This window comes from Neolewinella persica DSM 23188, from assembly GCF_000373105.1.
In the GTDB taxonomy this organism is placed as follows: Bacteria; Bacteroidota; Bacteroidia; order Chitinophagales; family Saprospiraceae; genus Neolewinella; species Neolewinella persica.
Map to the genome: position 1 here is coordinate 115,344 of NZ_KB890480.1, position 95,358 is coordinate 210,701.

At 52.9% G+C, this 95,358-nt stretch carries 60 protein-coding genes (1 of these 60 cut by a window edge); 36 read left to right on the forward strand and 24 right to left on the reverse strand.

Annotated features, from left to right (window positions below):
• Both B036_RS0125270 and B036_RS0125275 read right to left on the reverse strand, forming a co-directional pair.
• Positions 1 to 688, reverse strand: partial view of a glycoside hydrolase family 71/99 protein gene (locus tag B036_RS0125270; RefSeq protein WP_157472435.1) — the start only. 1,199 nt of this gene lie to the left of the window's left edge; 688 of the gene's 1,887 nt are visible here — the first part of the coding sequence; it begins with the start codon at positions 686 to 688; the stop codon falls past the left edge of the window.
• A 128-nt stretch (positions 689 to 816) separates the two neighbouring features.
• A complete protein-coding gene (locus B036_RS0125275; protein ID WP_083926321.1) occupies positions 817 to 2,676 on the reverse strand; it encodes an alpha-L-rhamnosidase-related protein in 1,860 nt (619 codons plus the stop codon).
• A 270-nt stretch (positions 2,677 to 2,946) separates the two neighbouring features.
• Here B036_RS0125275 and B036_RS31075 point away from each other — a divergent pair, with 270 nt between their 5' ends.
• The 4 genes from B036_RS31075 (at position 2,947) to B036_RS32685 (ending at position 9,393) form a co-directional block, all read left to right on the forward strand.
• Positions 2,947 to 3,387 (forward strand): response regulator, encoded by a 441-nt coding sequence (locus B036_RS31075; RefSeq protein WP_020571530.1) that lies wholly within the window; start codon positions 2,947 to 2,949, stop codon positions 3,385 to 3,387.
• Positions 3,388 to 3,576: 189 nt separating this feature from the next.
• On the forward strand, positions 3,577 to 5,499 hold the full coding sequence (locus tag B036_RS32675) for a histidine kinase dimerization/phosphoacceptor domain -containing protein (RefSeq protein WP_245557509.1): 1,923 nt from the start codon (positions 3,577 to 3,579) through the stop codon (positions 5,497 to 5,499).
• A 60-nt stretch (positions 5,500 to 5,559) separates the two neighbouring features.
• Positions 5,560 to 7,455, forward strand: a complete 1,896-nt coding sequence (locus B036_RS32680; protein ID WP_026232345.1) for a sensor histidine kinase — start codon at positions 5,560 to 5,562, stop codon at positions 7,453 to 7,455.
• Positions 7,456 to 7,515: 60 nt separating this feature from the next.
• Complete coding sequence (locus B036_RS32685) at positions 7,516 to 9,393, forward strand: sensor histidine kinase (RefSeq protein WP_052334003.1); 1,878 nt, start codon at positions 7,516 to 7,518, stop codon at positions 9,391 to 9,393.
• A gap of 4 nt (positions 9,394 to 9,397) precedes the next feature.
• Here B036_RS32685 and B036_RS0125300 read toward each other — a convergent pair whose 3' ends face one another.
• From B036_RS0125300 to B036_RS0125325, 5 genes are all read right to left on the reverse strand, one after another.
• Entirely contained in the window at positions 9,398 to 10,135 is a 738-nt protein-coding gene (locus tag B036_RS0125300; RefSeq protein WP_020571534.1) for a LytR/AlgR family response regulator transcription factor, read from the reverse strand.
• 461 nt (positions 10,136 to 10,596) lie between these two features.
• Positions 10,597 to 15,321 carry a DUF5722 domain-containing protein gene (locus tag B036_RS0125310; RefSeq protein WP_020571535.1) on the reverse strand — a complete coding sequence of 1,575 codons (4,725 nt, stop codon included), beginning with the start codon at positions 15,319 to 15,321 and terminating at the stop codon, positions 10,597 to 10,599.
• A 340-nt stretch (positions 15,322 to 15,661) separates the two neighbouring features.
• Positions 15,662 to 17,923, reverse strand: coding sequence for a hypothetical protein (locus B036_RS0125315; protein ID WP_020571536.1), 2,262 nt, complete (start codon positions 17,921 to 17,923; stop codon positions 15,662 to 15,664).
• Between the two features lie 282 nt (positions 17,924 to 18,205).
• Positions 18,206 to 19,927, reverse strand: a complete 1,722-nt coding sequence (locus B036_RS0125320; protein ID WP_083926323.1) for a T9SS type A sorting domain-containing protein — start codon at positions 19,925 to 19,927, stop codon at positions 18,206 to 18,208.
• A gap of 201 nt (positions 19,928 to 20,128) precedes the next feature.
• Positions 20,129 to 20,500, reverse strand: coding sequence for a PRC-barrel domain-containing protein (locus tag B036_RS0125325; RefSeq protein WP_020571538.1), 372 nt, complete (start codon positions 20,498 to 20,500; stop codon positions 20,129 to 20,131).
• Between the two features lie 1,088 nt (positions 20,501 to 21,588).
• Between B036_RS0125325 and B036_RS0125335 the strand changes: the two genes are divergently transcribed.
• The 3 genes from B036_RS0125335 to B036_RS0125355 all read left to right on the forward strand — a co-directional run bounded on the left by B036_RS0125335 (position 21,589) and on the right by B036_RS0125355 (position 23,880).
• Entirely contained in the window at positions 21,589 to 22,476 is an 888-nt protein-coding gene (locus tag B036_RS0125335; protein WP_020571540.1) for a cyanophycinase, read from the forward strand.
• 283 nt (positions 22,477 to 22,759) lie between these two features.
• Positions 22,760 to 23,395, forward strand: a complete 636-nt coding sequence (locus tag B036_RS0125345; protein ID WP_026232347.1) for a hypothetical protein — start codon at positions 22,760 to 22,762, stop codon at positions 23,393 to 23,395.
• Between the two features lie 218 nt (positions 23,396 to 23,613).
• Positions 23,614 to 23,880, forward strand: coding sequence for a hypothetical protein (locus tag B036_RS0125355; protein WP_157472441.1), 267 nt, complete (start codon positions 23,614 to 23,616; stop codon positions 23,878 to 23,880).
• Positions 23,881 to 24,032: 152 nt separating this feature from the next.
• Here B036_RS0125355 and B036_RS33110 read toward each other — a convergent pair whose 3' ends face one another.
• The gene (locus B036_RS33110; RefSeq protein WP_020571544.1) at positions 24,033 to 24,209 is read right to left on the reverse strand and encodes a DUF1059 domain-containing protein; all 177 of its coding nucleotides are present in this window, start codon (positions 24,207 to 24,209) and stop codon (positions 24,033 to 24,035) included.
• 286 nt (positions 24,210 to 24,495) lie between these two features.
• Here B036_RS33110 and B036_RS31095 point away from each other — a divergent pair, with 286 nt between their 5' ends.
• The 9 genes from B036_RS31095 (at position 24,496) to B036_RS31105 (ending at position 45,983) form a co-directional block, all read left to right on the forward strand.
• Positions 24,496 to 27,228, forward strand: a complete 2,733-nt coding sequence (locus tag B036_RS31095) for an alpha-L-rhamnosidase (RefSeq protein ID WP_020571545.1) — start codon at positions 24,496 to 24,498, stop codon at positions 27,226 to 27,228.
• Positions 27,229 to 28,220: 992 nt separating this feature from the next.
• Positions 28,221 to 29,651 carry a sulfatase family protein gene (locus B036_RS0125370; protein WP_020571546.1) on the forward strand — a complete coding sequence of 477 codons (1,431 nt, stop codon included), beginning with the start codon at positions 28,221 to 28,223 and terminating at the stop codon, positions 29,649 to 29,651.
• A 37-nt stretch (positions 29,652 to 29,688) separates the two neighbouring features.
• Positions 29,689 to 32,169 (forward strand): alpha-L-rhamnosidase, encoded by a 2,481-nt coding sequence (locus tag B036_RS31100; RefSeq protein WP_169435101.1) that lies wholly within the window; start codon positions 29,689 to 29,691, stop codon positions 32,167 to 32,169.
• A 10-nt stretch (positions 32,170 to 32,179) separates the two neighbouring features.
• Positions 32,180 to 36,298: a hybrid sensor histidine kinase/response regulator gene (locus B036_RS0125380; RefSeq protein WP_020571548.1), complete on the forward strand. Its 4,119-nt coding sequence runs from the start codon at positions 32,180 to 32,182 to the stop codon at positions 36,296 to 36,298.
• Between the two features lie 530 nt (positions 36,299 to 36,828).
• Positions 36,829 to 39,924, forward strand: coding sequence for a SusC/RagA family TonB-linked outer membrane protein (locus B036_RS0125395; RefSeq protein ID WP_020571551.1), 3,096 nt, complete (start codon positions 36,829 to 36,831; stop codon positions 39,922 to 39,924).
• 13 nt (positions 39,925 to 39,937) lie between these two features.
• On the forward strand, positions 39,938 to 41,710 hold the full coding sequence (locus B036_RS0125400) for a RagB/SusD family nutrient uptake outer membrane protein (RefSeq protein WP_020571552.1): 1,773 nt from the start codon (positions 39,938 to 39,940) through the stop codon (positions 41,708 to 41,710).
• Between the two features lie 443 nt (positions 41,711 to 42,153).
• Complete coding sequence (locus tag B036_RS0125405) at positions 42,154 to 44,025, forward strand: T9SS type A sorting domain-containing protein (RefSeq protein ID WP_020571554.1); 1,872 nt, start codon at positions 42,154 to 42,156, stop codon at positions 44,023 to 44,025.
• Between the two features lie 57 nt (positions 44,026 to 44,082).
• The gene (locus tag B036_RS0125410; RefSeq protein ID WP_020571555.1) at positions 44,083 to 45,363 is read left to right on the forward strand and encodes an AAA family ATPase; all 1,281 of its coding nucleotides are present in this window, start codon (positions 44,083 to 44,085) and stop codon (positions 45,361 to 45,363) included.
• Complete coding sequence (locus B036_RS31105; RefSeq protein WP_044103841.1) at positions 45,363 to 45,983, forward strand: RloB family protein; 621 nt, start codon at positions 45,363 to 45,365, stop codon at positions 45,981 to 45,983. Before B036_RS0125410 ends, B036_RS31105 begins: the two co-directional genes overlap by 1 nt.
• Before the next feature lie 48 nt (positions 45,984 to 46,031).
• On the opposite strand, the gene B036_RS31110 is transcribed toward B036_RS31105, so the two are convergent.
• Together B036_RS31110 and B036_RS0125425 are read right to left on the reverse strand one after the other, a co-directional pair.
• The gene (locus B036_RS31110) at positions 46,032 to 47,537 is read right to left on the reverse strand and encodes a sulfatase (RefSeq protein WP_020571557.1); all 1,506 of its coding nucleotides are present in this window, start codon (positions 47,535 to 47,537) and stop codon (positions 46,032 to 46,034) included.
• A 140-nt stretch (positions 47,538 to 47,677) separates the two neighbouring features.
• A complete protein-coding gene (locus tag B036_RS0125425; protein ID WP_020571558.1) occupies positions 47,678 to 48,838 on the reverse strand; it encodes a DUF3095 family protein in 1,161 nt (386 codons plus the stop codon).
• 192 nt (positions 48,839 to 49,030) lie between these two features.
• Here B036_RS0125425 and B036_RS0125430 point away from each other — a divergent pair, with 192 nt between their 5' ends.
• Complete coding sequence (locus tag B036_RS0125430) at positions 49,031 to 49,735, forward strand: DUF2490 domain-containing protein (RefSeq protein WP_020571559.1); 705 nt, start codon at positions 49,031 to 49,033, stop codon at positions 49,733 to 49,735.
• A 17-nt stretch (positions 49,736 to 49,752) separates the two neighbouring features.
• On the opposite strand, the gene B036_RS0125435 is transcribed toward B036_RS0125430, so the two are convergent.
• The 5 genes from B036_RS0125435 to B036_RS0125455 form a co-directional block, all read right to left on the reverse strand.
• A complete protein-coding gene (locus B036_RS0125435) occupies positions 49,753 to 51,426 on the reverse strand; it encodes a tetratricopeptide repeat protein (RefSeq protein WP_020571560.1) in 1,674 nt (557 codons plus the stop codon).
• 73 nt (positions 51,427 to 51,499) lie between these two features.
• Complete coding sequence (locus B036_RS0125440) at positions 51,500 to 54,667, reverse strand: glycosyl hydrolase (protein ID WP_026232348.1); 3,168 nt, start codon at positions 54,665 to 54,667, stop codon at positions 51,500 to 51,502.
• A gap of 109 nt (positions 54,668 to 54,776) precedes the next feature.
• On the reverse strand, positions 54,777 to 55,571 hold the full coding sequence (locus B036_RS0125445; RefSeq protein ID WP_020571562.1) for a hypothetical protein: 795 nt from the start codon (positions 55,569 to 55,571) through the stop codon (positions 54,777 to 54,779).
• A gap of 78 nt (positions 55,572 to 55,649) precedes the next feature.
• Positions 55,650 to 57,083 carry a sulfatase gene (locus tag B036_RS31115; protein ID WP_020571563.1) on the reverse strand — a complete coding sequence of 478 codons (1,434 nt, stop codon included), beginning with the start codon at positions 57,081 to 57,083 and terminating at the stop codon, positions 55,650 to 55,652.
• A gap of 142 nt (positions 57,084 to 57,225) precedes the next feature.
• The gene (locus B036_RS0125455; protein WP_020571564.1) at positions 57,226 to 58,137 is read right to left on the reverse strand and encodes a Ppx/GppA phosphatase family protein; all 912 of its coding nucleotides are present in this window, start codon (positions 58,135 to 58,137) and stop codon (positions 57,226 to 57,228) included.
• Between the two features lie 321 nt (positions 58,138 to 58,458).
• Here B036_RS0125455 and B036_RS0125460 point away from each other — a divergent pair, with 321 nt between their 5' ends.
• From B036_RS0125460 to B036_RS0125470, 3 genes are all read left to right on the forward strand, one after another.
• Complete coding sequence (locus B036_RS0125460) at positions 58,459 to 61,524, forward strand: SusC/RagA family TonB-linked outer membrane protein (RefSeq protein WP_020571565.1); 3,066 nt, start codon at positions 58,459 to 58,461, stop codon at positions 61,522 to 61,524.
• A gap of 75 nt (positions 61,525 to 61,599) precedes the next feature.
• Positions 61,600 to 63,108, forward strand: coding sequence for a RagB/SusD family nutrient uptake outer membrane protein (locus B036_RS0125465; RefSeq protein WP_020571566.1), 1,509 nt, complete (start codon positions 61,600 to 61,602; stop codon positions 63,106 to 63,108).
• 205 nt (positions 63,109 to 63,313) lie between these two features.
• A complete protein-coding gene (locus B036_RS0125470) occupies positions 63,314 to 64,819 on the forward strand; it encodes a sulfatase-like hydrolase/transferase (RefSeq protein WP_083926327.1) in 1,506 nt (501 codons plus the stop codon).
• A gap of 137 nt (positions 64,820 to 64,956) precedes the next feature.
• Here B036_RS0125470 and B036_RS0125475 read toward each other — a convergent pair whose 3' ends face one another.
• Both B036_RS0125475 and B036_RS0125480 read right to left on the reverse strand, forming a co-directional pair.
• On the reverse strand, positions 64,957 to 66,636 hold the full coding sequence (locus tag B036_RS0125475; RefSeq protein ID WP_020571568.1) for a sulfatase: 1,680 nt from the start codon (positions 66,634 to 66,636) through the stop codon (positions 64,957 to 64,959).
• Between the two features lie 124 nt (positions 66,637 to 66,760).
• Positions 66,761 to 67,807 (reverse strand): GntR family transcriptional regulator, encoded by a 1,047-nt coding sequence (locus tag B036_RS0125480; RefSeq protein ID WP_020571569.1) that lies wholly within the window; start codon positions 67,805 to 67,807, stop codon positions 66,761 to 66,763.
• Positions 67,808 to 68,082: 275 nt separating this feature from the next.
• Here B036_RS0125480 and B036_RS0125485 point away from each other — a divergent pair, with 275 nt between their 5' ends.
• From B036_RS0125485 to hemF, 10 genes are all read left to right on the forward strand, one after another.
• The gene (locus tag B036_RS0125485) at positions 68,083 to 70,191 is read left to right on the forward strand and encodes a bifunctional rhamnulose-1-phosphate aldolase/short-chain dehydrogenase (RefSeq protein WP_020571570.1); all 2,109 of its coding nucleotides are present in this window, start codon (positions 68,083 to 68,085) and stop codon (positions 70,189 to 70,191) included.
• Between the two features lie 219 nt (positions 70,192 to 70,410).
• A complete protein-coding gene (locus B036_RS0125490) occupies positions 70,411 to 71,691 on the forward strand; it encodes a sugar isomerase (protein ID WP_020571571.1) in 1,281 nt (426 codons plus the stop codon).
• A gap of 188 nt (positions 71,692 to 71,879) precedes the next feature.
• On the forward strand, positions 71,880 to 73,265 hold the full coding sequence (locus B036_RS0125495; RefSeq protein WP_020571572.1) for an FGGY-family carbohydrate kinase: 1,386 nt from the start codon (positions 71,880 to 71,882) through the stop codon (positions 73,263 to 73,265).
• Between the two features lie 115 nt (positions 73,266 to 73,380).
• Positions 73,381 to 74,535 carry an alpha-hydroxy acid oxidase gene (locus B036_RS0125500; protein WP_020571573.1) on the forward strand — a complete coding sequence of 385 codons (1,155 nt, stop codon included), beginning with the start codon at positions 73,381 to 73,383 and terminating at the stop codon, positions 74,533 to 74,535.
• A gap of 255 nt (positions 74,536 to 74,790) precedes the next feature.
• On the forward strand, positions 74,791 to 76,209 hold the full coding sequence (locus B036_RS0125505) for a purine-cytosine permease family protein (RefSeq protein WP_044103842.1): 1,419 nt from the start codon (positions 74,791 to 74,793) through the stop codon (positions 76,207 to 76,209).
• A 258-nt stretch (positions 76,210 to 76,467) separates the two neighbouring features.
• The gene (locus B036_RS0125510) at positions 76,468 to 77,139 is read left to right on the forward strand and encodes an RluA family pseudouridine synthase (RefSeq protein ID WP_020571575.1); all 672 of its coding nucleotides are present in this window, start codon (positions 76,468 to 76,470) and stop codon (positions 77,137 to 77,139) included.
• 119 nt (positions 77,140 to 77,258) lie between these two features.
• The gene (msrA, locus tag B036_RS31120) at positions 77,259 to 77,990 is read left to right on the forward strand and encodes a peptide-methionine (S)-S-oxide reductase MsrA (RefSeq protein WP_020571576.1); all 732 of its coding nucleotides are present in this window, start codon (positions 77,259 to 77,261) and stop codon (positions 77,988 to 77,990) included.
• A 291-nt stretch (positions 77,991 to 78,281) separates the two neighbouring features.
• Positions 78,282 to 78,635, forward strand: coding sequence for an arsenate reductase family protein (locus tag B036_RS0125520; RefSeq protein ID WP_020571577.1), 354 nt, complete (start codon positions 78,282 to 78,284; stop codon positions 78,633 to 78,635).
• A gap of 19 nt (positions 78,636 to 78,654) precedes the next feature.
• Entirely contained in the window at positions 78,655 to 78,789 is a 135-nt protein-coding gene (locus tag B036_RS34490; RefSeq protein ID WP_020571578.1) for a hypothetical protein, read from the forward strand.
• A 66-nt stretch (positions 78,790 to 78,855) separates the two neighbouring features.
• Positions 78,856 to 79,761: an oxygen-dependent coproporphyrinogen oxidase gene (gene hemF / locus B036_RS0125530; RefSeq protein WP_020571579.1), complete on the forward strand. Its 906-nt coding sequence runs from the start codon at positions 78,856 to 78,858 to the stop codon at positions 79,759 to 79,761.
• A gap of 295 nt (positions 79,762 to 80,056) precedes the next feature.
• Here the strand turns inward: hemF and B036_RS0125535 are convergent, their stop codons facing one another.
• Together B036_RS0125535 and B036_RS32690 are read right to left on the reverse strand one after the other, a co-directional pair.
• Complete coding sequence (locus tag B036_RS0125535; protein WP_020571580.1) at positions 80,057 to 80,803, reverse strand: LytR/AlgR family response regulator transcription factor; 747 nt, start codon at positions 80,801 to 80,803, stop codon at positions 80,057 to 80,059.
• A complete protein-coding gene (locus B036_RS32690; RefSeq protein WP_020571581.1) occupies positions 80,796 to 82,892 on the reverse strand; it encodes a histidine kinase in 2,097 nt (698 codons plus the stop codon). Before B036_RS32690 ends, B036_RS0125535 begins: the two co-directional genes overlap by 8 nt.
• A gap of 161 nt (positions 82,893 to 83,053) precedes the next feature.
• On the opposite strand from B036_RS32690, the gene B036_RS0125550 reads away from it, so the two are divergent.
• The 4 genes from B036_RS0125550 to B036_RS0125565 all read left to right on the forward strand — a co-directional run bounded on the left by B036_RS0125550 (position 83,054) and on the right by B036_RS0125565 (position 87,275).
• Positions 83,054 to 83,674, forward strand: a complete 621-nt coding sequence (locus B036_RS0125550) for a hypothetical protein (protein ID WP_020571582.1) — start codon at positions 83,054 to 83,056, stop codon at positions 83,672 to 83,674.
• Positions 83,675 to 83,737: 63 nt separating this feature from the next.
• Complete coding sequence (locus B036_RS0125555) at positions 83,738 to 84,352, forward strand: hypothetical protein (RefSeq protein WP_020571583.1); 615 nt, start codon at positions 83,738 to 83,740, stop codon at positions 84,350 to 84,352.
• A 9-nt stretch (positions 84,353 to 84,361) separates the two neighbouring features.
• Positions 84,362 to 85,687, forward strand: a complete 1,326-nt coding sequence (locus tag B036_RS0125560; RefSeq protein ID WP_020571584.1) for a T9SS type A sorting domain-containing protein — start codon at positions 84,362 to 84,364, stop codon at positions 85,685 to 85,687.
• Positions 85,688 to 85,922: 235 nt separating this feature from the next.
• Positions 85,923 to 87,275 (forward strand): DUF58 domain-containing protein, encoded by a 1,353-nt coding sequence (locus B036_RS0125565; RefSeq protein WP_020571585.1) that lies wholly within the window; start codon positions 85,923 to 85,925, stop codon positions 87,273 to 87,275.
• Positions 87,276 to 87,290: 15 nt separating this feature from the next.
• Here B036_RS0125565 and B036_RS0125570 read toward each other — a convergent pair whose 3' ends face one another.
• The 4 genes from B036_RS0125570 to B036_RS0125585 form a co-directional block, all read right to left on the reverse strand.
• A complete protein-coding gene (locus B036_RS0125570; protein ID WP_020571586.1) occupies positions 87,291 to 87,662 on the reverse strand; it encodes a YraN family protein in 372 nt (123 codons plus the stop codon).
• Positions 87,663 to 87,673: 11 nt separating this feature from the next.
• Positions 87,674 to 89,074 (reverse strand): hypothetical protein, encoded by a 1,401-nt coding sequence (locus B036_RS0125575; RefSeq protein WP_020571587.1) that lies wholly within the window; start codon positions 89,072 to 89,074, stop codon positions 87,674 to 87,676.
• 65 nt (positions 89,075 to 89,139) lie between these two features.
• On the reverse strand, positions 89,140 to 90,756 hold the full coding sequence (locus B036_RS0125580; RefSeq protein WP_020571588.1) for a choice-of-anchor B family protein: 1,617 nt from the start codon (positions 90,754 to 90,756) through the stop codon (positions 89,140 to 89,142).
• Between the two features lie 77 nt (positions 90,757 to 90,833).
• Positions 90,834 to 91,349: a YfiT family bacillithiol transferase gene (locus B036_RS0125585; RefSeq protein WP_020571589.1), complete on the reverse strand. Its 516-nt coding sequence runs from the start codon at positions 91,347 to 91,349 to the stop codon at positions 90,834 to 90,836.
• Between the two features lie 328 nt (positions 91,350 to 91,677).
• Between B036_RS0125585 and B036_RS0125590 the strand changes: the two genes are divergently transcribed.
• Both B036_RS0125590 and B036_RS0125595 read left to right on the forward strand, forming a co-directional pair.
• Positions 91,678 to 92,148: a c-type cytochrome gene (locus B036_RS0125590; protein WP_020571590.1), complete on the forward strand. Its 471-nt coding sequence runs from the start codon at positions 91,678 to 91,680 to the stop codon at positions 92,146 to 92,148.
• A 656-nt stretch (positions 92,149 to 92,804) separates the two neighbouring features.
• A complete protein-coding gene (locus tag B036_RS0125595; protein WP_245557510.1) occupies positions 92,805 to 94,115 on the forward strand; it encodes an alkaline phosphatase D family protein in 1,311 nt (436 codons plus the stop codon).
• A 334-nt stretch (positions 94,116 to 94,449) separates the two neighbouring features.
• On the opposite strand, the gene B036_RS0125600 is transcribed toward B036_RS0125595, so the two are convergent.
• Positions 94,450 to 94,872, reverse strand: coding sequence for an LNS2 domain-containing protein (locus B036_RS0125600; RefSeq protein WP_026232350.1), 423 nt, complete (start codon positions 94,870 to 94,872; stop codon positions 94,450 to 94,452).
• Positions 94,873 to 95,358 lie beyond the last annotated feature (486 nt).

Sequence of the window (95,358 nt, forward strand, 5' to 3'; positions counted from 1 at the left end):
CTTCATACAACCGTTCGGTCGTCTTCACGTGGTTGCTGTTGGTCAGAAATGCCACCTTCGGAACCGCCCAGCCCATTTGCTGCAACCGGGAGAATATCGTGCAGACCTTCAGCGCCTGCGGCAGGTAAATCAGGCTGTTGGTGATGTCAAAAACGATGACGTCTACCTGTGCATCGGAGAGCAATTGGGCGTGCTTCACAATTACCCACTCGTCATCCGTAAGATAGTAGCCGAAATAGGGTTGCCCCCAGTGGTGGAAGGCCTTGTCGGGACCGTATTCCGGTTTGTCGGGGTTGGCCACCAGGATTTTACTGATGTCGTACGGGCTACGGTAGGCGGTGTCCCGTTTAGGCATTACGCCTTCGTCCGCCAGCGGCTTAGTGTGGGCGTCGTGGCCATGGGCACCAAGCCAAAGGAAATAAAATATGCCTACGAATTTGCCTTCTCTCAGGTCTCCGGTTTCGGGGTTGTAAGGAAGCTGCCGGCCTAAGTTATCGGTGGCTGCCCAGGTATCTGCTTGTTGGGGGGAGACGAGGACGGGGGAACTGGCTTGAGCGGGAAGAGCCAGGGAGAGAAGTATAACCGCACAGATGTGCGATATGCGATATGCGATAGTTGATAGTTGATTTGTGTGAGTGCTCACTTCGCTCGTAGCGGCTGTGCCTTCAGGTTTTTTTACTTTATTCATCTTGATATTATTTACGAGCGCAGCGAGCATTTCCTTTGGGTAGCTAAATCGCATATCGCCTATCATTTTACGGGCGCAGCGAGCATCTCCATGCGGTAGCCAATCGCATATCAACCATCGCTAATCGCCTATTTTAAATCAACTCGCTTTATCCCTTCAGGTAACTCCACCAAAGATTCTACCTTGCCTGATGTCGTCTTAAAGTGTGTAACCCGAATCAATCCATGCTTGGTCGGATAGGTGCCTTTAGCATAGTCCAGGTCTCCGAGGTGGGGGGTGATCCGGACGGCGTCTCCACCGTCGACCAGGGTGATGCCGAGCACGTGCTGGCTGAGCCATGCCGTTGGGCCGCTGGCCCAACCGTGGCAGAAACTGTGGCGGTAGCCGACGTAGCAGAACTCTCCGAAGTCGCCATGGATGTCGTCTTTGCCGGTAGGTACCAAGGCGTCGATTGGTGTTGCGTTCCGGCTGTCGTTGATGTCGAAGTCTTCCCAAAAGGTCGTTGCTCCCAGGTCCAACATGCCGCCCCAGTATTGCCGGATTACGTCCATTGCACCTGCGTGATCGCCCGCATTTGCCATGGCCTCTAACATGTAGTAGCCGTAAAACGTCGACATGTTTTGAACTCCGTCCTTTTTCAGGATGTCCCGGTTGACCTCCTTCGCGTCAGCCAACCCGGCCAGCGCCATCATGGCGCCTGCCTGCTTGGTCGTATTACCTTCGGGAATATGTTTGCGCAGGCGAACGGCGACTTCGGCGTACTTCTTTTGGCGCATCGGTTTTCCCAATGTCCTCATCATGTCACTGCCCGCGTCGAAGGTCAGGATCATCATCGACTGAAGGCCGGCGTGGACGGCTTTCGGGTCTGGGCTGGTGGGCCAGTCAAGAAAGCGGCCACCGTTTAAAGTTTCACTGTTATTTTCGTCGATGAAGGTCTCCAGCTGGTCCAGCAGCGCAATCATATAGCTCTCCTGCTCTTTAAGGTAGGCGAGGTCGCCGTAGTTCTGGTACCATTGTTGGTGGATGATGAGCCACCACATGGAGTAGCTGCTGATGGTGTTCATCCATTGTGGCAGGGGGTGCTGGTCGCGGGCCAGATCAAGGCTGCGGGGCACCACTTCGTTGTTGCCAAATACGGAGGCCACCGTCATGATCTCCGGGTGGAGGTCACCGACCCATACGAGGCGGTCGCGCTTGATGCCGTCCCAGAGATAGTCCTGCATGTTAAGGTGGACGGTGTAGGCGCCCGTGAGCCAGATATCGTTGAGCCGTTGGTCACTGCTTTCGAAGGAGCCCAGGTAGTCGAGGTCGCGGTAAATAAAGGCCGCCTGGACTGCATAGAGCGGCATGTTCACGTCTGGGTCGACCAGGTCAATGCGCACGAACCGGAAGCCGGTTTCTCCCACTTCGATGCTGCCCAGCCACGGTACTTCGATGACGAAGTCACGCAGGCTGTGTTCGTTTGTCGCATTCTGCTCACCGCCGATGTCAGACATCGCCTCCATCGCTGATTCGCCGAAACGGACACGGACTTTTACGGGTTCCTTACCGGGTTTGATACCCATCGAGATCTTTACGCCGCCATGCAATTCTTTCCCGAAATCCAGCAGAATACCTGGTTTATGCTCCTTAGTACTGATTAACCGAAGCAGTTTAGGGTCGTTGACCGCTACCTGCCCATTGCTCTTCTTAAGCAGTAACCCGGGATTTTGGATGAACTCACCGCTGTCGTCCGATTGCCATACGATGCGTGTTGGCGTCAGGTAGGTTTTTACCATCGGAGAACGGTGGGCCTGGTCGTTTTCCGTTTGGCTGAAGACCGGGGGGAGTTGCTGGGCGCAGAGTAAAGGGCTGAAGGTCAAAAGGAGTAAAGGGAGAACTGTTCGAAGTTCGTAAAATTTACGCCCTCCCTTCTCCTCTCCCTTATTTAGGGCGCGGACGCAGGTGCAGCGGAAGGTGGAGAGAAGCAGGGGGAGTAGTCTTGGCATAATCAGTTGGCTGGGCTTGAGTTGAACTCGTTTAATGCTCCGGAATCTGGCCGCCAATAGTAGAAAGCTAACTGCTCGCAGGCCAATTTTTAGGTTCTTTGTCAAACGATGGGTGAAAAGTAAGCACGTCTTTTGGCGATGGCATCCTGTACCTACGGGGTAAGTAAACGGGGAAGTGGTTTACTCGCGAAAATTGATCGTTCCCGGAGAAATAACCAGATATTCCTGAATAAAATATGTACTGGGATTTTACCTGCTTACTTTTGCGGGATGATCAAAGAGCCTAGCGTCCCGGGACATGCGAGGTCAGTTCGCCGCTACGTATTAATTGTAGAAAAGGACACCTTACAGGGGCACTTGCTGAAAGTTTCCCTGCAGGATGCCGGGTGGGTAGTACGGTTGGCTGATGGTCCTCAGGAAGCGCTGCGTTTTTGCGAACATGATTTGTTTGACGTGGCGATTATCAATTATCACTACCCTGGAGGCGTCAATGGGTTTGTACTAGCGGAACACTTTCGCAGACAGTACCATTTACCTAGTCTGATGATCACCGCTTCTCGCTATACAGAACTGACTACATGTGGTGCTTTTACAGCGAACCAGGACTTGCTGTTCAAGCCGTACCGCTTGTTTGAATGTAGTCGTCGCTTAGAACGCCTTATCGATAATGTTCCCCTGCTGTGCGAACATCAGTTAGGTGTTGGGATTTGAACCACTTCACGTATTGGTTTCAGCCAGGTCAACAGTGGCTTTTGCGTTGCTAAAACGCTGAGCATACTTTCAACTATATTCGCAAGAATATAAGCCCCCTTCACATTGATGCTGTTTTGGTTACTCGTCCCCGCTAAGTAGGTATATGATCCCCAAGGTTACACCTCTTTAAAGTAATACCCATTTGAAATGTATCGTCTCCGCCTCTTTCTCGTGATGCTCTGCTTGCCGCTTGTAGCATCGCTTTTGGCTCAGTCGCTTGCCGAGCGGCTTGATCCAATACTGGCCAGTCCTCGGGATTCACATCAAATGAGGAAGTTTCGCAATCTCCATAAGGAACTAATAAATACTGGTGAGATAGTACATGATACGCTGTTTGAGCGGGCATTGGCATTGGCTCATGAGCTGCATGACACCTTGAGCCTGACCGTTCTTCATGCAAACCAAAGCGTGTACAACCTGAACATGGGCGAGGTGGGAAAAGGCTTAGTCAACATAGACGAAGCCATTAAATACGCAATTGCAAGTAACCAGGCCGATTGGCTACCGTTTTCTTATACTGTTAAGATGGAATTGTTGATGGTCGGAGGGAATACTAAAGAATCTGCCGAACTTGCTTCCGCCCAGGCAAAAGAATATCACAAGACTGGAGACTTTTACAATGAGGCTGAAGCCTATCAGTTGCTATCTAAGATAAGTGCCAGCTTAGGAAATTATGAGTTGACGATGATGTATGATTCAATCGCTATCGCACTAGCGCGACAAATTAATAATCCGGGCCTCTTAGCGTCAATTCTTTGCTCCTCGTCAGATAATTACAACCTTTTAGGTTATCCGGAAAAAGGCTTGCTCTTGGCTGAGGAAGCATTAGTAGTCGCAGAAGAAAATAAGCTGGAATTTGAAATTGGTAACTTACTTAATTCGCGTGCGGTAGCGAATACCGCGCTGGGAAACTATGCCGAAGCACTTAAAGATCATGAATTACTTAAGGAGCTGGAAGGAGATCAGGGATATAGTTGGTGGATGATTGGCAGGGGAATACTACTGCAGCGAATTGGCCGTCACGAAGAAGCTCGAAAACTGTTGTTGGAGGCGGTCCAGTTGATTAAAGCAACTTCAAACAACCCCCTGGAGCTTAAAAGGTGTTATCAGGCTTTGCAAACGGTGGGCCTGAATCAGGCACAATACGATAGCGTTGCCTGGTACGGCAAACTGATGGAGACGGAGCAAGACTCGCTACAGACGGCGAAAAACATCAGGAACCTCCTTGAGCTCGAAGAAAAATATAAGGCTGAAGAAAAGGAAGCGGAAATTCGGCTGCAACAGGAACAACTTGCCCGTCAGGCGCAGGAAGAACAACTTGCCCGTCAGAGAGTAAAACTTTACGCAACGGCTTGCGGGCTGTTACTAGCGCTTATTATGGGAATCATCTTCTTCCGCCTCAGCCAAAGGCTGGAAAAGAGCAACCTTGAAAAAGAGCAACTGCTGTCGGAAAAGGAAACCCTGATCGGTGAAATTCATCACCGGGTGAAGAATAACTTGCAGGTCGTTTCCAGTCTGTTGCAATTGCAGCGCCGTGGTTTGGATTCCGACGATGAGAAGGGCCAAGAAGCCCTGCTGGAGAGTCAGAGTAGGGTAGGAGCCATGGGGCTTATTCACATAAAACTGTATCAGGGCAAGGAGGTCACTTCAGTACACATGCCGGAATACCTCGAAGACCTGGGGGAAACCTTGCTCGATGCCTATCGGCTGGAAGAACAAGTGGAAATATTCTACGACGTAGCAGACATTAACCTGAAAGTAGATATTGCCATCCATCTCGGACTCATCATCAATGAACTGGTAACGAATGCGATGAAATACGCTTTCCCCAAAGGACAAGAAGGAACAATCGAGATTGCTTTGTATCGAGAAAATGATCAGCTTCTCCTGGTGGTGGCCGATAACGGAGTGGGAACTGCTGGTGCGAAAAAACGCGCTGACAGTACTTCTTTTGGCAGTAATCTGATAAGGCTGCTGACTAAAAAACTTAAGGGAGAGATCAAGGTACTGGAGGGGCAGGGGTACGGAGTTGAAATACGGTTTCCGGAACAAGGACTGGTAAACGATTGACTTTGCTCTCATCTATTGATCAGTAACTGGATTTATGCGCATAGAAAAACATTGACTTAAATGAATCGACTTATTTTCCTCTTCTTGATGTCTTGCTTGCCAATGGCGGCGTCGCTTTTTGGTCAATCGCTAACGGAGCGGCTTGATTCAGTACTCGCCAGCCCGCGGGATACACATCAGGTCCGGGCGTTGGTTGAATTGTCAGATAGTTACGCACTCAAGATGATGGAAGTACCCGACATCTTATTTGAGCGGGGCCTGGAGCTGGCCCACGATTTAAACGATAACCGGGGTCTGGCAGCCCTTTACACGGGGCGCTATCTCTATTATTTGAATGGGGGAGAAGTAACAAAAGGCCTGGAAAATGTAGCTCAGGCCAGGAAGTATGCCCGCGCGAGTGGGCAAGATGGGCTGGCACGCTACGCCTCTATAGACGAGGTAATCCTTTTAATGGTCGGCGGAGATACCGAAGAGGCTGCTGGAAGAGCTTCGGAACTGGTTAAGGAGTTCCATGCCTCCGGAGATTTAATTGGTGAAACCGAAGCTTATGGTTTACTATCTACCTTGAGTTCCAGTGTTGGGAATTATACGCTCGCGATAGCTTATGACTCCACCGCCATCGAACTGGCCCGGCTTAGTGGTTTACCAATGACCTTAAGCCGGGCCCTACTGGCCGCATCAGTAAACCGAAGCCTTTTGGGCGATCCGGAAGGTGCCTTAAAGCTGGCGGAGGAATCATTGGCGATTGCGCGGGAAGAAGATAATAAGTTCGGTATAGAGAACGCGTTGGGCGCGCGGGCGGAGGCAAATACCTCATTGGGAAACTATGCAAGGGCAATGGAAGATTACAACCTGCTTACGGTAGGCGAAGGCAATCAGAAAATAACCTGGCAAATGACAAGCAAAGGCTTACTTCTACAGCGAATAGGTCGCCACAACGAAGCCCGGGCATTGCTGCTGGAGGCTGAAAACATAATCAAATCCACCTCAAATGACCCAATGGAGCTCAAGAGATGTTACGAGGCCTTGCAAACAGTAGGGCTGAATCAGGTACAGTACGATACGGTGACCTGGTACAGTAAGCTGATGGATGCGCAACAAGATTCATTACAGGCTGCTGAAAACATCAAAAATCTTTTTGAACTCAAGAAAAAATATAAGACGGAAGAAAAAGAAGCAGAAATCCGTCTGCAGCAAGTGCAACTTGCTCGTCAGCAAATTAAACTTTACGCAACGATTTGTGGACTGTTACTAGCGCTTGTCATGGGAATCGTGTTCTTCCGTCTCAGCCAAGGGCTGAAAAAAAGCAACTTTGAAAAGGAGCAACTGCTGACGGATAAGGAAACCCTGATCGGGGAAATTCATCACCGGGTAAAGAACAACCTGCAGGTCGTCTCCAGTTTACTGCAAATACAGCGTCGCGGATTAAAATCTGACGACGAGAAAGGCCGCGAAGCCCTGCTGGAGAGCCAGAGTAGGGTTAGTGCCATGGGGCTGATTCACAATAAACTATATCAAGGGAAGGAGGTCACCTCAGTTCACATGCCCGAATATCTTAAAGACCTGGGAGAAACCCTACTTGATGCCTACCGGTTGGAGGAACAAGTGGAAATATTTTTTGACGTAGCAGATATAAGGCTGGACGTAGATAACGCGATTCCCCTGGGGCTCATCATAAATGAGCTAGTAACCAATTCCCTTAAATATGCTTTTCCTAAAGGCCGTGAGGGAACTATTGAAATTGCACTGCACCGTGATAATGGTCGGGTGCGGCTGGAAGTAACCGATAACGGGGTAGGAAGCGCGGCGGCAGAAAACCGTACCGACAGTACTTCCTATGGTACGAACCTGATCGGACTACTTACTAAAAAACTTAAGGGAGAGATCAAAATACTTAACGGCAAGGGATACGGTGTTGAAATACGATTCCCGGAACAAAGGCTGGTGAACAATTAAATACGCCTCATTTTATGGATCAGCACCCGGACTTATGCGTTTCGAAAAACAACGTCTAAAATGTATCGTACTTTTCTCCTTCTTTTGATGTTTTGCTTACCGCTGACCGCGTCGCTATCCGCACAAGCGTTCCCTGGACGGCTTGATTCAATACTGGCCACCCCTCGGGATACTCATCACCTGGAGCGCCTTAACGAACTCCTTACGGACCTGATTAATGTTGGTGATTTAGTGCCTGATACATTGTTTGAGCAGGCAATTGCATTAGCTCATGAGTTGGAAGATCCCTGGAGCCTGGCCCTTATTTATTCGAATCGTAGCGTGTATAACCTCAACACCGGCAAGGTGGAAAAAGGCCTGGCATACATTGAAGAAGGTATTAAATACGCTATTGAAAGTAATCAGCTGTTCTTGTTAGCAGAATCCTACGCGACTAAGATAGAGCTGTTGATGGTTGGGGGATACACTAAAGAATCTGCTGAACTGGCTTCCGCTCTGGCCAAAAAATATCATGACTCGGGAGACTTATATGACGAGGCCAGGATATATCAGATGATGTCTGGTATAAGTTCGAGCTTAGGTAATTACGAATTGACGATGATCTATGATTCTACTGCCATCGCACTGGCGCGTCAAAGCGAATATGTTGACATCCTGGCCTCAGTTCTCTGCTCTGCGTCGGACAACCTTACCTTTTTAGGCTATCCGGAAAAGGGCTTGCGTCTGGCGGAGGAAGCACTAAAGATAACAGAAGAATATGAGTTGGACCTTGAAATGGGGAACATATTAAGTGCGCGCGCGGACGCTAATACTGCGTTGGGAAATTATACCGAAGCACTTAAAGATTATGAAATTCTGAAGGCCATGGAAGGTGACCAGAAATACGCTTGGTGGATGATCAGCAGAGGCATATTATTACAGCGAATTGGTCGCCATGATGAAGCTCGGAATATACTATTGGAAGCAGCCAGGCTAGTCAAAGAAACCTCGAACAACCCCGTAGAACTTAAAAGAATTTACCAAGCCTTGCGGACAACTGGTCTGAACCAGTCTCAGTACGATAGTGTAGCCTGGTATGGTAAACTGATGGAAGCTGAGCAAGATTCATTACAGGCTGCGGAAAACATCAAAAATCTTCTGGAACTCGAAAAAAAGTACAAGACGGAAGAGAAGGAAGCCGAAATCCTTCTTCAGAAAGAACAACTGGCTCGTCAGAAAATTATTCTTTACGTAACAATTTTTGGGCTCCTGCTTGCACTGGTAACGGGAATCACCTTCTTCTTCCTCAGCCGGCAGCTGAAAAAGCGTAACCTTGAAAAAGAACAATTGCTAACGGACAAGGAAGTCCTGATCGGGGAAATTCACCATCGGGTGAAGAACAACCTGCAGGTCGTTTCCAGTTTGTTGCAAATACAACGTCGTGGCCTGGAGTCCGGCGACGACAAAGGCCACGAAGCCCTGTTGGAAAGCCAGAGTAGGGTAAGTGCGATGGGGCTGATTCACAATAAGTTGTATCAAGGAACAGAGGTCACCTCAGTACATATGCCCGAATACCTCAAAGACCTGGGCGAAACACTGCTCGATGCCTACCGGCTGGAAGAGCAGGTGGAAATATTTTATGACGTAGCAGATTTGAGGCTTGACGTTGATAAAGCCATTCCCCTCGGGCTCATCATCAATGAGTTAGTAACCAATTCCCTTAAGTATGCTTTTCCTGAAGGACGGGAAGGAACAATTGAGATCGCATTACATCGTGAGGAAGGTCGGCTGAGGTTGGAGGTATCCGATGATGGTGTGGGGAGCGGCGCAGCGAAAAAACGGGCCGACGGTACTTCTTACGGTACAAACCTTATTGGATTACTGACCAGGAAACTGAAAGGGTCATTACGAATGCTCGAAGGTAGTGGCTACGGCGTAGAGATTGTCTTCTCAGAATAAGTGCCTACATCTTATTAACCAATACCAGGATCTCCGCACGTTTCGACCTACTCAGGGGCACTTTATGCTTGTCAAGAAATACATAGAGTTCGCTGATCTCCGTAATCCGGTTCAGGTTTACTACGTAAGAACGGTGGCAACGAAAGAAAGGCGATTCCGCAGGCAACTGAGCGCTGATTTTCTTTAAGGTCTTTGTAGCCAGGTACTCCTTGTCTTTGGTGTACACCTTGCAATAATAATCGTCAGCTTCAAGGTAGAGTATGTCGGTGAACATCAGGCGGACTAACCTTTCTTTAACCTTGATGAAGAGGCGATCCTGCGTCGCCTGAACTGAATCTTCTTTTGCAAAGGCAACCGGCAACTGTTCGGAAGAAGCTCTCCCTATGGCCAGCTCAATCGCATGGACCAGGTCCCGGCCCCGATAAGGCTTGGAGAGGAAGGCCTGAGGCCGCGCCTGGCGCGCACGGCGAAACATGGCGTCGTCAGAATTACTGGTCAGAAAAACCAACGATGCATTGGTCGTTTTGCGCAGCAGTAAGGCAGTCTCTATTCCGTCAAGCTTGCCGGCCAACTTAATGTCCATCAAAATCAGGTCCGGGACTTGATTATTCACTTTTAATATAGCTCCTTCACCACTATCTACGTTGGCCATTACCTGGTAACCGAGCTCGGTCAACCGGTCCTGTAGGTCGGCAGCGATAATGGGCTCATCTTCTACAATGAGGATGTTTTTCTTTTTCATGGGTTTTTGCTAACGACAATACTTTGAATTCTTATGAACACGCCATTCGGCAGATTTTCGTCTCTGGAAAAAATCGAAAGCCTGGATAATCGCTTGAAGTTACAAGGTATTTATCGAGCTTGTTATTTCCGCAGACAAAAAAACCGGAGCAGGCCTGTAGCCTGCTCCGGTAAAAGTACTGTTCAAAATGTGTGTCTCAAAAAAATCAAATTCAATTTAATAGAAAACTATATTATCTATGTTGTCCTGTTATCGCAAAAATAAGCCGACGGTAGCGTTGCTTGCTATCGTTTTAAGTCAAGAGGCATAAATAGTCAGGGAACGGTCGCTTTCTTCAGGTAAGGCTGATTTGCCGGCACTCGGGGAATCAGCTTCCCAACTCTCCGGCGTGCCAGGAAAATAAAACGCCCGCCCTCCATAATGGAGAGGCGGGCGCTCATAATTACAGTGCTAATAACTTATTATCGCTTAACGACGATCCGCTGGGCCACGGTAGTTCCGTTTATGGTGCCACCGAAAATATAGAGGCCATTTGGAATGTCGCCAAGGCGAACCCGTAGGCGGCTGCCGGAGATTTCCGTGCGGACGGGCAGGCGCTGGCCACGCACATTAAGCAGGTAAATATGGTCAACGGCTTTGATGTCTGTATCCCAGTTCAGGTCCGTGTAATCCACAGCAGGATTAGGGGAGAGTTGGGCGGTGAACGCAGGTGCAGTCAATAGTTCCGTTGGAGGAGCAGTATTCTTAGCCAGCGGCGCAGCGGCAGGTTCAATTCCCCACACCAGACTGCCGTTGAGGTAGGCCGTAATGTTCAGGTTGACCAGTGAGTTGTTGCCTGTAGCCTGGTAAGAGTGGTCATCCGTCTCGTCAAAGTTAGACCAGTTATCCTTCGCCAACCGGAACTTCATCTGTCCCGTTTCACTGCCGGCACCCAACTGGCCAAGACTGGCATCGAATCCGACTTCAAGGTAACGTGAACCGCCCGTCAGGTCACCAGCGTCAACGATTTGACGGGTGACGTTAGCAGCACCCAATACGGCGTAATCCAGGTTAGGGGTTACGGTCGACGTGCCTTCCGGTGTAAACCAGTAACGTAAGGTTAGGTCAGCATAATCGACGGGTACATTGCCATCGTTCACCAGATTCAGCTCCGGTTTGATGGTGTTGTTACCGGCGTTGTCCGTATTCTTATGCATTGCCTTCAGGCTTACCACCGGCGCTACGGGCGTAGGCTCGGTACCCCAGATCAGTTCCCCGTTGCGGTAAAGGGTAATTGTGGTGGTTTCTACGAAACTGTTGCCGTTGGCAACGCTGTAATCATCCGTCTCGTCAAAGTTCGTCCAGTTAGCCTTCGTGATGCGGGTTTTGATGTCGCCGGTATTACCGTTGGCCGGCACCTCGAAGGAGGTATTGAAACTCATCTCCAGGTAATGGTCGGCGCCGGTGTAGGGGCCATCCAGAGCGACGAAGGATCCCGAGACATCGTTGGTGCCCAGAGCGGCGTAGTCGACCCAGAAATTCAGCGGCGCCAGGTTCTCTGCCGTAAACCAGTACCTTACGGTAATGTCGTTCAGGCCAACGGGCATATCCGATTCGTTGCGCAGTTGGAGGCGCGGGGCAATCTTGTTATTGGTTGGCTTGTTGTTGTCGCCGTTCCGGTAATCGACTACCAGGAAGGGAGCGGTCACCGTTGCCGGATCAGAGAAACAGGAGGTCGTGTTGGCGGTTAGCAGGGCAGCAACGCGGTAAGCGTAGTCCGTGCCGGCAGTAACCGTAGCATCGGTGTAGTTCGTATCAGTTACCGTGGCCAGGGTAGCGAAGGGTGCGCCGTCTTCACTGCGCTCCACCACAAACCCTGCACCTGCGCCCCCGCCCAGATCGGTCCACGAAAGCGCAATCTCCGTCACGGAAACGCCCGTTGCCGTGAGATTGGCGACCGCCTGAAGGTCAAAATTCAGCTCCAGGTCATCGCCTACACTCAGTGTGTCCACAACTAATGGCACACCACCTTTACTGATCATCAGCGGCTGGTCTACGTTGGAGGCTACGTTGAAGAAACTTACCGTACCATCGGCCTGCGGAAACTTGTGCTCACCGTTGAAGCTGACCAGTACGTCGGTCAGGTCATCGTCGCAGTTCACGACGTTCATCAGTACCCGGTAGGGCGTGGTCTCGCTGGCAAAATTGAACTGGATCTCCGACCAGTCATTGATGCCGATCACGGATTTGTATGAGTCGAGCACAGCGTCTTCGTTGGCGGTGCCAGCAGCTTCCCACACAAACCAACTTGGCTTTTTCACGTTGAAGGAATCCGGGCGTATGGTGCTACCGGTCCACAGGCCGAAGAGCAAACCACCCTCGAAAGGGTTATCTACCCAGCGGTGGTACTGGATGTTCTCGATGGCGGAAAGCCGCTGGTCGGTCTTTTTCCAAAAGTAAGCCAAAGCGGCAGCCTGACGCTCTTGGGTGAAGGCGGGGCTGGTGGCCGTATTACTACTGAAACCATTCTCCGACAGGAGGATCGTCCGCACCTTTTTGCCGTTATACAACCAGCTTTCCTGGCGTACAAAAGCGTCGATTACCTCCAGGTTACGGGGCGTGATCTGGGCGGCGTTGAAGTTGAGCGGAGTGGCGCTGATGGCGTCGTTCCAAACGGCGGGGTTGCGTAGGTTGGTGGGGTAGGAGTGCCAGCCGATGCCCCACTCGTAATCGCCTTCCAGCTTCATAAGATTGTTGATGGTGGTCAGGATCTCCTTGGAGCGGAAATTAGGGCCGTTCTCGCCACCTACCTTACTGGCAAAGTGTTTGGTGTAGGAACCGAAGACCTTCGCCGTCGGGTTGTATTTACGGGCCGTGAAGTGAACCATGCGCATGCTGCGGTCGTAGATCTGGGAGTAGAGCGGCGCGGGCTTCTCGCCGGCGTGCGTCCAGCTCGTATGAGCGTCTACCTCATTGTGGATGATCCACTGGTCCAGGCGGCCGTAAAGCCCATCGGGGCGGGAGTAGCGCTTCGCAAGAAAGTCAACCAACATCGTGTAATGCTCAATGCCTCGGGCATCGGTAACGTTGGCCATGCTGTACAGGCCGAGGCTGGCGTCCGGGTGAGTAAAGATGCTATCGAGCAGCGGGTTGGTGAAGTTGATCGGAATCAGCAACACGAAGGAAGTCTTGATGCCTGCGTCGGTACAAGCTTTGATCCGGCTGTCAAGGTTATTGACGAAGTTCTGGTTAATGTTGTACGTCTTACCGTTGAACTCGTGGGTCGTCGTACTGGCATTAGGGTTGGCCGCAAAAACACCGTTGAGGATCAGGTTGATCTTCATGCTGGTAATGCCCAGATCGGTCAGGTCATCGAAATTAGAAAGGGTGTTGGGGGTCAGGCCGTCGAGTCCTTTCTGACTGGCGGCTTTCTCTTCCGCCAGGTTATTTTCGGCCGCGTAGGTAATGTCCGTCGCCCAGCTCATGGGAGAGGTCTTGGTGTAGGTCCCGTCGCCGTCGTCTGTCACTACGGCCCAGCGGGCGTAAAGGCGGTCCTTGTTACGGTCGGCAAGTGCCGCGTAGCGTGGCTGTTGAACCGTGAAGGCTCCGTCTGTAACGGTGAGCGGCAGGACATTTTCGAAGGTTTCGAGGTTGAAACCATAGTCTTCGGGGTTGATCTCGGCCAGGAAATAAGGGCCGGCACCGGTTACTGTACCATTGATCGTGACCAGGGTGGAGTCCACCTTTACTTCCGTCACCTTATCGGCGTAGGTGCGGGTGCGGTACTGGTTGAACTGGAGGTTGATCGCTCGGCTGATGAACTTATCGCTGTTCTCTTCGTCGATCTTCTCTTGAGCCGTCGGCTTGCGGATAACAAGATTGCGGATGGAGATCTGCTTGCTGGCATTTTCGTTCTTGCCGAAGTCGAAACGGAAGTCATTGCGCTGCGTGGTCTGGAAGTTGTCGAGCAGTATACGGGGGTTGATCGTTCTGGTCGTCCAGTCCGTTGCGGCGGGTAACTCTCCGGTGTTCAGCAGCTGGCTGGCGTTGATGGGCGGGCCGAAGAAGATCTCCAGCACGTTGTACGAATCGTCCGATTTATATTCGAACTCGATGATGTAGGTGGAGTCGATATTGTAAAGCTCCGTGACGGTTTTGCTCCGGATCCAGGGGTCGTTACCGCTAGTGTTGAGCACGTACTCACCGGGAGCAGTTTCGGTGGCGTTCATGCCGCCGCTGCTGTTGTTAACGTCAAGTTCCAACGGCACCGTCTCCAGGATGACGGGAGGGACAATGGAGTTGGCCTCGGCGTTAGTCGGTTCGCGCAGGACGAGGTTGCTGACGGTAATGGTTTTGCCGGGCTGCCGGCCGAAGTCGAGCCGAAGTTTGTCCACGGCGCCATCAATCCAGTTCACGTCGCCTTCCTGCATGAAGCCGGTGAAGCGGGTCGTGGTGGCCGCTCCGGCCAGCGGGCCGAATTCGGACATCCGGGTGGGGGTCCAGGGATCGCCGAAAAAGACACGGAAGTCGTCGAGCGCGTCACCGGAATAGTCATACTGCAGCACGAAGGTCTGTTCCGGGTCGTAAGCGTCGGTGAAAGGGAGCGTAGCGATATAGGGGTCCGCGCCAGAGGTGGCGATGGTGAGGCTTCCGTCGCCGTTGTCCGTAACGGTGGTGGCATTGGCATTGATCTCGCCCGGATTCAGCGTCAGCGGAATAACCTCGGTAGCGGTCGGCGCACGAAGTTTGATGTTGCTGATTCGGATGCTCTGGCCAGCGCGCTTACTGATGTCGAAGCGGAAGGCCTGGTAGGGGCTCCCCCAGTTACTTACCTCATATTTCATGAAGGCCTTGAAGGTGCGGGCACCGTTGGGCGTGGCGGGCAGGTCTTCCCAGCTGGCTTTGCGTTGGGCGCTGATGGGCAGGCCGTAGAATATTTCTAAATCATCCAGGCCGGGCCCCGCGAAGTAATCGAAACTGATTACGTACACCTGACTCGGGTCATATGGGCCGGGCATGAAGGGGTTAACGGATATCTTGGCGTCATTCCCGGTGGTGGTAATGTCGTAGGTCCCAGGTACCGGCTCATTGATGTTCATCTGGCTGGCGCTGGCCAGGTTAAACGTCAGGTCGAAGGTTTGGGCGCGGACGCTGGTGCAGCAGAAGGTTAGAAAAAGCAGGGGTAAAAACAGTAAACATTTTTGCATGATAAAACGGGTTTATTTTGATTCCGTCGTAAAGTTGGGGGGCCAGGAAAGGGTAAGCGTCCTGTACTGTACGGGTCAGTTTAGCTTTTTCTCTATAGGAGATGTTGTATAAAAGGAAGGGGGATTGTTTCTTTAATTCGTTGTGTCTGAGGGCCCGCCGTCCAACAAATCTTCTTGGGCCCTGGCCAAAATTTACCTGATGGCTACGGTAGGCCTTGCCCGCTCGACTCCCACTTCGTTAAGCGCGCATGAGTACTCGAGTAGCGGACACACAAAAAATCGCCCGCTTCCGGAAAACGGAAACGGGCGAAGAGCAATGGTCGAGAAGTCTGTGGTAGCTCTATTCCGGCGCCAGTGCGAAAGAATTACTGATCGAACGCGCGAAAAAATTATGCGCGTGATGACCGTCCGTGTGCAAGCCCCGTACCGTAAGTACTTCTGAAAAGGCCGCTTTACCTCCACAGCCAATCAGTAAGTCATTTACGGAGAAGTTGGCACGATACTTACCATCGGCCCCAAGGGAATAAGGCGTTTTACTGCCGGATACCATGCCCCGGGCATCTCCCAGTGCAAAATGATTGGTGGTCGCCAGTCTCCGACCGCGCTCCAGATTGAAATTGAAAAGCGCGAAATCCTGCGGGTGGCTGGCCGTAAAGGTTAAGCCCACTTGCTGGTTGAGGTTCGCGTATTCCACGAAACCACAGTCCGTCATTGCGTCAGGGTCACCGTCCAGGCTAACGCCTTCGATGGCCATGGTCGGCGCACTCGTATCAATCCGCAGTTTGAAGCGGAAGCTGGAAGAGCTACCATCGGTAAGGATGAATGCACCGGGTGCAGCCATCGTTTCACTGGCGTCGGACGTGCTCGGAACCCGGTAAAAGTCAGGGCCTACTGCCGCAGGGGCACCACTTTCGTTGAGGAAGCGAATCTGAAATTCGTACAAACCGTCTCCATCGAGTCCGTTGGCATTCACTTGCCCGATGCGTACCCGGTCGTACCGTGTCCAACGCGCCAAAGGTTCGGTAGACGGTGGTATGCCGTCCACGCCGGGATCCTGGGGATCAAATGGCGGGATGCGGTAAACCTCCTCTCCACCTACGGTCAGCGGACCAAGAGAATAGCTGCCGTATTTAAAATCGAGTCCGTCCGGGCGCACGTGGGTCCGGCTTAATCCTCCACTATGCAAGGTTTTCCAACCAGCGTTTGGCGAGCCTGTTCCCGCAAGGGTAGGGGAGTGGACTTTCCGGTACCTGACCTGGAAGTAATGGACACCTGCCGCCGGCAGGGCACTGCCGAACTGAGCGATGAGCGGGAAGCTGCCCAAATAGGGCCGTAAGTGTTGCCCCGTCAGCAGGGGGCTGTAGCTCCCCAGTCCGCCAGTGGCGTAATTGGTGAGGCCCACCGTCCGAAAATTAGCGTTGCCCGGCACGGGTATGGTCCGGTTGAAGGTCTGCTCGATTGCCAGCGGAGAGACGCTGTGCCCAACTGCCCTAATGGCTACGGAAGTACCGATCAGCCCGACGCCACAAACGGGCGGGATGCGATTGTTTCGCAGCTGTACGTCGAGATCGCTGGCACAATCGTGGTTCCACCGGGTATAGCAGGAAAGGTGCGGACGGTAAACCGTTTCCGTACCGGTAGTGAAAGGATATTCGATCCAGATATAAATATCGGGAGCAGTCTCCTGGTGCCAGAAACAGGCTTCGTAGCGGCCATTGTTATCGGTTTCCACTACGGCAACTTCATCACAGCGATAAATGTAAGGCCAGATGTAAGGGAAAAAGCAGAAGTAAGGGCGGAGGAGTTGAAACTCATCCACCAGCAGCCGGCGGAAATCAGTGCCGGGGAGATTGGGGAGCTGGATTTGCAGGTTTTGTAAACGACCGAGGTCTGCTGCGTTTGCCAGCTGTATCGGTGGATCTGGCTGTGGGTTGAAACCGACTTCTTCCAGTCCCAGGTTAAAGCCTGAACTACCCGGTGGCTCCGGCTGGGGATCAAACCCGGCGGCGGCTACTGACAGGTTAAGAGAAGGAGGTGCTGGTTGGGGGTTTAGCCGTAAACGGTTGAAGGGGGGATCGGGGAACGGAGGTTGCGGCCGGGGAATGCGCTCGATCAGCCCGTAACGCAGCCGATCAAGGAGGTGTTCCGGAATTCGTTCGATCCAGAGACGGATACGGTCTACTTCGCAAATGTGAACGGTGGCATTACAGACCGGGTAGGTCTCGAAGCTGCCTTCCACACTGGCACGGTTGGTAATACGACCGCGAACGCAGCATCGCTTCCAGAACCAGCGTAAGGTGAGGCTGTCGGGGATGATGCCCAGTCGCACACCGCCGTCATCCGTCAGGTTAAGCCGGGGTTCGAAGGTGGTGAGATCAGCGACCTGCTCCAGGCTGAGGGTTTCCAATGGGAGCCCGTCGTCGGGTTCAGGAAGGACGAAGACGCGGGAGCGGCGTAGCTCGGCCGGCTTCAGTTTGAAGTAGGCTACTCCTTCATCGATCTCGCCCTGGGCGAGAAGCTTGCCCTTGCGGTCGAAGGCCAGGGCAATAAGGCGTTGGTCAGGAGTGGTGGGAGGTTGGTGACAATCGGTTTGGCGTAACATAAGGAATCGGTTTGTTTATCACTAAATTCGGTGGTTTTGCCATCCGTTACGCTATAACTTTAGTTTTAACACGTAAAAATCCGCCTTCCCATCGGGAGGGCGGATGCTCAATATATTGCCAGGGCAAATGCGAATCAAGGGCTAAAATGAGCACTTACTTATTGACACAGTCGCCCCAACAATCAATTATTCTCTCCTTCAATTATTTGCCGAATCCCAGGTTGATTGTAAAATAGAGACACTCACTTTAGCGCCTGATCAGCGTTGCGGGTATAAAATATTTTACTCCGCCACCACCACACGCAGCGAGGCCACTTTCCCCTCACTAATCAGCCGGATAAAGTAAATCCCCGAAGAAATATCCGCCGGTAGTTGCCACGGCATGGAATGGTTTCCAACCTGAAGTTGTCCAGACGGTAGTGGAAGATCACGAACGAGTACACCCCGGAGGTCATACAGCCCGGCGGTCAGCTTAAGGGGCGTGTCCAGCTCCATCTCTAACCGGAACGCCGCACCAGCACGAATGGGGTTTGGGAATACGCGTGCCTGCAGCCTCAGGCTGGAGACGACCGGCCGAAAAATGCTGACCGGTGGCTCCCCCGGACCGAGGTAAAAAGGTTCCCTGCCAACCAAAGGGTCGGTGGCTGCGAAGTACACCCGTTCCCGGAAGGTGAAGAAATTTCCGGGGTTGCTGCCTTCCGTTCCAGGTACCTGATCCGAGACCAGTACGGTGCCGGCTTCGGTACCATCGGTGACGAACAGTTCGTACACAAATTCTCCATCGGCTGCGGTGCCGTCGGCACCGGCGTAATACACCAATGAGTCCTGGTAAACGTGAAAACTCTCCGCACTAACGTTGGGGAAGACACCGTCGTTCGGGCCAGCGTAGAGGTCAGTGATGGGGTGTGTGCCCCCGGAGGTGCCGTCAGAAATCCACAGTTCCGTGCCGTTGGCGTTCCGGGCTTTGAAGACGATTCGTCCGTTGCCAAAGGGCTTTAGGATTTGCGGGAAGATGTCCGTAGGGCCCATTACTTCGGGTTCGCCGACGTGGTTGTATCGCATCAGTTCCAGGCCATCCGCGCCCTCGGTCTGGGCAACGTAAAACAGGGTGCCGTCTGCGTCGACAAAGTACCGGGGATCGCTGCTGTCCGTTGATCCTCCTCCTTCACCGATCAGCTCGATGGCGCTTCCCCGTTCTGGTCTCATCCTGCGTACCTCCCGGCCAGAGCCCGGTGCCAGGGCAGAGAAGTAAATAAAACCACCGCTGGCGGTAAAGAAGGCCGCGCCACTGTTTTGGGGGCCGGGGTTCATATCGGCGATCATCCAGGTACCCTCCGGGGTACCGTCGGTACGCCAGGGTTCTACGCCTGCGTCTGGGGTGTAACCCGCGAAATAAAGGATGGAGTCGACTACGGTGGGTTCTCCTCCCGCATAGCCGTCGCCATCGGGATTCACATCAGCGATCAAACGGGTTCCCGCTGCGGTACCATCGGTGCGCCATAGCTCTGTTCCGTGCGTGATGGTCAGGCCGGAAAAAAGTAAGAGGGTATCCAGCACAAAGAAGTCTTTTGGGTCGAGAGGAAAGGTAGCTGACCCCGCTTCGCTGGCAAAAACCAGTTCAGTACCTTCTGCCGTACCGTCGGTGACCCACAGGCCGATCGTGGCTTGTCCGCCTGCAAAGTCCGTCCCGGCAAAATATACCCGCCCCTGGAAGTGGATCATCTGGCCCTGAGCTGTAACGGTTCCAACTTTATTGGTCCCTGCCTCGGTTCCGTCACTGACGTGTAAGTTGCCTAGCTCGAAGCCTGAAACGAAGCCCTGGAAGACGAACTCTGTGTCGTTGAGGCGCGTAAATTCTATTGGGCTGGAGCTTCCGAGTTCGGTGGTGCCGAGGAGCGAGTCCTGCCCGATATTGCGCAAAAGAGTTTGGGCCGTAATTGGTGCACTAAGGGAAAAAAAGAGCAGTAATAAGGTTGGAAAGTATGGGTAACGGGTGAGCATCATTAATTCTTAGGGTGAGCGTTGTGTGCTCGGCTGAGGGTATGCCTCCTGGCCTGCACTTGAGAACTACCCTGCAAGTTCTGCTCGTTGGGGGTTGAGGTCAATCCCTCATATGTAGGATATTTGGCGACCTCAGTCTCGGGCAAACGAAAAAAGCCCCGGTGAACCGAAGTTCAGCGGGGCTTTTGAATGCCTCAATTTAATTTAGGCGTAGGTGTTTTGACCTACAAATGGTCGGCGTTTCACGCCGTAGTGGTCATACAGGCCGTTCCAGAAACTGGTGTCGCTGGTCTTTGGCCAGTTGTCCTTATCGAAGCCGGGGGCATTCTCGAGCACGTCTTTGCTGACGTTGAGGGCGAATTTCTCCGTCGTCTCGTTTACCGTAAACGCTTCAAATGGTATGGCGAAATACTTATCGCCGAGGCCCAGGAAGCCGCCGAAGGTCAATACGGCATAATTTACGGTACCGGTGTTGGTGTCAATCATGAGATCCTTAATTTCACCGAGTTGTTCGCCTTTATTGTTAGTGACGTGGGTTCCGGTGATACTGGATGAACTTAAAATTGGGGAATTCATAAAACTAAAAATTTTGCTGCGGGTCGAATAAAAAAAATAAATCTGTAAATAAGGGTTTCAGTCCCGCTTCGTTGCTTAATACACTATCATAACAACACAAGTATTAAAATTGTTTAATGTTTAAAGCGTTTATTTTTAATTATTTAGAATAATTTGTTTATTTGATGTGATATTTGGGAGATGTTGCCCCCCACTTAACATTCTGTTCAGCCCAATCATATCGTGTCAACCGTTGCAACAACTGGAACCATTGTAACAACTGCAACCCCTGCAACAACTGCTCATTACCGTACTTTGTGTCAGTAAGAACCACCGTTCCGGGCGGGGGTGCCCTGCTTCTATTAACCTTCTTTGCATCCTGCGTCCGCGCCCAAAGAATAATCAGGGCGGGGCCGCAGGTGCCATGGAGGTTGACCAGCACACTTTTCCCAAATGACCAAAAATGTTATGATGAAAATTCAACCGGTATTAATTGCAATTTCCTTCTTGATCGCCCTCTTTTTAATTGCACACAATCCGCTTTCTGCGAACTGGAGATCGTTATGATTCGGTTGGGTGGGAAATATTGAGCGACTGATGTTGGGGTCGAAAGGTAGATAAGTGACCACCTCCTATAAGATTAAATCTTACAGCCTCTTGCCCAACAATCTACCCGCTTAATTCCATACCAGATAGCTTGTTTTACTTTCTGCCATCTACTTAAACCATTATAGTAAGCTTTAATCCTACTACATGAGCCGCAATCTGATCCACTACCTCCCTGTGGCTTGGGGTTACCATTACCGTTTGGGCTAGTATCGCTTGTTCCTAAAACCCACCAAAGGCTTATTACGATCACTACAACTGCTGTTATTATCCAAAACATGATTTTTCGTTTTTTGGTTAAATTGAATTTTTATTTCAAAGGCCTATTACCTAACCTTGCCAAATCTTACCCTCTGTCAAATTAAATCCAGCCAACATTACCAAATATTTGCTTCCTCTAACCCTCCTCCCTTGCACCTGCGTCCGCGCCTAGAAAAGGTAGCCAGAAAGCATCAGGGCGGGGCCGCAGGTGCCATGGAGGTTGACCAGCACACTTTTCCCAAATGACCAAAAATGTTATGATGAAAATTCAACCAGTATTAATTGCTTTTACCTTCCTGATTGCCCTCTTTCTAGCCACCAATATTCCGCTTTCTGCGCAGGCACCAACGACCACTGGCCCCGAAAAAGGGTCCCTGGTGATTGTTGGTGGCGGCGGCGCAGGGGAGGAAATCCTCCTGAAATTTATCGAGCTGTCCGGAGGAATGGACGCGCCGATTGTGGTGATTCCAACTGCCGGAGGACAAGCAACCTACGATCAGGATGCGGGCATAGCGAAGGCATTGCGGCAACTAGGGGCCAAACAAGTGCAGGTATGGCATACGGATGACCCCGATAAAGCCAATGATGCCGACTTCGCGGCACCACTCGAAAATGCCGGAGGCGTTTGGTTCGGCGGCGGACGGCAATGGCGCCTGGTCGATGCCTACGCCGGTACGCAGGCGGAGAAATTATTCTGGGAAGTCCTGCACCGTGGTGGTGCCATCGGGGGCTCTTCGGCGGGGGCCACCATCCAGGGTTCTTACCTGGCGCGCGGGGATACGAAAGGCAACCAAACAATGATGGGCGATCACGAAGTGGGCTTCGGTTTCATCAAAAACATCGCGATCGACCAACACGTCCTCGCCCGCAACCGGCAGAATGACCTGTTTACCATCCTTGATCAGCGGCCCGAACTATTGGGCATCGGCCTGGATGAAAAAACGGCCATCATCGTGCAGGGCAACACCTTCGAAGTGATGGGCCGCAGCTATGTGCTGGTGTACGACCGCAGCTTTTGGTCGAGGGAAGGGAGTGCGCAGAAGGATTTACCGGCGGCTTACCGGCAGTTTTATTTTTTGCGGGCGGGGGATCGTTATGATATGGTTAAAAGGGAGGTTTTGGTTGATTGAGAGGGGGGGTATAAACGAACTAATTCCACCTAATGGAGATGTCTTTTGGTCTAAAATATCAGGGCGTATATTAAAAGAAAGAAAAGACTCCCATGAAAGACCCCAACCCTAAACACCTCTACGAAAACTTCGTCTACGACTTCCTCTTTGATGGCATCCATTGTACCGGCCAGCTGCATTAGGATTCAAAGAACCTAATATCACGGCTAGAGACTAACTTCCCATCTCTATAATCTTAAATAACCGCAAAAGTATTCCATCCCTAAATAAAATCCACTCAATAATGGGTCAATATGAAAATCAGATTTTAACCTGGGCTATCCCTGTCGGTATTACAGTGATGATCGCACTTTTTACCTTCATCGCTATGCGTGAGGAAAACAACAAGGTTAGGTTAGAGTGGAAGTCTTCATCTCAAAGGAGGCTTATTATTTGGGCGGGTAGTATTACAGTATTTACAATCTTCGCATTGTTACAGTCCAACGAACTATATTGGATCATTGCAATTGGCCTAAGGTTTGTAACTGCAAATTTCGTGGGAGTAGAGGCAAATAAACTTGGCCGCAATAAGATCATTTGGATAGTTCTCGGCTTTGTCGAATACCACATAGCTCTTTCTTTACTCTACTTCCGCCCTCAGCTATTTGTCCCGACTGAATCAAAAATAGAGCTTACCCTTAAGGCCGAATCTATCAACGACCTTTTCTTGAACGGACTAATTTCTGAACAGGAGGCCGAGGTGAGGTTTCGTGAACTCCGTGAAGAACAAAAGATAAATAGCCAAAACGAGAGAATAGACACTAAAAGTAGTTTTGAGAAAAGTCGAAAACAGGTCAAGATTGAGGTCCTCCAAAAAGCACTTGATTTGGGAATGATCTCTAAAGATGAATATGAAGAAAAACTCAAACGAATAAATTAGTTGAGCCAAAACTTTCTAAATAGCAACAAAGTTATCTTTTCGTCCATTTAAAATGAATGAATGGCTACTGATCCCGCCTCCACCGCAACCGATGTTATTGACCACAGCGTCTACCGACTAGCTGATCTGTTTGGTGATCAGCTTCCCATAACGGTAAACTGAGTGTTGACGGAGAGACGGTCCCGTACTTCGTCCGCCCCCGCCTCACAATGGGGCAGTTGAAAGCGCTGCACAAGCAGGCGCTGAAGGATATGCCTAATGCTATTTTGCTGCTAGGTTACTCCGATGAACAGCAGCGCGAGTACTGCCGGGAGAACAAGATCAACTTCCTGGATAAAGCGGGTAACTGTTTTATTAACCTACCATCATTACGTATGCCTGATGTAAATAACCGCCTGATCGGAGACCTTGCGCTGTATGCGGATCTGATTCGTTACGATGATCCAAGGGCACAGGAAGCCGCCGAAAAACTATTCGACCATTAAATACAAGATAGACTCCGCCAAAACGGGTTTTCCTGGTGAGGCGCTGAAGGTGTAATTCCGGCAGTTAACGGGCACCTGTCGGGCACCCGGGACTTACTTCATCGTGATCGGTGCTTTTGCCTGCGAAATTATCCTAGCCAAGGTCATCTACCTCACTCCTCCGTCATTACCGACTTTATCTTCTTCACCACTTCTGGTGTAACGTCCTCCAATCCATGCGCCGCCTTTGCGTGTGCAGCCGCTAATTTCAGCGCTTCTTCCTCCGTTTTTGCCCTGATTACGCCGTCGCAATCAAATCCTACGTCCCGACATTTAATGACTTTTTCCATGGTGCTTATGTTTGAAATGGTTATTTATTTCCCCTTTACGCTTCTGAATATACGGGTTGTAACACTTAAATGCAACGGTAACGCTGAATCAATCACTTACTGCATCAAAAGGAGGCCGCCGGCAGACAGGAGTGACGAACTGTGCACATCGCATTTGTAAGACATTGCCGACCTGACAATACACTGGCGAGCATAAACCTAATCCACCCCACCCCCACACCACAGGACGCTCCCCACCCCCAGCAGTAATAGTTTTCACCCCAAAGCTGAAAACTCCCTGTCGTCCATGCCAAAACTTAGTCTACTTACCCTGCTTCTCCCAACTCTCCCCTGCACCAGCGGCCGCGCCCTAATTAAAAGGGCGAAAGGAAGTAAAGGGAATCTCCTGCTCTCCTTTCTCCTTTTCGCCATTCTCCCCTTACTAACGGCCCAAAATGCCCTAGCCGTCACTAACCCCCGTGTGGAGTACCACGAAGGAAACGTAGGCATAGACGTTGAAAAACCCCGCTTCAGCTGGGAGCTTACCGGCGAGGGCCAGAACCGCTCGCAATCAGCCTACCGGATTATGGTGATGGACGAAGCCGGCGAAATCTGGAATACGGGCAAGGTGAAATCCAACGCCACCAACCAAATCGAATACGCCGGCCCGGCCCTGAAATCGAATGAACAATACCTGTGGACCGTAGTAGTCTGGGATGAATATAATCAGGCCTCGAACGTATTCGGCGGTATGTACCACACTGGCCTCCTCCACTTCTCCGACTGGCAAGGCCAGTTCATCGGCCACAACGTTGGCTACGACAAAACGGACCTCTACGACGAGCTCTACCTTCCGCCGGCCCGTTACCTGCGCAAGGAGTTTAAGGTAGCGGATAAACCAATCAAACGCGCCACGGCCTACACTACGGCGCTCGGCCTGTACGAACTCAGCATCAACGGCCAGAAGGTGGGCGAGGAAATGTTCCTTCCCGGCTGGACCGACTACGATAAGCGCCTTTACTACCAGACGTTCGACGTCAAACCGCTACTGGAACAGGGCGGCAACGCCGTTGGCGTGACCCTGGCCGACGGCTGGTACGCCGGCTACATCGGCTACGCCCTGCTGACGCGGCAAGACAAGGTCCGGGAATTCTACGGCGTAAACCCCTCCTTTATGGGCCAGATCCACGTGGAATATATGGATGGAACAACCGACATCATTGCCTCCGACGAAACCTGGCAAAGCAACACCGGCCCCATCCTTGAATCTGATATCCTGATGGGGGAAGTCTACGACGCCCGCAAAGAACACAAGGGTTGGGACCGCGCCGGCTTTGACGCCAAAGACTGGAAGAAGCCCCGCCGCTACACCTACCCTGACGGCCGCCTGCAGGCCTACCCGGGGGACTACGTAAAAGCCCGCGAAATGCTGAAGCCCGTGAAGATGACCGAGCCTGAAAAAGGCACCTACATCTACGACCTCGGAAAAAACATCGCCGGCATCATCGAATTAAAGGTCAACGTACCCGCCGGAACCGAAATCAAGATCCGCTACGGCGAGTTGTTGCGCGACGAAGACGGTGGCCTCATGACCGGCAACCTGCGCAAGGCCCGCGCCACCGACACCTACATCGCAAAGGGTGGGGGCGTTGAAGTTTGGCGACCACGCTTCACTTACCACGGCTTTCAGTTCGTTGAGCTTACGGGCCTTCCCAAAAAGCCCGCCGAGGATGCCGTGACCGGCATCTCCCTCAGCTCCATCACCACCGACGCCGGCGAGTTCACCTCGTCTAACCCGATGAACAACCAGCTGTTCGAGAACATCAAGACTACCCAGGCGGCTAACTTCTTCGAAGTGCCAACCGATTGCCCCCAGCGTGATGAGCGCCTAGGGTGGACGGGCGATGCCCACACCTTCTCGCGCTCAGCGACCTATACTTCCGATGTGGCCGCTTTCTTCACTAAGTGGCTCGTCGATCTTGACGACAGCCAGCGTTGGTACGGTGCCTACCCCAACTTTGCGCCCTTTCCCTTCAGCCGCCCGGAACAGTATTCCCCCGCCTGGATGGACGCAGGCGTCATCACGCCCTACACCATTTACAAGGTCTACGGCGATACCCGTGCGCTTAAAGTCGCCTGGTCCGGCATGGAGAAATTCATGGACTTCCAGGCAGACGCGAGCACCGACTACCTACGCCCCGGCGCAGGTAACAATTGGGGCGACTGGCTCACAACCGGCGCTAAAACGAGTAACGACTTCATCGCAACGTCCTTTTACGGCTACGATGCCCTGCTGATGGCGGAGATGGCGGATGCCTTAGGTAAAAAAGGCCGTGCGGCGCACTACCGATCCGTTTTTGAGAGCATTAAGACGGCTTTCGGAAAGAAATACATAAAGCCTGACGGTAGTACGACGGAGGGGACCCAAACTGCCCTGGCGCTTGGGTTATACTTCGACCTGTACCCGGAAGAACTGGCCCCGAAGGCGGCGGCGTTGCTGGCCCAATCGGTCACCGACAACGGGGATAAGTTTTCTACCGGCTTTCTCGGTACCAAACACGTGATGCTGGTACTTTCTGAATATGGCCACCACGATCTCGCGTACCGTCTCTTTCAACAAGAGGCGTACCCGAGCTGGGGCTTTTCGGTAGCCAACGGTAGTACTTCCATCTGGGAACGCTGGAACAGTTACACGAAAGACGCCAACAGCAACGAGAGCATCAACGCAGCCATGAATTCCTTCAGCCACTACGCCTTCGGCTCGGTGGCCGAGTGGATGTATCGGTACGGGCTCGGTATCGAGACGAAGGGGGCAGGCTTCCGCGAGATTATCCTGAAGCCGGCAATCAGTAAAGAAATCAACGAAATGTCGGGCAGCTACGACTCAATCAACGGCAAGATTGCCTCTTCCTGGAAACGTTCGGGAAATAAGGTGACCGTAAAAGTGGAAATCCCCGTCAACACTACCGCTACCGTTTTTCTACCCGGACGGACGGAGATGATCGGATCGGGGACCTATTCTTTTGAGGTGACGGAATAGGGCGTGGCAACAGGTGATTTGTGTTCGCGCAGCGAACGCGGCCCTTTTGGGGGGCAAACAGTAGGGGCGATCCCTTGCGGTCGCCCTACTGTGAGCGTTGTTGGAGATTGATCGGGTGTTGATCCCTTGCGGTCCCCCCCCCGGTTAAAAAAGCGTTGCAGGAGATTGATCGTGTGTTGATTCCTTGCGGTCCCCCCCGGTTAAAAAAGCGTTGCAGGAGATTGATCGTGTGTTGATCCCTTGCGGTCGGCCCCCGGTTAAAAAAGCGTTGCAGGAGATTGATCGTGTGTTGATTCCTTGTCGCTAGGGTCTACAGACAAGTTTACAGAAGCGATCATGCCCGCCATTTTACACCTCCGAGGAGCTCGCGGCTGCGCCAGCTCGACGCCTCGGAGGTGAAAACGCTAGATTGTAGGTAAACGGCCAGTCGTCAGTGTTGATCTAAGTTTGGGTTCTCCTCGGAGGCATAATTTGGTTGACGGAGCGCAGCGAAGTCAATCAAATTTTCCTCCGAGGTGTAACCCAAACCGTCAGACGAAAGGTCGTATATGGCCGGAATCTCTCGGCCGACGAACCAGCTCCTTCGTCGCGTCTCGGCGGACGAGCGCTTCCTCGAAAGCCTCTTGATTTGAAATCCTTATCACCCTACATCGGATGTAGGGTGATAAGAATCTTGTCTCTGCGCTCTCAAAGTCGCCTCTCCCCCGGCCCCTCTCCCCCGGAGAGGGGTGACCCAAGTATCAGTGTTTTTAGGTAAAATGGAAGATGTTCCAGGACCTCTAACTCAAGTAATAACTACAGTTTAAGTCAATTTAGCAGATCCAGCAAGGCAGTAGCCGCAGCGTAGTTTAGTTCCCCTCTCCGGGGGAGAGGGGTTAGGGGAGAGGCGACATAGGGCCTGGAAAATTTCAAATTCTTATCACCCTACATCGGATGTGTAAAATCGCGACAATTTAAAGTGCTGTAGAGATTAGTCCATCAATCAAACGAAGATGAAAAAATTACTACTACTTACCTTTTTGCTGCTGGCCTCCATCCTGGCCCACACCCAGCCTCCTAACATAATCGTCATCTTCACCGACGACATGGGCTACGCTGACCTCAGCGTTCACGGCCAGGAACCAGACATTCGCACGCCGAATATCGACCAGCTGGCCAGGAGCGGCGCCCTCTGCACCGCCGGCTACATAACGGCGCCGCAGTGCATCCCGTCGCGGGCCGGCCTGCTGACTGGTCGCTACCAGCAAAGCTTCGGCCTGGATCATAACGGCACCATACCGCTGCCGCTCACTGAAAAACTGATCCCGGAACGGCTCAAGGCCGCCGGCTATGCCACTGGGATGACCGGTAAATGGCACCTGGAGCCCAACCACCAGCAGGAGGAATGGATTCGGGAAAATCTTCCGGAACTGGCGGCAAAGGAATCCTACGTTCCTTCTGATATTCCCGGCGGGATGAAACGTGCCTACCGTAGTGACCGCCGGGGTTTCGACGATGTTTTCGAGGGTTACATTAACAACTACCTGACCAACTATACGCTGGAGGGGGAAGACAAGGAGGTCAGCCAGGAGAATGTACCCGGTTACCGCCTGGATATCCAGACCGAGGCTGCGCTCAGCTTCATCCGTCGGCACAAGGCCGATCCGTTCTTTTTCTACCTGTCGTATTTCGCGCCACACGTCCCGCTTGAAGCACCCGCCAAATACCTGGATCGTTTTCCCGGCGAGATGCCCGAACGCCGCCGGCACTGCCTGGCCATGCTCTCAGCCGTTGACGATGGAGTAGGACGCGTGCAAGACCTGCTCTCGGAGCTTGATTTGGCGGAGAATACCCTGGTCTTCTTCATCAGCGATAACGGTGCCCCGTTGAAGATGACGAAAGAGGACATTACCCTGGATTTCAAAGGAGGTGCCTGGGATGGTTCCCTGAACACACCCTACGTTGGCGAAAAAGGAATGCTCTCCGAAGGAGGGATTCATATCCCTTTCGTGGTGAGCTGGCCGGGTTCCATTCCGGCAGGGCAGCGGTATGATCACGCCGTAAGTTCTCTGGACGTGGCTGCAACCAGCGTTGGTGTGGCGGGTTTGTCTCCGGCAAAAGAACTTGACGGTAAGAACCTGATCCCCTATCTGACCGGCGCTAAAAACAAGGCACCACACAAATACCTGTACTGGCGTTTTTGGCAGCAGATTGCTGTTCGTTCCGGGAACTATAAGTACCTGCGAATGGGCGAACGGGAATTTCTTTTCGACGTCACGACTGATGCCCACGAAACAAAAAACCTGCTAAGTGAACAACCGCGCACGGCCCGCCGACTGGGGCGTAAGCTGGACCGCTGGACGCAAACGCTCAAAAAACCCGGAGTGCCGGGCAACCCCAATCAATCCGAAGCCGAATGGTATGATTTTTACTTTCCTGAATAACCCAGCCCGGAGCTCGAAGCACCTCAAAAGAATCGTCATGCGCTACCTAAGCTTACTTTTTCTACTCCCCCTCTGCAGCTGTACTGTAGATTCCCCGCCCGAAGCTTTACCGATCCCTCCGCTGGAAAACTGGCGGGCGGAGTGGCTCTCTTTTCCGACGCAGGATACCGACCTGGCGGATACACTGATCCTTCCGCCGGCCGCCTACTTCCGCAAAAGTTTCGTGCTTGAAGCCATACCGGAACGGGCAATTCTCTTCTTTTCTGCCCTCGGTCTGGCGGAACCACACCTGAATGGAGAAGCCGTAACGGAAGATCTTTTCCTCCCCGGCTGGTCGGACTATGATAAGCGTATTTACGCCCACGCCTACGATGTGACCGACCGCCTGCGGGTAGGGGAGAACGTGCTTGGTAGTGTGCTGGCCGATGGCTGGTATGCAGGCTACGTGGGCCCAAAGTCACTCTCCAACCCGAAGAACCGGGAGCTCTACGGGGATACCACGGCGTTGATTATACAATTGGAGCTTACTTTGGCCGGTGGTGGGAACCAGTCGGTACTGACCGATGAAAGCTGGCGCGCGGCCACCGGTCCGCTTCGCTTCGCCGACCTGCTTATGGGGGAGTTTTATGACGCTCGCTTGGAGATTCCTGGTTGGGATGAACCTGATTTTGAAGCTAAGGATTGGGCGCGGCCGCTGGTGCAAAGTAAGAACAGGGAGCAGTGGACCGACCTGCTGGAGCCCTACCCCGGAAACCCAATAAATACTTACGACGAGCTTACGCCGACCAGGATCACCGAGCCTGACGCTAGGGTTTACCTCTTCGATATGGGGCAGAATTTTGCCGGCCATGTCCGTCTCCGCGTTTCGGGAGCAGCCGGGGATACCATCCGCCTTCGCCACGGCGAAATGTTGAACACGGACGGAAGCCTGATGACGGAGAACCTCCGTTTTGCGCGGGCCACCGATTTTTACGTCCTCAAAGGCGGAGGGGAGGAAGTTTGGGAGCCCCGCTTTACTTACCACGGGTTTCGCTACGTGGAAGTATCCGGATTGAAGGCCCGGCCCACTACCGCAATGCTTACCGGAGTAGCCGTGAGTGCTTCAACACCGATGGTCAGCAGCTTCCAGAGCTCCGATAGTTTATTGAACCGGCTGTACCGTAACATCATCTGGACCCAGCGCTCCAACTTTCTCGAAGTACCCACCGATAGCCCGCAACGTGACGAGCGCCTTGGTTGGCTGGGCGACGCCCAGATATTCTCCCGCTCTGCGCTCTACAACGCCAACCTGACCGACTTCTATCATAAGTGGCTGGCCGACGTTCGCGACGCCCAATACGACTTCGGTGCTTACGCCAATTTCGCTCCCAGGCCCTACCCCGATCTTGTGTGGTACTCCCCCGGTTGGATGGAAGCCGGCCTGATGGTCCCATACAACGCCTGGCAGTTTTCGGGAGATACCTCCCTGATCGCAGATCACTACGCTTCCATGACTAAGTACATGGACTTCGTCATCAAAAAGAGTGAGCCCTTCGGCTATTTCTACCCCGAAAATTCGTGGACAGAGATTGGCCCCAGAGGAGGGTTTGGTGACTGGCTGGCGTTAACGGATAAGCACCTGGCACACGATATTCTGGCTTCCATCTACCTGGCCCACTCCTTCCGCATTATGGCCGAGATGAGTACGGCTCTCGGTAAAACAGCTGAGGCTTCACGGTACCATGATCTCTTCGCACGATCAACCGCCGCATTCGCGGCACACTACGTAGCACCCGACGGGCGCTTCGTCATTGACGAAACAGCCTACAAAGGAGGTAAGGGATATTTCGAAGGAGAGAAAGGGTTTACCGGCCACACTCAGTCGGGCTATGCTTCAGCGATTTACTTTAATGTGCTGCCCGACAGCCTCGCCAGGCTTGCCGCCGGTCACTTGGTAGACCTGGTGGAGGCAGCGGACCGTAAGCCAACCTCAGGAATACTGGGGATTCGGCAATTGCTGCCCGCCCTGGCGAAGGTCGGACGAAGTGATCTGGCTTATGAGATGCTGCTCGACGAGCGGTACCCCGGCTGGGGTTTTCAGGTTGCGAACGGTGCAACTACTATTTGGGAACGCTGGAACAGCTATACCCTTGACAAGGGCTTCAATGGGGAGATGAACGCGAAAATGAACTCCTTTAATCATTATGCTTTTGGAGCCGTAGGCCAGTTCCTCTTTGCCGAAATGGCGGGAATCCGGCCAGAGACACCGGGCTTCTCTTCTGTATTGATTCAACCGGACTTTGGTAATGGCGCATTACGCAATCTTTCGGCTGGCTACGTCTCTCCTCATGGTCCAATCCGCTCTGCCTGGGAGATCGATGGAGATGTGTTGACCCTGGAGGTCGAAGTCCCCGCGAACACTACTGCAAGAGTCGTTTTTCCCTCGGATAAAGGTGCGCCGGCCGAACGTAACGTCGGGCCCGGGAAACATACCTTAGTTGCCCGTACTCCTGCTTATCTTAGTCAAGACAAAAAATAGCTTTAATCAGATGTACGATTCCATTAAAGACTTCAGGCATATCTGTTGGAAATGGCGGCGGCTGTTGCTTACTGGTGCTGTTGTGGGTGGCATGCTTTTGTTGCAGGCTGGAGGAATTACTGCGCAGGATAGTCTCAATGTTTTCAGCACGATCTCTTCGGCGGAGGCCTTCTCAATTAACCCGATCACGTCTATCGACCAGGACGATCGGGGGGTCCTCTGGTTCGGGAGCCGGAACGGGTTGCTTCGTTATGACGGGCGGCAGCTGAAAAGAATGCCCTCGGTCATTGCCACGGAAGCACACGCCAGGATGGATGACATCACCGATATTGAGGTAAGCCGGGATGGCAAAATATGGGTTGCTACCTTCTCCGGGTTATTTCAGTATGACCCCGAATATGGTACGTTTACCGTCCTGGAAGATCTGATTGCAGACGTGCCCGAAACAATGCCTTCAGCCATTTTTTGCGTGGCCGAAGTCGCCGGGGAAAAGGTGTGGATAGGCGCTCGCACGGGCGTTTTCGTCTGCGACATGCTGACTGGGGAAGTCCGGAAACTACCGGCGGTCAACGCCATGGTCAACCAGATTTACCAAATGCGGAACGGAGACGTTTGGGTTGGTACCGCCGCCGGACTGCTCAAGTTTCCGGCGGGAAGTGAAAAAGCCTCCGTTCGGATAGTGAACGACCCGACTACCGACGGCCTCCGTAACAATGAAGTCTTGTCTTTGCTCGAAGACAAGCACGGAAACTTATGGGTGGGCACAGTTGCCGGACTGGATTACCTGGAAGTCGCCAACAACCGTATTAAGCGACTACCGGGTACGACTACCGGCCCCTTGGGAACCGCCGTCATCCGTACGTTGATTGAAGATAACGAAGGCAGGGTTTGGATCGGGTCTTTCAATGGCATTTATGTTTTATCAGAGGGAGGTGCCGTAGACGTGATCCGGCACAACCCCCGGCTGGACAACAGCCTGTCTGACAATAAGATCAGGGCATTATTCCGGGATGAAAACGGATCTGTTTGGGTGGGGTCGTATTACGGGGGGATTAACCTCTGGGATAGCCGACAGCTCAGCTTTCGACATTTCGGAGAAGCGAACGGCATTCAACTCGGTACCAAAGTGGTCAGTTCCGTTGCTACGGATACTTCCGGCCGGATATACTTTGGGACGGAGGGTAAAGGAGTAACTGTTTTTGATCCGGAGAAACAAACGTTCAGTCGGTTTAACACAACCGGGCTTTCGGGAGAACCTCTCGGTACCGTAAAATGTCTGCAGCCGGACCGGCCGGACCGTCTTTGGATTGGCACTTTTGGCAAAGGTCTTGTACGGTATAACCCATTGACGCAGAGGGGTACTTTTCTTCGCTACAACGCGCAGGCTAGTGGTTCCGATCCGAACAACGTCGTCCTTTCACTGGCCATCCAGGGAGAAGACTACCTGTGGATCGGACTGATGAGCGGGGGGCTGGACCGGATCGACCTGCGTACCAACGAGTATACGCACATTTATAAAGCCTCTTTACCAGCAGTCGATACCCTATGGCACGGGGCGATCAGGATCATGCGCTTCGCTAAAAACGGTGACCTTTTATTGGGTACTTCTTTAACGATGAGCCGCATTGCACAGAAAGACCTGGCCTTAAGCGATTTCAAACCAACCTGGATTACCATAAAGAATGCTTCCGGGAAGAAGTTTGCCGTATCTGATATAAAGGAAGATGACCGGGGCGTGATATGGGTGGGGACAATGGCTAATGGGTTATATCGCATCAGCGGGAATGCCCTTTTACGGGAAGAGATTCCAGCCTTCAACACTGTTTTTGCGGTGGTCCCCGAGGCCGGTGGGGAAGGACTTTGGTTAAGCACAGACGAAGGCATCGTTTATTATCAGCCCCTCGAGGGGAAGTCCCGCTTGTACCGCGAAGAAGATGGCCTGCAGAAAAACGAATTTAGTCGTACGGCAGGTCTGCAGGATCGCCATGGCAACGTTTATTTTGGAGGAGCCTCCGGCGTTACCTTCTTCAGGCCCGACCGCCCAAAATCGTTCCGTCTCGACCTGCCCGATGTAATGTTGACCGAGTTGAGGTTATTCAATCAGCCACTCGTCGTAGCAGACAGTACGGGGATTCTTGAAAAGAACCTGGATTACACCAAAGCCATAACGCTGGGGCACGCACAGAACCGTTTTTCTTTACACTTTGCCCTCCCCAGCTACCTGCTCAATAATAAAACGGTGTACCGCTTCCGGCTACTTGGCCTGGACGACCAGTGGACGACCAGTTCCGCCGCCAGCGCTTCCTATACCATCCAGCGAGGTGGAGATTATCGTTTTCAGGTAGAAGCGTCCAGCGCAGACGGTCGGACGACGGGGATCACTGAATTAGCAATCGAAGTAAAACACCCACCCTGGCGATCCTGGTGGGCCTACACCCTTTACGCGCTCGGGATCCTGGCCACCGTCTTCCTGATCGTAAAGGCCAACTCCCGTCGTATCCGCCTGGAGCATACCCTGGAGCTGGAGGCGCGGGAGCACCAGCGGATGAAGGAAGCAAACGATCAAAAACTGCGTCTCTTTACGAATATTTCCCACGAGTTCCGCACCCCCCTCACCCTAATCCTGGGATCGCTGGAGCGCGTGCTGGAAAATTTCCGGGGCAGCAGCAAGCTGTATCGCCAGTTACAGGTTGTTGACAAGAATGCCAGCCACCTGTCGCGACTGGTAAATGAGTTGCTTGATTTTCGAAAACTGGAGCACAAACAGATGGTTCTGCAAGCTGCCGAAGGCAACATGGTGAAGTTTGTCCGGGAGCTGCACCTTTCCTTTCGTCAGCAAGCTAAAGATCAGCAAATCGTGTTTCAGGTAGAAACACCAGTCGATGAAATAGGGGTGTATTATGACCGCGACAAATTTGAGAAGGTACTTTATAACTTAATCTCAAACGCCTTTAAGCATACTCCCGCCGGCGGGTCAATCACGGTAGAAATTCGCCCGGAAACAAAGCGGCTGATTATTGTGATAAAGGATACGGGGACGGGTATCCCGGCCGGAGAACAAGACAAAATATTCGAGCGCTTTTATATGGTGCCAGATCAAGGCAGGACCCCTCAGTTTTCCCGCGGATCGGGGATCGGGCTTGCCATTGTTCGCAACGTTGTGGAACTGCACCATGGTACCATAAGCGTGGAGAGTGAGCCGGGGGCCGGTAGCTCCTTTGTGGTCAGCCTGCCCCTGGGGCGCGAGCATCTTACGGATGCGGAGATCATCGGAGAGTTTCGTAACAGTGAAGACATCAGTGGTTACGAAGTACCCGTTAGGTTCGAATCGGCGGAGCTGCCGGTTGAGGATGAGGACCGTGCATTCGTGCTCATTGCAGAAGACAATGAGGAGGTCGGCCGCTTCATTAAGGATATTCTCCGGCCACATTACCGGGTAAAGTTGGTCCCCAACGGACGGATCGGCTATGAGCAGGCCGTTGCCCATCAGCCTGACCTGATCATCAGCGACGTAATGATGCCGGAGATGGACGGTATTACTTTCTGCGAACGAATAAAGGAAGACATCCGGACAAGCCACATTCCCTTCGTGTTGCTAACCGCCCGCACGTCGTTGATACACAAATATGATGGGCTGGACTCCGGCGCAGACGATTACCTCAACAAACCCTTTAAGGTCAAAGAATTACGCCTTAAATGCCACAATATTCTGCAGACCAGAGAACGGGTCAGGCGTAAGTTCTCTGCGGTGGAGACGGAGTTGGCCTTAGGGCCGGTTCAGAATTCGCTGGACGAGGAGCTAATGAAAAAAGCCGCCATAATCGTTCGGGAAAATCTCGCCAACCAGGCGTTCAATGTGAACGACTTCGCCAGTAAGCTCGCGGTAAGCCGGACTTTGCTTTTTACCAAGTTCAAAGCCTGGACCGGGCAAACGCCAAATGCTTACTTACTTGAACTGCGGATGAAGAAGGCGGCCCAACTCATCGAGCAACGGAAATTCAATGTTTCAGAAGTTGGCTATCAGGTAGGATACAAGGATCCGGGGTATTTTTCCAAGGCCTTCAAAAAACGATTTGGGCTTTCTCCTAAGGCCTATGGTATGAAATTTATGGACGAAAAAGTGGAGTAAGGATAGCCTGGCGTTCCTGCCTTTTTATGGGGCGATAAGCTGTGATTATGCCCGGTCGTCGGCTCTGCGGCCCCACGTCTCCAAATCAACGATTGCAGGGGTAGCATTGCCCGTTGAAAAGCTTTTCCTGCACCTGCGTTCCCGCCTCATTGTGCTCCTTCAGTTCCTTCTGATTTACCGCTTGCAGGAGGTGGGCGACGGTGCGCGGGTGCAAAGAACGGATAATGGAGCAGGGGTGGCTAAAAAAGCAAGCCCTTTCCGCATCGAAATTCGCTGTCAGATCAAATGGGTCGAATGTAATTGTCTGTAAACCAATAGGTTGGACGTTTTTACTAATTTCCCGTACGATAATTCGGCCGGTAATTACTCTATTTGGAGCAGTAGATGAAAATCCTTGTAAGCAGCAAAATCATGAGAACGAAACCAGAGGGAAGATGGCTTGAAGTCTTGCTGGCCATCCTGGTGGTGCTTCTGGGGCTGCTCATGATTTACTTCTACTGAACCACCTTTTTTACACTCAACTATATATCATGCAAAACTTAACCAGACACTATTTACTACTGCTGTTGCTGATGGCATCCGGTTTCGCCTTTACCCAGTCGATGGTGACGGGGCGGGTGCTGGGGACCAGTGAGCCGGACGGACTTCCCGGAGCCTCGGTTATCCTAGAAGGAACGACCACCGGCACGGTGACCGATATTGACGGCCGCTACAGCCTGTCGGTACCTGATAACAATGCCGTGCTGCTGATCAGCTATACCGGCTTTGCGAGCCAACGTATCCGGGTGAATGGCCAAACGGTCATTGACGTAACACTGGAAGACGACGCCACGGCATTGGAGGAGGTCGTCGTCGTGGGGTACTCCACCCAAAAGCGGGTCAACCTGACCGGTGCGGTGGACGTCATCGCGGCCGAGGAACTTACCAACCGGCCGATCGTCAGCACCGGAGAAGGCCTGCAGGGCCTGGTGCCCAACCTCAACGTAACGGTCCCCAGTGGCGATCCCACGGGCAATGTGACCTTCAATATTCGTGGCTTTGAGTCCATTAATGGCGGTGATCCGTTAATCCTGGTTGATGGTGTACCGATGGACCTGAACCGCATCAACCCCGAAGACATTGCCAGTATTTCCGTACTGAAAGACGGCGCCGCCGCCGCCGTTTACGGTGCGCGGGCCGCATTTGGCGTTATCCTGGTAGAAACGAAGAAAGGTAAAAAGGGCGTGAACGTCCGGGCCAGTACCCAGCTTTCGTGGAACAAGCCCATTTTTAACGTCAACCCCATCGAAAACGGCTATGAATACGCGCTGCTACGTAACCAGGTAACTGAGCTGGATGGCAGTGCCCCGGTTTACAACGACGATTACCTCGCAGGACTGGAGAACTACTGGTCCGACCCGGCCAATAATGCCCCATTTGCCCTGGTAAACGGAGGCTTTCAAAACTACGCCTACAACAACCTGGCGGATGGCTTGCTTAACGACACCTCGCCCCGTCAGAAATACGACGTCGCCATCTCGGGAGCTTCAGACCGGACCAATTTCTATACTTCCTTCGGCCTGCTCAACACCGACGGTTACATTAACGGCGAGGGCAACGATAATTTCAAACGCTATAACGTTTTGATGAAGGGCGAATTTAAGGCGACCGATTGGTTGACCATCGACCAGCAGATCACCGTAAATATCCAGGATTCGGACAAGCCATCTCAGGCCGACATCAATACCGTGATCCGGACCGAACCACTTCGCCCACACGTTATTCCACGCATTGATGGCTACGAACAGTTTGAGGGACAGTTCTGGAATCACGGCCTGATGATCCTGCCCCAGTTGGCCAATGGAGGGCGAGACATCTTTACCAGTACCGACATCTGGATGAAAACGGGCCTGAAAGCAACTCCCGTCAAAGGATTGTCGCTGAACGGCAATTTTTCCTATAACTTCTTCAACCGCCAGTTTGAAAGTGCTGAGCTGCCTTATCAGGTTGTTGACTTCAACCTCGACCAGGACAACCCAGTGCAAATTACCGGCGATGACATCATTGACACCCAGCGGGACTTCAACACCTATTACGTTCTCAACCTCTTCGCAGAATACGAGAAGAAGTTTGGCAACAACGACTTCAAATTCCTGGTCGGCTACAACCAGGAACTAGGCCGCAACACCTTTATTGAAGCGGATAACCGCACTTTTCTGTCTCCTAACGTTGTGGATATTTCCGCCACCACCGGTACGCCACAGACGGACGGCGGCAAGTCCCACGTCGCGCTGCGCGGCGCCTTCTTCCGGGTCAATTACAATTTCAAGGAACGCTATCTCTTAGAGGTCAATGGTCGTTACGACGGTACTTCCCGCTTTCCGGAAGGAGACCGCTTTGGGTTCTTTCCCTCCGTCTCCGCTGGCTGGCGTATCTCCAACGAGGCTTTCATGAATGGTACACGGGAGTGGCTGGACAACTTAAAGATTCGTGCCTCCTACGGTTCACTGGGTAACCAGTTGTTGGGGAATAACTTCTACCCTTATATCCCTTCGCTTGGCTCCGGCCAATCCAACGTTATTCTCAATAGTGGCTTTTCGCCCTTCGTTCGCCCTCCGGGGCTGGTAAGTCCTTCCCTGACGTGGGAACGGGTAGTATCCAAAAACCTTGGCCTCGACCTCGCCTTCTTCAAAGGTAAACTGGACATGAACTTCGATGTCTACACCCGCGAAACCCTCGACATGCTCCTCCGGAGATCCTATCCCGATCTTCTGGGAGCCAACGCACCGCTGGAAAACGGTGCCGACCTACGCACCCAGGGGTGGGAGTTGAACGTAAACTGGCGCAACCGGAAATCAAAAGATTTCAGCTATTCTCTGGGCTTTAATCTCTCCGACTGGACCAGTGAGATCACTAAATACGAAAACCCCACCGGGTCGATCAACGAGTTCTACGTTGGTCAGCAACTCGGCGAAATCTGGGGATACGAAACTGCAGGTATCTTTCAGAACGAGGAGGAGCTTAACGCGCGGGCGGACCAAAGCCGCCTCGGTTCCGCCTGGCGGGTCGGGGACATCGGGTATACCGACCTGAACGGAGACGGAGAGATCAGTCAGGGAGAAAACACTCTGGATAACCCCGGTGATCGTCGCATCATCGGTAACAGTAATCCACGTTACTCCTTTGGCATCAATGCCGGGGTGAACTATAAGGCATTCTCCTTGTCGATCTTTTTCCAGGGAGTAGGCCAGCGGGATTATGCTCCCTCAAGTGCCAACTGGACCTGGTTCTACCCCTGGCGCTCCTACAACGGAGACCAGAGCTGGATCGATAATTCCTGGACTCCGGACAATCGGGACGCTTACTTTCCCTTGCAACAGCTCGGCAGCAAAAACTTTGAGACCCAGACGCGCTACCTGCAGAACGCCGCCTATATCCGCCTGAAAAACGTGAACCTGGCTTATGTGTTACCCGCCTCCATAAGTGACCGGATCGGCCTTGGTGAAGTTCGCGTGTACGTCGGTGGTCAAAACCTGTGGGAGGCTTCTCCGATTCGTGAACCGCTCGACCCTGAATACATCTTCGACAATTCCATTAACTATCCCTTGTTCCGCAGCTACACCACGGGCGTAGTTATCAACCTTTAAAAAAAGACCAACAATGAAATATAGTATCATAACTATCGGTGCGCTTTTGTCGGGCCTTTTACTCCTGACCACAAGTTGCGAAGACGAATTCCTCGATCGATTCCCCCTGGACGAACTCAGTAATGAGACCTTCTGGCGGAATGAATCGGACATGCGTAACTACAACAACGGCTTCTACGACGAAATCAAGGACGATAACGAATACCCCATACTTATGGGCCTGAGCAAAGGTGCCGGGGTGAACTTCCGCGAAGGGCTCTGGTGGCAAGACCAAATGAGCGATAACCTGGGGTCAACCCACCCCCGCGCTCAGGACTTTTACGAAATCCGGACCGGGAGGTATGCCCAAACGGTCGGACCGCGTATTATGGGGTATAAAGGCTGGCCGTTAATTCGGCAGATCAATTTCGGCCTCGAAAATTATGACCGTACCGACGCTACCGAGCCGGTAAAGAATCGTTATAAAGCCGAAGCGCGGTTATTCCGTGCCTGGTTCCTTTCGGATAAAGTACGCCGTTTTGGAGACATACCCTATACTGATAAGCTCCTCAATATCGAGTCGGAAGAACTCTATGCCCTGAGGGATAGCCGGGAGTTTGCCATGGACAAGATCCTGGAAGACCTGGATTTTGCCATTGCCAACCTGCCGGAAGACTGGAACGACGGAGGTGGCCGCCACGGCCACCTGGACAAGTGGGTCGCGCTGGCGCTGAAATCCCGGGTCTGCCTTTTTGAGGGTAGTTGGAGAAAGTACCATGGCGGTATGAACCCCGATCGCTGGTTCAACGAAGCGGTCAACGCCTCGAAACAGTTGATGGACGAAGGCGGTTTCAGCCTTTATTCCACCGGAAATCCCAACCTGGATTACCGGCACCACTGGCAGGCCCTGACCCAGGAGGATAACCCTGAAACGATCTACTGGCGCAAATACGAAGCGCAGATCAATGGCCACTTCGCCTCCCGCCTCTTCTGGAACTATAACGGTGGTGCCACCAAAAGCTTTGTAGAGGACGTACTTTGCGAAGACGGTTTACCCATCTCGCTCTCTCCGATGTATATGGGGGATGACAGCATCGAGACCGTTTTCATCAACCGGGACCTCCGGCTGCGGCAGTGTGTGCTGAACCCCGAGGACCAGGCACTGTACGAATACTCCAATGACGCCGGTAATACCTACCCGCGGCTTGAGGGCCAAAGCGGCGGTCGTAACCGATCCAATACTGGTTACCACGTCGTAAAGCACTGGAATGCCGCAGACGAACAAGCTCCCCGCAACCAGCACACGGCTTCGCCTCCCTGTTTACGCCTCGCAGAGGTACTGTTGAACTTTGCGGAAGCGAAAGCTGAATTGGGGACCCTCACCGAGGCTGACCTTGACGCAAGCATCAACCTGCTGCGGACCAGGGTGAACATGCCGCCCATGCCACTTAATCCGATGATGGACCCCCGCTATGCCAATGATGGCATCTCCGCTCAGCTCGTGGAAATTCGTCGGGAGCGCCGCGTGGAACTCTTCCTGGAAGGCCACCGCTACCACGACCTCCGCCGCTGGAAGCAGGGTAAATACCTGGCCATGTCTGACTACGGCATCCGTTTCGATGAGGCTGCGCAGGCCCGCTATCCGGGCTCCAGCGTCGAGACTACCGAGATAGATGGTGTTCCCTACATCGACGTGCGCAAGGGAACGGACTTCGTGCCAGTATTTGAAGACAAGCATTACCTCTGGCCGATCCCGACTAATGTGCTTTCTCAGAACCCTGCCGTAGGACAAAATCCCGGTTGGTAAGAAGGACTGAAAAGGCAATTGTAGTTGTCCGATTGGCAGACGGGATTCACCGTTCGCTTAGCAAACGAATAAAGCGTTTTCAGGATTCTGATACGGGCGGGGGCAAACCCCGTCCGTACGGAATAAATAAGTTTATTTCTGAAACCATCCATTAAGGTATCCAACGCCGTCAAAAAATTTGCATTGATCGAGTATACTAGTGAGTACACCGGTAGTCAATTGGGCTGCCGGTGTTTTTTTGCTTGCACGTAAGCGATGAGGGGAATGGGCATTGACGGCATTTAAACTTCTTCTTGCACCTGCGCACCGCCGCCCGAAAAAGTGCAGGTGGCTGTTTTTCAGGGCGGGGACGCAGGTGCAAAGTGAGGGATTGTAAAGGCCATGGTCTTGGTCAGGCATGGGCAATAAAATCTTACCTTGCGCTGCCAAATCAAGCATTGGCAATGACCAGATATCTACCCGTTTTCGCCCTCTTTCTGCTTTTAAGCAGTGTCCAGGCCCAACTACCTGACAGCTGCAAACTCACCATGGGCACCAACCTGGCCGGGTTGGCCGACTACGGTACGGAACTACCCTTCGTAGACCTGATGCGCAACAGCCGCGAGTGGTACACCAAATCTGAAGGCGATCCGAGCTTCCCCTTCAACTCCGGTTTTGCCGATAGTCTGGCGTTGCGCTCAGACGGCTACCCGACCCATGCCCCCCAAACGGTGAACGGTTCGGAGTACCCCCAGCAGGTGGCTACCATCTGGGGTAAAACTGACGGTTGGCCACTGGGAGAATACAAGATCTTGTGGGATGGCGACGGCGAACTCGCCTTCTTCGGTACTTACGAAAACCTGCAACGCACGGGAGACCACCGGGCAACTTTTGACTTGGTTAACCGCATTGACGGCGTTGTCGAAATCAAGATCGACCGTAGCGAAATGGATAATCCCATCCATAATATCCGCCTGCTCATGCCGGGGGCGGAGGCCACCTATCAGGAGCAACCTTTCAACCCCCTTTGGCTCGAAAAAGTAGACGTTTTCGAAACCGTTCGCTTCATGGACTGGGGCTCCACCAACGGCTGGGGGACGAAAGAAGGCGAAACCGGAGACAGTACCCTCACCGATTGGGCCGGCCGCAGCCAACCCGACTACTACACCTGGACCCACAGCAAGGGCATCCCCTACGAAATGATGGTCCGCTTCATGAACGATAATGATAAAGACGGCTGGGTCTGCGTACCGCATACCGCCAGCGAAGACTACGTCCGCGAAATGGCCCGGTTCTTCCGGGATAACCTCGAACCGGAACGGCATATCTACGTCGAATACAGCAACGAAATCTGGAACTGGATCTTCCCCCAAACGCACTGGGCCAACCGCTACGGCTGTGAGATTCCTGATATCTCCTGGCCGGAAGGTACCACCACTTTCATCCAGAATATGCTGGACGTCTGGACGGAGGAATACGCCGACGTCCCCGAACGAACCAGCCGTGTTGTGGGCGTGCAGGCCGGCTGGCTCGACGTGGCGCAGCGCGTTGCCTTCAACGTCGATGCTGCTTCGTTCGACTATGTTTCCCCCACCTACTACTTCGGCTTCACCGAAGAAGCAGAAACGGAGTTGGACGGCCTGGGGGCAAACGCCACCGTCGCTGACATCGCCCGGCTCACCCGCCAGTCGATGCCCAATAGTTTCAGCTATATCTCAGACATCAAGACGGAACTGGCCGACGTGATCAATAAACCGCTGGCCTTCTATGAGGGCGGCCAGCACCTCACGCCCAACCCCTTCGGCGTAGTCCCAACTTATGAAGACGCCTTGGTCGACATCCAGCGTGATACCTCGATGTACAACCTCTACAACGAGTGGTTTGACCTCGTCCGCACCCTGCAGGACGGGGAGAAACCGCTGGCGTTGATGAATTTTTCCTTCGTCGCGCCGAGGAGTCCGCAGTTCGGCAGTTGGGGGTTGCTGGAGACTATGGACCAGGATACGTCGGTGATTCCTGCACCTAAGTATAAGGCGGTGTTGGAGAATATGGCGGGGGAGTGTTCGGGGGTTACTTCAACGACTAATCGTGGGTTTCAGGTGGCTGAGTTGAAGGTGTTTCCTAACCCCAGTCGGGGCCAGTTTACGCTGGCTGGCGTATCGGAACCCTTAGCGCTGCAAGTCTTTAATCTGGCGGGGCAATTGGTTTGGCAGGCGGAACGTCACCTGGCTGTCGCTGAGCTCAATCTTGGTGATTTACCCGCTGGGAATTACCTTCTTATTGCGGTGGGATGGGATAGTGGAAATATTATGAGAGGCAGAGTATTGGTGAAATAGCTTGTTGTCCTAAGTAATCATATTAAAGCATTACATTTGTAGATAATATACGAATTTATGCTATTATCTTTCTCTGTAGCTAATTTTAAGTCTTTTCGTGAAGAACAGGTTTTAGATTTAACCGCTTCAGCACTTCAACCTGCTTTTAGTTGGCTTGAGAATGCAATTGTACCCGTTGGTAAAGGCGACAATGCACTGCGAGTTAAGGCGCTTTATGGTGCGAACGCTAGCGGGAAGAGTAATTTGATTAAGGCGCTTTATGCCATGTTAAGTATAAGCTTACTATCGGCAAAGACGCCCGGAATGTTACCTTCAAACGTGCATCCTTATGCTTTTGCTGCGGGGAATAGTGCGGAGCCTTCCTCGTTTGAATTAGTGTTCGTGGCTGACAGTAAAAGGTATCGCTATGGTTTTTCTGCTACGCAGCAGGCAATAGTGAAAGAATGGTTGTATGACGAGACGGTAAGGAAAGCTAAAGTCTTTGAAAGAGTCGGGCAATCCGCCAGCATCGGCAGAAAGTATTTTGACAATCCGGAAAGTGTTGACATTCTTGAGCGTGGTGATAACGAACTGTTTAGAGAAGATGCTTCCTTTCTTTCCGCACTAGCGCTGTTCAACGTTGGAAAGGTCGTCAAGGACGTAACTTCTTTTTTATCTGGAATTACCATTTTTGGTGACGTAGAGAAAATTTCGGTTGAGCAGAACGCTTATAAACTATTGGCTCATGAAGGGGTACGGGATAAGGTTTTGGAGCTGTTGCGTTTTGCCGGTATTGAATTTAAGGAACTTTTTGTAGTCGATAAAAAAACGCTGGAAGGGCAGGGTATTCCGCCCGTTCACCTGAAAGAACTTCAGAGCACAAAGGGGCGACTATCGTTGGTTGTGTCACACAAGTGGGGGGATGCTGAAAACGAAATATCAGGATGGTTAGTGGAAAAGAGTGAATCCCAGGGGACGCAAAAATTGCTGGTTATGGCTCCTTACATCGTGCAAACAATCCTTCAAGGTCGTATCCTTATAATAGACGAATTCGAAGCAAAACTCCATACCCGCCTCTCCCGCGAGATCGTATCCATGTTCAACTCTTCCACGGGGAACCCGAACAACGCTCAGTTTATCTTCTCGACCCACGATACGAATCTCCTGGATCACCGGTTGTTACGCCGTGACCAGATCGATTTTGTGGAAAAAGGAAAAGACCGAGCATCCATAATCTATTCATTAGCTGACATAAAAGGGATTCGTAAGGATTCAGACTTCGAGCTTGATTACTTGGGCGGCAGCTACGGTGCGGTTCCAGATGTAACGGATTTCAATATCGCAATACTGGAAGACTAATGGCCAGAATAAAAAGAAGACACCGGAAAGCGATCTCAAGAGGCAAGCGTTTTTTGATTCTGTGTGAAGGTCAGACTGAGCGACTTTACTTCAAATCGTTTCATGACAAGGGCGTAAGCGTGGAGCCACGGGATCCTAACGGCGATCGTAGGCAATTGGTTAAGGATGCGATAAACTCTGATGACGGTTCCTACGATCAAATATGGGTGGTTTTTGACCTGGATTATCTACCAGCCAAAGGGAAAGGTCAACTGGCAGAATTTGACGCTACTATTTTGAAGGCCCAAGAGGCTGGTATTCGGGTAGCCTATTCCGTAGATGCTTTTGAGCTGTGGTTCTGCCTGCATTATACTTATGTCAATACCCGTCAAGAGCGAACTTATTATTACGAGCAGCTCAGTAAGCGTTGGTCCGTAAATTATGAGCGGGAAGGAAAAAAAGCAAGATTTTGTCTCGGTATCCGGGAGTTATTGGAAAAGGATGAAGCCGCCAGCGAGGAAGAAGCGATTAAACGAGCTAAAAGGCTTTTGCAGAACCATGATGGCATGCCTCCGCATTCACAAAATCCGGTGACTACCGTTTTTGAATTGGTAGAGGAATTGTTGAAGGCAAGAAAGTAAACTTTTTTTGCAAAAGAATCAACCCGCAACTCCTTCCAAGCCCAGCCCTCAATAATTAGGATACTTCTCCATAGGAAATGCCTTAGTATTTCCCATCGGGCTCTTTGATCCCGGCACATACTTAGGATTAATCACCGGTACCATCCCCCCGATCTCCGCCACGTGCGCATCGATCAGTTTGCTCATCCGGGCGACGACCTTTGGATACTGCGTCGCCACGTCGTTCATCTCCGTCAGGTCTTCGGTCAGGTTGTAGAGGCGGTAGGCGGGCTGGCGATTTTCGCCCTCCCCGTACTCCTTGATGCATTTGAAGTCGCCCGACCAGGCGGCAGTGGAAGGCAGGTTGTCCGGGGCAGGCATATAGTGCGGATAGTGGCTGAAGATCGCCTCCCGTTTTAGCCGCTTTTGCTTTGTTAGCAGGGGGACGAGGTCTTCTCCATCCAGCAATTGAGCCGGATTTGCCGGAGTGCCGGTTGCCGTTAGAAAAGTAGGGTAAAAGTCGATGCTCTGGATCAGCTCATCGGATACGGAACCTGCTTCAATCTGCCCCGGCCAGGCGATGATGGCCGGCACGCGGATGCCACCGTCGTGGATGTTGCCCTTGCCGTGGCGTAGCGGATAATTATTGGTTGGGAACTCGCCGTTGATGGTGTTGTACATATTTCCGCCGTTGTCAGAAAAGAACACGATCAGGGTATTGTCCAGAATTTGCAGTTCTTCCAACTTGTCGAGGAGCATGCCGAGGCTTTGGTCTACTTTCTCCATCATTCCACCCATTATCGGGGCATTCTGCTTACCGCGCGGGTCGGTTTTTGCGGCGTATTTATCGATCAGGTCCTGCGGTGCCTGGAAAGGGGCGTGAACACCGAATTGCCAGAAATTAAGGTAAAACGGCTCGTCTTTATGGGCTTCCATAAAGTCCATAGCCTCGTAAGTGATCCGATCGGTGATGTATTCGTGCTCCGCTCCGTCGGGAAGGTTTGCGATGCGGTAGGGGGAGAAGAAATTGGGCGGGCCGGGGTGCATCATCCCGCCAACGTTGACGTCGAAACCCTGCTGTTCGGGCCAGTAGCCCTTTTGCCCCAGGTGCCATTTCCCGATGTGGGCGGTGGTGTAGCCATTGGTTTTCAGGGCCTCGGCGATGGTGAATTCATCCAGGGGCATAAAGGTCCGGATGCCCTGCTGCACCACCTTTTGCCAGGGGGCACCTTCCGTGCGGGTCAGGTCTTCGTTGGGATTAGGTTTCAGGTGGCCGGCCGGGGTCGTCAGGCCAAACCGACCGGGGTGCTTGCCGGTCAGGATACTCGCCCGGGTAGGGGAGCAAAGCGGGTTGGCGGCGTAAGCACGGGTAAAGGTCATGCCCATCCTGGCCAGCCGCTCCATGTTTGGCGTCTCGTAGTATTCGCTGCCGTTCACGCTGGTGTCCATCCAGCCCATATCATCGACGAGAAACATAATGATGTTGGGCTTTTCCGGTGCTTTTTTTTGGGCGCTTGCGCAGGTGCAAAGGAGGAAACCCAGGAAAAGCAGGGCGGGGTAGGGGAACTTGGGCATGGATCGCTTTTTATCGTGCTCAAATTAATGGTAGGACAACAACAGGGCGTCCTGTACTCTCGGGTCTTGACGTTGGCAGAGAGGGGTGGTTGCGGTGTATTCCGGCGGCCGGTGCTCCCTTTTTACGGCGGGATTAACCGTTACCCTCTCGCCCGCAGTTTAGCTTTAAACATTCGCGCCGCACTGGTGTAGCCGCCTTCCGTTCCGTCCACAAAGTGGACGTGGTCCTCGTCGTGATCGCGGACATAGCAAGACATGACCGATGCGTGGGTAACGTGCATACCAAAAATCAGCGCCCCGGCACTTTCCTGCTTTTCCAGGTAGCGGGTTAGTTGGTCGATCTGATCTCCAGTACCGGAAATAACCGTATTGATATTACCATCCAGCATCAGGGTGTCGGTCAGTTGACTGATCTTTGCGAGGTAGTTTTTGCCGGCGACAGTTTGTTGGAAATAATAGGGTCCGTAGAGTGTGGCCAGCCAGTTGCGCAACAGGTACCGCAGCTGAAAGTGGCCAAGACTGGCGTACATTTCCCGGGCAAGGTTCACCAGACCCAGATTGAGGCGCAGGCGGCCTGATGCCACCGGCCGACGACGTTCCAATTGCCCGAAAATCTTATCCAGTTGGCCCATAACTTCCCCGTAAACCCGGCCCTGATTAGCTTCATCGTTGCAGCTTACCAGCAGGCACACGATGCGCTCTTTGTCCCGGGGCGGTTTAATCTCGTTCCAGCGACATTCCATGCCCGTCAGGTCAGGTATTGCCAGTTCCGAAGCAACGGCTTCCGCATCGGTAAAGGAGGCTTTAATGCGACGTTCTGCTTCTTTGAGGCCGTTGCCCAGTACCACCGGGACGACGTATAACCTGGAAAGTCTCGCCACTGCTATCTGGATGCTGGTACCGCCATCATAAACCTCTGCTACCTGCATAGATCCGACCCGCAGCACCAAATCCATCTGATTGCTGATGTGGTGGCGATAGTTATTGAGATCACTAACGAGCTCCTCCGCAAGCTTTGGCGGTGCGATGAAAGTAGCCCCGTCGCCGCCGAAGAAATAAGGAATTTTCAGCTCGTTGTAGTCCGCCTTCAGCCGGTTAAGGACGGTAATTATACCACCCGTTGCCGCCAGGTTGACTTCGTGGTGCCGGCCGGCAGCGACGGCCTGCGTCGAACCGATGATGTCGATTACGATGACCTGCCAATTTGCCGGGACAGCGTGGAACAGCTTCCTCTTTCCCAACAACTTACGCAATGGCATATTTTCGACCGGCAGGTCCTGGTAAAAGGTTGGGTTGAGCATTGTATTGATACTGATGATTATGTAACACGCTTATGACCGGAAGTGTGCGGTAGTGGGAAAGTTAGGCGGCAAGGGGCACCTGCCTGAGCTCCAGGCTCCTCTTATTGTATATTCCTTCCCTGGTAGATTATCCTGAATCTTGTGAATGAGGGGTGAACCTCACTTAAGTCTTGGGGTTTCCCTGTTTCAACCATGTTCGATATGCGAAAACAATTCTACCTCTTCTTTATACTGCTGCTAAGCACCACCCTAACCGCTCAATCAGGCCCCGACGAAGATCAACTGGGTAGCTGGTACATGTATATTTTTAATACCACCTTTGGCGACGGACCCTTCGGTGTACAGGGAGACCTCCAATACCGGGCCTGGGATGCAGGGGGAGATATGGAACAGCTGCTGCTGCGCGGCGGTGTAACCTACCGCCCTGAAGATGCCAACATCCTTTTTACCCTGGGATATGGAAACATCACTACCGGCGCTTTCGGAGACAGTGACGCCACCACCGGCGAGAGTAGAATTTACCAGGAAGCATTGCTGCCCCAGAAACTCGGTAAGCGCTTTATGCTAACGCACCGCTTCCGCTACGAACAACGCTGGGTAGAGGGACAGGACACGCGTACCCGCTACCGCTACAACATCTTCCTGAATGTGCTGCTCAACGACACCGAAATGAAGAAAAAGACACTTTACCTTGCCCTTTATAACGAAATCTTCATAAACGGTCAAACCGATATTGGAAACGGTCGGGAAGTGGAACGATTTGATCGGAACCGAACCTACCTCGGCTTAGGCTACGGCCTGTCCGATAACCTACGCGTCCAGGTGGGGTGGATGAAGCAGACTACGGCTAATTGGGGGAAGGGGCAGACGCAGTTGAGCTTGCACCATAAGTTTTAAAGAACACGGCTACCTGGTTAAATCTCGTTTAGGTATTGCTTAGCTTCAATAACCTCCGTCCTGTCTTCAACGTTTGCCGCGGTTAATTCCACCAACTTACTAAACTGTTCTTTGGCTGTTTTATGCTCTCCCGCTCGTTTAGCGGCTACGGCGGCTCCGTATACGCCATTAAACCGATTCGGATGTGATTGCAAATTCAACAGATAAGCGCTGAGGGCCTCTTTTGGCCTGCCCAAAACCATCATCATGTCGCCTAGTAGTTCTTGAGCGGGTAAGACTTCGCCGGGGCTTACGGGATGTTTTCCTACTTCTGCTTCCAGACCGGCAGCTTCCTGCATAAGGGTAACGGCGGCTTCATGATAGCCTTCCACCAGTTTTATCCAGGCCCGGGAAGCCGTTACCTGAACCAGCACCTGCTTTGCCTGGTAGGGATCGTCAGCGTTCACTAATCGCTGGTGCAGCGATTCGAGTATACGGAGGTCTTCTTTAGCAGCGTCAATGTCCTTATTGTGCACGGCCCCCAGCACTCTGGCGAAGTGCGTGATGGCAATCTCCCACGGGAACTCTCCCCAATCTACGTTCGATGGATGCTGTTCCAGCCGTGCCGCTTCGGTCCAGTTTTTGTTCTCTAACCACATGCGGGCGGAGATGGACCCGAAGTTGTATTTCCCCGCATCGGCCGCCAGTTTGTCCATGGATAATAAACGCTGGTGCATCTCACCGGCTTTGGCGTTGTCACCTTGTTGTAAATAAGCGTAAATCAGATAATCCATTGCGTGTACTTCTTCTCCTCCGGTGCCGTCCATAGCCGTCTCCTCGGCGTAACAACGGGCCGCCGACATGGAGTTCAGGTTGGACTGGATGGACTCGTCCCAAAGCCCCAGCCGGGTGAAGATATGGGAAGGCATATGTTGTGCGTGCGCGGAACCCGGCGCTATATCCGCGTATCTTCTGGCGGTCGGCAGGGCCAGGTGGGCCAGGTCCGGATTATCGTAATTGTGGATGATGTAGTGCGCTACGCCAGGATGGTTAGGCTGGTCCGGGAAAATGGCTTCCAGTATTTTACCGGCTTTCTTTTCGTTGACGTATTCCGTCCCGGATCTGTCCCTCGTTGCGTAAAGCGCTAATGCGTAGAAAACGGCGGCCTCCGTATCGTCCTCGTACTTTTCGTACATCCGCTCCATTGCCTTTTCGTAATTTTTTGCCCTTATTCCGTGGGCTACGCTATCCCAATCTTTGTAGTAAGTGCCGATGGCGTTCAAGTAGTCCATTTCCCTGGCGTTCTTCGCTGCCGATTTGCCAACCTCAAGAACTTCGGATGCCTTTGCCAAGTCGCTTTTACCGGGTGGGGACCACGCGGCGTGGTAGATGCTCATGGCTACACCCCAGTAAGCCATCGCACACTCCGTGTCTGCATCCAGCACCTGTACGAATGCTTTTTCCGCCTCCCGGTATTCGAATGAATGGAGCAGGGAGACCGCCAGATCAAATGTTTCCCGCACGGAATAATCACACGAAAGCGAAAAACTGACTTCTCCGAAGGTCTGACCGCTACACATTACGATATCACCCCGGAAAAAATCAATGTTTGAGGTGTCGACTGTAGATTTGGGCTTTTCGCTCGTACAACTTGAGTTAAGCAGGAAGGAGCAAACCAGGAATAGCAGCGGTAGAATTGGAGGTGATTTCATTTCAAATTGGCTGAACAGGCAAAATGCATGTTTGCACAATATAAGCTTATTGCGACATTTAACCATCGGAGGATCAGTCCACAATTGAGGTCAGCCGTACTTCTCCGGTTAAACCCGACTTAGTCAACTCTGCTCCCTCCTCAGGCATGATTCCAGTAAGCGTCCAGGTCTTGCGTCCCCTGGCCGGCAGGCCAGCGTCCCTGATAAGTTGGTTAACCCAGAGGTTCGTCACCTCTACGGCTAATTCATTCTCTCCCGCCCGCAGAAAGTCGGTAACGTCAATCCGCCAGGGGGCAGTCCACAGGCCACCGACGTAGCTACCGTTTAAAGAAACGTTGGCCACCACGGCCGCCTCATCCAATTCCAGCCAGACGCGCTTTCCGTTAGGAGCATCGGGCAGGGCAAACGTCTTGCGGTAGGTGGCCGTTCCGGAAAAGTAGCGGATGTCTTCGTCCGGGTGCCCGGCCCAGTCCATCAACTCAGGCAACTCCACCGTTTTGTCTACGCCAAGATAAGCGTTTTGAAAGCGCACGGACCACGGACCGGTAAGCTCGGCCAGTAGCTCCGTTTCGGGGTAGTTTTTGCCCTCAGGCGGGGGACCGTCGGACTCGCTGAACACCACGAAACCACTTTCTAAAGGAGCCAGCCGTAGCGGTAGGTGAATATGCTCCGCCGTACCCCGAAACTCTGGCAGCGGACGCCGGGCACCACTGATCGGGTCCCACCACTCCGGCCGCAAACCTTTGGCCCGGAAGCCGGCAACGAAGTCGATGGTCTCTTCGCTTTGGTTGGTCAGGAAGTAAATTTCGCGGCCGTCATCTGCACGGCGGTGAATCCAGAGCACGGGGCTACTGGGCGGTAATTCCACGTCGGCCACTGTGCCGGTCTTCAATAATACCCGTTGCAGGTTGGTATCGGTTGTCACCCGCTCGTGTTGCCAAAGTTCGTGGGCCAGGTCATGTACCCGTTCGTCGGCTTCACCGTAGCCGGTCAGGCTGGGGGAATGGCTGGGGGCAGCACCTACCACCGTCAGGCCGGCCTCAACCAGTTCGGCGATGCGGACCAGTAGCTCCGGCCGCATGGTCTCCGACCTGGGCAATACCAGGATACGGTAGCTCGGCCCATCCTTAACGACCAGCCGACCATCGACCACGCTGGTCCGGTTATGCAGCACATCGGCATTAAGATAGTCAAAGGCATATCCGGCGGGGACGGACGGGTTGGTAACTCCGGTCATCTTCGGCGCGTCCTCGCCGATGAAGTAGGCGATGTCGGCCACGAAGTCGCCCTGACGCAGCAGATAGCCGCAGCGGCGTTCGTAGTCGATCCAGGATTTAGCCTTCGGAAACCAGGTATTGTGCCGGTTGAATTCGGTACCGAACCAGGCGTTCACCCCCGGCTGTTTGTCTTTATACGGTTGCTGAATATAGACGTGGTAGACCCGGTGGTTGATGCCCTCGGTAAAGCTCCAGTCGCCTCGCTTTTTCAGCATGCCCGGGTAACGGGTGAAGTCCTTGCCCGCAGCGGTGAAGGATTCGGCCGACACCTGCTCTTTACCGTAAATGTGCGCCGCAGAGGCTGCGGCTTTGCACTCGATACTGCCCAGTGAACCCTCGTTCCAGAATTCTCCGCCGACGAGATCCGACTGCCCGCCATACAACAGGAATTCTGAGGGGAACCCCCAGTGACCGTAATTTTCCAGCCACAGTTTCAGACCGTTCTTCTCGCATAAATCTTGTAGCCCGCCGACGTACTCGTAGGCCACGCGGTCGGCCACTAACCTGCGTAAATCCCAAAGAAAACGGTTGGATTCGTCGACCGACCCGACGATGTGGCCACTCAGCACGGGTAACCAGGGTAAGGGGTCGTAGTCGTAGGTAGTTGCGAAGGCGGCGGCGAAATCATCCGTCCAGTTCTGGCCGCCCATTTCATAGCTGTCGGCTACGACGTATTTGAAGGCCGTACGCTCGGCGGCGGGCATGGAATTGAGGATTTCGCCGATAAAGGCGTCGAAATGCTGGGGCAGGGCGTCGCGGTTCATTTTGTCTACTTCCGGGCCTTTGGCCCCGGCTGCCGCTGGCCCGTTTTCCACGCCGGTCGGGAGCATCCCGGTGCGCAGGATGGTCCAGTTGCCGGCCGGGATGTTCCAGTTCAGGGTGCCGTCAGTAGCTAGTTTTTCGGTGAGGTTCAGCACGCCGTCGGTGGGGATGATCTGGTCGGCGGCGGGTTCGGCCTGGGCGGGCCAGCGGTAAGCATCGTCCAGCGGCAGCGGGGTGGGGTGCATCAGGGCAAGTTGCTTCTCCAGGCTGTATTCAAGTTTGGCCAACGGTGATAATGAGGCGGTTCGTAGCCCGATTTTTTTGCTGCCGCGGGTTGCCATGATATTTGTCAGGTTCAGCTCAAATTCCGGGGCGTTGGTCGCGGGGAAAGCAATGGTCAGCGATGGATCATCGTAGAAGCCGATCTGGTCCAGATTGTTGCTTCGGTCGAAGCGGAAAGAGCGGACCACTTTCCACTCCCCGGCAACTTTTGCGCTCAGGGTAGCGTCTGCCGTGAAAGTGCCCTGCGGTTGGAGGGTCAGGGTTTGGTAGGGCGCGGTCGCGGGTGCAGGGAAGGTTATGGTAGCAGCCTCCTGTCCAGTGAGGTCCGTTTCCCGGACGATGAGGTCAGGCCCGCCGGTCGGCGTAGGAAAGGCCAGCACCGCCACGTCGCTGAAGTCTCCTTCCGGAGGTGTAAGCAGGCCCGAGAATTTTCCCGGCCCGGTTACCACGGTGGCCTGGCTGGCCAGGAACCGCATGGAGTTGCCGGTGTCGTTCCACGGCCCGCCCGACTGGCTCCAGCCCGGGCTGTTGAACAGCCCGATGTCGACGCCCAAACGCGCCCCTTCCCGGATAGCGTGTTGGGTCAGCCGTTTCCATTCTTCGCTCAGCATGGGCACCTGACCCTGGTCTTCCATCGGTACGCGGTCGAGGTAAATATTGCCGATCAGCGCCGCACCGATGCCTACTTCGGCCATCGCCTCCAGGTCGCGGGTGATGCCCTCTGCGGAGATGTGGTTATTGATCCAGTACCAATACATCCAAGGCTTTGTCTCTGCCGGCGGAGTCATAAAGCCAGCGGCCAGTTCTTCGATGGCGGGGTCAGCCATTGTTTCTGATTCCGGTGTGGTTGTACAGGTAGAAAAACTAAGCATTAGCAGGAGACAGCCAGGGAGGATAAAGCGGAAGTTCAAGGTTTGCATAACAACTTTCTTTGCACCCGCGCGCCGCCGCCCTAATGCGCCACCGCCGGATAAATCAACACCATAAAGAAAGCTACGTTTTTCCCGCCTCACCATCCTGTACCATCCGCTACCCCCGCTCCCAAACGGCAACATCCCCGTACCGCGCCGAGCGCGTATACATGTGCCGAATCCCGATGCGCCCACTGGCAATCTTGTCCCCCGATGGCAATGGCCACGAAAACAGTTGCTCCTTATCGCCGCCTTTGACGTTGAAAAACAGCCATTCCGAAGTCTTCACCACCGTTATTTCGTACGGTACGCCCGGTCTGAAAAGGCCCGTGTCGAAATAATCGGGTGCCACGGCAGTAGCGGCAAATTTTTTACCTTTCTGTACGGGGTACTGGCGGCACCGCACGTAATCCATCCCACCGTTTTTCGGGTAAGCGGCGTAGCTGATGTGGAGGGCGTTCATGTTATTAAAGTAGGTTCGCATGCTGGGAATGATGCGTTCGTTGCGCCAGCTCGCGATGTCAGCGGGGAAGTCATAGGCACCGGAGGCCTGCAGGTAGAGGATGTTGACGGCGGTTTCCCGCGTATCGGTACGGGTGTAGGTATACCTCATTTTCAGGTCGCCGGTGAAGGACTGCTTCGTCCAGAGTACACCGTGGCAGGCATCGTCGCCAGCAACTGGCCCGGCGCTGAAGACCATGCCGTCGGGCGTATTATCTACCGTGGCGCGCAGGCCGTCGAGGAACCATTTACGTTGCCAGTTGCGGGTGCCGGGGTCTTGGAAGGCCTTTTGCCAGCCAGGGGCGTCGACCAGTTGTTGAAAATTACGCTCCGCTTCGGTTTGCGCCGGGAGCAGTACGGGAAATAGCGTGATGCAGAGAAGTAGAATTTGGGTGGGACTGGACACTTTCATTGAGCGAGAACTTAATTTTGATCGTAAAACACGCCGGGCGCTAAAGGTCGCTGCGCGACGCTTCGAGGTCCGGCTAGCTTATTCTCCAATCGGTAATCGTGCGGCAAGTTCTTCCACTACCGGGAGGTATTCCTTCTTTTCGGCCAGATTATTCACTTCAAGTGAATCAGTTGCATGGTCAAAAAGCGTACGCGCATATCGGTCGCCCTCATCGTCGTACCACTCGGTATAAGAATAGCGGGTGGTGGTGATATTGTCGGCTTCTTTCCAGCGGGTGAAAACGGCGTCTCCCCACGCTGTTTGGGGGTCGTCCAGTAGTGGGCTCAGGCTTTTCCCCTGTAGCTGGGCGGGTTTTTCCAGGCCTGCGAGGTCGCAGAGGGTGGGAAAGACGTCGACGTATTCCACCATCGCGGGTGAGCGCCCGGGCTCGTGACCCGGAGCGGAGAAAATGAGTGGAACCCGCAAGGAGGTGTTGAAGGGTGTATGCTTACACCACATTGCGTGGTCGCCTAAGTTCCAGCCGTGGTCGCCCCAAAAGACGATGATGGTGTTATCTGCTTCGCCACTGGCTTCGAGGGCATCGAGCACACGACCCAGCTGGGCGTCCATGAAGCTGACACTGGCGTAATAACCGTGAATGAGCTGACGCGCGTAATCTTCAGGCAGGATTTCGTCTTTTGGCACACCGCTGTAATTGCGGAGTTCACCGCTGTTGTGGTGGATGGCGTCAGGGGTTCCTTCGGCGCGGTAGTAGGTGGCGGGCAGGCTGATGTTGGCGGGATCATACAAATCCCAGTATTTGGCCGGGGCGTTGAACGGGAGGTGGGGCTTCATGAAGCCAACGGCGAGGAAAAAGGGCTGGTCTCCGGGCGCAAGTTCCCCGATTTTGGCGGCGGCATAGTCGGCGATTTTCCCGTCCCAGTAAGCGGTGTCGGCTACCTCGCCGCGCTCGAAAGCGGGCCCGCGGCCGTCGAAATCCTTATTGTTGGCATTTATAATGTTCTCCGGCATCTGGTAGTCGCGGCCGGCCCCGCCGCCCACGCCGGGTTTCCAGTTGGGCTGGCTGTAGTCCCCGGCCCGGTCGGTTGGGTGGTGCAGTACCTTACCGATGGCGGCCGTGTAGTAGCCGGCGGCCTTGAAGTGGCCATGTAGGGTAACGGCGTCGGGCGCATCTTCGCTGATCTTGGTTTTGAAATCCCAGAAGCGGTTGCGGGTGGGGCGCATACCGGTCATGATGCTGGCGCGCGAGGCCCCGCAGACCGGCACGTTGCAGTAGGCGTTCGTGAAGGCGGTGCCCATCGCCGCCAGCCGGTCGATGTTGGGCGAGTGAATCATCCCCTTGCCGAAGGAGGCGAGCTCCGGCCGCAGGTCGTCCACAGCAATGAACAGGACGTTGGGCGGCGCAGCCCCCCCGTCTGTTTGGCTTTCTGACTCCTTTACTGATGAGGCGGGGCCGCAGGTGCAAAGTAAAGCTCCTAGGAGGAGCAGAGCAAGGAGGTTTGTTGGGCGCATGATGATGAGTTTGTTGGTCGAATGTTGGGGCAGATGACCTGCCGAATGATTGGGAGCATTTGCCGTCGGGTAAACTTTTGTCCGGCTTCTCCAGGTCAAAAGAATATGTCGGACGGTCGATCCGCCTGTTCGGCGGCTTCCCTCAAATACCCGATATGTATTCTATTTCTGAGATGTTCTTTCCAGTGGTTCGTTCGTAGAGTTCGTAAATGATGCCATCCTTAAGGCCAACTTTGGGTACTAGCATCGTGTCGCCACCTGCATCTTCGAGCATCCGGATATAGATTTCGGAAGCGGGAATGATGACGTCTGCCCGGTCAGGGTTGAGTTTCAGAAAAGACATCCGCTCCTCGTAAGAGAAAGCCTTTACGTAGGCGCTGATGGCCTTGATCTCTACTAATGACATACTTGTTTTTCCGGTTCGGGAAGACAATTTGAACAGCTTGTTCATATTGCCGCCGGTACCAATGCCGGTCACTTCCCCACTTTTAGGGTTTTTCGTCTTTTTGAGGAATGCCTGCATCCGGGAGAAAGTGTCTTTTCGTTCTGCGGCGGATAGCTTTCTAACTGACCCGATCCGGAAGGATTGGCTGGCTTTGAGTTCCCGACCCTCGTATAGGTTGAGTTCGGTGCTGCCACCACCCACATCGATGTGTACGGAGCGGCCTTCGGTGAGGTAGGGCAGGATGGCCTTGTTCAGTATCCGAGCTTCTTCTGTACCGGAGATGATGTGCACGTCGATACCGGTAGTGCCTTCCAGGACGTCCCGGATTTCCTGCCCGTTTTCTGCCTCCCGCATAGCGGAGGTCGCTACGGCAAAGGTGGCATCAACGTCATACAATTCGATCAGCAGGCGAAAGGTTTGCATCAGCTTGCCGAACTTCTGTGTCGTTCCGGGTAGGATCTTGCCCTTCTTGAATACGTCGTGCCCCAGCCGCAATGGAAAGCGGAGAAATTCAAGGCTTTTGAAACTGACCTTGTCCTTTGACTCAAAGACATTGACGATTTGAAGACGGATGGCGTTGGAGCCAATATCTATGGCAGCTAGTTTCATGGGGTTTAATTGATTAGTCTTTATGGACTAAAGCTAAAGTAAGGTAAGCGGGCTAAGCCAGGGGGTTGTTTTCAAAGCCAATAAATTTATCCTATCTGTGTATAATTTACACAGATTAGATCCCAAATAAATCACTAAAATTTAGACTACCATCCTGTACCGTACCGGTTATCGGGGAATAAAAAATTAAACTTTTGAAACCTGGTCTTTGCAGGAAGGTACAGGACGGGGGCAGGTGGGTTCCCGCCCTAATATTGGTGGAGAATTGGGGTTGTTAACCTTGATTTCTTTTAAAGTCAACTGCAAACTAACCTAGCTATTATGAAACTATTTAACCCAAGCCTGATGCTTCGGACCGCCCTGTTATCCGGCATATTGCTGTTGGCGGGAAGCCTGATGGCGCAGCAAAAACAAGTAAGTGGTACCGTAAAGGATGCCGACGGTACGCCGCTGATCGGTGCCACGGTACAGGAATCGGGCACAACAACGGGAACGGTTACCGATTTTGACGGCAACTTTGCGCTTTCCGTCTCCGGCCCTGCTGCGGTGATTACCATTACCTATACGGGGTATGAAACCACTCGTGAAACGGTAGGCGCCAGAAGTGTGATCAACATTGTATTGGCAACGGATGCGCAAATTCTGGATGAGATTGTGGTGGTCGGTTATGGTTCTCAGAAACGGTCAGACATCACCGGGGCGGTGACCTCAGTACAGAGTGCCGACCTTGAGAAAGCGGTCTTCAATAACGTTGACCAACTACTCCAGGGTCGTGCAGCGGGTGTATTGGTGACTTCCGGTAGCGGAGCTCCGGGAGACAACTCCACTATTCGTATCCGTGGCAACAACTCTCTGTCGGCGGATAACGGCCCTCTTTACGTTGTCGACGGAATTCCGATTGCCGGTTCACCAACCTTCAACCCTCAGGACATTGCTAATCTCGAAGTCCTTAAGGATGCTTCCGCTACGGCTATTTATGGTTCCCGCGGCGCCAACGGTGTTATTCTCGTTACGACCAAGCGTGGTAAAAACGGTAAAACTGTGGTGAAATTTGACGCTAACACTACAACTTCTACCGTTCTTACCAACATAGAGATGCTTAGCGGACAACAATACGCCGAGTACCGTAACGAAGCTAATGCCGCCCTTAACAATCCAGAGCCTTTCCCTAACCCCGCCGAATTCGCCGGTCAGGGATTCAATTGGCAGGACGAGATCATCGGTACCGGCCAGCGTACCAACGTAGGCCTCAACATCTCCGGAGGTCAGGACAATATCCGCTTTTTCGTTTCCGGTGATTACCTGATTGACAATGGTATCGTTATCGACTCTAAGTTCAGCCGTTCAAACGTGCGGGCGAATATGGATATCGACGCGTTCAATGATCGGGTTACCTTCGAAGTGGGCCTCAACATCGCTCACCGGGAAGGACAAAACTCCGTATCCTCTGTGGGTGGGTTTCCATCATCACTCGGCCCGATCACCAACGCCCTGTTGGCAGAACCCATCGTTCCCAGCCTGACCTTCGCTGGTGAAACCGGCGAGAACGAGCAATTTTATAACCCATACCTTGAGGTTACGGCCAAAGAAGATCGCAACTTCAATACGGACCTGCTTAGTAATGCTAAGATTACGGTAAAGATCACTGATGACCTGTCCTACGTGTTCAACGGTGGTGCGAACTTCCGTCTTGGTCTTCGCGAACTGTTTTACCCCTCCACGGTAGGCCCTGGCATTAATACCGTTGGTAGCGCTACCTCCAATACGGGTCGCGGTTACGACTACATCGTTAGTAACTACCTTAACTACAACAAAACTTTTGGCAGCGACCACACACTTGGCGCTACCCTCGGCCTGGAGTACAGTGAGTTCAATGCTTACTCCTCCGCTACGAATATTACAAACTTCGAACTTGAGATTCTCGGTCTGGATAACGTCGGGATTGGTACCGGTCTGAACAATATTGGTACCGGCCGGAGCCTTTCCGTACTCCAGTCTGGCTTTGCCCGTTTCAATTACGGATACAAGGGCAAGTACCTGCTGACTTTCACCGCTCGTGCGGACGGATCATCGCGCTTTGCGGCCAACGAAAAGTGGGGCTACTTTCCCTCTGCTGCCATCGGCTGGCGTGTGTCTGAGGAAGATTTTCTCAAAGGAAGCAACTCCATCTCTAACCTGAAATTACGTGCATCATTTGGTGAGACGGGCACGCAGTCCATTCCGCCCTACCGCTCGCTTGCCCGTTACGGGACAACTCAGTACCCGATTGGCAATAGCCCGTCACTTGGCTTTATTCCCACTAGTGTCGAAGCTCCCGATCTGCGCTGGGAGACCACGCGTCAGTTTAACGTAGGCGTAGATCTTGGTCTGTGGAACAACCGCCTTGAGTTCATCGCGGACTACTTCGTGAAGACAACAGTTGACCTGCTGGCCAACATCGCCCTCCCTCCCCAGTCTGGCTTTGGCGGTGCGATCACTAACTTCGGTAGTATCGAGAACAAGGGTATCGAGCTGGGCATCAACGCTACGGTGGTTGATAAGCCTTCTTTCTCCTGGAGTACTGGTGTGAATTTCACTACTTACGAAACGACGGTCCTTGACCTCGGCGGCGACGGTGAGATCTTTGGCCCCGGCATTGCGGCTAACTTTGGCGGCAACGCCCACGTATACCGCGTAGGTCAGGAATTTGGCCAGTTTTTTGGATTGATCTCCGATGGACTTATTCAGCAAGCTGACCTTGATGCCGCTATGGCTTCCGGCGAACAGCTGCCAGCCCTCAACAACGACCGTACGCTTGGCCATTGGAAGTTCAAAGACCTCAGCGGCCCAGAGGGTGTTCCTGATGGCGTTATCAACGGCCTCGACCGTCAAGTAATGGGTAGCCCCAACCCTGACTTCATTTTTGGTTGGAATAACGATTTTACCCTCGGTAATTTCAGTCTGAACATGTTCATCCAGGGTACGGTCGGTAACGACGTGCTCAACGCATTGCACCCGGTACTCAACTCCGGTTTCAACAACAACGAATCCTACAAGAACCAAACGGTTGAATGGTATGAAAACCGCTGGACTCCGGAGAACCCAACCAACGATCCCCGGTTCCCTTCCATCAATAGTTTCTCTGCACCCGTTGCTGATTTCATGATTGAAGACGGTAGCTACATCCGCCTGAAGAACCTCTCTCTCCGGTACAACTTCCCTTTCAACAGCAACGTAATCTCTTCGCTGCAGCTCTACGTTACGGGAACCAACCTGATCACCATCACTGACTACACGGGCTTCGATCCGGAAGTAAGCGCACTGGGGTCACCACTGGCTCCGGGTGTTGACCTCGGCGTTTACCCCCGTCAGCGTGCTTTCACCTTTGGCCTCAACATGGGCTTTTAAGTAACCCTTGAAAAGCCCTGTATTACGGGGAATCAATTTTTGCGCGATTGCGTGATCATTCCAAATAAAAGAACAATGAAATTTTACCATAAAGCATTTTTTATACTTGCGTTGGCGACCGGGTTCACCGCCTGTGAGACCCTCGACGAAGTACCCTTCACCTTCATCGGTGTAGAAAACATTTATCAGGACGAGAGTGACGTTGATAAGGCCCTTCTGGGTGTTTACCAAACACTCTTTTTTCCCGGTGTAAATGACCTTTGGTATACCCTTACTACTTCCGGACCTTCTGAAATGATGACGGTTCGCCTCAAGATGGCGGCTCAGGGTCGTCAGGCATCCGTTGATTTCAACGATACTAACCCACACGGTTCATTTTGGAACCAATTTTACCAGGGCATCAACCGGGCTAACGAAGTGATTGATAATATCCCTAAAGCTGGCCTTGAATCCAGTTTGCAAGATGCTAAGATCGCAGAAGCCCGCTTCCTGCGCGCCTTCTACTACTTCCACCTGGCGAGAATGTTTGGTGGCGTACCACTTCAATTGGAGCCTACCCGCGATTTTTCCGATGAAGCAGTCAAAAAGCCCCGCTCTACCCTGGAAGAAGTCTATGCTGTAATTCTGGAGGACCTGACTTTTGCCGCAACTAACCTGCCGGCCACTCGCTCATCCGGAGATTTCGGTCGCGCCAGCGCAGCTACCGCCAATACATTACTTGGTAAGGTGAATTTGCAAATGGCTGGTCAGCCGCTGCAACAGACGGCCCGCTATGCAGACGCAATTACGGCGCTGGAAAAAGTGGTCGGTGTTCACGCACTGGAAAGTAACTTTGCTAATGTATTTAACATTGCTACCGAAGGAAATAACGAGATCATCTTCGCCCGCCCGAACATCTCCAACATCAATGGCAGCGGTACGGTAATGACTTTCTTCCAGGGAGCGCCAAATACGCCCTTCGCGCACCCGTTTGGTCAGTACCAGCTGGCTTTCACTGAGCTGCTCTACAACAGCTTTGATTCCACCGACCTGCGCCGGGATGTTACCTTTCTGTACACCTACAATCATGTAGGAACGGGAGAGGAAATCTCCTACGACCCAACGGGTGCAGCAACCGCCGGCCTCCAGTTTGGCGGTCCACGCAGTCCCAATGGTATTCCGATCGGAAAGTTCAAGGACCAGTCCAACAGCCTCAGCCCCTTCGGCCACGGTAACGACCTGATCTTCCTGCGCTACGCCGATGTGTTGCTGATGCTGGCTGAAGCAGAGAACGAAATGGGTGACGACGGTGCCGCGCGCGGTTACCTCAACCAGGTACTGAACCGGGCCGGGCTGGACAACGAAGACGAGAACGATCAGGCGGCGCTGCGCGCCATCATCAAACTGGAGCGTAAGAAGGAACTCGCCGGCGAATTCCATGAGTACTTCGACCTGCAGCGTTGGGGAGATCTGGAAGCTTCTATGGCGGTTAACCCCGATGCAATAATGCTTAACGTTGCCTACGACTCCAAACTGGAGCTCTACCCGATTCCACGGGGAGTTCTGGAAACCAACGAGAACCTGACGCAGAACCCGGGATACTAACTGTCGGGTAACTCGACCGGACCTCGAAGCGTCGTGCAGCGACCTTTGAGCGTCCGGTCAAGCGCGCCTTTTGAGATAACCCGCAGCGGACGCTCAAAGGTTCCTCCGGAACGCTTCGGAGTCCGCTGATCAAGACCTTGTATGATCGATATTTTAATCTTCAGGGGGAGGCCATCTTTGGTTTCCCCCTTTTAATTTTTGTAAAATGAAACAACTACGTCTACTTCCCCTACTCCTTTGTCTTTGCTTTTGTACCTGCGACCGCGCCGCTGAAGTCAATGAGTCAGATGGTCCGCTAGTCGATGGGGCGGAGCGGCCTCCGAACCTGCTGATTGTCTTGTCTGATCAGCACAGCTACGATATGCTGGGCAGCTATGGAAACGACCAGATCATCACCCCGAATCTGGACCAATTCGCCGCCGAGGGAGTACGGTTTACGCACGCCTTTACCAACCAACCCGTTTGCACGCCTTACCGGGGAATGATCATGAGCGGGATGCACCCACTGAAGAACGGTGCCTTTATCAATGATGCTCCGCTATTGCCCAATAAGACGAAATTACTGGCGCAAGTACTCAAAGAGAAAGGCTATCAAACCGCCTATATCGGTAAGTGGCACCTACTGGGTGGGGAACGCAACCGGCCAGTGCCCCGGGGAGAACTTCGGTATGGTTTTGACCACGTGGTGACCAATAACTGCCACGTCGATTTCCGTCCGGGTAAGGCCTTTTTCTGGAATAAGAACGACGAAAAAGAATACTTCGACCAGTGGGAAATCTACGGCCAGACCGACCAGGCACTAGCGTACCTGGACACCATCGATCAAAGTAAGCCATTCGCCCTCGTCGTCTCCTGGCACCCGCCCCACGACTGGGGGAAATTCAAAGGAGAAGATGGCAAAATGCACTACCGTTATGACACCGACGAGAAGATGATGGCCCTGTATGACCGGGATTCGATCCAACTACGCCCCGGCGTGGAGCGGACCGCCGACCGACTGCATATGTACCATGGTTACATGGCCTCTACCAGTGGTGTGGATATGTCTTTCGGCCGGCTGATGGACAAGTTAAAGGAGAAAGGAATGGACGAGAATACCCTGGCTTTGTTCAGTGCAGACCACGGCGATATGCTGGAAAGCCATCATGCGATTTTGCCCAAGCAGTATCCTCACGATTACTCGAACCGCATTCCCTTCATTGTGCGTTACCCAGCCAAACTCAAGCCTGGTCAGACAACGGATTTGCTCTTTGGCGCCCTTGATATCATGCCGACGGTATTGGGGCTGATGGGCGTGGAATCGGAACAGCAATACGACGGAATGGACCTTTCGGAAGAGATTCAGGCGGGGACGCAGGATGCAGTGGATGTTCTTCCGATTTGGCTGTATAAGCGCGGCGTAGCCAGGAACCACAACTGGCGCGGAGTCATCACCCCCGACTGGACTTTCAGTATGGGTAAAGGCGTTGATTCCCTTGAAATCACCAACGTCCTCTTCGACCGGGCAAAGGATCCGGCTCAGCTCAACAACCTCTTCCACGACCCTGCTTACGCTGAGGTTAAAGAAGAACTACGCGGTAAGACCTTCGCCTGGATGGAAAAGTACAACGACCAGTTCTGGGGAATGGAAGATTTTCTCCGTATCCGGCCGGAGGAAACCTGGATGTATAATTATGAGAAGAGCCCCTTTGAGTTATTTGCTGAAGAGTAGTTTGGACGAAGCATGCGTAGCGACCTTTGAGCGTCCGGCGCGTGTGGCGGCCTTGTTAGCATCCGAGGTAGGGCAATCTTGTCAGTACCTAAGAGACAGCCCTTTTCAAAGGTCCCGGTGGACGCTTCGAGGGCGACCTAACGCGTAGCGGTGAGGTTGTGAAAGGCCTGGCCCCGAACCTCCTCATCGGCATTGTAATCCGGGTTCAACACCGGCCAGTACCGCTTGTCCACGTTTTCTTCGAGCCATACCAATAGTTTGTCGAACAAGGCTTGCCGGAGTTCGGGCTTAGTCTGCGCAAGATCGTTAAGCTCGTACGGGTCTTTTACCAGGTCATACAGGTGTAGCCGTCCGTGCCAGTCAAAGATCAGCTTCATGTTTCCTTCCCTGATGGCGGAGTGAGGGGTGAGCGGATAGCCATCGTAGGGGCTGTTGTAGATGACGTTGAAGGGGTAATGCCAGTAGCGGGTGTCTTTGGCGTAAGTTTTCTGCGTCGTCTCCTGAAGTAGCGGGAGGAAACTTCGGCCATCGAGGTCCTCGCTTTTAATCAGGGCTTCGGCATCATAGCCGGCCATTGCGACGAGGGTGGGGTAGAGGTCGGTGTAGTCCACCGGGGTGTTTACCCATTTTCCACTGGCGACGCGGTTTTTCCACCAGACGATTAGGGGGACCCGGATGCCACCCTCCGTCAGGCAGGCCTTGCCGCCCAGGAAAGGCGCGTTGTCGGTCCCATCTCCTTTTGGAGTGATTTTGCGGTCAATGCCGCCATTGTCCGACATGAAAACGACGAGCGTATTTTCCTCCAGCCCCGTAGCTTTTAGCTTTTCCATCAATTGGCCCACGGAACGATCCAGGCTCTTGATCATGGAGGCGTACACCGGGTCATTGTGGCCGTTCCAGCCTCTGGCAGGCTTAGTTTCGAAATGGGCTACTTCTTCAGCTTTTCCCTGGTAGGGGGAGTGCACGGCGAAGTGAGAGAAATAAAGAAAGAACGGCTCTTCTGGCTTGTTGGCCCTGTCGTCTAGGTAGTCAAGGGCCTGCACCGTCAGGTCATCAGTGAGGTAGGCCTGGCCAGTGGAGTCACCGGCGTCACCAATGGCCCAGGCCGGTTGTGGCATATCCGGGAACCGGGCTTTGCTTTTCTGGTTCCAGCCCTTGCGCCAGTTGTAGTAAGCTGATCCTCCGCCGTCGAACCAGGCGAGGGGCTCGAAGCCATGGTCTGCCGGTTGGTGGCCGGCGGCGCCGAAGCCGCCGATGTGCCATTTACCAATGAAGGCAGAATGATGGCCGGGCATTGCCTCGGCAATACTGAGAATATCCTGCCCATTGTCATCTGGCGCACCAGTGGGCAGGGCGGAGTTGGAGGTGCTATTGTCCCATGCACGCTCGATGAGAATATTATCGCGGTGGTCGAGCACGTCGTGGGAAAAGTGGCCTTCGGGTACGGGCAGCGCTTGGTTGTAATAAGTCTCCCGCAGGGGCATAGCGGTCATGAAGCCGGTTCGTGGCGCAAATTTCCCGCTGAGTATTCCCGCTCGGGTGGGGGAGCAAAGTTGCGTGGCATAGGCCTGTGAAAAGGATGTCCCTTCCCGCATGAGCCGGTTTAAATGGGGCGTTTCGTAATAGATGCTTTCAGCTTCGACGCCACTGAAATACCGGGCGTAGCCTTCGGTGTCCATAATGCCGAAATCGTCGGCAAGGATGAAGATGATGTTGGGCTGCTTGATGTTTTGACCATCTGACTCACTGGTTGATGAGGCGGGGCCGCAGGAGGCAAGCAAAAGCGATAAAAAGCAGGGAAAGAAGTACTTGGTCATGCCCTAAAACTAAACCTTGTTCCTGCGTTCGCGCATCCCGTACTGTACCGTATAGTAACAAAATTATCGCCTGAGCCTAAGATATTGGTCACTCAGTCTTAGCAACCTGAAGCCAGCCAGCCCGCTACACCGAAGACCGATCAATAAACCGAAAGGGATTCTGCACTTTCTTGATCTCTTTACTGAGCATGACCTCCGCCGCTGTCCGTCCCATTTGGTCAAAATCAGTGGAGATTACGGTAATGCCGAGTAAATCTTTCAGCGGGGTTTCATTGTAAGAAATCACCCCGATGTCTTGCCCCATTTCCATTCCATCATCCCTGATTTGTTTAACCAGGTTGACGAGGTCGTTTTCGGCAATGGTGACAAAAAGATCTCCGGATTCAAGAATAATGTCTTCGTAGACTTCGTGAATAACTTCGAAATCCATCTTAAATTTTACGCAGAACTTTCGGAAGCCATGCATGATCCGTCGGGGATAAGGGTAGATGGACCGCTCCGGATACACCAGGAAAATCTTTTTATACTTACGGATCTTTTCCAGGCCATCCGTCAGTGCCTTATAGATGTCGTTCTCAAAATCCTGATAAACGATGGAGAATTCACCCGTTAGCCCCGTCAGGTTATTGTCGAGGATCAACAGTTTATGCTTCGGTATTTTGTTAAGGGTTTCCACTACATCATCGGTGAAACTTACGTGGCGCAGGGCTGAAGTTTTGAAATGTGGCATGATGACGAAGTAGTCATATGTCTTAAGGTTTTTCTTGAGCAGGTTGAGAAACAGCGTCTCGTCGCAGTGATAAATGTGCAGGTCCGTATGGGAACTTCCCTGCAACTCCTGGATGAAGGAGTTGTATATCCTCATCTTGTAATTACTCAGCTTATTCACTAAAAACAACACATTGACCTGGGAAATTAAGGACGTTCGGGTCACATAATATCCCTTGCCCATCACGGAGGTAATGATGTTTCGCTCTTTCAGGATTTTATAAGCTTTTTCCACCGTGTCGCGGGAGAGGTCAAATTCTTCGCTGAGCATATTGATGGAAGGAATTTTTTCATCCACCTTTAATTTGCCGGAAGAAATATTGTCGATAATTGATTCTACAATTTGTCTGTATTTGGGAATACGGGAGTTTTCATTAATAGTTATGTGTTCGAGTATTTGCATAAAGAAATTTGGCTTTATTTGTTGTCAGCAATACAGCGGGGCTTACGATGAAACAATATGGAAGCATCGTATAAGACCAGTTAATGGCTGGTCTGAGACCATTTACGGCGCCCGGGTGGTGAAGTAAAGCTATGCGCTAAAGTAACGCATCCTGCACCGGTAGGGTGTGACCAATAGTGGAGCCTGGACACACAAAGGCGAACGGTACAGTACAGGACGGCCCCGAATAGGCCTCAAACTAACTTAGCGTTATAATCAAAAAACAAACTGCGACCATGGCAACAGCTATAACCCAATTCAAACACGTAGATTATCTCTGGGACGAATCCAAGGCCGCCAGCCTTGGCGACGATCAGGTAGCTCTTTTCCTCTATCGTTCCAATATTCTGGGTGCGGACCTCCGCATCACCAACTACGGAGGCGGCAATACTAGTTGTAAGACCATCGAAAAAGATCCCCTTACCGGTAAGGAAGTAGAAGTAATGTGGGTCAAAGGGTCAGGCGGAGACATTGGCACCCTCACCCGCTCGGGCATCGCCGGCCTGTACACCGATCGCCTGCGCGATCTCAAGAAAGTCTACGGAGGCCTCGAAGATGAAGACCGCATGGTCGGCCTCTTCAATCATTGTATTTACGACCTGGACTCCAAAGCGCCCTCCATCGACACACCGCTGCACGGCCTGCTCCCATTCAAGCACATCGATCACCTCCACCCCGATGCCCTCATCGCAGTAGCCGCCGCTAAAGACAGCGAGAAGGTAACCAAAGAGATTTGGGGAGATACTATGGGCTGGGTGCCATGGCAACGTCCTGGTTTCGACCTCGGCCTGCAGCTCGAAAAGTGCCTGGCCAATAACCCCGGCATCCGGGGCATCGTATTAGGTAGCCACGGCCTGTTCACCTGGGGAGACACCAGCTACGAATCTTACATCAACAGCCTGGAAGTCATCGAAATGGCCAGTCAGTATATCGAAGATCGGGTCAAAGCCCAGGGCGATAAAGTCTTTGGCGGCCAACGGGTAAAGAGCCTGGCTCCCGAAGCCCGCCTGGCCCAGGCGGCAAAACTGATGCCACTATTACGTGGCCTCACCAGTAGCGAAGCCCGGCAGGTCGGCACCTTTCAGGATACCGACGTAGTGCTCCAGTTCATCAACTCCAAAGACATTGACCGCCTCGCGCCGATGGGGACCTCTTGCCCTGATCACTTTCTGCGCACTAAAATCCAACCCCTCGTACTCGACCTCGATCCGAAGGAGGACCTTAGCGATCGCGATGCCATCCTGGCCAAGCTCGAAGGTGCCTTCGGCGACTACCGCAAAGGGTACCAAAAATATTACGACGATCATAAGCGGGACAACAGTCCCGCCGTACGTGACCCCAATCCGGTCATCATTCTGTATCCTGGTGTTGGCCTGTTCAGCTTTGCCAAAAACAAACAGACAAGCCGCGTAGCCTCCGAATTCTACATCAACGCCATCAACGTGATGCGCGGGGCCGAGGCGATTACCGAATACACCGCCCTGCCGCGGCAGGAAGCTTTTGACATTGAGTACTGGTTGCTCGAAGAAGCTAAACTCCAACGGATGCCAGCCGAGCAGCCGCTCAGCCGAAAAGTGGCCCTGGTGACCGGTGCCGGTGGCGGAATCGGTAAAGCGATTGCCGATAAACTGGTTGCCGAAGGTGCAGTGGTTGTTCTTTCCGACATCAACGCAGATGCGCTGAAAGAAGCGGATGAAACTTATGGCCGCGACCAGTCCACCTACGCTGTTTGCGACGTGACGGATGCCGCCTCTATTGAGCAGGCATTTGATGCAGCGAGCCTACAGTTCGGTGGTGTAGATATTGTTGTACACAGCGCCGGGCTTGCGATCTCCAAGCCACTCGAAGAGCACACGCAAAAGGATTGGGACATCCTGCAGAACGTTCTCGTTAAGGGGCAGTTCCTGCTTGCCCAGGAGTCCGTCCGGGTAATGCGCGACCAAGGGACTGGTGGTGACTTCATCAGCATCGCCAGTAAAAACGGCCTGGTTTCCGGGCCAAATAATGTCGGCTACGGTACCGCCAAAGCTGCCCAGCAACACATGGCCCGGCTGCTTGCCGCAGAACTTGGCAAGGACCATATTCGGGTAAATACCGTTAACCCCGACGGCGTCATCATCGGTTCCAAAATCTGGGAAGGCAAATGGGCCGAAGGCCGTGCTAAAGCCTACGGCATCACCGTGGAGGAACTGCCGGCGCACTACGCAAAGCGGAATCTGCTCAACGAAATCATCCGGCCAGCAGACATCGCCGATGGCGTATTTGCCTGCGTTGGCATACTGACCAAGACGACGGGTAACATCATCAATGTGGACGGTGGAATGGCTACGGCTTTTGTTCGGTAATTTTCTCTGGCGAGGGCACTTCAGTGCCCATTTTTTAATACCCGTTTCTTGGGCGGGGCCGCAGGCGCAAGGGAGGTTGTTTAGCAAAGGCACACAACTGGCCATTAGCAAACTTTCGGCAGGAACGGGCACCGGAGTGCCCTCGCCTGCCCCCACCATTGCACCTGCGTCCGCGCCCAGCTTTTCCTTCTTTTTCTCTTATCCTTGACCTCTCGAATCATGCAGATCAACAAAGACCAATTACAAAAGGTCAACCAGCAGGGGCGTGCTCGCCACGACGAACATTTCGACTTTCTGGCGAATAATCTAACCCGGGAAGGTGTCGATGTAAACACCATCCTGAAGCGCCTCGCTGCCTTTCAGGTCGCCGTTCCCAGTTGGGCCCTCGGTGCCGGTGGTACACGCTTCGGTCGTTTCTCTTTCCACGGTGAGCCGGGAAACCTCGAGCAAAAAATCGGCGATGTGGGTATCCTGCACGCTCTTACCCAAACGGCCGGTGCCGTTTCCCTGCACATCCCCTGGGACACCCCTACGGATTACGCCGCAGTAAAGGAACTGGCCAAAGCCAACAACCTGGTTTTTGACGCCATTAACTCCAATACCTTTCAGGACCAACCCGGCGCAAAACACAGTTACAAGCACGGTTCCCTCTGTAACACCGACGAAGCCATCCGCGCCCAGGCAGTACAGCATAACCTGGAGGTGATCGGAATCGGTGAAAAGCTGGGATCCAAAAGCCTGACGGTCTGGCTGGCTGACGGTACCAGCTTTCCCGGCCAGCGGTCTTTTCAGCAAGCCCTGGCGCAAACGGAAAAAAGCGTCAAAGAGATCTACGCCGGAATGCCTGCCGACTGGAGCCTGTTCATCGAGTACAAACCGTACGAACCAAATTTTTACAGTACCGTAATTATGGACTGGGGCACGTCGTTCATGTTGGCAAATGCCTGCGGCGACCGTGCTTTTACTTTGGTCGACCTGGGCCACCACCTGCCCAACAGCAATATTGAACAGGTGGTCGCCACCCTGATGTCTAAAGGTAAACTCGGCGGTTTCCACTTCAACGATAGTAAGTACGGCGACGATGACCTGACTGTAGGTAGCATCAAGCCCTACGCCCTGTTCCTAATCTTCAACGAACTGGTGTACGGCATGGCCAATAATCCCCAAAACCCGGAACTGGCCTGGATGATCGACGCCAGCCACAACATCAAAGATCCCCTGGAAGATCTGCTCCAAAGCCTGGAGGCCATCCAGGAAGCACACGCCAAAGCATTGCTCGTGGATCAGGAAGCCCTGAAAGCCGCTCAACTCAGCCATGACGTGGTAAAGTGCCAGGAAATCCTCCAGGCCGCTTACCGGACTGACGTTCGGCCGCTACTGCAGCGCGCCCGAATTGAGAACGGCGGTGCACTCGACCCATTGGGTGCCTACCGGAGTATGGGCGTGCGGGAGGCGCTGATTGGGGAACGGGGAAAACATACGGTGGCTACGGGCCTGTAGGCGCTGCGCGCCTACTTGTTGCAGGGTCGCTTCGCTCCTGTTGCAGGGGTTACAGCCCTTAAATATCGAAATGCCCCTGCAACACGAGCGAAGCAAATCCTGTACCAACTGTAACCCTGTAACCGGAGCGTAAGCGACCCTGCAACCCCTGCAACGTGAGCGAAGCGAACCCTGCAACAACTGCAACTATGAAACCAGTAACCGCCATCTTCGACATCGGCAGAACGAACAAAAAGTTCTTCCTATTCGACGACGCCTTTCGCGAAGTCCACCGGGAGTATACTTCTTTCGAAATGATCGAAGATGAGGACCGTTTTCCTACAGAGAACATTCAGGCTTTGCGAAGGTGGTTGCGGGAGGTCTTTGACCGGATACTGGAGAGTGAAAAGTACGACGTAAGAGCCATCAACTTCTCCACTTACGGGGCCAGCTTTGTCCATCTGGATGAGGATGGAAAGGTGTTGACCCCGTTGTACAATTACAATAAGCCGCTGGACGAGCAATTGCTCGACCAGTTCTACGACCAATACGGGCCGGAAGAAGCCTTCACGCTGGCCACCGGTTCTGACCGGTCCGGAATGCTCAACTCCGGATTGCAACTCTACTGGCTAAAGCATACGAAACCGGAAGTCTTTGCCCGGATCAAATATTCCCTGCATTTGCCCCAGTTTCTGAGCTATGTTTTTACCGGTATCCCGATCAGCGAATATACCAGTATTGGCTGCCACACGGCACTGTGGGATTATCCGAAGAAGGATTACCACGATTGGGTTTATGCCGAAGGGATCCACCGGGTTCTCCCACCCATCGTTTCTACCGAGACGAGTATCAATATGAATTATAACGGTAAGCGAATTAAAGTTGGCGTGGGCATTCATGATAGTTCCGCCGCCTTGCTGCCGTACATCAGGAGTGAGCGCAAGACCTTCGTGCTGGTCTCTACGGGGACCTGGAGTGTAACGCTAAACCCCTTTGCCACCGGCACCTTAAAATCCGAAGATTTAGAAAGCAGTTGCATCAATTATATGCGGATCGACGGTAAGCCAGTGAAAGCGGCACGGCTTTTCCTTGGGGAAGAATATAAGATCCAGACTAGTCAACTTTCGGAAACCTTCGGAGTAGGGCCCGATCACCATACGACCGTTAGCTTTGATCGAACCATCTACGATGAATTAAAGGAACATTTCTCCCCGCGCTTTGCATTTCAGGAACTACCGACGACCGGCAGGTCAACGACCAGCTTGCCGGCAGACTGGACCTATGCCCAGGCCTACCACCAGCTGATGATAGAATTAGTGTCCCTGCAGGCGGCCAATATCCGGGCCGCACTGGGGGACCGTACCGTAAAAAAATTGTTTATTGACGGCGGGTTCACCGACAACGAGGTGTACGTAAAGCTGCTGGCGCATCGGTTCCGGGAGCTTAAGGTGCGGACAACGGACTCGTCGCTGGGCTCCGCGCTGGGCGCGGCCATTGCTATTTCCGACAAGACGCTTAATTCCAAGTTTCTTAAGGAAAACTACGGTCTGCGTAAGCACCAACCCTTCATCGTCGGTGAGGCAAGCTCCTCCTGAGCCAAGGCTTAGTTGTATTTATGGGTTTGCGTTCTGTTTGTCGTACTTCTACATATTTACAAAATACCCAAGTCTTACCAACAGCCCCTCAAGGCCACCAACACAACCAAAAAATATGTCTAACGACTTTATACCTGCTTACCCATCCATCGACGACCTGCGCAAAAAAGCGATCAGGCGGATTCCCCGCTTTGCCTTCGAATACCTTGATGGGGGGTGCAACGAAAACATCAACCTGCACCGCAATACGGCTGATCTGCGGGAAGTACAATTGCTGCCCCACTACCTCCGGGATTTTAACGGTGCTTCGTTGAAAACGGAATTGTTCGGTATTGAGTACGATGCGCCGGTGGGCATCTCTCCCATCGGGCTCCAGGGGCTTATCTGGCCCAATGCAACGGAGATACTGGCGAAAGCTGCTATGAAGCATAATATTCCGTTTTGCCTCAGCACTGTGGCCACCAGCGACATCGAAACGGTGGGCAAAATTACTGACGGTAAAGCCTGGTTTCAATTGTACCACCCTACGGAAAATGACCTGACGGATGACCTGCTCAAACGGGCGCATAACGCCGGCGTACCGGTACTGGTTATCCTTTGTGACGTGCCCACCTTCGGCTTCCGCCCCAACGATATCCGTAACGGCCTGGCCATGCCGCCTAAGATGTCGATCCGCAACTTCATCCAGATCTTCGGCAAGCCGAACTGGGCTTTACGAACCCTCTTCAACGGACAACCGGAGTTTGCTAACCTGACACCTTACATGCCCAAAGGTCTGGACATGCAGCAGCTCGGTAAGTTTATGGACCAGACGTTCACCGGCCGGCTGAACGCCGCGAAGATTGAACGGATCCGGGAACGGTGGAAGGGCAAGATCGTCCTGAAAGGCGTCGCTAATGAAGCGGACGCAGCGGAGGCTATCCGGTTAGGCTTAGACGGCATCATCGTCAGCAACCACGGTGGTCGCCAACTCGATGCTGGCGAAGCCAGCATTCACCCCCTCCAGCGTATCGCAAAGAAATACGGTGACCAGATCGTCGTGATGCAGGACAGCGGCCTGCGCACCGGACCCGACATCGCCCGGTCCATGGCCAGCGGAGCAAAGTTCACCTGGATGGGGCGCTCCTTCATGTATGGTACCGCCGCACTGGGAGACAAGGGAGGTAACCACACCATCGCCATGCTGAAAATGCAATTGCAGCAGGTAATGGAACAACTTTGCTGCGAGCGGGTGGAAGACCTTCCTAGTCATCTCATTAGTCGTGAATGATGGAGTGATGGAATGGGAGGATAGCTACCGCAAGCGCCACGCTCTTCGCTTCGCCTTAGGTGAGCAAGCGAAGCACTGCGAACGGTCCTTGCGGTAGCCACTCAGTGACTCGCCAACTCAATGACTCATCCCCTTCACCAACTCACTAAAAACACTACTCGCGATGCCTGCTTGCCTAAGGCGAATGAGCGTAGCGAAATGAGCGGCAGCAGCGGCAGCCACTCACTAATTCACCAACTCACCAATTCACTATCTATGCTACCAAACGTAACCTCAGAAGAACACATCGAAGACATCGCCGGTGGCGAATTCGAACGCGAACCCGTACCCGCCTCGAAATGGAAAGGGTGGGGGAGTTTTCTGGGCATGTATGCCGGAGAGCATGCGGCCGGTACAGAGTTCATGATCGGCCCCCTGTTCCTGACGGCCGGGGTGAGTGCCTTCGATCTTTTACTGGGTCTGTTGATCGGTAACCTGCTGGCGGTACTCAGCTGGCGGTTCCTGACGGCGGAAATTGCGGTCAAAAACCGGCTTACATTGTACTTTCAGCTGGAAAAAATCAGTGGATCTACCCTCGTGAAATTCTACAATGTGGCGAATGGGGTGCTCTTTTGTTTCCTTGCGGGGTCGATGATCACCGTGTCAGCTACGGCGATCGGTGTTCCACTGAACATGGAGATGCCCACCCTTACGGATACGCTGCCGAACGGACCAACCTACATCATCATTGTACTGGTGGTAGGCGCGGTCATTGCGCTCATCGCTTCACGCGGCTACGATACGGTGTCTAAGGCCGCCAACTGGATGTCTCCGGTAATCGTTCTGGCCTTCCTCGCCTGTGGTATCGTGGCCCTTGGCCAGCTTGGTGTCGGCAGCTTCCGGGAGTTTTGGGACATCTGGGGTGAAGGCAGTGAGCCCTTCCCCGGCCAAATCAAGTACACCTTCTGGCACGTCATGATCTGGAGCTGGTTTGCCAACGCTGCGATGCACGTCGGCATGTCGGATCTATCCGTATTCCGTTTTGCCAAAAAGGCCAGCTCTGGCTGGACGACGGCGGCGGGTATGTACGTAGGGCACTATATGGCCTGGATCGCAGCAGCATTGCTTTACGCCGTTTACCTTCAGACGCCGGAGGCGCAAGCGATGCTCTCTGGCGGTGAAGCACCGCCCGTGGCTCCTGGACCATTAGCGTACAATGCCATCGGTTGGTTCGGCATCATTGCCGTGGTACTTGCCGGCTGGACGACCGCCAACCCGACGATCTACCGCGCGGGACTGGCCTTTCAGACGCTGATGCCGAAGGTGTCGACTTTCTGGGTAACCATTCTGGCGGGGACCGTTGCAACCATCGCCGGCTTGTTCCCTGCCTTCGCCATGAAATTGCTCGGCTTTGTAGCTTTTTACGGCTTCGTGCTGGCGCCTTTCGGAGCAGTGATTGTGTTTGAGCACTTCTTCCATAAGTCTGCCGGCATTCAGAAGAATTACGCGGAGATTGCCGGTATTCAATTCAACCCGGCTGTGCTGTGGGCCTGGGCGGTCAGCTTCGGTCTGTTTTACTTCCTGTCCTGGCAGTTCGACATTTTCCTGAGCTTCGTTACGCTGCCGGCCTGGTTGCTGTGTGGTGTACTGTTTCTGGTGTTCAGCCGGAGGTGGCAGAAGCCTGCAGCAAATTAGCAGGCGCGGCCGCAGGTGCGGAGAAAAGGTTTAAAAGGGCAAGGGGCGAAAAGAGCGGTAGTACCGTTGTTTTCGTCCCTTGCTTTTTTGGTTGGTCACCTTGCACCTGCGGCCGCGCATTATTACATTCCTCAAAACCGTCGGACGGGTGGTCCAGCCGTCCGACAAATCCTTTTGACCTGGCGAAGCCGGTTAAAAGTTTGTCTGCCGGCTAATACTAGTTTCCACTAGCTTTGCCCCTCACCAGTCTCTTCCCTTATGCTAACCGCTCCACTCGAAATTCTACACGAAGGCAAGTCCTATTACGTGATCAACAAACCCGCCGGAATTGCCACGGAAAAGAACTTTACCAACGACACAGTGGAGGCGAGGGCGCTGGTGCAGTGGAAGCGACCAAAGAGCACCAAGGACCCGTTCGTCGGCATTGTCCACCGGCTTGATCGTCCGGTTAGTGGTGCGCTGCTGCTGGCCAGAAATAAATCTACCCTGGTGGCCCTGAACCGTGCGTTTGAGGAAAAGCAGGTGGAGAAGAGTTACGTGGCCCTGACGGAAACACCGTTGCCGAAAGAAGCGGGAGAACTCCGGCACTACATTGCCCGCGATAAGTTCAATCGTAAGGCCATCGCTGCCGACCGGCCCATGCCCGGCGCGAAGGAAGCTGTATTAAATTACCGGCTGCTATCTGCAGGAACTGATCGTTACCTCTATGAAATAACGCCCATCACCGGCCGCTTTCATCAGATCAGGGTGCAGTTGTCGGCAGCTGGCGCGCCCATCATTGGAGATGTCACCTACGGCTCTACCCGCATTCATGAGCCGAACGCTATTTGCTTACACGCTCACCAGCTTACTTTTCCGGAACCCGATGGGGAAATGGTTGCTGTTGAGGCGGCGTTGCCGGTTTGGGCTACTGAGGTAGTGAGTTCTTGAGCCACTCAGTGACTCGCTAACTCATCAACTCACTTTTGTCGCATTACTACACCACCTTCCTACCTAAATAACCCAAAGCCGCTTTTTTGCGTTACAGCAATACATTGAAAATAATAACCATGAAGTTCTCCCTCTATACGCTGACCCTGCTGGTGGTCTTGCTCCTCAGCTCCACCTCTTGCGACAGTCAGAAAACTAATGCGACCTCAACTACAACTGATGAGCCGCCAGCCATGACGAAAGGTAATACGGAACCCGTTGCCGGAGTCACAATCACTGAGCTGGATTCAGGCTATGAAGGCTTTGAAAAGGCCTACTTCGCCGGTGGTTGCTTTTGGTGTACCGAAGCTTCTTTTGACCGCATTGTAGGTGTCAAAGACGTTTGGTCCGGCTACGCTGGCGGCAAGGAAGTGAACCCAACTTACGGCGAAGTTGCTGGCGGACAAACCGGCCACGCCGAAGCGATCGTGGTCTATTACGACCCTGCAGTGCGTACCTACGAGGATCTTCTGGAGGTCTTCTTCGTCGCCCACGACCCCACCCAGTTGAATCGACAGGGCCCGGACCGGGGAACCCAATATCGCAGCACAATTTTTCCCGTTTCCGAAGAACAGTACGAAAAGGCCAAGGCTAAGATCATCGCCCTTGATAAAAGCGGTAAGTTCTCCTCTAAGATTCAGACGACGATCGAGGACCCCATTGAGTTTTACATCGCTGAAGCCTATCACCAGGATTACTACGAAGATACCAGTAACCCTAATCAGGGTTACGTACAAAATGTAAGCCGGCCTAAGGTGGAGAAAGTGATGGAGGTCTTCAAGGACTGGCTCAAACCGGAGTTTGTTAAGTAACATTTACCGAAGAGCCGTAAATGCTACGTAACAAACTCCGGTTTGTAGATGGCCTGTGGCCTTGGTAGCTGCGCTTCGCGCTCAATAGTGGCTAGGAAGTAGGCTGCCGCACTAGAGTGCTCGTCTGTTAAAGAGAAAAATATTTTCGGAAGGCGTAACCGATATAACGAAGTGAGCTGCCAGATGCGGTAGCACTACCCTCTACTCACTACCGAGGCCGAAGGCCGTCTATTAAGAAAAAGAGCGCGGCGATTTTTCGTCTATAGCAGCTGCGCTGCTATCTTCGCGCCCATGGCAAAAATGTACCAACTATCCACCTGCAGCTCCTGCAAACGTATTCTCGGTGAACTCGGCGAACAGCCGGCACTTGAAGTCGTGAACATCAAGACGGAAGCAATCACCGAAGAACAGCTCGACCATATGGCTAAGCTGGCCGGCAGCTACGAGAAATTGTTCAGCCGGCACGCCCGGAAGTATCGCGCTCAGGGGCTCAATAAAAAGGAGCTGACCGAAGATGATTACCGGCGGCTGATCCTGGAAGAATACACATTCCTGAAGCGGCCGGTAACGATCGTAGGAGACCAGATATTTATTGGTAAGCAGGAGAAAGCGGTGGAGGCACTAAAGGCTGCCTTGGCGGAGTAGGAGACCTAAACGCACCATCATGAAAACGATCCCAGGAATTATCGAAGGAGAATTTGGCTGTGAATTGGATGAAGAACATAGTCTGGGTATTATGACGCATCTGGATCGCATTGTTGAAATCGGTGGGGTTGATATGTCTTTCTTACGTGGGTAGCTAAACGGGATTTGAAGGAACACTAGTCAAAGTCTCAGCGTTTTTCGAAGAATTAAGTTTAAAACAATGAAATCACCCAACCGCCACGAAATCACCACCTTCTTCCAAACCCTCCAGGACGAGATATGCTCCGCCCTGAGTGCTGCCGATGGCGGCACCTTCCGCGAAGACAGCTGGGACCGCCCCGGCGGTGGCGGCGGCCGTGCCCGCGTCCTCAACGGCCATCACGTAGAGAAAGGAGGGGTGAATTTTAGCGCCGTCTACGGTGAGCTGCCGCCTGCGGCGGCCAAAAGTCTGGAGGTAGATTCGGAAGAAACCGGCTTCTACGCCACCGGGGTCTCCATTGTACTCCATCCGAAGAACCCCCACGTGCCGATCATCCACATGAACGTGCGCTATTTCGAACTCGACGGTGGCCGTTTCTGGTTTGGCGGCGGTATCGATCTGACTCCACACTACATCGTGCCGGAGCAAGCTGCTTATTTTCACCAGCAACTCAAGGATACTTGTGACCAATTTGACCCGGCCTACTACCCCAAATTTAAGACCTGGGCCGATGACTATTTCTTCATCCCCCACCGCAACGAAACCCGGGGTGTCGGCGGCATCTTCTACGACCGCCTTTCGCCTGCCACGGAGGGAAAGGACAAGCAGACGCTTTTCGAATTCACCCAGGCGGTTGGCCGCACCTTTGCGCCGACTTACCTGGAGTTATTGGCCCGCAACAAAGATTTGCCCTACACCGAAAGGGAGTCCGAATGGCAAAAGCTTCGCCGTGGGCGGTACGTAGAGTTCAACCTCGTCTGGGACCGGGGCACCAAATTCGGCCTCACCACCAATGGCCGGACGGAATCCATTCTGATGAGCCTCCCGCCGCTGGCGGGCTGGGAGTATGATTTCCAGGCGGAGGCTGGGAGTCGGGAAGCGGAGACGCTGGCGAATTTAGTCAAGGGTAAGAATTGGTTGAACTAGGGCGAGTATCAATTTGATTCAGAGATTTATTTTGCTTAATTTCCATATGACCCCGGAGGGGTCTACCCTAATTTGCCCCGGGTGAGGCGGAACGCCGAAACCCGGGGTTGAAAAGAGCTTAGAAATAAGACGGCGCGTAGCGCCGTAACGGTCTTTGTTCCCGGCTACATACCCCGGGTAAAAGCTCGCTGTGCGACCTTTCACCCGGGGCAATTAAAGTTCGACCCCTCCGGGGTCACCTTTATTTGGTCAGTATTGATCCGGTCTTTCTGGGTCGCATTTTTCGAGCGCACGTTCAAAACGCATTCAAAAAATCCGACTTCTTCCGGCTGGAAACCGGCAGCACCGTCCCATCCTTAAGCACGATTTGCCCACCCCGCCCCCGGAGGTATCTTTTTACCTGATTGATGTTGACGAGGTAAGAGTGATGGATGCGGAAAAAGGTACCACCATCGAGCTTGTCTTCCAGAAAGCCGATGGGTTTGGAGATCAGCAGCATGGGCGCGTCAGTAAAATGTAACCGGGTGTAACTTCCGTCAGATTCTCCGTAGCGAATAGTGCTTACGTCGACGAACTCAAGCCCTTCTCCGGTTGGGAGACTGATGCGATTTGGCCTGCTGTCTGCTTCGATTCGCTGTAGTAATTGTCGGATACGGGTGCTCTGGCCGCTTTCTTCGGCGAGGGCCCGATGGGCTTTATCGATGGCTGCCCGTAGGTCTTCCCGTCCAATTGGTTTGAGAAGATAATCCAGCGCTTCAGCCTTAATGGCCTGCATGGCGTAATCTTCGTGGGCCGTGGTGAAAATAACGTGGAAGGTGCTTTCGCCGAGCAATTCCAATAATTGAAAGCCGTCGAGGTGGGGCATCTGGATGTCCAGAAAAAGGAGTTGTGGTTGATGAGAGGAGATCAGCTCTACGGCCTGTTGAGGGTCCGTGGAGGTGGCAACCACGCTTACTTCAGGGCAGTAGCGGTTCAACAAGAGTTGCAGGCTGCGGACGGCGGATGGTTCGTCATCAATAATAAAGGCGGTGAGTTCAGGCATGGGAGTCAGGTTTTGGTGCGGGTAGGATGGGGAGAGTGAGCAAAACGATCGTTCCCTGTGGTAGTCGGTCGGTGATACGATAATGGGCGCGGCGGCCGTGCAATTGCTCGAGCAGGTGCAGGCGATTACGGATCATGGACTGCCCTCGTGATCGGTGCCGCCTGCCGGCATTGATGCGGGCACTGGCTTCCCTGCCGATTCCATTGTCTTCCACCCGGCAGTGTAGAACGTCTCCTTGCCGGCTGAAACTGACGGTAAGCCGACGCTCCACTTTACTGTGACTCAGGCCGTGCCAAATAGCGTTTTCCACGAATGGTTGTACGACGAGTGCAGCAACGTGAAAATCTTCGTTAGCGGTAAGTCCGTCCTCCAATTCGAAGCGATATTGCAGGGCATTGTCGAACCGCAGCGCTTCCAACTCTACGTAGAGCCGTAGCGCAGCCAATTCCTCGCGGAAAGGAATGGCGTTTTCTTTGCTGTGGTTCAGGGTAAGCCGCATAAGCTTAGAGAACTTGATGAGGTAATCCGAGGCATCATCGCTTTTACTCCGCAGGATAAAATCATTGATGGAGTTCAGGGAGTTGAACATGAAATGGGGGTTCAACTGGCTGCGAATCGCTTGCAGCTCGGCCTCCATCCGGTTGCGGTCTTTAATTTGTAGTTGCTGGACATGAAGTGCACGTTGCAACTGGTTCCGACGGCTGCGCTGATATAGGAAGAGCGTCATGAGCCCAAGAGCAAGTAAAAAGATGGAAACCATGAGCCAGCGGGCACGGCGATCGGCGCTGATCTTTTCCTCCAGCAGGTCGACGTCGAACTGAAGCGCTTGCTTTTCGTAGCCGATGCGCTGAACGTCGAAGCGAGCGGCAGCAATGCCCAATTGCGCCTGGGTAATATTATGGTGGATACTGTCCTGAAGCACAATTTGGCGCTGACGCAGGTGCAGGGCGAGGGGTAAGGAGCCGGCAGCTTCGTGGTGTTGGGCCAGCAGGGAGATGGCCTGTAATTCCAGGTCAGGGCGCTTTTGCTCGCGGGCCAGACCACGGGCATCTCCGGCAGCGGCCATTGAAGCTACCCCCCGGCCGGAGCGTTGCAGCAGTTCTGCACGTAGCAGCAAAATGCCCGGTAGTTGTTTGCCCTGGTCCCGGTTGGCAGCTTCCCGTTCAGCTTGGTCCAGGTGATGGAGGACTAAGTCCACTTCGCCAAGTTGGGCGTAGGCCCTGGCTCGTATCAGCAGGTTAGCTGCCAACCGGTCAGAGGCGTGGTTTTGCGCTTCCAGTGCAATGGCCCGGTTGATGTACACCAGGGCAGAGTCAGGACGTTGCCGGGCGAGAAATACTTCTGCACGGCAACGATGCAAACTGCCGATGAGGCGTTGGTTGGTCAGGGCCGGTATCCGGTCCAGCGCAAGGTTGGCGTAGCGTTCTGCTCCGGCGAGGTCCTGGTTCTTCAGGCTGAGGTCGGCGAGAAAACGCAGGTCGGTGGCGATGTTGGCCGGGTCGCCGGATTCCAGATCGATGGCAAAAGACTGACGGGCGTGGCGCAGGGCGTCATCAAAATCGTTGAGGGTAGCGTAGGTGGTGGCCAGACTGTAGTTGACGTCGGCAATCTCGCGGGGCAGGCCGCTGGCTTCAGCATAAGTTAACCCCTTCAGATAATGCCTCACGGCGGGGAGGCTACCCCTTACTTCCTCCGTCACGTAGGCCAGGGCGGCATACAAGGTAGAGAGCAGGATGGCGTCGGGCAAGGGCCGCTGCTCCGCCCTGTCAATGGCGGTGGCGTACCACCGCAGCGCCTCGTCGGATTCGTTGGCATAATAATTAGCTTCGGCGCGCAAGAATGCCAACAGGGAGCTGCTTGCTCCTCCCTCCTCCCCCTGCACCTGCGGCCGCGCCCCCAATTCCTGCAACAGCAATCGTGGATCTGCCGTTGCCGTGTAATCAATCGTTGCCTTGAGCACCCGGTACCGTGCGGTATCCGTGCGGGCGGCGGCGTACTGCACCAGGATGTCCTCCACGGAAGTCGCGGGAAGCGCTCCGGCCAAAACCGGTAATGGAAGCAGCAAAAAAAGGTAAATGAGGGTGCGCATAATTGGAATACTCCAAAAGTACCGGTTGTTGGGCAATTCACCGGGCTGCTTTTACACACTTACCAAACCAAACGACACACTTATCAAACGGTACCCATTTTGGCATGTCTGTGGGCATAAGTTTGTAAACAACAATCAGCCTTTCAATAACCCAACCCATCATGAAATACTTCTTTTTACTCTTGCTGTTCAGCTTTCTTTGCCTCGGCGATCTTTCCGCTCAGGTAGGTATCAATAATCCTACCCCCAGTCAGGCGCTTGACGTGGGTGGTAAGATCAAAGTTGGCGACGACGAGATCGCCCCCGTCGCCGGAACCATCCGCTACAACCGCGTCGCCAAAACCTTTGAGGGGTATGACGGGGCGGAGTGGTCGGTGTTTAACCCGGAAGAGGATGATGGCAGTAACCCGCTGCCGAGTGGAACAGTGCTCACGGCAATAGCCAATTTTCAATTTGGGAATGAAGGTGTAATCACTGTTTCCTGGTATGATGTGAACTCGAACACTTCCTTTACCAAGGTACCACCTGGAAGAACACTTCATGTCTCCTATCTGAACTTCCGGTCATTTGGCGACCCCTATCAGTTCGTCCTCGAACCGAAGCGTTCACCGAGTCAAAGAATTGAAGAAGGCATACTTACAGCTACAGATACTAATCCGGAAAGCAATCAGGAGTTTAATGACCCCAATGGTTTTTTGTTAGTTGTTCCCTCCGGAGGGCAATTGGATGTTAGAAGATTCAATGGTTCCTCGCACGTTTACCTAAGAGGGTTTCTTCAATAGGTTGGTGACAAAACCACGGTGATTTTTCTCAATCTATTCTTTCATTCACTTCAAACCGATTAAATGAAATACCTCTTACTCCTATTACTAAGTACATTCTTTCTCAGCAACCTCCCCGCCCAGGTTGGCATCAATAACCCCGTCCCCAGCCAGGCGCTTGACGTAGGTGGCAAGATCAAAGTCGGCGACGACCAGATCGCCCCCGTCGCCGGAACCATCCGCTACAACCGCGTTGCCAAAACCTTTGAGGGTTATGACGGGACGGAGTGGTCGGTCTTTAATCCTGATCCGGAGGATGGTGGAGGTAATGTTCCAGCCAGCGGCACCGTGGTGATGTCTTTGGAAGTGTTCAATAGTGGGCAGGGCCGCACGGCTACGTTACGGGGAACTGATGGCAGCGCTCCTTTTACTACGGTTCCGGCGGGAAGAACCCTCTACATAACCTCGGTTATCGCTAGTTCGAATTTTGAATCAACATATTCTATATCTCTGTTGCCGCATGATGGGTCCCAGTCCATGGGGTACCAACAAATAATTCTTAATTCTTCCTCCTTAGGGGAGTCAATAATCTTAAACGACGCTGGTGGTCATCTAATGATTGTGCCCGCAGGAGGGAAAATTGACCTGATCACTTTCGGTACCAGATCAAAGGTTCACATTCGTGGATTTCTTCAATAACCAGTACTCATGAAAAACCTAACTCACTTCTTCTGCTGCTTAATACTGGCTACTACGACGTTACACGCCCAATACGGCATCTACGTCACCGGAGGTTCCGTAATCACCAACCAATCTGAAATTACGGTGGTTGACGGCGACGTAGAAATCATCGACGGCACCCTTTCCGGAGGAACGTTGATCCTGACCGGCTTCGCCGGCCCCGACAATAACCGGTTGATCAACCATGACCGGTTAAGCCCCCAATGGTTGCGCCTGGAAGGTGGTGCCCAAATCACCCTGGAGGGCGGAATAAGGCTGAGCGGAGGTATGTGGCTGGACCCGGACACCCACATGGAATTATTGGATGCCCGGATCATACTGGGGGACAACGCCTTTCTGGATGGGGCCACCAATAACTTCAGTGCCCCGGCTCCCGGCAGTTTCATCAGTCATGACGAAGATCATGACCCTGATAACCCCGGCCTACTTGGTAACCTAGGCATCCGGATGGAACCGAACCGGGAACCCCTTGGCCTTACCGATTTTTACCGCCATTACGGCGGTGTTGAAGTAACCAATCGCCCAACCTTAAATCGCTACTACGAGATTCGCCCAGGACAAAGTGGTGCTTCGGAGATAGAGCTAAGCTTCCGCTTGCCAGACAGTGAACTTAACGGCGCTCCCCGAGACGACATTCACCTTTACCAAAGCAGGGACGACGGGGACACTTGGGTGGAGATAAACGCAACAGACCGATTCGAGAACTTCAGCGCAGAAATTCTCCCGGATGGTCTTTTTGCTTTCGCCAACTCGGCCGTGCTTCCGGTAGAGCTGCTCAGCTTTACGGCGGAAGCTACCGGAAAACGTAAAGTCACCAACCGCTGGCAAACGGCGAATGAGGTAGGCAGTAGCCACTTCGAGGTGGAGCGGTCAGCTGGTGGCAGTGATTTTCAAGTATTGGGGCTGGTAGCTGCTGCGGGCGATAGCCAAGGAAATAGGTCCTACGAATTTCAGGATATCCATGCGCTGCCAGGAACTTCCTACTACCGCCTGAGAATGGTGGACCTCGACGGTAGTTTTACTTATTCACAGGTCGTGACGCTTAAGCTGGAGGAGGAAGCAACCGTTGTTTTGTATCCCAATCCGACCCACGCTGCGGTTAAGCTGGAGTTGCCGGAGGAACATGGGTACACGACTTATTTTCTTTATGCTTCGGACGGGCGTTTACTACGAGAGGGTATTCCGGTTGCAGGGACCAACACCGTGGAAGTCGCTACATTGCCTGCAGGGGCTTACCACCTTACGCTCAAAGGCAACGGGCAGTTGATCACGCTTCCCTTGCGTAAGCAGTAGGGGAGTCACTTTGTTCCTGTTCCAGAGCGCCTTTGGCGTGTTGCAGGTTGCAGCTACCGCATGCGGCAGCTTGCTCCGCTCGTTATTTTTAAAAAACTCCTTTGAAAAAAATGCTGAAAAAATTTGCTTGAGTTGTCTGTGGCATTTTTTTTCCTGCAACTCCTGCAACTCCTGCAACTCCTGCAACTCCTGCAACTCCTGCGGCTTTTCGACAGAAAAGCCTACCTTGCCATTGATGCAGCACCTGGTAAAATCCATCGTAACCCACCTCCGGTACCTCTACCTGGGTAACCGGTTCTTCCTGGTACTGGGAGCCATCGTCGTGCTTTCTGCTATTGGCTTTTACTGGAGCTTCTTTTTTTACCTGGCCATTGCCGGACTCATCGCATTATTTGGTCTGACCGGTTATGATACTTATGTACTTTACACGGTATCGGATAAGGTATCCGCAGCGCGTAAAACACCAAAAGTGTTTTCGCTAAGTGATGAGATGCAGGTGCGGATTCAGCTGCATAATGCATCGAGCCGTAAAGTTGATGTGGTACTAACTGATGAACTACCGGCTGAACTACAGATCCGGAATCATCGGATACCTTTTGTGTTGGCGCCTGACGTTGATCGGGAGCTCACTTACCCCATCAGGCCAATGACCCGGGGAGCCTACGAATTCGGTGACCTGAATCTTTTCCTGACGACCGACTGGAAACTGGCCGAACGGCGTCTGGTTTTTCCCGCACAAGAGACGGTGCCGGTTTACCCGAGCATCTTGCAAATGCAGCAATTTGCCCTCAAGGCCAAAACAACGGTTCCCGCCCAGGGGCGGAAGCGGCTGCGACGCCTGGCGAAAAGCTACGAGTTTGATCAGATTAAAGAATATGTGCTGGGGGATGATTATCGCAGCATCAACTGGAAAGCAACCGGTCGCAGGAATACGCTGATGGTCAACCAGTATGAGGACGAACGCGCGCAGCGCGTTTTCTGCTGCATCGATAAGGGGCGAACAATGTTAATGCCATTTAATGGTCTTAGCTTGCTCGACTATGCCATCAACGCCACGCTGGCGCTAAGTAATGTAATCCTCACCCGCGAGGACCGCGCGGGGCTGCTGACTTTTGCCGATAAGATCGGTACTGTCCTCCCCGCAGACTCCAAACCTGACCACCTCCGTCGGATCATGGAGGCCCTGTATCGCCAACAGGACCAGCAAAAGGAATCGAACTACGACCTGCTCTACTACGCCAGCCGGAAATTACTGGGTGGTCGAAGCCTGATCATTCTGTTTACAAATTTCGAGAGCAATTATGCCCTCGACCGGGTCCTACCCGGTCTGCGCCGGATCGCCCGCGCGCATCAACTGGTGGTTGTACTGTTCGAAAATACGGAGATCGCCGACCTCCTTAACGAGACCACCGAGGGCGTTGAAGATGTCTATCTCAAGTCCACCGCCCGTAATTTCCTGCAACAACGGGAACTGATGGCAGCACGCCTACGGCAGAACGGCGTTAAGGTGGTGTTGACGCCACCGGATAAGCTGTCTGGTGCGGTAATTAATGAATACCTGGAACTTAAGCGCAGAGGGGTGGTTTAGGCGCGGCACTTTTGTCTAAAATAGTCCGGGGAAAAAAGCATCTTCAATATGTTCCAAAGTATGCCTCCCATCTTTATGTAGAAGGATCGAGATAATGTCAAATCGTACCTCCCAGTCGTGTCCAACTTCCCGCATGTAGGCGGAAGCGGCTTTGCTCATGTTCTTTTCTTTGGTGGCAGAGACGGCTCCCGATGGATGCCCCCACTTGAGCCCCTTCCTCGTTTTTACTTCCACAAAAATGAGGCAATCGGTTTCGTTCTTAACGATCAGATCCAGTTCGACCCGTTTATAGCGATACCCTATGGCCTCTACGGTATACCCATGCTCTTCCAGGTAGGACTTGGCGATGGCTTCTCCCCGCTGACCGGTTTTCTGGCGCTCATTCATCGCTGATAAGGTTATTCCGGTGCATAGAAAAAAGGGATAATATAATCCTTATACGTATATATACCCTTTGGGCTATCGGGGTCTTCCGGTCTGACCCTCCTCTTTAAACGTAACCGGTGCATTCCTGGTGTAACGTCACGTAATGAGAAATAGGCAATCAACTCGGGTAAGGGGGAGCCATAAATGGAGGAACCAATCATGGCGTTTTCTGGGTCAACAAGCGTGCTGTCAAGTTTAAGTTGAAGATGGTCCAGGAGACAGCGAACCATAATACTGTCTTCACCAGGTATTAGGTTGCGACCGGATCCTCCCCGCATGGATTTTCCGAGACTACGGCCAAAATTATATCCATCTGAGAAACTCGCGTTGCCTACTGTATCCTGCTGTTGCAACTCCCCGTCTTGAAATAAGGAGCAGTTTAATTGCAAAATTTCGGAGTAACTATCATAAAGCGGGAGCCTGACTTTCAGGACCTTATCGGTAATGATGTCGGAAGGGAGGATCACCCTCGCCTTAGTAGGTATAAAACCGTCCTTGTCTTCATAATATCGGTCATTTATGGCATACCTCTGATCGGTCTCCATATCATAGTCTGCACGGTTGATGTAGGAGTTGAAATTCATTATCCTGCCAGGAATAATAATAATCACCAAGAGGTAGGGAATCACCAGCCAAATAAGGCGTTTACCCCATTTATTACTGATGATGGCGTAATAGAGTGGTCGGTACAAGCGGGCCAGGGTCAGCCATCCCATGGCTCGGTAGAGGGGATAATAAATCCTGGACTCCCCCCGCTTCACCATTCCTCCGGTAATGAAATCTATTAAGTAGATACTGGAAAAAAGTACGTAAACCCCCGCTACAAAAGTGCTGATTATCGCTCCGGTAAATCCAAAGGCAGCCGTAAGGGAAGAAATTATCAACCCCATGATTGAGGTCCAGGTGAGGACCCCAAAAAGAATGGTGATCATAAGAAAGGTAATCGCAAAAATCAGACTGGCTGATGTGTCCAGGCGATTGATGTACGCGTCGAAATTACCATTTCGCTTACGCAAAAAGCGATCGAAAATAGGATGATAACGTTGTGCCAGGTAATCTTCTTTACCGATCACCCCTCGGATGGTTAACGCGCCAATCCACAGGCAACGAACTACAACGTTTAGGAAGAAGTGGAAGATGACCACAAAATAGGCGAGGTGAGTACCTTCCAGCAAGCCTCTGCCAAGGGTGCCAAGGCTTCCGTAGTTAGATAGAATATCACGCCATTTGACGATAAAATCATGAAAAGCATCTGCACCGGAGATCATCCCCGCAAGGGCAAAACCAGTTATGATTAATTCCAGTTGCCAGCTTTGTCGCTGCAGCATACTGATTTTATCCTGGTTGAGATCTTGTGGGGTATTATCAAACATTATCTAGGTGTTATTCCGGCTAAGTTAAACAACAACTTGCAGTCCTTTGCAGACACCCTCGCGTCTTATTCGACGAAAACAACTTTTCCAAGGACCTTTCCTCCAGTTTCCAGAAAATAGATGCCCGCTGCCACAGACTGGCCACCAAGAGTTTGCCCTTTACCTTTAAGAACAATGGTCCCTTCCACGTTGGTAAGGCACCACTTCGTTTCGAAAGGCATGCCTTCAAGGCGAACATCAGTCCCCGCTCGGGCAGGGTTTGGGTAAACATTAATCTGGTCTTCACCTCCAGCAAAAATTACCGTTTTTACTTCGCTCAGGTTTTCCGTTCCGTCATGGTCCCGCTGCCGTAGGCGGTAATAATGAAGGCCCTCGCCCGGCACTTCATGGGTGAAGGCGTAGGTCCCTTCGCCAGCCTCCACGAAACCGACGGGCGCGAAGGCTCCCCGGTCAACGGCATGTTCTACGTCCCAGCCAAGGTTGTCTGTTTCTTCAGAAGTCGACCAACTTAACTGGCTATTCTTACCATCAGATTCCGCCTCCCAGCTGAGGTAAGTTACGGGGAGGGAGTTGAAGTCGTTTACCCGGACCACGTACAGTCCGGTGATCTCGTCACTCACCAGGATGTTGCCGGAAGGAAGGTAGGGATAAGCTCCCCATGCACCGTCCACGTAACCCGTACCGGTAGGCGTCGTGTCGTAGTAAGCCAGCCGCCGCGGAGCGGCGGGATTACGTACATCCCAAACCTGAACGCCGTCTCCGTAATAACTCAGTACCACCAGGCTGTCACCCAGGTAAAATGGATTATGCGCCAGGCTGGCCATGTTTGGCGCCAGGAGGGTAGACCGGAAAACGGAAACAACTTCCATATCCATCGGGTCCTCGACATTGACAATCTTGACTCCCCTGTTAGTAGTCTCGTCACACATGGCCAGGTACTTACCGTTCGCTGATCGCCAGCAGCTGTGGTTGTATCCACTCTCCACGTAGTTGTTGAGGATACCTAATTCAACGGGGGCCGTTACGTCGGAGACATCGTAAACGTACAGTCCCCTTCCTTCTGAGTTGCCGTACATCGTGTCGTTGACCACGTAAGCATCGTGCATATATTGACCATTGTTGGTCAGGTCAACCGAGGCGATGAGTACGGGAGAAGTCGGATCAGCAAGGCTGTAGGCGAAATATCCCTCGTTGGCAGCCGCGGCGTTGGTGCCGAAAGCGTACATACGTACCGGACTGGCGGTAGTGTCAATGAAGATGTTATGGCATTTAGTAAACTCGTCAGTAGACCGGTAGATGATTTCTGCCGAGGTAGGAAGATTGCTCAGGTCAATGATCTGTAGACCATCGTTGGCCTGGACATCCGTTACACAATAGGCATAGTCGCCGTAAACTTTAATGTCCCGCCAGGTAGAGCTGGAGTTTGGCGCATCGTTTAGGCGAGCGATTTCGGTAATGTTATTTGGATCAGTTACGTCAAGGACGTGAACGAATTCCCGGCTGCCGATCAATGCGTATTCCCGGCCGTTGGCGGCGTAACCCCAAACATCATTGTAGCGTATCCGGTTGAATGGCAGCGTCGGGTCGTGCCAGTTGCCGAGGCTGACCATGTTTTGGGAAGTCTGGGCCGAAAGTGGGGCCAGATAGATCAAGGCGAAAATAATAGTAAGTAAGTATTTCATTCTTAGTAGGTCAAATCTTCAGACAAAGATATGACAAGCAATGGGTTAGTGTCTGGAAATCAAGGGGCTTAGCGCGACTACGACTTTAAAACAATTTCCAGATGAGCCAGATGATGTAGTCCGTGCCAGCTGTAATTGGCGGCCAGCGTATCCAATCGGTACGTCCAGCCACTACCCGGGTGGTAGGCGGTGCGTTCCCACTGGGCGACGGAGCAAGTGGCAAGTAAGGTGGCCCATCGCAGGTGCAGGCCGCGTAATATATCGAGGCTTGCCTCGATGGGGGCTGCGGTTACATCGGACAATTCGGCCCAGCTTACCTCGTCGTATGGAGCAATGGTTGGGTGCTCTTCGGTCAGCGTTCGCTTGTGGCGAACGTAGGCGTTTGCGTGGCTGTCTGCAAGGTGATGAATGACCTGCCTGGCCGTCCATCCGCCTTCGCGATAGGGTACGTCCAGTTTGCCATCCACCTTGAGTTGTTGGGCAATAAGGGCGACTTTTTGGGGGAGTTCACCGATGTTCTGGACGTAGGTGTCACGGTTGGCGGCAGCCACTTCGTGGTCGGGAAGGGTAAAAGGGCCGATGGGGTAACGCATGAGTGAAGGGGGAATGGATGAAGGGGAGAAGGAGCTGCCGCAGGCACCGTCTGCGACGCTGCGCTTACTCACCTCGTATGATTGAGGGGGAATGGGGGTAAGTTACGGACATTGCTGTTTTTCTGCAGGGGACCAATAATCATGATTTGGCGGGCCCGCAGGTGCAGAGGGAGGTATTGAGGCAAGGAAGGTAAGCGGCATTCTCATGCTGCAAACCGCAAAAGGGTTGGGTTTCGGTCCTAATTCATAACAAGTTCAAACAAGTTGATGGCGCTGGTATTCAATGCTTTTTTGCCTTAATTTAAGTGCAAACAAACCACCCCCCGTCATGAGCGCGAAGCATCTGTTGCCCCTACTTTACGCCAGCTTATTTGGTGTTCTTTTCATCCTCGCTTTGACAGTGGGGTATGCCATGTCCCAGGATCACCAATCCGCCGCACCTCAGGTGATTGATGGCGACGGGGTGCCGCCCAGCGCTGCATCGGCTGCTCCGGAGTTTCAGCTAGGTAAAAACACCTGGAATACCAACGGGTGCGGTGCCTGCCACAATAAAAACATGAAGGATATTGCCACCGCCCCCGCCCTCGGTGGCGTCACCGCCCGCTGGGCGGCCTACCCGCGCGAAGACCTTCACGCCTGGATTCGCAGCAGCCAGCGCCTGATCAGCGAAGGCCACCCCCGCGCCAAAGAACTTTGGTCAGCGTGGAAACCAAGCGTCATGTCGAACTATAAACTGGAGGACGAGGAAATTGAAGCATTGTTACATTATATCGAGGCACAGTATACCGGGAGGCCGTAACTGCCGCTCGCTGCGATCGTGGGGTGCTCACAGAGGTTAGCACGGAGGGAGGCACAGCGGAAGCACAGCGTTTTTTTGCACCTGCGTTAATCCGCGAAATCTGCGATTCAATCTTTTGCGCGGTTGTGCTTAGTGAAACCTTTAGTGCCTGAGTGCCATGACGGTTCCCTGCCTTGTTGTGGCCGCACTACCTGCGTATTAGGTCACCTCGTTGTTAAACTCACCTCAGAGATTCCTCAATCCCCTGCCCGAAGGTGAGCAGGCGCAGCCCCGCGAACGCTACCTGCGGCAGCTCCTGCTCCCCTTCACCCCCTTCTATAAATCAAAAAAGCCCCCCGACCGTAGTCGAGGGGCAAATAATGTGGTATGTCAGAAAGCTTTATCAGGGAGCTAATTTTTGACTTGGAGGTCACATATTAACTACATTTCTTAAGGGGAAAAGGAGCATTGTTTAGCGGCCAAGGATAAATGTCGGCCAAATGACTTGTCGAAAGTAGGTGTTTTTACCCATTGGGCCAAGGGTTTTTCCGCTTATTTTTTTAATAGACAACCCCATCGTCGTGGGGTACTAAAGAATTTTCTGCTTAAACGGGCTTAATTTTGACCTAAATTACCTTGTCGTCAAATTCTAACGTTTTATGCGAAACTACTTTCCTGTGCTCCTTCTACTGCTTCTTTGCACCAGCGTCAGCGCCCAGAAAAGCCTGCTTCATTCTGGCCCGATGTTGGGCTACTGCGAACAACGGGAAGTACTTATCTGGGTTCAGACTAATGCCGCAGCGACCGTGCAGGTAGCCTATACTGATGACGATGGCGTGAAGCAAATGACGAACTCCGTAACTACAAAAAAGGCCGAAGCCTTTACGGCAAAACTTATTGCTGACGAAGTACAGCCCGGCCAGCATTATACCTACGATGTCTTCATCAACGACCAACGGGTGAAACTGGATTATCCCACCGAGTTTACTTCCCAAAAAATATGGCGATGGCGCCAAGACCCACCCACTTTTACCGTTGCGCTGGGCAGCTGTACCTACATCAACGAGCCCGTATATGATCGCCCCGGAGCAGGGTACGGAAGCGAGTATGAGATTTTCCGGTCCATCGATCAAAAGAACCCAGACCTGATGATCGCCCTGGGCGATAACATCTACCTGCGGGAGCCAGATTGGTACACCCGCACCGGCTACCAGCACCGCTACTCCCACACCCGTAGCCTTCCGGAGATGCAAGCCCTGCTGGCCCGCACACACCACTATGCGACCTGGGACGATCACGACTACGGCCCCAATAACTCGGACCGAACCTGGGTACATAAGGAGCTTGCCAAAGAAACGTTCGACCTCTTCTGGGGGAACCTCACCAGTGGCCTGCCCGCCAGTAAAGTAGCCACAGGATCTGCCGGTATCACGTCTACTTTTCGCTACAACGATACCGATTTTTTTCTGCTCGATAACCGAACTTTTCGCACCCCTAACGACCAGGATCGTGCCGATAATAAAACGGTGCTGGGTAAGCCTCAACTTGAGTGGCTCATCGAAAGCCTGATCTTTAGTGATTCTCCGTGGAAAATGGTCTGTATCGGTGGCCAGGTACTTAATACCTCCAAACGCGGAGAAACTTACGTAAATCTGGCACCAGAAGAGCAAAAATACCTGCTCCGCCGGATCAATGAAGAGAAAATAAGCGGCGTTGTCTTTCTTACCGGTGACCGCCACCATACCGAGCTCAGCGAACTGGAATTACCGAACGGCAACATGATCTACGACGTCACAATTTCCAGCTTAACGGCCGGAACCGGCTCTTCGCGCGACGAGCAAAACGATTATCGGGTAGACGGGACGCTGGCGGTCGAACATAATTTTGGTATCCTTACCTTCTCTGGTCCGCTAAAACAGCGAAAACTTGAAGTGTCGGTTTTCGATACCGAAGGGAAGAAAATATGGGATCGCAGCCTGCATCATTAGATGGGAGCAGCAGGGAACAAATACAAACGCCTCCGGTAAGTTATTTACCGGAGGCATTTGTTGTAAGGGCGAACTTCGAGTGCAGGGAATAGCCCCCGCAACAAGACAGGGGACCATTAAGGCACTCAGGGCTACACTAAGCCTAACCCTGCAAAAGATTTGAAGCGCAAATTTCAACAGGTTTCGCAGATTATCGTAGCTGCGAAACGGCCTCTGTACTTCCTCCGTACCAACCTCAGTAAGCACCCACAAGCGCAGCGAGCTGCTACTTGCGGTAGCCTACAAGCGGGAAGCGCAACTAAAAAGAATGTAAGCGAATCGCCTTGTCGTTTATTTAGTCCTTAAAGACTTCAACGTCCCGGTTCTTAACCACCAGGTCCGTGAATTTACCCTTGAAGCGGGTAGCCTTCACAATGTGGTTGTCGATCCAATGGTAGTTGCCGCCACGAGGCTTACCCATCAGCATGGCGTGCCATTTGAAATCGTGCTTCTTGAGCCAGTATTCGGTGATTTCGCGGTGCTCTTCCGTACGGGAAGTAAAGAAGGTGATGATGTGACCTTCCTCATGCCACTTATTGACGATGCGCAGGGCATCGGGGTAGGGGAGGCAGGTACCCATACGCTCCGGCTCCTCGTTAGGGATGTCGTCGCAGATGGTGCCGTCGATGTCGATCAGGAAATTCTTTACACCATTGGGCAGAATCGGGCTGATCAATTCGCCCTTTTCGTTGAAAGTGGTTTCGAGGGTAGTATCCATTTTTAAAGTTTGTTTGGGGGCAACAGCGGTTTGCTGCAAAAATGCTTTTGAATGCTTAAGTTAAACGCAAAGGTAAGGCTTCGTGTGGTTTAGGACGACCGTTTAACGATTTGGATACTTTGAAATTTTATCCCGTTTACAAGGCCTAAGCAGGTCATGGGAAGCATGTTGATGCTTTATGATGACAATTTGGGCGGGGACGCAGGTGCAAGGACGGTTTTGGAGCAGCTTGCTTCGCTCCTTGTTGCAGAGCGCCTTCGGCGCGTTACAGGGTCGCTTCGCTCCGGTTGCAGGAGTTGCAGCTACCGCAGAAGGCAGCTCACTTCGTTCGTGAAAAGGCATTTTTTTTAAAAAAAAACACCGAAAAATTTGCTTGGATTGCCTGGGGCAATTTTTTTCTGCAACCCCTGCAACCCCTGCAACCCCTGCAACCCCTGCAACCCCTGCAACCCCTGCAACCCCTGCAACCCCTGCAACCCCTGCAAC

Bases quoted from the DNA above. Each gene is read 5' to 3' on its own strand.
- B036_RS31075 (WP_020571530.1), top strand. From the start codon at position 2,947: ATGATCAAAGAGCCTAGCGTCCCGGGACATGCGAGGTCAGTTCGCCGC.
- B036_RS0125410 (WP_020571555.1), top strand. From the start codon at position 44,083: ATGCTATTATCTTTCTCTGTAGCTAATTTTAAGTCTTTTCGTGAAGAA.
- B036_RS0125560 (WP_020571584.1), top strand. From the start codon at position 84,362: ATGAAAAACCTAACTCACTTCTTCTGCTGCTTAATACTGGCTACTACG.
- B036_RS0125505 (WP_044103842.1), top strand. From the start codon at position 74,791: ATGCTACCAAACGTAACCTCAGAAGAACACATCGAAGACATCGCCGGT.
- msrA (WP_020571576.1), top strand. From the start codon at position 77,259: ATGAAGTTCTCCCTCTATACGCTGACCCTGCTGGTGGTCTTGCTCCTC.
- B036_RS31105 (WP_044103841.1), top strand. From the start codon at position 45,363: ATGGCCAGAATAAAAAGAAGACACCGGAAAGCGATCTCAAGAGGCAAG.
- B036_RS0125520 (WP_020571577.1), top strand. From the start codon at position 78,282: ATGGCAAAAATGTACCAACTATCCACCTGCAGCTCCTGCAAACGTATT.
- B036_RS0125550 (WP_020571582.1), top strand. From the start codon at position 83,054: ATGAAATACTTCTTTTTACTCTTGCTGTTCAGCTTTCTTTGCCTCGGC.
- B036_RS0125565 (WP_020571585.1), top strand. From the start codon at position 85,923: ATGCAGCACCTGGTAAAATCCATCGTAACCCACCTCCGGTACCTCTAC.
- B036_RS0125555 (WP_020571583.1), top strand. From the start codon at position 83,738: ATGAAATACCTCTTACTCCTATTACTAAGTACATTCTTTCTCAGCAAC.
- B036_RS0125325 (WP_020571538.1), bottom strand. From the start codon at position 20,500: ATGAATTCCCCAATTTTAAGTTCATCCAGTATCACCGGAACCCACGTC.
- B036_RS0125435 (WP_020571560.1), bottom strand. From the start codon at position 51,426: ATGAAATCACCTCCAATTCTACCGCTGCTATTCCTGGTTTGCTCCTTC.
- B036_RS0125320 (WP_083926323.1), bottom strand. From the start codon at position 19,927: ATGATGCTCACCCGTTACCCATACTTTCCAACCTTATTACTGCTCTTT.
- B036_RS31095 (WP_020571545.1), top strand. From the start codon at position 24,496: ATGCCAAAACTTAGTCTACTTACCCTGCTTCTCCCAACTCTCCCCTGC.
- B036_RS0125575 (WP_020571587.1), bottom strand. From the start codon at position 89,074: ATGTTTGATAATACCCCACAAGATCTCAACCAGGATAAAATCAGTATG.
- B036_RS31115 (WP_020571563.1), bottom strand. From the start codon at position 57,083: ATGCGCCCAACAAACCTCCTTGCTCTGCTCCTCCTAGGAGCTTTACTT.
- B036_RS0125495 (WP_020571572.1), top strand. From the start codon at position 71,880: ATGAAACCAGTAACCGCCATCTTCGACATCGGCAGAACGAACAAAAAG.
- B036_RS0125335 (WP_020571540.1), top strand. From the start codon at position 21,589: ATGACCAAAAATGTTATGATGAAAATTCAACCAGTATTAATTGCTTTT.
- B036_RS0125395 (WP_020571551.1), top strand. From the start codon at position 36,829: ATGCAAAACTTAACCAGACACTATTTACTACTGCTGTTGCTGATGGCA.
- B036_RS32690 (WP_020571581.1), bottom strand. From the start codon at position 82,892: ATGCGCACCCTCATTTACCTTTTTTTGCTGCTTCCATTACCGGTTTTG.
- B036_RS0125510 (WP_020571575.1), top strand. From the start codon at position 76,468: ATGCTAACCGCTCCACTCGAAATTCTACACGAAGGCAAGTCCTATTAC.
- B036_RS0125345 (WP_026232347.1), top strand. From the start codon at position 22,760: ATGGGTCAATATGAAAATCAGATTTTAACCTGGGCTATCCCTGTCGGT.
- B036_RS0125315 (WP_020571536.1), bottom strand. From the start codon at position 17,923: ATGTTACGCCAAACCGATTGTCACCAACCTCCCACCACTCCTGACCAA.
- hemF (WP_020571579.1), top strand. From the start codon at position 78,856: ATGAAATCACCCAACCGCCACGAAATCACCACCTTCTTCCAAACCCTC.
- B036_RS0125590 (WP_020571590.1), top strand. From the start codon at position 91,678: ATGAGCGCGAAGCATCTGTTGCCCCTACTTTACGCCAGCTTATTTGGT.
- B036_RS0125570 (WP_020571586.1), bottom strand. From the start codon at position 87,662: ATGAATGAGCGCCAGAAAACCGGTCAGCGGGGAGAAGCCATCGCCAAG.
- B036_RS0125425 (WP_020571558.1), bottom strand. From the start codon at position 48,838: ATGCTCAACCCAACCTTTTACCAGGACCTGCCGGTCGAAAATATGCCA.
- B036_RS0125400 (WP_020571552.1), top strand. From the start codon at position 39,938: ATGAAATATAGTATCATAACTATCGGTGCGCTTTTGTCGGGCCTTTTA.
- B036_RS0125475 (WP_020571568.1), bottom strand. From the start codon at position 66,636: ATGACCAAGTACTTCTTTCCCTGCTTTTTATCGCTTTTGCTTGCCTCC.
- B036_RS0125455 (WP_020571564.1), bottom strand. From the start codon at position 58,137: ATGAAACTAGCTGCCATAGATATTGGCTCCAACGCCATCCGTCTTCAA.
- B036_RS0125585 (WP_020571589.1), bottom strand. From the start codon at position 91,349: ATGCGTTACCCCATCGGCCCTTTTACCCTTCCCGACCACGAAGTGGCT.
- B036_RS0125300 (WP_020571534.1), bottom strand. From the start codon at position 10,135: ATGAAAAAGAAAAACATCCTCATTGTAGAAGATGAGCCCATTATCGCT.
- B036_RS0125370 (WP_020571546.1), top strand. From the start codon at position 28,221: ATGAAAAAATTACTACTACTTACCTTTTTGCTGCTGGCCTCCATCCTG.
- B036_RS0125440 (WP_026232348.1), bottom strand. From the start codon at position 54,667: ATGCAAACCTTGAACTTCCGCTTTATCCTCCCTGGCTGTCTCCTGCTA.
- B036_RS0125275 (WP_083926321.1), bottom strand. From the start codon at position 2,676: ATGCCAAGACTACTCCCCCTGCTTCTCTCCACCTTCCGCTGCACCTGC.
- B036_RS0125485 (WP_020571570.1), top strand. From the start codon at position 68,083: ATGGCAACAGCTATAACCCAATTCAAACACGTAGATTATCTCTGGGAC.
- B036_RS0125480 (WP_020571569.1), bottom strand. From the start codon at position 67,807: ATGCAAATACTCGAACACATAACTATTAATGAAAACTCCCGTATTCCC.
- B036_RS0125490 (WP_020571571.1), top strand. From the start codon at position 70,411: ATGCAGATCAACAAAGACCAATTACAAAAGGTCAACCAGCAGGGGCGT.
- B036_RS0125600 (WP_026232350.1), bottom strand. From the start codon at position 94,872: ATGGATACTACCCTCGAAACCACTTTCAACGAAAAGGGCGAATTGATC.
- B036_RS0125405 (WP_020571554.1), top strand. From the start codon at position 42,154: ATGACCAGATATCTACCCGTTTTCGCCCTCTTTCTGCTTTTAAGCAGT.
- B036_RS0125580 (WP_020571588.1), bottom strand. From the start codon at position 90,756: ATGAAATACTTACTTACTATTATTTTCGCCTTGATCTATCTGGCCCCA.
- B036_RS32675 (WP_245557509.1), top strand. From the start codon at position 3,577: ATGTATCGTCTCCGCCTCTTTCTCGTGATGCTCTGCTTGCCGCTTGTA.
- B036_RS0125310 (WP_020571535.1), bottom strand. From the start codon at position 15,321: ATGCAAAAATGTTTACTGTTTTTACCCCTGCTTTTTCTAACCTTCTGC.
- B036_RS0125430 (WP_020571559.1), top strand. From the start codon at position 49,031: ATGTTCGATATGCGAAAACAATTCTACCTCTTCTTTATACTGCTGCTA.
- B036_RS34490 (WP_020571578.1), top strand. From the start codon at position 78,655: ATGAAAACGATCCCAGGAATTATCGAAGGAGAATTTGGCTGTGAATTG.
- B036_RS32685 (WP_052334003.1), top strand. From the start codon at position 7,516: ATGTATCGTACTTTTCTCCTTCTTTTGATGTTTTGCTTACCGCTGACC.
- B036_RS0125445 (WP_020571562.1), bottom strand. From the start codon at position 55,571: ATGAAAGTGTCCAGTCCCACCCAAATTCTACTTCTCTGCATCACGCTA.
- B036_RS0125380 (WP_020571548.1), top strand. From the start codon at position 32,180: ATGTACGATTCCATTAAAGACTTCAGGCATATCTGTTGGAAATGGCGG.
- B036_RS31100 (WP_169435101.1), top strand. From the start codon at position 29,689: ATGCGCTACCTAAGCTTACTTTTTCTACTCCCCCTCTGCAGCTGTACT.
- B036_RS0125535 (WP_020571580.1), bottom strand. From the start codon at position 80,803: ATGCCTGAACTCACCGCCTTTATTATTGATGACGAACCATCCGCCGTC.
- B036_RS31110 (WP_020571557.1), bottom strand. From the start codon at position 47,537: ATGCCCAAGTTCCCCTACCCCGCCCTGCTTTTCCTGGGTTTCCTCCTT.
- B036_RS32680 (WP_026232345.1), top strand. From the start codon at position 5,560: ATGAATCGACTTATTTTCCTCTTCTTGATGTCTTGCTTGCCAATGGCG.
- B036_RS0125470 (WP_083926327.1), top strand. From the start codon at position 63,314: ATGAAACAACTACGTCTACTTCCCCTACTCCTTTGTCTTTGCTTTTGT.
- B036_RS0125500 (WP_020571573.1), top strand. From the start codon at position 73,381: ATGTCTAACGACTTTATACCTGCTTACCCATCCATCGACGACCTGCGC.
- B036_RS33110 (WP_020571544.1), bottom strand. From the start codon at position 24,209: ATGGAAAAAGTCATTAAATGTCGGGACGTAGGATTTGATTGCGACGGC.
- B036_RS0125460 (WP_020571565.1), top strand. From the start codon at position 58,459: ATGAAACTATTTAACCCAAGCCTGATGCTTCGGACCGCCCTGTTATCC.
- B036_RS0125465 (WP_020571566.1), top strand. From the start codon at position 61,600: ATGAAATTTTACCATAAAGCATTTTTTATACTTGCGTTGGCGACCGGG.